The organism is Microlunatus kandeliicorticis (assembly GCF_014137855.1).
Lineage (GTDB): Bacteria > Actinomycetota > Actinomycetes > Propionibacteriales > Propionibacteriaceae > Microlunatus > Microlunatus kandeliicorticis.
Map to the genome: position 1 here is coordinate 57,672 of NZ_JACGWT010000005.1, position 113,994 is coordinate 171,665.

100 protein-coding genes, 2 tRNA genes and 2 pseudogenes (2 of these 104 running past the window's edge) are annotated in these 113,994 nt (G+C 72.9%); 45 read left to right on the forward strand and 59 right to left on the reverse strand.

The features are described from left to right. On the reverse strand, window positions 1-354 hold the 5' end (the start) of the coding sequence (locus FHX74_RS14945; protein ID WP_182561008.1) for a carbohydrate ABC transporter permease. Its footprint begins 606 nt before the window's first position; 354 of the gene's 960 nt are visible here — the first part of the coding sequence; its start codon is at window positions 352-354; its stop codon lies off the left edge, out of view. Continuing rightward, on the reverse strand, window positions 351-1,316 hold the full coding sequence (locus FHX74_RS14950) for a carbohydrate ABC transporter permease (RefSeq protein WP_182561009.1): 966 nt from the start codon (window positions 1,314-1,316) through the stop codon (window positions 351-353). The genes FHX74_RS14945 and FHX74_RS14950 overlap by 4 nt, the downstream gene beginning before the upstream one ends. A gap of 159 nt (window positions 1,317-1,475) precedes the next feature. Between FHX74_RS14950 and FHX74_RS14955 the strand changes: the two genes are divergently transcribed. The 4 genes from FHX74_RS14955 to FHX74_RS14970 all read left to right on the forward strand — a co-directional run bounded on the left by FHX74_RS14955 (window position 1,476) and on the right by FHX74_RS14970 (window position 5,755). After that, window positions 1,476-2,318: an IclR family transcriptional regulator gene (locus FHX74_RS14955; protein ID WP_182561010.1), complete on the forward strand. Its 843-nt coding sequence runs from the start codon at window positions 1,476-1,478 to the stop codon at window positions 2,316-2,318. A gap of 74 nt (window positions 2,319-2,392) precedes the next feature. Beyond that, window positions 2,393-3,529 (forward strand): mandelate racemase/muconate lactonizing enzyme family protein, encoded by a 1,137-nt coding sequence (locus FHX74_RS14960; RefSeq protein ID WP_182561011.1) that lies wholly within the window; start codon window positions 2,393-2,395, stop codon window positions 3,527-3,529. After that, entirely contained in the window at window positions 3,519-4,511 is a 993-nt protein-coding gene (locus tag FHX74_RS14965; RefSeq protein ID WP_182561012.1) for an aldose epimerase family protein, read from the forward strand. The genes FHX74_RS14960 and FHX74_RS14965 overlap by 11 nt, the downstream gene beginning before the upstream one ends. Beyond that, window positions 4,508-5,755, forward strand: coding sequence for a hypothetical protein (locus FHX74_RS14970; protein WP_182561013.1), 1,248 nt, complete (start codon window positions 4,508-4,510; stop codon window positions 5,753-5,755). The genes FHX74_RS14965 and FHX74_RS14970 overlap by 4 nt, the downstream gene beginning before the upstream one ends. Window positions 5,756-5,795: 40 nt before the next feature. Here FHX74_RS14970 and FHX74_RS14975 read toward each other — a convergent pair whose 3' ends face one another. The 4 genes from FHX74_RS14975 to FHX74_RS14990 form a co-directional block, all read right to left on the reverse strand. Further along, on the reverse strand, window positions 5,796-6,950 hold the full coding sequence (locus FHX74_RS14975) for a hypothetical protein (RefSeq protein WP_182561014.1): 1,155 nt from the start codon (window positions 6,948-6,950) through the stop codon (window positions 5,796-5,798). Window positions 6,951-7,122: 172 nt separating this feature from the next. Then, window positions 7,123-8,505, reverse strand: coding sequence for an RNA polymerase sigma factor (locus FHX74_RS14980; protein ID WP_328823847.1), 1,383 nt, complete (start codon window positions 8,503-8,505; stop codon window positions 7,123-7,125). A gap of 247 nt (window positions 8,506-8,752) precedes the next feature. Beyond that, window positions 8,753-9,166, reverse strand: coding sequence for a universal stress protein (locus tag FHX74_RS14985; RefSeq protein WP_328823848.1), 414 nt, complete (start codon window positions 9,164-9,166; stop codon window positions 8,753-8,755). Continuing rightward, window positions 9,163-10,641 (reverse strand): glutamate--cysteine ligase family protein, encoded by a 1,479-nt coding sequence (locus tag FHX74_RS14990; protein WP_182561016.1) that lies wholly within the window; start codon window positions 10,639-10,641, stop codon window positions 9,163-9,165. The genes FHX74_RS14985 and FHX74_RS14990 overlap by 4 nt, the downstream gene beginning before the upstream one ends. A gap of 85 nt (window positions 10,642-10,726) precedes the next feature. Here FHX74_RS14990 and FHX74_RS14995 point away from each other — a divergent pair, with 85 nt between their 5' ends. The 3 genes from FHX74_RS14995 to FHX74_RS15005 all read left to right on the forward strand — a co-directional run bounded on the left by FHX74_RS14995 (window position 10,727) and on the right by FHX74_RS15005 (window position 15,076). Beyond that, on the forward strand, window positions 10,727-11,575 hold the full coding sequence (locus FHX74_RS14995; RefSeq protein ID WP_220484046.1) for a thioesterase family protein: 849 nt from the start codon (window positions 10,727-10,729) through the stop codon (window positions 11,573-11,575). A gap of 24 nt (window positions 11,576-11,599) precedes the next feature. After that, entirely contained in the window at window positions 11,600-13,846 is a 2,247-nt protein-coding gene (locus FHX74_RS15000; protein ID WP_182561018.1) for a S9 family peptidase, read from the forward strand. 270 nt (window positions 13,847-14,116) lie between these two features. After that, entirely contained in the window at window positions 14,117-15,076 is a 960-nt protein-coding gene (locus FHX74_RS15005; protein ID WP_407941488.1) for a sigma-70 family RNA polymerase sigma factor, read from the forward strand. Window positions 15,077-15,261: 185 nt separating this feature from the next. On the opposite strand, the gene FHX74_RS15010 is transcribed toward FHX74_RS15005, so the two are convergent. From FHX74_RS15010 to hrpA, 4 genes are all read right to left on the reverse strand, one after another. Further along, entirely contained in the window at window positions 15,262-16,410 is a 1,149-nt protein-coding gene (locus FHX74_RS15010) for a LacI family DNA-binding transcriptional regulator (protein WP_182561020.1), read from the reverse strand. A 146-nt stretch (window positions 16,411-16,556) separates the two neighbouring features. Continuing rightward, entirely contained in the window at window positions 16,557-17,429 is an 873-nt protein-coding gene (locus FHX74_RS15015) for an acyl-CoA thioesterase (protein WP_182561021.1), read from the reverse strand. 54 nt (window positions 17,430-17,483) lie between these two features. Next, a complete protein-coding gene (locus tag FHX74_RS15020) occupies window positions 17,484-18,401 on the reverse strand; it encodes a proteasome assembly chaperone family protein (protein WP_182561022.1) in 918 nt (305 codons plus the stop codon). A 72-nt stretch (window positions 18,402-18,473) separates the two neighbouring features. Beyond that, a complete protein-coding gene (hrpA, locus tag FHX74_RS15025; RefSeq protein ID WP_407941489.1) occupies window positions 18,474-22,517 on the reverse strand; it encodes an ATP-dependent RNA helicase HrpA in 4,044 nt (1,347 codons plus the stop codon). 64 nt (window positions 22,518-22,581) lie between these two features. Here hrpA and FHX74_RS15030 point away from each other — a divergent pair, with 64 nt between their 5' ends. Next, window positions 22,582-23,394, forward strand: coding sequence for a M14 family metallopeptidase (locus FHX74_RS15030; protein WP_182561024.1), 813 nt, complete (start codon window positions 22,582-22,584; stop codon window positions 23,392-23,394). Between the two features lie 30 nt (window positions 23,395-23,424). Here the strand turns inward: FHX74_RS15030 and FHX74_RS15035 are convergent, their stop codons facing one another. Then, window positions 23,425-24,381 carry a T3SS (YopN, CesT) and YbjN peptide-binding chaperone 1 gene (locus FHX74_RS15035; protein ID WP_182561025.1) on the reverse strand — a complete coding sequence of 319 codons (957 nt, stop codon included), beginning with the start codon at window positions 24,379-24,381 and terminating at the stop codon, window positions 23,425-23,427. Between the two features lie 172 nt (window positions 24,382-24,553). Between FHX74_RS15035 and FHX74_RS15040 the strand changes: the two genes are divergently transcribed. Further along, a complete protein-coding gene (locus tag FHX74_RS15040) occupies window positions 24,554-25,525 on the forward strand; it encodes an alkaline phosphatase family protein (RefSeq protein WP_182561026.1) in 972 nt (323 codons plus the stop codon). Window positions 25,526-25,567: 42 nt separating this feature from the next. Here the strand turns inward: FHX74_RS15040 and FHX74_RS15045 are convergent, their stop codons facing one another. Together FHX74_RS15045 and FHX74_RS15050 are read right to left on the reverse strand one after the other, a co-directional pair. After that, entirely contained in the window at window positions 25,568-26,515 is a 948-nt protein-coding gene (locus tag FHX74_RS15045) for an AEC family transporter (RefSeq protein WP_182561027.1), read from the reverse strand. Window positions 26,516-26,668: 153 nt separating this feature from the next. Beyond that, entirely contained in the window at window positions 26,669-27,556 is an 888-nt protein-coding gene (locus tag FHX74_RS15050) for a ferritin-like domain-containing protein (protein ID WP_235970802.1), read from the reverse strand. Window positions 27,557-27,872: 316 nt separating this feature from the next. Here FHX74_RS15050 and FHX74_RS15055 point away from each other — a divergent pair, with 316 nt between their 5' ends. The 5 genes from FHX74_RS15055 to FHX74_RS15075 all read left to right on the forward strand — a co-directional run bounded on the left by FHX74_RS15055 (window position 27,873) and on the right by FHX74_RS15075 (window position 32,309). Continuing rightward, window positions 27,873-28,853, forward strand: coding sequence for a pirin family protein (locus tag FHX74_RS15055; RefSeq protein WP_328823849.1), 981 nt, complete (start codon window positions 27,873-27,875; stop codon window positions 28,851-28,853). 115 nt (window positions 28,854-28,968) lie between these two features. After that, the gene (locus FHX74_RS15060; protein ID WP_182561029.1) at window positions 28,969-30,096 is read left to right on the forward strand and encodes an LLM class flavin-dependent oxidoreductase; all 1,128 of its coding nucleotides are present in this window, start codon (window positions 28,969-28,971) and stop codon (window positions 30,094-30,096) included. Beyond that, entirely contained in the window at window positions 30,093-30,728 is a 636-nt protein-coding gene (locus FHX74_RS15065) for an FMN reductase (RefSeq protein WP_182561030.1), read from the forward strand. The genes FHX74_RS15060 and FHX74_RS15065 overlap by 4 nt, the downstream gene beginning before the upstream one ends. A gap of 230 nt (window positions 30,729-30,958) precedes the next feature. Further along, entirely contained in the window at window positions 30,959-31,159 is a 201-nt protein-coding gene (locus FHX74_RS15070; RefSeq protein ID WP_182561031.1) for a hypothetical protein, read from the forward strand. Window positions 31,160-31,253: 94 nt separating this feature from the next. Then, a complete protein-coding gene (locus FHX74_RS15075; RefSeq protein ID WP_220484047.1) occupies window positions 31,254-32,309 on the forward strand; it encodes a Gfo/Idh/MocA family protein in 1,056 nt (351 codons plus the stop codon). Between the two features lie 380 nt (window positions 32,310-32,689). Here FHX74_RS15075 and FHX74_RS15080 read toward each other — a convergent pair whose 3' ends face one another. Together FHX74_RS15080 and nrdR are read right to left on the reverse strand one after the other, a co-directional pair. After that, a complete protein-coding gene (locus tag FHX74_RS15080) occupies window positions 32,690-35,518 on the reverse strand; it encodes a vitamin B12-dependent ribonucleotide reductase (RefSeq protein WP_182561033.1) in 2,829 nt (942 codons plus the stop codon). 191 nt (window positions 35,519-35,709) lie between these two features. Beyond that, window positions 35,710-36,312, reverse strand: coding sequence for a transcriptional regulator NrdR (gene nrdR, locus FHX74_RS15085; protein WP_182561034.1), 603 nt, complete (start codon window positions 36,310-36,312; stop codon window positions 35,710-35,712). A 437-nt stretch (window positions 36,313-36,749) separates the two neighbouring features. Here nrdR and FHX74_RS20765 point away from each other — a divergent pair, with 437 nt between their 5' ends. Beyond that, a complete protein-coding gene (locus FHX74_RS20765; protein WP_182561035.1) occupies window positions 36,750-37,751 on the forward strand; it encodes an RDD family protein in 1,002 nt (333 codons plus the stop codon). A 25-nt stretch (window positions 37,752-37,776) separates the two neighbouring features. Here the strand turns inward: FHX74_RS20765 and FHX74_RS15095 are convergent, their stop codons facing one another. Continuing rightward, window positions 37,777-38,220, reverse strand: coding sequence for a hypothetical protein (locus FHX74_RS15095; protein ID WP_182561036.1), 444 nt, complete (start codon window positions 38,218-38,220; stop codon window positions 37,777-37,779). Window positions 38,221-38,491: 271 nt separating this feature from the next. Here FHX74_RS15095 and lexA point away from each other — a divergent pair, with 271 nt between their 5' ends. Further along, entirely contained in the window at window positions 38,492-39,376 is an 885-nt protein-coding gene (gene lexA, locus FHX74_RS15100) for a transcriptional repressor LexA (protein ID WP_182561037.1), read from the forward strand. Between the two features lie 169 nt (window positions 39,377-39,545). Here lexA and FHX74_RS15105 read toward each other — a convergent pair. The 6 genes and pseudogenes from FHX74_RS15105 to miaA form a co-directional block, all read right to left on the reverse strand. Further along, window positions 39,546-41,489, reverse strand: a pseudogene (locus tag FHX74_RS15105) (ATP-dependent DNA helicase); the annotation flags it as partial. A 213-nt stretch (window positions 41,490-41,702) separates the two neighbouring features. Continuing rightward, entirely contained in the window at window positions 41,703-43,199 is a 1,497-nt protein-coding gene (gene hflX / locus FHX74_RS15110; protein ID WP_182561038.1) for a GTPase HflX, read from the reverse strand. Between the two features lie 123 nt (window positions 43,200-43,322). Further along, a complete protein-coding gene (locus tag FHX74_RS15115; RefSeq protein ID WP_235970803.1) occupies window positions 43,323-44,153 on the reverse strand; it encodes an SDR family oxidoreductase in 831 nt (276 codons plus the stop codon). A 35-nt stretch (window positions 44,154-44,188) separates the two neighbouring features. After that, on the reverse strand, window positions 44,189-45,001 hold the full coding sequence (locus tag FHX74_RS15120; RefSeq protein ID WP_182561039.1) for an SCO family protein: 813 nt from the start codon (window positions 44,999-45,001) through the stop codon (window positions 44,189-44,191). An 86-nt stretch (window positions 45,002-45,087) separates the two neighbouring features. Further along, window positions 45,088-45,981 (reverse strand): diaminopimelate epimerase, encoded by an 894-nt coding sequence (gene dapF, locus FHX74_RS15125; RefSeq protein WP_182561040.1) that lies wholly within the window; start codon window positions 45,979-45,981, stop codon window positions 45,088-45,090. Between the two features lie 4 nt (window positions 45,982-45,985). After that, window positions 45,986-46,918, reverse strand: a complete 933-nt coding sequence (gene miaA, locus FHX74_RS15130; protein ID WP_182561331.1) for a tRNA (adenosine(37)-N6)-dimethylallyltransferase MiaA — start codon at window positions 46,916-46,918, stop codon at window positions 45,986-45,988. A 124-nt stretch (window positions 46,919-47,042) separates the two neighbouring features. Between miaA and FHX74_RS20425 the strand changes: the two are divergent. Beyond that, a pseudogene (locus tag FHX74_RS20425) lies at window positions 47,043-47,207 on the forward strand (antitoxin); the annotation flags it as partial. Window positions 47,208-47,329: 122 nt separating this feature from the next. On the opposite strand, the gene FHX74_RS15140 reads toward FHX74_RS20425, so the two are convergent. Both FHX74_RS15140 and miaB read right to left on the reverse strand, forming a co-directional pair. Then, window positions 47,330-47,863, reverse strand: coding sequence for a ferritin (locus tag FHX74_RS15140; protein ID WP_182561042.1), 534 nt, complete (start codon window positions 47,861-47,863; stop codon window positions 47,330-47,332). Between the two features lie 149 nt (window positions 47,864-48,012). Further along, the gene (gene miaB, locus FHX74_RS15145) at window positions 48,013-49,533 is read right to left on the reverse strand and encodes a tRNA (N6-isopentenyl adenosine(37)-C2)-methylthiotransferase MiaB (protein WP_182561043.1); all 1,521 of its coding nucleotides are present in this window, start codon (window positions 49,531-49,533) and stop codon (window positions 48,013-48,015) included. Between the two features lie 68 nt (window positions 49,534-49,601). Between miaB and FHX74_RS15150 the strand changes: the two genes are divergently transcribed. Both FHX74_RS15150 and FHX74_RS15155 read left to right on the forward strand, forming a co-directional pair. Next, window positions 49,602-50,531 (forward strand): aldose 1-epimerase family protein, encoded by a 930-nt coding sequence (locus FHX74_RS15150; protein ID WP_182561044.1) that lies wholly within the window; start codon window positions 49,602-49,604, stop codon window positions 50,529-50,531. Between the two features lie 158 nt (window positions 50,532-50,689). Further along, the gene (locus FHX74_RS15155) at window positions 50,690-51,469 is read left to right on the forward strand and encodes an amino acid ABC transporter ATP-binding protein (protein WP_182561045.1); all 780 of its coding nucleotides are present in this window, start codon (window positions 50,690-50,692) and stop codon (window positions 51,467-51,469) included. Between the two features lie 16 nt (window positions 51,470-51,485). On the opposite strand, the gene rny is transcribed toward FHX74_RS15155, so the two are convergent. The 4 genes from rny to FHX74_RS15175 form a co-directional block, all read right to left on the reverse strand. Then, window positions 51,486-53,402 (reverse strand): ribonuclease Y, encoded by a 1,917-nt coding sequence (gene rny / locus FHX74_RS15160; RefSeq protein WP_182561046.1) that lies wholly within the window; start codon window positions 53,400-53,402, stop codon window positions 51,486-51,488. 642 nt (window positions 53,403-54,044) lie between these two features. Continuing rightward, window positions 54,045-54,503, reverse strand: coding sequence for a regulatory protein RecX (locus tag FHX74_RS15165; RefSeq protein WP_182561047.1), 459 nt, complete (start codon window positions 54,501-54,503; stop codon window positions 54,045-54,047). 524 nt (window positions 54,504-55,027) lie between these two features. Next, window positions 55,028-56,077 (reverse strand): recombinase RecA, encoded by a 1,050-nt coding sequence (gene recA, locus FHX74_RS15170; protein WP_456238310.1) that lies wholly within the window; start codon window positions 56,075-56,077, stop codon window positions 55,028-55,030. 270 nt (window positions 56,078-56,347) lie between these two features. Further along, window positions 56,348-57,676: an MFS transporter gene (locus FHX74_RS15175; protein WP_220484049.1), complete on the reverse strand. Its 1,329-nt coding sequence runs from the start codon at window positions 57,674-57,676 to the stop codon at window positions 56,348-56,350. A 180-nt stretch (window positions 57,677-57,856) separates the two neighbouring features. On the opposite strand from FHX74_RS15175, the gene FHX74_RS15180 reads away from it, so the two are divergent. Next, window positions 57,857-59,326 carry an NAD-dependent succinate-semialdehyde dehydrogenase gene (locus FHX74_RS15180; protein WP_182561049.1) on the forward strand — a complete coding sequence of 490 codons (1,470 nt, stop codon included), beginning with the start codon at window positions 57,857-57,859 and terminating at the stop codon, window positions 59,324-59,326. A 48-nt stretch (window positions 59,327-59,374) separates the two neighbouring features. Here the strand turns inward: FHX74_RS15180 and FHX74_RS15185 are convergent, their stop codons facing one another. Both FHX74_RS15185 and FHX74_RS15190 read right to left on the reverse strand, forming a co-directional pair. Further along, window positions 59,375-60,706, reverse strand: a complete 1,332-nt coding sequence (locus tag FHX74_RS15185; RefSeq protein WP_182561050.1) for an MFS transporter — start codon at window positions 60,704-60,706, stop codon at window positions 59,375-59,377. Between the two features lie 132 nt (window positions 60,707-60,838). Next, the gene (locus FHX74_RS15190; protein ID WP_182561051.1) at window positions 60,839-61,033 is read right to left on the reverse strand and encodes a DUF3046 domain-containing protein; all 195 of its coding nucleotides are present in this window, start codon (window positions 61,031-61,033) and stop codon (window positions 60,839-60,841) included. A 66-nt stretch (window positions 61,034-61,099) separates the two neighbouring features. Between FHX74_RS15190 and FHX74_RS15195 the strand changes: the two genes are divergently transcribed. The 3 genes from FHX74_RS15195 to FHX74_RS15205 all read left to right on the forward strand — a co-directional run bounded on the left by FHX74_RS15195 (window position 61,100) and on the right by FHX74_RS15205 (window position 68,586). Further along, complete coding sequence (locus tag FHX74_RS15195) at window positions 61,100-61,705, forward strand: GNAT family N-acetyltransferase (protein ID WP_182561052.1); 606 nt, start codon at window positions 61,100-61,102, stop codon at window positions 61,703-61,705. 41 nt (window positions 61,706-61,746) lie between these two features. Next, window positions 61,747-66,639 (forward strand): ATP-dependent helicase, encoded by a 4,893-nt coding sequence (locus FHX74_RS15200; protein ID WP_182561053.1) that lies wholly within the window; start codon window positions 61,747-61,749, stop codon window positions 66,637-66,639. A gap of 162 nt (window positions 66,640-66,801) precedes the next feature. Further along, window positions 66,802-68,586 (forward strand): glycoside hydrolase family 3 protein, encoded by a 1,785-nt coding sequence (locus tag FHX74_RS15205; protein WP_182561054.1) that lies wholly within the window; start codon window positions 66,802-66,804, stop codon window positions 68,584-68,586. On the opposite strand, the gene FHX74_RS15210 is transcribed toward FHX74_RS15205, so the two are convergent. Further along, on the reverse strand, window positions 68,565-69,053 hold the full coding sequence (locus FHX74_RS15210; RefSeq protein ID WP_182561055.1) for a MarR family winged helix-turn-helix transcriptional regulator: 489 nt from the start codon (window positions 69,051-69,053) through the stop codon (window positions 68,565-68,567). The two genes, FHX74_RS15205 and FHX74_RS15210, sit on opposite strands and share 22 nt — an antisense overlap. 70 nt (window positions 69,054-69,123) lie before the next feature. Here FHX74_RS15210 and FHX74_RS15215 point away from each other — a divergent pair, with 70 nt between their 5' ends. Continuing rightward, complete coding sequence (locus tag FHX74_RS15215; RefSeq protein WP_182561056.1) at window positions 69,124-70,287, forward strand: phosphotransferase; 1,164 nt, start codon at window positions 69,124-69,126, stop codon at window positions 70,285-70,287. A gap of 18 nt (window positions 70,288-70,305) precedes the next feature. On the opposite strand, the gene FHX74_RS15220 is transcribed toward FHX74_RS15215, so the two are convergent. After that, complete coding sequence (locus FHX74_RS15220; protein ID WP_328823880.1) at window positions 70,306-70,590, reverse strand: helix-turn-helix domain-containing protein; 285 nt, start codon at window positions 70,588-70,590, stop codon at window positions 70,306-70,308. A 49-nt stretch (window positions 70,591-70,639) separates the two neighbouring features. Further along, window positions 70,640-71,797, reverse strand: coding sequence for a Nickel transporter NicT (gene nicT / locus FHX74_RS15225; protein ID WP_328823850.1), 1,158 nt, complete (start codon window positions 71,795-71,797; stop codon window positions 70,640-70,642). Between the two features lie 123 nt (window positions 71,798-71,920). On the opposite strand from nicT, the gene FHX74_RS15230 reads away from it, so the two are divergent. Then, on the forward strand, window positions 71,921-72,361 hold the full coding sequence (locus FHX74_RS15230; RefSeq protein ID WP_182561059.1) for a Fur family transcriptional regulator: 441 nt from the start codon (window positions 71,921-71,923) through the stop codon (window positions 72,359-72,361). Window positions 72,362-72,530: 169 nt separating this feature from the next. Here FHX74_RS15230 and FHX74_RS15235 read toward each other — a convergent pair whose 3' ends face one another. The 5 genes from FHX74_RS15235 to FHX74_RS15255 form a co-directional block, all read right to left on the reverse strand. Then, entirely contained in the window at window positions 72,531-73,028 is a 498-nt protein-coding gene (locus tag FHX74_RS15235) for a CinA family protein (RefSeq protein ID WP_182561060.1), read from the reverse strand. Then, window positions 73,021-73,620 (reverse strand): CDP-diacylglycerol--glycerol-3-phosphate 3-phosphatidyltransferase, encoded by a 600-nt coding sequence (pgsA, locus tag FHX74_RS15240; protein ID WP_182561061.1) that lies wholly within the window; start codon window positions 73,618-73,620, stop codon window positions 73,021-73,023. The genes FHX74_RS15235 and pgsA overlap by 8 nt, the downstream gene beginning before the upstream one ends. Then, window positions 73,617-75,098: a 30S ribosomal protein S12 methylthiotransferase RimO gene (rimO, locus tag FHX74_RS15245; protein WP_182561062.1), complete on the reverse strand. Its 1,482-nt coding sequence runs from the start codon at window positions 75,096-75,098 to the stop codon at window positions 73,617-73,619. The genes pgsA and rimO overlap by 4 nt, the downstream gene beginning before the upstream one ends. 351 nt (window positions 75,099-75,449) lie before the next feature. After that, a complete protein-coding gene (locus tag FHX74_RS15250; protein ID WP_182561063.1) occupies window positions 75,450-78,149 on the reverse strand; it encodes an FtsK/SpoIIIE family DNA translocase in 2,700 nt (899 codons plus the stop codon). Window positions 78,150-78,257: 108 nt separating this feature from the next. Then, window positions 78,258-79,268, reverse strand: a complete 1,011-nt coding sequence (locus tag FHX74_RS15255; RefSeq protein ID WP_182561064.1) for a thiamine-phosphate kinase — start codon at window positions 79,266-79,268, stop codon at window positions 78,258-78,260. Window positions 79,269-79,410: 142 nt separating this feature from the next. On the opposite strand from FHX74_RS15255, the gene FHX74_RS15260 reads away from it, so the two are divergent. Continuing rightward, window positions 79,411-79,647 carry an Lrp/AsnC ligand binding domain-containing protein gene (locus FHX74_RS15260; RefSeq protein WP_182561065.1) on the forward strand — a complete coding sequence of 79 codons (237 nt, stop codon included), beginning with the start codon at window positions 79,411-79,413 and terminating at the stop codon, window positions 79,645-79,647. A gap of 254 nt (window positions 79,648-79,901) precedes the next feature. On the opposite strand, the gene FHX74_RS15265 is transcribed toward FHX74_RS15260, so the two are convergent. After that, complete coding sequence (locus FHX74_RS15265; protein ID WP_182561066.1) at window positions 79,902-80,792, reverse strand: aminoglycoside phosphotransferase family protein; 891 nt, start codon at window positions 80,790-80,792, stop codon at window positions 79,902-79,904. Window positions 80,793-80,808: 16 nt separating this feature from the next. After that, on the reverse strand, window positions 80,809-81,960 hold the full coding sequence (locus FHX74_RS15270; RefSeq protein WP_328823851.1) for a D-alanine--D-alanine ligase family protein: 1,152 nt from the start codon (window positions 81,958-81,960) through the stop codon (window positions 80,809-80,811). A gap of 135 nt (window positions 81,961-82,095) precedes the next feature. Here FHX74_RS15270 and FHX74_RS15275 point away from each other — a divergent pair, with 135 nt between their 5' ends. Beyond that, window positions 82,096-83,250: a trans-sulfuration enzyme family protein gene (locus tag FHX74_RS15275; protein WP_182561067.1), complete on the forward strand. Its 1,155-nt coding sequence runs from the start codon at window positions 82,096-82,098 to the stop codon at window positions 83,248-83,250. 24 nt (window positions 83,251-83,274) lie between these two features. On the opposite strand, the gene FHX74_RS15280 is transcribed toward FHX74_RS15275, so the two are convergent. Together FHX74_RS15280 and FHX74_RS15285 are read right to left on the reverse strand one after the other, a co-directional pair. Continuing rightward, the gene (locus tag FHX74_RS15280; protein WP_182561068.1) at window positions 83,275-84,276 is read right to left on the reverse strand and encodes an NAD(P)H-dependent glycerol-3-phosphate dehydrogenase; all 1,002 of its coding nucleotides are present in this window, start codon (window positions 84,274-84,276) and stop codon (window positions 83,275-83,277) included. Next, window positions 84,273-85,088, reverse strand: a complete 816-nt coding sequence (locus FHX74_RS15285) for a lysophospholipid acyltransferase family protein (protein ID WP_182561069.1) — start codon at window positions 85,086-85,088, stop codon at window positions 84,273-84,275. Before FHX74_RS15285 ends, FHX74_RS15280 begins: the two co-directional genes overlap by 4 nt. A 105-nt stretch (window positions 85,089-85,193) precedes the next feature. Between FHX74_RS15285 and FHX74_RS15290 the strand changes: the two genes are divergently transcribed. After that, window positions 85,194-86,117, forward strand: coding sequence for a hypothetical protein (locus FHX74_RS15290; protein WP_220484051.1), 924 nt, complete (start codon window positions 85,194-85,196; stop codon window positions 86,115-86,117). 92 nt (window positions 86,118-86,209) lie between these two features. On the opposite strand, the gene FHX74_RS15295 is transcribed toward FHX74_RS15290, so the two are convergent. The 3 genes from FHX74_RS15295 to leuC all read right to left on the reverse strand — a co-directional run bounded on the left by FHX74_RS15295 (window position 86,210) and on the right by leuC (window position 89,343). Next, on the reverse strand, window positions 86,210-86,956 hold the full coding sequence (locus FHX74_RS15295; RefSeq protein ID WP_182561070.1) for an HU family DNA-binding protein: 747 nt from the start codon (window positions 86,954-86,956) through the stop codon (window positions 86,210-86,212). A gap of 292 nt (window positions 86,957-87,248) precedes the next feature. Continuing rightward, window positions 87,249-87,857 carry a 3-isopropylmalate dehydratase small subunit gene (gene leuD / locus FHX74_RS15300; protein ID WP_182561071.1) on the reverse strand — a complete coding sequence of 203 codons (609 nt, stop codon included), beginning with the start codon at window positions 87,855-87,857 and terminating at the stop codon, window positions 87,249-87,251. A gap of 52 nt (window positions 87,858-87,909) precedes the next feature. Then, complete coding sequence (gene leuC, locus FHX74_RS15305) at window positions 87,910-89,343, reverse strand: 3-isopropylmalate dehydratase large subunit (protein ID WP_182561072.1); 1,434 nt, start codon at window positions 89,341-89,343, stop codon at window positions 87,910-87,912. A 216-nt stretch (window positions 89,344-89,559) separates the two neighbouring features. Between leuC and FHX74_RS15310 the strand changes: the two genes are divergently transcribed. The 6 genes from FHX74_RS15310 to FHX74_RS15335 all read left to right on the forward strand — a co-directional run bounded on the left by FHX74_RS15310 (window position 89,560) and on the right by FHX74_RS15335 (window position 94,217). Beyond that, the gene (locus tag FHX74_RS15310) at window positions 89,560-90,282 is read left to right on the forward strand and encodes an IclR family transcriptional regulator (RefSeq protein ID WP_182561073.1); all 723 of its coding nucleotides are present in this window, start codon (window positions 89,560-89,562) and stop codon (window positions 90,280-90,282) included. 96 nt (window positions 90,283-90,378) lie between these two features. Then, window positions 90,379-91,104 carry a FadR/GntR family transcriptional regulator gene (locus FHX74_RS15315; protein ID WP_182561074.1) on the forward strand — a complete coding sequence of 242 codons (726 nt, stop codon included), beginning with the start codon at window positions 90,379-90,381 and terminating at the stop codon, window positions 91,102-91,104. Window positions 91,105-91,268: 164 nt separating this feature from the next. Continuing rightward, a complete protein-coding gene (locus tag FHX74_RS15320) occupies window positions 91,269-92,093 on the forward strand; it encodes a fumarylacetoacetate hydrolase family protein (protein WP_182561075.1) in 825 nt (274 codons plus the stop codon). Next, window positions 92,093-92,866, forward strand: coding sequence for an SDR family NAD(P)-dependent oxidoreductase (locus FHX74_RS15325; RefSeq protein ID WP_182561076.1), 774 nt, complete (start codon window positions 92,093-92,095; stop codon window positions 92,864-92,866). Before FHX74_RS15320 ends, FHX74_RS15325 begins: the two co-directional genes overlap by 1 nt. 7 nt (window positions 92,867-92,873) lie before the next feature. Then, window positions 92,874-93,200 (forward strand): L-rhamnose mutarotase, encoded by a 327-nt coding sequence (locus FHX74_RS15330; protein ID WP_182561077.1) that lies wholly within the window; start codon window positions 92,874-92,876, stop codon window positions 93,198-93,200. A gap of 48 nt (window positions 93,201-93,248) precedes the next feature. Beyond that, window positions 93,249-94,217 (forward strand): aldo/keto reductase, encoded by a 969-nt coding sequence (locus tag FHX74_RS15335; protein ID WP_182561078.1) that lies wholly within the window; start codon window positions 93,249-93,251, stop codon window positions 94,215-94,217. Between the two features lie 9 nt (window positions 94,218-94,226). Here FHX74_RS15335 and FHX74_RS15340 read toward each other — a convergent pair whose 3' ends face one another. Continuing rightward, a complete protein-coding gene (locus tag FHX74_RS15340; RefSeq protein ID WP_220484053.1) occupies window positions 94,227-94,616 on the reverse strand; it encodes a PPOX class F420-dependent oxidoreductase in 390 nt (129 codons plus the stop codon). A 105-nt stretch (window positions 94,617-94,721) separates the two neighbouring features. Between FHX74_RS15340 and FHX74_RS15345 the strand changes: the two genes are divergently transcribed. Beyond that, window positions 94,722-94,967 (forward strand): hypothetical protein, encoded by a 246-nt coding sequence (locus FHX74_RS15345; RefSeq protein WP_182561080.1) that lies wholly within the window; start codon window positions 94,722-94,724, stop codon window positions 94,965-94,967. After that, a complete protein-coding gene (locus tag FHX74_RS15350; RefSeq protein WP_182561081.1) occupies window positions 94,964-95,266 on the forward strand; it encodes a type II toxin-antitoxin system PemK/MazF family toxin in 303 nt (100 codons plus the stop codon). Before FHX74_RS15345 ends, FHX74_RS15350 begins: the two co-directional genes overlap by 4 nt. A gap of 60 nt (window positions 95,267-95,326) precedes the next feature. Here the strand turns inward: FHX74_RS15350 and FHX74_RS15355 are convergent. The 4 genes from FHX74_RS15355 to gltX all read right to left on the reverse strand — a co-directional run bounded on the left by FHX74_RS15355 (window position 95,327) and on the right by gltX (window position 98,252). After that, window positions 95,327-95,399, reverse strand: a tRNA-Glu gene (locus FHX74_RS15355). A 98-nt stretch (window positions 95,400-95,497) separates the two neighbouring features. Further along, window positions 95,498-95,569 (reverse strand) — tRNA-Gln (locus FHX74_RS15360). A gap of 42 nt (window positions 95,570-95,611) precedes the next feature. Further along, window positions 95,612-96,694, reverse strand: a complete 1,083-nt coding sequence (locus FHX74_RS15365) for a CPBP family intramembrane glutamic endopeptidase (RefSeq protein WP_182561082.1) — start codon at window positions 96,692-96,694, stop codon at window positions 95,612-95,614. 13 nt (window positions 96,695-96,707) lie between these two features. After that, a complete protein-coding gene (gene gltX / locus FHX74_RS15370) occupies window positions 96,708-98,252 on the reverse strand; it encodes a glutamate--tRNA ligase (RefSeq protein ID WP_456238309.1) in 1,545 nt (514 codons plus the stop codon). A 119-nt stretch (window positions 98,253-98,371) separates the two neighbouring features. Between gltX and FHX74_RS15375 the strand changes: the two genes are divergently transcribed. Further along, window positions 98,372-98,845: a GNAT family N-acetyltransferase gene (locus tag FHX74_RS15375; protein WP_182561083.1), complete on the forward strand. Its 474-nt coding sequence runs from the start codon at window positions 98,372-98,374 to the stop codon at window positions 98,843-98,845. A 7-nt stretch (window positions 98,846-98,852) separates the two neighbouring features. Here FHX74_RS15375 and FHX74_RS15380 read toward each other — a convergent pair whose 3' ends face one another. Then, window positions 98,853-99,653: a fumarylacetoacetate hydrolase family protein gene (locus FHX74_RS15380; RefSeq protein WP_182561084.1), complete on the reverse strand. Its 801-nt coding sequence runs from the start codon at window positions 99,651-99,653 to the stop codon at window positions 98,853-98,855. 40 nt (window positions 99,654-99,693) lie between these two features. Here FHX74_RS15380 and FHX74_RS15385 point away from each other — a divergent pair, with 40 nt between their 5' ends. From FHX74_RS15385 to FHX74_RS15395, 3 genes are all read left to right on the forward strand, one after another. Continuing rightward, a complete protein-coding gene (locus FHX74_RS15385) occupies window positions 99,694-100,989 on the forward strand; it encodes a thymidine phosphorylase (protein ID WP_182561085.1) in 1,296 nt (431 codons plus the stop codon). 52 nt (window positions 100,990-101,041) lie between these two features. Beyond that, a complete protein-coding gene (locus tag FHX74_RS15390; RefSeq protein ID WP_182561086.1) occupies window positions 101,042-101,515 on the forward strand; it encodes an MmcQ/YjbR family DNA-binding protein in 474 nt (157 codons plus the stop codon). Window positions 101,516-101,601: 86 nt separating this feature from the next. Further along, window positions 101,602-102,510 (forward strand): alpha/beta fold hydrolase, encoded by a 909-nt coding sequence (locus FHX74_RS15395; RefSeq protein WP_182561087.1) that lies wholly within the window; start codon window positions 101,602-101,604, stop codon window positions 102,508-102,510. Between the two features lie 71 nt (window positions 102,511-102,581). On the opposite strand, the gene FHX74_RS15400 is transcribed toward FHX74_RS15395, so the two are convergent. Then, on the reverse strand, window positions 102,582-103,289 hold the full coding sequence (locus tag FHX74_RS15400) for a hypothetical protein (protein ID WP_182561088.1): 708 nt from the start codon (window positions 103,287-103,289) through the stop codon (window positions 102,582-102,584). 98 nt (window positions 103,290-103,387) lie between these two features. Here FHX74_RS15400 and FHX74_RS15405 point away from each other — a divergent pair, with 98 nt between their 5' ends. After that, window positions 103,388-104,038 (forward strand): GNAT family N-acetyltransferase, encoded by a 651-nt coding sequence (locus tag FHX74_RS15405; RefSeq protein ID WP_328823852.1) that lies wholly within the window; start codon window positions 103,388-103,390, stop codon window positions 104,036-104,038. Window positions 104,039-104,047: 9 nt separating this feature from the next. Here FHX74_RS15405 and cimA read toward each other — a convergent pair whose 3' ends face one another. Together cimA and FHX74_RS15415 are read right to left on the reverse strand one after the other, a co-directional pair. After that, a complete protein-coding gene (gene cimA, locus FHX74_RS15410; protein ID WP_182561089.1) occupies window positions 104,048-105,667 on the reverse strand; it encodes a citramalate synthase in 1,620 nt (539 codons plus the stop codon). Window positions 105,668-105,871: 204 nt separating this feature from the next. After that, complete coding sequence (locus FHX74_RS15415; protein WP_182561090.1) at window positions 105,872-106,186, reverse strand: hypothetical protein; 315 nt, start codon at window positions 106,184-106,186, stop codon at window positions 105,872-105,874. A 61-nt stretch (window positions 106,187-106,247) separates the two neighbouring features. Between FHX74_RS15415 and FHX74_RS15420 the strand changes: the two genes are divergently transcribed. Continuing rightward, complete coding sequence (locus FHX74_RS15420) at window positions 106,248-106,928, forward strand: TetR family transcriptional regulator (protein ID WP_220484054.1); 681 nt, start codon at window positions 106,248-106,250, stop codon at window positions 106,926-106,928. A gap of 9 nt (window positions 106,929-106,937) precedes the next feature. On the opposite strand, the gene FHX74_RS15425 is transcribed toward FHX74_RS15420, so the two are convergent. Further along, window positions 106,938-108,023, reverse strand: a complete 1,086-nt coding sequence (locus FHX74_RS15425) for a branched-chain amino acid aminotransferase (protein WP_182561092.1) — start codon at window positions 108,021-108,023, stop codon at window positions 106,938-106,940. A gap of 95 nt (window positions 108,024-108,118) precedes the next feature. Here FHX74_RS15425 and FHX74_RS15430 point away from each other — a divergent pair, with 95 nt between their 5' ends. Further along, complete coding sequence (locus FHX74_RS15430; RefSeq protein WP_182561093.1) at window positions 108,119-109,207, forward strand: 3-isopropylmalate dehydrogenase; 1,089 nt, start codon at window positions 108,119-108,121, stop codon at window positions 109,205-109,207. A 69-nt stretch (window positions 109,208-109,276) separates the two neighbouring features. Here FHX74_RS15430 and FHX74_RS15435 read toward each other — a convergent pair whose 3' ends face one another. Continuing rightward, window positions 109,277-109,438 (reverse strand): hypothetical protein, encoded by a 162-nt coding sequence (locus FHX74_RS15435; RefSeq protein WP_182561094.1) that lies wholly within the window; start codon window positions 109,436-109,438, stop codon window positions 109,277-109,279. Window positions 109,439-109,593: 155 nt separating this feature from the next. Here FHX74_RS15435 and FHX74_RS15440 point away from each other — a divergent pair, with 155 nt between their 5' ends. Next, on the forward strand, window positions 109,594-110,157 hold the full coding sequence (locus FHX74_RS15440; RefSeq protein ID WP_182561095.1) for an O-methyltransferase: 564 nt from the start codon (window positions 109,594-109,596) through the stop codon (window positions 110,155-110,157). A gap of 58 nt (window positions 110,158-110,215) precedes the next feature. Continuing rightward, on the forward strand, window positions 110,216-110,761 hold the full coding sequence (locus tag FHX74_RS15445; RefSeq protein ID WP_182561096.1) for a hypothetical protein: 546 nt from the start codon (window positions 110,216-110,218) through the stop codon (window positions 110,759-110,761). A gap of 80 nt (window positions 110,762-110,841) precedes the next feature. Here FHX74_RS15445 and ilvC read toward each other — a convergent pair whose 3' ends face one another. The 3 genes from ilvC to FHX74_RS15460 all read right to left on the reverse strand — a co-directional run. After that, window positions 110,842-111,861, reverse strand: a complete 1,020-nt coding sequence (ilvC, locus tag FHX74_RS15450) for a ketol-acid reductoisomerase (protein ID WP_182561336.1) — start codon at window positions 111,859-111,861, stop codon at window positions 110,842-110,844. Between the two features lie 141 nt (window positions 111,862-112,002). Then, window positions 112,003-112,560, reverse strand: coding sequence for an acetolactate synthase small subunit (gene ilvN, locus FHX74_RS15455; protein WP_328823853.1), 558 nt, complete (start codon window positions 112,558-112,560; stop codon window positions 112,003-112,005). Then, a protein-coding gene (locus tag FHX74_RS15460; protein WP_182561097.1) for an acetolactate synthase large subunit crosses the window boundary here: on the reverse strand, window positions 112,557-113,994 show its 3' portion. The gene runs 377 nt beyond the window's last position; the window shows 1,438 of its 1,815 coding nt (coding positions 378-1,815); its start codon lies off the right edge, out of view — the gene reads right to left on this strand; its stop codon occupies window positions 112,557-112,559. The genes ilvN and FHX74_RS15460 overlap by 4 nt, the downstream gene beginning before the upstream one ends.

Here is a 113,994-nt window from a genome sequence, read left to right on the forward strand (position 1 = left end):
GATGGTGGCGGTGTTGAGGATGTAGCGCTGGAAGGGCACCAGGGTCAGTACGTCGACGTAGTTGTGCCACTGCGGCGTGAAGAACCACACCGGCGGCATCACCAGCACCTGGTCGGCGGTCTTCAGCGAGGTCAGCACCATCCACACCACCGGCATCAGCACGGTGAAGCAGCCCACCGAGAGGATGATCACCCGGACCCAGGCGGCGACCCGGCCGCGCCGGTGGCGTCGGCGGCGCGGACGGTCCTGCGGGCGACCGGCGCGGGCTGCACCGGCGGGCGGTGCCGGAACCGGGCCGACCGTGGGTGAGGAGTCCCCGGTGCGATCGGCCGCGGGGCGTTCGACGGTGCTCATCGCTCCTCGCTCGTCTCGTTGTGCACCCACATCGGGGTGGAGCGGAAGACCAGCAGGGTGAAGACGACGATGATCGCGAAGCTGACCCAGGCGATGGCCGAGGCATAGCCCATCTTCAGGTACTGGAAGGCGTTCTGGTACAGGTAGACCGAGAGCAGCAGGGTCGACTGGTTCGGGCCGCCGTTCGGGGTCAGCACGAACGGCTCGGCGAAGACCTGCAGGCTGTTGATGATCCCCATGATCAGGTTGAACAGCGTGACCGAGCTCAGCATCGGCACCGTGATGTGCAGGTGCTGGCGGAACCGGCTGGCGCCGTCGACCTGCGCCGCCTCGTAGAGCTCCTTGGGCACACCCTGCAACCCGGCGAGATAGATCAGCATGGTGCCGCCGAAACCCCACAGGCTCATGAAGATCAGCGCCCGGAGCGCCCAGTGCTCGTCGGTGAGCCAGGCCGGACCCGGGATGCCGAGCGCGCCGAGCACCGTGTTGATCAGGCCGTACTGGCCGTTGTAGAGCCACTTCCACAACATCGCCACCGCGACACCGCTGATCACGCTGGGCAGGTAGTAGGCCGAGCGGAAGAAGGCCATCGCGGGGATCTTGCCGTTGAGCAGGATCGCGACCAGCAGCCCGATCAGCAAGGTCGCCGGCACGCTGACCACGCCGTAGATCAGCGTGATCGAGAGCGACTTGCGGAACAGCGTGTCCTCGGCGAGCCCGACGTAGTTCTGCAGACCCACCCACTGCGGCGCCGACAGCAGGTCGTAGGAGGTGAAGCTGAGCAGGAAGGAGGCCACCATCGGGCCGAGCGAGAAGAGCAGCAGCCCGAGCAGCGCCGGCGCGATGAACAGGTAGCACCACAGCGCCTGGTTCCGGGTCATCCGGCTGCGCCGCCGCTTCGGCCGCTCCCCGCGGGGGCCGTCGCTCGGTGCGGCGACCGGCTCGGTACGCGTCAGTGTCATACCGTCTCCCTCGTTCCGATAATCGGAACGTTGTGCGCAATAATGGGACAGCAGTATCGTACGGCCACACCCACCGCGGTCAAGCGGTCACTGACTACGGTGTGGTCACGATCAGGTCCGAGGACCGCGCGCCGGTCCGATCCCGCTCCAGGAGGCACCATGGCCGCCCCCGCCAAGGCCGGGCCGTCCGCGACCAGCGGCGACCCGGAGGCCGCCGGGCTGAGCGGATCGGCCCGGGTGCTGGCCATCCTGCGGTTCCTGGCCGAGAGCCCGGACGGCGCCCGGCTGGCCGACGTCGCCACCGCGCTGCAGGCTCCCAAGTCCACCGCCCACCGCGCCCTCGGCGCCCTGGTCCAGAGCGGGTTCGCGCGTCAGGACCACGAGGGGCTCTACCGGCTCGGCTACGACCTGGTGCGGCTGGTCTACAGCTACCAGGAGGCGCAGACCCCCAGCCGGACGGTGGAGCCGCTGCTCCAGCGGCTGGCCGACCACACCGGCGAGACCACCCACTACGGCGTGCTCGACGACGGCCGGATCGTCTACCAGGCCAAGGTCTCGCCGCGCCGGCGCACCCTCCAGATGAGCAGCGTGATCGGCGGCACCAACCCCGCCTACCGGACCGGGATCGGCAAGGCACTGCTGATGCACGCGCTGCCCGACCTGCCCGCTGTCGAGCGCTACGTCGCCGAGCACGGTCCCCTCGTCGCCCGCACCCCGCACACCCTGACCACCGCCCGGGCCCTGCACCAGGCGCTCGAGCGCGGACGCCGGTGCGGCTACAGCCTCGACCTCGAGGAGAACGACCTCGGCATCACCTGCATCGCGCTCCCCCTGTTCCTGGACTCCTCGAGCCGGCCGACCGGTGCGCTGAGCGTCAGCGCGGTGGCCACCCGGACCAGCGCCGGCGAGCTCGAGGCACAGATCGACGACATCCGGCGCCTGGTCGCCGAGGAGCTCGGCGAGCAGGTGCTGCCGCAGCCCACCGGTGCGGGCACCCGCTGAGTCCGGCGTCCCCGCCAGCACGAGCACCACCAGCCGCACCACCAGCCGTCCGCACGATCTCAACGAGGAGACGCATGTCCGTCCGCCCCGCGGTCTCGATCACCGACGTCGAGGCCGTCCACCTCCGGTTGCCCGACGTCGACGCCGCCCGGTGCGACGGCACCCAGGACACCCTGCTGGTCTTCGTGACCGCCAGCGACGGCACGGTCGGGGTCGGTGAGGCCGACTCGTCCCCGCCGGTCGCGCAGGCGGTGGTCGAGGCCGAGCCGTCGCACCTGATCGCCCGCGGGCTGCGGTCGGTGCTGCTCGGCCGGAACCCGCTCGACCTCGAGCTGCTCTGGCACAACATGGTGGCCGGCAGCCGCTACTTCGGTGGCGGGTCGACCATGCACGCCATCAGCGCCGCCGACATCGCCTTGTGGGATCTGGCGGGCAAGCTGCTCGGGCTCCCGGTCGCCCAGCTGCTCGGCGGCCCACGCAGCGACCGGCTCGACGCGTACGCCAGCCTGGTGATGCCCGACACCCCGGACCTGGCCGCGGCGGCCGCGGCCGAGTACGCGAGCCGCGGCTACCGCGCGATCAAGTTCGGCTGGGGACCCCTCGGCGCCGACCTCGCGCTCAACGAGGAGCTGGTGCGCCGGATCCGCGCCGCGGTCGGCGACGAGGTGGCGATCATGATCGACGCCGGCCAGGTCTGGGACGTCAAGACGGCGGTCCGGATGGCCGCGGTCTACGAGGGCTACGGCGTCGGCTGGCTCGAGGAGCCGCTGCCGCCCGACGACGTCGACGGCTACCGGCGGCTGTCCGACCGGACCACCCTGGCCATCGCCGGCGGCGAGCAGGAGAGCGACTACACCGCCTTCGAGGTGCTCGCCACCCGGGCCCGGCTGGACGTCCTGCAGCCCGACCTCGGCCGCTGCGGTGGGCTGACCCAGGGCCGGCGGCTGGCGTGGCTGGCCGCCCGGCACCACCGTCGGCTCGTCCCGCACGCGTTCAAGAGCGGCGTGCTGGTGGCCGCCTCGACCCACCTGGCCGCCTGCGCGCCGACCGGCGGGCTGATCGAGCACACCGTCTCGACCTCGCCCATCGCCCGCGACCTGGTGCGGCAGGAGATCAGCTTCGCCGACGGCCGGGTGCAGCTGCCGCTCGACCGTCCGGGGCTCGGGGTCGAGATCGACCCGACGGTGCTGGAGCGCCTCCGTGTCGGCTGACCGGCCGCGCATCAGCACCGAGTGGGCGCTGGCCGGCCAGCCGGCGGTGGTGCTCGAGAACCGAGCGCTGCGAGCCGTCGTGCTGCCCCGGCTCGGCGGCAAGATCATCAGCCTGGTCGACAAGCACGCCGACCTCGAGCTGCTCTGGCGCAACCCGCGGGTGCCGGTGCGCGAGGTGCCGACCGGCGCCGTCTTCGACGACGCCTTCCTCGGCGGCTGGGACGAGCTGTTCCCCAACGACGAGCCCGAGACGCTCGGCGGCGAGCCGATGCCGGACCACGGCGAGCTCTGGACCCAGCCGTGGTCGGTGACCACCGGGAGCACGGGTCCCGCGGCGGCGCCGACCGAGGTGTGGGTCGAGCTGACGGTGCAGCCTCCGGTCTCGGCCACCCTGGTCACCAAACGGCTGACGCTGGGCGCGGGACCGGACCTGGTCGTCGAGCACCGGCTGGGGAACGCCTCGACCCGACCGCTGCCCTTTCTCTGGAAGAGCCACGTGGCGGTGGCGCTGCGCCCGGAGAGCCGGATCGTGATGGCGGCCGACCGCGTCCGCCTGGACGGGTTCGGACACCCGCGGGGACGCCCGGACGACCCGCTGCTGACCTGGCCGCACCTGGTCGCCGACGGCGTGCAGCACGACTTGCGCCGGCCGCCGGACACCAGCCGCGGTGGGGTGTCGGAGTTCCTGCTGGCCGAGACGATGCACGCCGGCCGCTGCGGCGTCGTCCACCCGGACGAGGGCTCGGGGCTGGGTCTGGAGTGGGACCTGGCCGACCTGCCCTCCTGCTGGTCCTTCGCCTCCTACGGCGGCGGCTGGCGCGGGCTCGACGTGCTGGTGCTCGAGCCCTGCACCGGTTACCCGCTGTCGGTGAGCGAGGGCGTGGCGGCCGGGACCCACCGAGTGCTCGGGCCGCACGAGGTGCGGTCGTGGCAGCTGCGCGCCGTGGTCGGCACGGGCATCGAGCCGGCGACCGAGCCGTGAGCACCGCGGTTCCCCGGTTCCGGCTCGAACCGGCATCCCGGATCAAGGTCGGCTCGTTCGTCGACGCCAACTTGGCCACCGCCTGGGTCGACGACGAGTTCCGGACCTTCCCCGGCAAGTGGGGCGAGGACCCGGTGTGGGGCCCGGCCGACGAGCTGCGGACCGCACGCGGGGCGACGCCGTCGCAGGCCCTCGGCTGTCGGGCCGACGAGCTCGGCCGGGTGTCGTTGCCGCCGAACGACCCGCCCGGCCACCGGCACACCGCGACCTGCCTGCACGGTGCGGTGTGGTTCGAGAGCCTGGTCGCCGACCCCGGGGACCCGTCGGGCCGGACCCTCTACGCCCTGGCCCACAACGAGAACTACCCGGAGACGCTGCCCTGGGACCCGGACACCGGTACCGGCTACCGCGACCACGCCTGGCCGTCCGGGCTGCGCGGTCCGGACTCGGTCCAGGCAGTGCCGAGGATCCTCGTCCTGCGCTCCGACGACGGCGGCACGAGCTGGACCAACCTCGGGGTGGCCCTCGAGGACCACGACGACCGGCTGGTGCGGCTCCCGGTCAACCGCAACCGCACCTTCCCCGGCGGGGTCGGCGACCCCTCGGCGGTGGTCTGCGGCGACTTCCTCTACGTCTTCTACGGCGAGTACGGCTATCCGGGCAGGTGGGACCCGGACTCGGCCTCGGCCGAGGTCGAGCACCGCGGCCAGTGCATCTCGGTGGCCCGGCTCGCGCTCGCGGACCTGCGCGCCGGGAGACCGGCGGCCCGCCGGTGGGACGGCCGGGCGTTCGCCGCGCCCGCGGACGGGGTCGGCGCGCCGGTGCCGTCGCTCCGGCTCGACCCGGCCGACGGCGGCGGGCCGGTCTCCGATGGCCACCGCTCGTTCCTCTGGGGACCGTCGGTCAGCTGGAACGTCGACCTGGGTTGCTGGGTGATGCTCTGCGGGCGCGTCGACGCGCCGGCCTGGGTCGGCGACGCCGTCTACCTCGCCGTCAACCGGCACCCCGACCTGGGTATCGGCGACCACGCCGTGGACTGGAGCCCGCCGCAGCTGCTCGACCGCCGGTCCGGCCGGACGCTCTGGTACCCGTGCCTGCAACCGACCGACGACCCCCGGGACCGGGAGGACCGGCGCACCTCGGCCCGCACCGGTCGACGGTCGCGCTTCTTCGTCAAGGAACTCGGCCCGGAGGGTGACCGCTACGCCTCCGACCACCTGCTCGTGCTCGACGACGACGCCTGAACCCGGGCACGTGCGGAACGACCCGGCGGGACGTCCCCGGTCAGGAGCCGGTGGGCACCGACCCGGCCCAGACCCAACGCCCGGTCACCGGACTGACCGTGCGGGCCTCCGGGTTGGTGAAGGCCACCAGCGTGACGGTCAGGTCGCGGAGCGCGATCCGGGTCAGCACCGCGCGCGTCCCGTCCGGGCAGGTGCCGGGCTGGGCGTCGACGAGCGGCGCGGTCAGGGTCACCATCGTCGAGTCCCGGTCGGGGAACAGCGTGAAGACCTTGCCCGGACCGCCGTTGAACAGCGCCGGCTCCAGCACCCGACTGGCGTAGCGCGGCAGCCGCCGACCCGCTCCGGTCAGGCAGCCGTAGTCGCGGACCACCGTCCCGGAGGCCTTGAGCGCCCCCCGGAGCACGGTCGACCGGTCCCCCGACCGGAACGGCGTGCCCACGAACGTCAGCAGGCCGCAGCCGTTGACCGCCGGGCAGCTCGCCGCCGCCCCCGGCACCGTGGGAGCGGCCAGGGTGAGCAGGTAGCCATCGAGCTCCAGCGGTCCGGCCTCGACCGGCGCGGGAGCCGTGTCGGTGACCCGGCCGTTCCACGACCAGCGGTCGGGCACGGTGCTGGTCCAGGTCGTGCCGCCCTCGCCGATGGTGCTGAGCGCGAGCGAGATGCCGCCGATGCGGGCCGAGACCAGCGTCGCCGTGCTCCCGGCCGCGCAGGTCGGCACCGGCGCCGGGCCGAAGACCGCGAAGACCTGCCCGGTCACGGTGGTCGCCCCGGGCTGCTTGGTGAGCGGGAAGCCGCGGGAGGTGCCCAGTTGCACCTGGTCGGTCCGGGCCACGTCGTCGGCGTAGCGACGGACACCGGCCGCGGTGACGCAGCTGGCGACCCGGGTCAGCGAGGCGGTGCCGAACAGCTGCGCGCTGAGCTCGCCGGCCGGCAGCGCCGACACCCGGTCGTAGACCACGCTCAGCCGGAACGACCCGCAGACCGGGTTGTCGTTGCCGCAGTCGGGCTCGGCCAGCCGGACCGGCGTCTCGAGCGAGCCCTGATAGGACGCCAACCGCGGGGTCTCCACGGCGGCCAGCGCCTTCGGGGTCGCCGTCACTCCGAGGGAGGTCGTCGTCACGACGCCGAGCAGCAGGACGAGCAGCAGACGGGCTGAGGGGCCGGACAGCCGGCGCAGGCCTCGGACAACGGGCACGGGGGCTCCCTGGTCTCGATTCTGAGTCGAAACTTAGGGCTCGCACCGGAGGCTGGCAAGAGGACCCGGATGGCGCTGCCACCGGCAGCCGATTTCCCCCGGAGCCCTGCAGAGACGACGAACGCCGCCCGGGAGAGGACCCGGGCGGCGTTCGTTCGGCGCCGAGCCGAACTCAGTCGAGGTAGTCGCGCAGCACCTGCGAGCGCGACGGGTGGCGCAGCTTGCTCATCGTCTTGGACTCGATCTGGCGGATCCGCTCGCGGGTCACGCCGTAGACCTTGCCGATCTCGTCGAGCGTCTTCGGCTGGCCGTCGGTGAGCCCGAACCGCATCGAGACCACACCGGCCTCGCGCTCGCTCAGGGTGTCCAGGACGTCGTGCAACTGCTCCTGCAGCAAGGTGAAGCTGACCGCGTCGGCCGGGACGACCGCCTCGGAGTCCTCGATCAGGTCGCCGAACTCGCTGTCGCCGTCCTCACCGAGCGGGGTGTGCAGCGAGATCGGCTCGCGGCCGTACTTCTGCACCTCCACGACCTTCTCCGGGGTCATGTCGAGCTCCTTGGCGAGCTCCTCCGGAGTGGGTTCGCGGCCGAGGTCCTGCAGCATTTGCCGCTGCACCCGGGCCAGCTTGTTGATCACCTCGACCATGTGCACCGGGATGCGGATGGTGCGGGCCTGGTCGGCCATCGCGCGGGTGATCGCCTGCCGGATCCACCAGGTGGCGTAGGTGGAGAACTTGTAGCCCTTGGTGTAGTCGAACTTCTCGACCGCCCGGATCAGACCGAGGTTGCCCTCCTGGATCAGGTCCAGGAAGAGCATCCCGCGGCCGGTGTAGCGCTTGGCCAGGCTGACCACCAGCCGCAGGTTGGCCTCGAGCAGGTGGTTCTTGGCCCGGCGGCCGTCCTCGGCGATCCAGTCGAAGTCGTCCTGGTCGGAGCTCTTGATCTTGACGTCGGGGTCGTTGAGCTTCTCGTCGGCGAACAGGCCGGCCTCGATCCGCTTGGCGAGCTCGACCTCCTGCTCGGCGTTCAGCAGCGCGACCTTGCCGATCTGCTTCAGGTAGTCCTTGACCGGGTCGGCGGTGGCGCCGGCCGCCATCACCTGCTGCTCGGGCTCGTCGGCGTCGTCGGCGTCGGAGAGGCTGAAGCCCTGCTCCTCCTCGACGAGCTCCTTCTCGAGGTTCTCCTCCTGCGCCGGCTCGAACGCGTTCTCGTCGACGTCGTCCAGCGAGCGCTTCTTGGTGGGGGCGACCGTGACCACGAGGTCCTCGCCCTCGACGGCCACGGCGACCTCGGCGTTCGGCTTGCCGGCGACGGCCTTGGCGGCCGCCTTCGCCTCGCTGGCGGTGGTCTTGGGGACGGCCTTGGCCGTCTTGGCCGTCTTCGCGGTCCGCGCCGCGGTCTTGGCCGGAGCGGCCTTCTTGGCCGGGGCGTCCGGGACGGCCTGGAGCGGGTTCTTGCGGGCGGCGGTCTTCTTCGCCGGTGCCTTCGCGGCGCCGGCCGTCCCCCTCACCGGAGCGTCGACCTGGCCCGCCTTCCCGGCAGCCGCTGCGGCCACCCTCGGATCGGTGGGGCGGCCATCGGAGGTGGGTGTCACAAACAACCTCTCGCGCAGTGATGTTCAGATTCAGGGCAGGGTGCACCAGGCGGAAGTCAAGTGGTGCTCCGAAAGGTATTCTGACACGGCCGGCCAAGGCAAGGAAAAGGCCTCCCCGAACGACGCGCCGGAGCATTGTGCTCCAAGCGCCGGGTCCGGCGAAAACGGCGGCCGGGCACCGGACCGCCTGACCAGCGCGGGACCGGGCTCAGCGGGCCTTGACCGCGAGCACCGGGCAGCCGGCGTCGAGCAGCACCCGCTGCGCATTGCTGCCGAGCAGGAGCTTGCCGAGCGGCGAACGCTTGCGCAGACCGATGACGATGAATTCGGCGTCGGTCTCCTCCGCCGCGCTGATCAGCTCCTCGGCCGGGTCGAGCGGATCGCTCGGACGGCGCACCTCGGCGGGCACCGGGGAGTCGGCCAGCCGGCTCTGCAGGTCGTCGGGCTCGTCCTCGCCGGCGGTGTTGACCACGATCAGCCGGGCGCCGCGCAGCCGAGCCTCGGCCTCGGCCCGCTCGAGCGCGGCGTGTCCCTCGGGCTTCGGCGTGTACCCCACGATGATCGTCGGCCCGCCGGCGCTCGTCTCGGCGCTCGTCGGTGCGGTGTCGGTCGACTCGCTCACGAGATGGCCTCCCAGGTGTGGACGGGCTCGTTGGTGTGCATCAGCTCCAGGTATCGGGAGAGCATGCCACGCAGCGCCTCACGCCGGCCCGCGCCGGCCCGCTCGCGGCGCTCGACCTCGGCCACCTGCCAGGTGGCCCCGTTGGCCGAGCGCAGGCAGCGCTGCTCGACGATCCCCAGCAGCCGGTCGATCTCGGACTGCTCGACCCCCCACTGGCGGAGCCCCTCGGCCGCTTTCGGCAGCAGCCGCCGGACCACCAACTCGGTGGCCCGCACCTGCCCCACGTCGGGCCAGTAGACCTCGGCGTCGATGCCCGAGCGGACGCCGGCGGCGAAGTTCTCCGCGGCCGCCGAGAACGACATCCGCGACCAGATCGGCCGGTCCTCGGCGGCCAGCGCCCGGACCAGCCCGGCGAAGAAGGCGGCGTTCGCCATGGTGTCCACCACCGTCGGCCCGGCCGGCAGCACCCGGTTCTCGACCCGCAGGTGCGGCGAGGCGTCACTGATGTCGTACACCGGGCGGTTCCAGCGGTAGACGGTGCCGTTGTGCAGCCGGAGCTCGTCGAGCCGCGGCGTGCCGCCGGCCTCGAGCACCGCCTCGGGGTCCTCGTCGGTGCTGATCGGGAGCAGCGCGGGGAAGTAGGTGGAGTTCTCCTCGAACAGGTCGAAGATCGAGGTCACCCACCGCTCGCCGAACCACACCCGGGGCCGGACGCCCTGCGCCTTGAGCTCGTCGCTGCGGGTGTCGGTGGCCTGCTCGAACAACGGGATCCGCGACTCGGCGACCAGGTGGCGGCCGAACAGGAACGGGCTGTTGGCCCCGACCGCCAGCTGCACGCCGGCGATCGCCTGGGCGGCGTTCCAGTAGGGCGCGAAGTCGTCCGGACTGACCTGCAGGTGCACCTGGGTCGAGGTGCACGCGGCCTCCGGCATGATCGTGTCGGAGACCATGTGCAGCCGCTCGTGGCCGTCGATGACGATCTCGAGGTCCTCGCCGCGGGCGGCGAAGATCTGCTGGTCGAGCAACGAGTACCGCGGGTTCTCGCTGACGTTGTCCACCGACACGTGCTCGGGGTGCAGGGTCGGCAGGATGCCGATGGTCACCAGCCGGGCGCCGATCTCCTCGGCCCGCTCGCTGGCCGCGTTCAGCGCGGCCCGCACCGAGGTCTCGAAGGAGGAGAAGCCGGCCTCGGACAGCTGCCGCGGTGCGACGTTGATCTCGATGTTGAACCGGCCGAGCTCGGTCTGGAACTGCGGGTCGGCGATCGCGTCGAGCACCTCGACGTTGCGCATCGCCGGGTTGCCGTCGGTGTCGACCAGGTTGAGCTCGATCTCCAGCCCGGCCATCGGCCGCTCGAAGTCGAACCGCGACTCGGTCAGCATCCGGGCCAGCACGTCGAGCCCGCGCCGCACCTTCTCCCGGTGCAGCTTGCGGTCGGCCCTGGTGAACTGCCGAGCGTCGACCTCTTCACCCATGGCGACATCCTGGCGCACCCGGGACCCGGCTGTCTGCGTGTCCGTCCCGGCGCGGACACGGGCGGGGATGGCTAGGGTCACCGGCGTGCTCGCTGCGTTCGACGGCTACTACCGCTCGCTGACCCCCGGCCCCGCGCCCTCCGACCGTGCGCCCGCCGACCCTGCGACGTTCCGGTTCGAGCCGAGCGGGCACGTCCAGGGCGCCTGGCGCGACGACGAGCAGCACATGGCGCCGGTGTCCGGGCTGCTCGCCCACTGCCTGCTCAGCCACCGGCCCCGGCCCGAGCTGCAGCTGTGCCGGATCTCCTACGACATCCTCGGCGTGATCGGCGCCGCCGAGACCACGGTCAGCGTCCGCACCCTGCGGGCCGGGCGGACCATCGAGCTGGTCGCGGCCGAGCTGGCGGTGGCCGACCGGGTCGCGGTCCGGGCCACCGGCTGGCGGCTGCTCCGCGGCGACACCACCGGCATCGCCACCACGATCGACGACGCCGCGCGGCTGCCCGACCCGGCGGACAGCGAGCCGTGGGACGCCCGCGGCCGCTGGCCGGGCGGCTACATCGACTCGGTCGAGGTCCGCCGGGCCCCCGGCGTCGACGGCCGCGTCCGGGCCTGGATCGGGACCGCGGTGCCGCTGCTGGCCGACGCCGAGGCCGATCCGCTCGCGGGCTACCTCGGGCTGGTCGACACCGCCAACGGGATCAACGCGCGGCTGGACCCGCGGCGGTGGGCGTTCCCCAACACCGACCTGACGGTCCACCTGGTCCGGTCGCCGGGTTTCGCGCCGGACGCCGAGGGCCGGCGCTGGGTGGGACTCGAGACGGACGCGCTGCTCGGGCCGGAAGGCGTCGGGCTGACCTCGAGCACGCTGTACGACCGGGACGGTGCGCTCGGGCGGGCCGAGCAGATCCTCACCCTCCGCCCCCTCGGCTGAGGGGCGCGAAACTAGAGTGGGCCGGTGCCCCAGACCGGACCGGACGACACCCGCCGCAGCCTCACCGAGACCGCGCCCGCGAGCAGCGGCAGCAGCACCGACCCGGCCCGGCCGGCCGGACCCCCGCAGGCCGACGTCCGCCCGACCGAACGGGTGCACCACGGCGACGTCCTCGTCGACGACTTCGAGTGGCTCCGCGACAGCACCGACCCCGACGTCCTGGCCCACCTGAACGCCGAGAACGCCTGGACCGAGGCACAGACCGCCGACCAGGCCGAGCTCCGCGAGGCCATCTTCACCGACATCCGCACCCGCACCCGCGAGACCGACCTGACCGTCCCGCAGTACGGCGAGCACGAGACCCCCGGCCCGGACGGCACCCCCACCCAGCGCGGCTACTGGTACTACACCCGCACCCGCGAGGGCGAGGAGTACCGGCTGTACTGCCGGGCGCCCGCCGAGGACCGCGCCACTCCCCCCGATCTCGAGGCCGGGATCCCCGGTGAGGAGGTGCTGCTGGACGGCAACGCCGAGGACGGCGAGGCGGCCTTCTTCTCCATCGGCACCTTCAGCGTCTCCCCGGACGGCACCCGGCTCGCCTTCGCCGTCGACCGCAGCGGCGACGAGCGGTTCACCCTCCGGGTCCGCGACCTGACCAGCGGGCAGCTGCTGCCCGACGTCGTCCCGGACACCTTCTACGGTGCGGAGTGGGCGGGCAACGAGCACCTCTTCTACACCCGCACCGACAGCGCCTGGCGTCCGTACCAGGTGCTCCGGCACCGGCTGGGCACCGACCCGACCGCCGACCCGCTGGTCTGGAGCGAACCCGACGAGCGCTACTGGCTCGGCGTCGAGAGCAGCCGCGACGACCGCTGGTTGCTGTTCGGCAGCGCCTCCAAGCTGACCAGCGAGTACGCGATCCTCGCCACCGACGACCCGGAGGGCACCCCGCGGGTGATCGCGCCGCGGACCCAGGGCGTCGAGTACAGCGTCGAGGTGGCCGGGGACCGGCTGCTGGTCGTCCACAACGACGGCGCCACCGACTTCATGCTCTCCGAGGCCCCGCTCGAGGCGACCGACCGCAGCCAGTGGCGGACCGTGCTCGAGCACGTCCCCGGCGTGCGGCTGCTCGGTGTCGAGGCCTACGCCCGGCACGTGGTGGTGAGCCTGCGCCGCGACGGGCTGACCGCGCTGCACGTCATCCCGCGCGACGAGCACGGCGACCTCGGCGAGGGCCACGACATCGCCTTCGACGAGCCGGTGCACACGGTCGGCTCCGAGGGCGCCCTCACCTACGACACCCCGGACGTGCGGCTCAGCTACTCCTCGCTGGTGACCCCGCCGACCGTCTACGACTACCGCTTCGCCGACGGCGCGCTGCTGCTCCGCAAGCAGACCCCGGTGCTCGACCACCCCCATCACGGCCCGTACCGCCCGGAGGACTACCGCCAGGAGCGGATCTGGGCCACCGCCCCGGACGGCACCCGGGTGCCGATCTCGGTGGTCGCCCACCGGTCGGTCCCCCGTGACGGCAGCGCGCCCGCGGTGCTCTACGGCTACGGGTCCTACGAGGTGTCGATCGACCCGGAGTTCAGCACCGCGCGGCTGTCGCTGCTCGACCGCGGCTACGTCTACGCGATCGCGCACATCCGCGGCGGCGGCGAGCTCGGGCGGTCCTGGTACGAGCAGGGCCGCACCCTGACCAAGCGGAACACCTTCACCGACTTCATCGCCTGCGCCGAGCAGCTGATCGCCGACGGCTGGACCAGCGCCGACCGGCTGGCCGCCCGCGGCGGCAGCGCCGGCGGGCTGCTGATGGGTGCGGTGGCCAACCTGGCGCCGACCACCTTCCGGGCCATCCACGCCGCCGTCCCGTTCGTCGACAACCTGACCACGATCCTCGACCCGGAGCTGCCGCTCACCGTGATCGAGTGGGAGGAGTGGGGCGACCCGTTGCACGACCCCGAGGTCTACGCCTACATGAAGTCCTACGCGCCCTACGAGAACGTCGCGCCGACGCAGTACCCGGCGATCCTGGCCACCACCAGCCTCAACGACACCCGGGTGCTGTTCTGCGAGCCGGCCAAGTGGGTGGCCGAGCTGCGGCGCACGGCCACCAACGCCGCCGACGACGCGTCGGGCCGGCCGATCCTGCTCAAGACCGAGATGGACGCCGGGCACGGCGGGGTCAGCGGGCGCTACCGCGGCTGGCGCGAGGTGGCCTTCGAGTACGCCTGGCTGATCAGCCAGACCGCACCCTCGGAGCGCTGAGGCACCCCGGCTGAGAGGCCGGGGCGGCCCGCTGCGTCCGCGGGCCGGGTGCGCTCCGAAGAGAGGGTGGGACGGCGACGACCGTCGACGTCCCGGCGACGATCTCGCCCGGCGGACGCACGCCGGGACCCCACCACACCACGTCCGCGCCGGCCGGCGACGGACCCCGGGTGTCAGGGTCCTGGCTCAGGGATTCTTCAGGGGTCCGGCGGAATCCTTCCCGGCGGTCGGGACGTTGCACAAGTCGGAGGCAACGGAAGGGGCCCGACTGTGGTTGCGGTTACGAGAAGTTCGAGCAAGCGTGTGAACGACGGCATCGAGGGCAAGGATGCGGTCGGTCTTTATCTGGACGGCATCGCCAAGACCCCTCTGCTGACCGCGGAGGAAGAGGTCGACCTGGCCAAGGCGATCGAGGTCGGTCTGTACGCGGAGAAGATCCGCTCCGGCGAGGTCACCTCGGCCGAGCGCGGGCGGCGCGCCAAGCGTCCGACCGCCGACGAGCTCGACGAGCTGATCGAGCAGGGCCGGCAGGCCCAGCAGCGGTTCGTCACCGCGAACCTGCGGCTGGTCGTCTCGGTGGCCCGCAAGTACGGGCGGGCGCAGATGCCGCTGCTCGACCTGGTGCAGGAGGGGAACACCGGGCTGATCCGGGCGGTCGAGAAGTTCGACTACACCAAGGGGTTCAAGTTCTCCACCTACGGCACCTGGTGGGTTCGGCAGTCGATCAGCCGCGGGATCGCCCAGCAGGGGCGGATCGTCCGGCTCCCGGTGCACGTCGCCGAGCAGGTCAACCAGGTCGGCGCGGTGCGCCGGACGCTGGAGCGCCGCCTCGGTCGCGACCCGGAGCTCGAGGAGATCGCCGCGGAGATGGGCGTCGACGCCGACCGGGTGCTCGACCTGATGCGTTACGGGCGTGACCACGTCAGCCTGGACGCCCCGGTCGAGGAGGACGGCGACACCGCACTGGGTGACCTGATCGCCCGCGAGCCGGCTCCCGGGCCGGACGAGGTGTTCCTGGACGCCGAGGAGCACGCCCGGCTGGACGCGCTGCTCGACGAGCTCGACGAGCGGTCGGCCGACGTGGTGCGCCGCCGCTACGGGCTGGTCGACGGCCGGCAGGCCAAGCTGGCCGACATCGGCGCCATCTGGGGCATCACCGCCGAGCGGGTGCGCCAGATCGAGCGGCACGCGATCGCCAAGCTCCGCAGCAAGAGCGTGCTGGCGGCCTGAGCCGCACGGGGCACCCTGCCCCGCTGGTCATCGGAGGCCGGCGACCCGGAGGAGACTCCCGGTCGCCGGCCTTCGGCGTTCCCGGGGGCTTCGACAGGCTCAGCCCGCGGATGGCCGCCACGCGCGCTGAGCTGGTCGAAGCGCGCCGGGGGCTTCGACAAGCTCAGCCGACGGGCAGTGCCCGATCAGCTGTGGTCGCGGCCGCGGGCCTGGTCGTCGGCGGCGAGGTCCTCGCGCCAGTCGGGGTGCTCGCGCAGATAGCTGTCGAGCTCGATCTCGGCACCCTCGTTCTCGTCGGGCTGGTCGAGCCCGCGGTCGGCACCGGCCACGGTGCTCCCCCGCACCCGCAGCGTGTGCGGGATCACCACGTCCTGCGGCTCGTAGCCCTCGGTCTCGCCGTCGGACTGCCGCCGGATCGCCGCGACCAGCAGCCGCACCGCCTCGCCGGCCAGCAGGGTCATGTCGAAGTGGATCGAGCTCAGCGATGGGTTGGTGAACTTCGCCATCGCGGTGTCGTCGAAGCCGAGCACGGCGACGTCCTCGGGGACCCGCTTGCCGGCGTCCTGGATGGCCGCCATCGCCCCGACCGCGAGGTCGTCGTTGAAGCAGAAGACCGCGTCGATCTCCGGGTCGTCGGCCAGCAGCTGGGTCATCGCCTGGTAGCCGTGCGGGCGCGAGTAGGTGCCGACCCGGCCGTAGATCCCGCGCAGGCCCTTTGCCGCGAGCGCGGACTCGACGCCGCGGAGCCGGGTGTCGGTGGGGGCGATCGCCGGCTCACGGCGCCCCAGCAGGGCGATCCGGCTGCGGCCGAGCCCGAGCAGGTGCTCGATGCCGTCGGCGCCAGCGCCCTCGGCGTCGATGTGGACGTGGTCGAAGACTCGGTCCTCGTCGTCCCAGCGGATGCCCATCATCACCAGCGGCAGCGGGCCCATCCGCTCGCGGATCGGGCGGTCCTTGAGCGCCATGGTGTTGCCGATCATGCCGTCGACGAAGTGCCGGCGCAGGCTGCCGAGGGTCTCGAGCTCACCGGGGACGGTCCGCCCGGCCTGCTGGATCATCACCGTCAGGTCCTCGGCGCGCGCGGCCCGGATCAGGTGACTGGTCAGCCGGCCGTAGTAGGTGCTGTCGATGTCCGGGATCATCAGCGCGAGCAGGCCGGTGCGACCGCCCGCGAGGCTGCGAGCGGCCATGTTGGGACGATAGCCGAGGTCGGCGAGCGCCCGCTCGACGCGTTCCCGCGTGCTCGGACGGATCGAGGGGAAGCCGTTGACCACGTTGGACACCGTCTTGAGCGAGACGCCGGCGCGGTTGGCGACGTCCTGCATCGTGACCATGGCGGCGAGCCTAGTTCCCGACGGGTCCCGTGGCACGCTCACCGACCAGGGATTCACCGTTTGGTACGTCGACTCTTCGGTGGCCCTCAGTCTGGATGCGGGTGCCGTCCCGATCCGGCGCGATCGGTCCGTCCGCGGGATCCGGCTCAGCCGCGGCCGGACGGCGTCGGCCGGATCAGCCCCTCCTGGGCGACGTCGGCGACCAGGGCGCCGTCCTGGAACAGCCGCGCGGTCGACAGCCCGAGACCGTTCGAGGCCGACGGCGAGACCTGGTCGTAGAGCAGCCAGGCGTCCGCCCGGAACGGCCGGTGGAACCACAGCGCGTGGTCGAGCGAGGCCGCCTGGACCTCGCGGGTGCCGATCAGCACCCCGTGCGGCACCACCGAGGCCGACAGCAGCGTCAGGTCGCTGGCGTAGGCCAGACAGGCCCGCTGGAGCACCGGATCAGGGCCGAGGTCACCGTCCACCCGCAGCCAGAACCGGGCCCGGGCCGGGTGCCGCGGGTCCGCCAGCTCGCCGCCGGGACGCGAGTCGCCCACGAACCGGACGTCGAGCGCGCCCCACTCGTGCTCCCACAGCCCCCGCGAGCGGCCGGACGCGGCGGCGAGCACGTCGGACAGCCGCGGACAGTCCTCGGGGGCCGGCACGCCGTCGGGGACCGGGTCGGCGTGCTCGAAGCCCGGTTCGGAGCGGTGGAACGAGCTCGACAGGTAGAAGATCACCTTGCCGGCCTGCCGGGCGACCACCCGTCGCGAACTGAACGAGCCGCCGTCGCGGACCGTCTCGACGTCGTAGACGATCGGCAGGTCGGTCCGCCCGGGCAGCAGGAAGTAGCCGTGCAGCGAGTGCACCGACCGGTCCGCCGGGGCGGTCCGGGCCGCGGCGACCAGCGCCTGGGCGAGCACCTGGCCACCGAAGGCGCGCTGCAGCTGCGAGTCGGGTTGCCGGGCGCGGAACAGACCGATCTCGATCTCCTCGAGGTCGAGCAGGGCGACCAGTTCGTCCAGCGTCTGCGGCATGCCCCGCAGTCTGCCGGACGCGGGCGCGTCGGTGCCGGGCCGGGAGCCGGGCGGTCAGTCGGTGTCGCGGCCCGGGTCCTCCTTGTCCTGGTCGCGACTGTGCTGGGCGAGGAAGCGCTCAAACTCCGCACCGATCTCGTCGGCGCTGGGGACCTGCCCGGGACCCTCGTTCTGCACCGCGTCGTAGGTCTGCTCGAGTTGGGCGACGAGCTCCTGCACCTCGGTCGACGCCGCGACCTCGCCGGCGATCTCGCGCAGGTTCTCGGCCGAGGCGTGCTCGAGCGGGGCCAGGTCGATCGACAGCCCGGTCACGGTGGCCAAGGCGTTGCCCATGGTCAGGCTGGCCTCCGGGAAGGTGGCCTGGGCCAGGTAGTGCGGCACGTGCGCGGCCAGCCCCATCGCCTTGCGGTCCTGCTGGCCGAGCCGGAACTCGAGCAACGCCTGGAAGCTGCCCGGCACCTCGACCCGGTCGATCCAGCTGCGGTAGTTCGAGACCAGCTCGGGGTCGGTGCCGTGCGCGGTGAAGGTGATCGGGCGGGTGTGCGGGACGGCCATCGGGATGCCGTGCACGGCGAGGGTGAGCCGGACGTCGAACTGCTCGATCAGCCCGATCACCGCGCTGGTCATCCGCTCCCACTGGACGTCGGGCTCGGGCCCGGTGAGCAGCAGGAACACCTCGCCCTGCCGGTCGGTCATCCGGTGCAGCTTCAGCTCGAGGTCGGCGTAGGAGCGCCACTGGTCGGTGTCGAAGGTCATCGCCGGCCGGCGGCTGCGGTAGTCGTGCAGCTGGTCGTGGTCGAAGACGGCGAGCACCTCGTGGTCGAGGTGCTCGAGCAGGTGGGCGCTCAGACCGCGGCCCGCCGCGCCGGCGTCGACGAAACCGTCGAGCTGGTGCAGCAGCACCGGCCGGTGACCGGCCATCCGGGCCGCCACGTCCTCTCGGAGGGTGTAGAGCTGCCGCGGGTCCAACATGCCCGCCAATCTATGCGACCCGCGGTGGAGCCGACGCCCTGTGCGCGCCGGGCGGGACGGTCAGCCCAGCCGTCAGCGCCGGGCCAGCTCGGCGATCGCGGTCCGCACCCGCTTCACCGACACCGGCTGCCGGGTGCGGAGCGACTGGGCGAAGAGGCTGACCCGCAGCTCCTCGATCAGCCAGCCGATCTCCTCCACCGCGGCCGGCAGTGGGCCCGGCGGCTGGGCGGCGCAGAGCTCGGCGTAGGCGTCCTCGCACCCGAGCACCAGCTCGAGCGCCTCGGCGTCCTTGCCGGGCCGGGCCGGCAGCGCCTCCAGCCGCAGCTGGGCGGCGCGGAGATAGCGCGGCAGGTCGGCCAGCCGGTCCGGTCCGGTGACCGAACAGAACCGGTCGAAGACCAGGTTGGCCAGCTGCTCGGTGACGTCGTCGGCGGCGGCCACCGCGGCCGGGTGCCCGGACCGGCGGGCCGCGGGGAGCGCCAGCCGCAGCTGCTGCCAGGCGGCGAGCGTCTCGCCGGCCAGGTCGACGACCTGCTTCATCGCGTCGGCCTGCTCGGCACGGACCCGGTCGACCAGCCGGGCGAACGTCTCGGGGTCGCGGACGCCCGCCGGGCCGTCGGGTCCGGCGTGCCGGTCGACCAGTCCGGCGGTGGCGGCGAACCGGGCGTCGGCCAGCAGCTGCGGGACGCCCGGGTAGGGGCTGGTGCCCAGCGCCAGCTTGGTCTGGTTGCTCATGTGCGAGACCGCCCAGCGGGTCGGGTCGGGCGCGGTCAGGGTGACCAGCCGGACCAGTCCGCGCCGGTGGGCCCGGTCGGCGGCATCCTGCCCGGTGGCCAGCGCCAGCCCGACCGTTCCGCCCTCGTCGACCAGGTGCGGGAAGCCGGGGACGGCGGCCGAGGCGCCGCGGCCGGTCTCCCGGTCGAGCTCGACCCGGCGCGGGACGACCCCGAAGGTCCAGGCGGTCTGGCCCTGCCGCGTCCAGGACGACGCGGCGGCGTTGAGGCTGCGGACCGACCGGGCGAGCAGTCGCTGCTGGAGCGCGGCCAGGTCCTTGCCCTCGCCGACGACGTCGCCGCGTTCGCGGACCACGAAGGTCGGGCGCAGGTGGTCGGGCAGCTCGTCGGGACGCCAGGCGTCCTCGGGCACCGCGACCCCGGTCTCGGCCCGCAGCGCCCGACCGAGCGCAGCCGGGAACGAGCCGGCCCCGGCGGTCCGCCCGAACGGGTCGGGAGCCTCGCTGCGGATCCGGGCCAGCGCCCGGCGGGCGTACTCGGGGGCGGGGACGAACGCGGTCCGGAGCTGCTTGGGGAGACCGCGGATCAGCTCGGTGGCCAGCTCGGACCGGAAGCCCGGGACCTGCCAGCCGAAGACGTCCGGGTCGAGCCGGCCGAGCACCGGGAGCGGGACCTCGAGGCTGACGCCGTCCTCCTCGGTGCCGGGAGCGAACACGTAGCGCACCTCGAGGTCGACGGCCGCCGCACCGGTGCCGACCGTCCAGCGGTCCGGGAAGTCGGCGGCCCGGACCGCGGTGCCGTCGGCGGCGACCAGGTCGTCCTCGGACAGGTCGAGCAGGTCGGGGTGGGTCCGGCGCTCGTCGCGCCACCAGCGGTCGAAGTGGGCGGCCGAGACGATCCCCACCGGCACCCGGGCGTCGTAGAAGTCGTAGATCACCTGGTCGTCGACCAGCACGTCGCGGCGCCGGACCCGCTCCTCGAGCCCCTCGATCTCGGCGCGGAGCGCCTGGTTGCGGGCGAAGAAGTGGTGCCGCGTGCGCCAGTCGCCCTCGACCAGTGCGGAGCGGAGGAAGATCTCGCGCGAGACGACCGGGTCGATGGTGCCGTACCCGACCCGGCGGCCGGCCACGATCGGGATGCCCAGCAGGGTGACCGTCTCGTGGGCCAGCACCGAGCCCGACCGCGAGGACCAGGCCGGCTCGGAGTAGTGCCGTTTGAGCAGGTGCGCGCCGACCTCCTCGATCTGCCCGACGTCGATCCCCGCGACTGTCCGGGCCCACAACCGCGAGGTCTCGACGATCTCGGCGGCCATCACCAGCGGCGGCTGGGTCCGTGCGACGCTCGAGCCGGGGTTGATCGCGAACTTCGTGCCGCGAGCGCCCAGGTACTCCCGGGGCCCCGGCCGGTTGCGGCGCCCCTTCGGCGCCCCCGGGCCGGCGTGGCGACCGCGCTTCTCCTCGCGCAGGTCGGCGAGCCCGACCTGGGACAGCAGACCGGTGAGGATCGCGGTGTGGATCCGGTCGGCGGCCGCCGGGGTGTCGTTGCGGTTGAGGCCGAGGTCCTTGGCGATCTGGCGGAGCTGGCCGTGCAGGTCCTGCCACTCGCGTATCCGCAGGAAGTGCAGGAACTCGTCGCGGCACATCCGCCGGAACGCGTTGCCCGAGAGCTCGCGCTGCCGGCCGCGCAGATAGTCCCAGAGCCGCAGGAGGGCCAGGAAGTCGCTGCCGTCGGACTCGGGCGCGGCGTCGGGGGCACCGTCGCGCTGCCGCCGCTTGGGTTCGTCGGCCCGGCCGGGATCCGATGCCGTGCCCTGCGTGGTCCCCCTCGGCCCGGCTGCCCCGGCCGCCCCGGTCGGATCCGGGGCGTCGGGCGAGGCCAGCGGCGCCCAGAACCGGCGGTGCGCGGCGTCGGCGGCCTGCTGGTGCTCGGCCGGGCGCTCGCGCGGGTCCTGGACGCTGAGCCCGGCGACGATCACCAGCATCTCGGTCAGACACCCCTGGCGCTCGCCGGCCAGCAGCATCCGGCCCATCCGCGGGTCGAGCGGGATGCCGGCCAGCCGGCGGCCGACCGCGGTGAGCCGCGGCCGCTGCTCGCGGGCGTCGCGGACCGCGCCGAGCTCGTCGAGCAGCCGCAGCCCGTCGGCGATCTGCGCCGAGTCGGGCGCCTCGACGAACGGGAACGAGGCGATCTCCCCCAGCCCGGCGGCGGTCATCTGGAGGATCACCGAGGCCAGGTTGGTCCGCAGGATCTCCGGCTCGGTGAACTCGGGGCGTCCGACGAAGTCGTCCTCGGCGTAGAGCCGGATGCAGACGCCCGGCCCGAGCCGGCCGCAGCGGCCCGCGCGCTGGTTGGCCGAGGCCTGGGAGACCGGCTCGATGGGCAGCCGCTGCACCTTGGTGCGGGCCGAGTAGCGCGAGATCCGCGCGGTGCCGGTGTCGACCACCGCGCGGATGCCCGGCACGGTCAGCGAGGTCTCCGCGACGTTGGTGGACAGCACGATCCGCCGTCCGGTGTGGCTGCTGAAGACCCGGTGCTGCTCGGCCGCGGAAAGCCGGGCGTAGAGCGGGAGCACCTCGGTCCTCGGCAGGTTCATCGCCGCGACCGCCTCGGCCGCGTCACGGATCTCCCGTTCGCCGGAGAGGAAGACCAGCACGTCGCCGTCGAGCTCGGTGACCAGCTCCTCGACGGCGGCACAGATCCCGTCGACCTGGTCGGTCTCGGGCTCGGGCGGCCGGTAGCGGATCTCGACCGGATAGCTGCGCCCGGACACCGCGATGATCGGCGCCGGGTTCCCGTCGGCGTCGGCGAAGTGCTCGGCGAACCGGGCGGTGTCGATGGTCGCCGAGGTGATGATCAGCTTGAGGTCGGGCCGGCGCGGCAGCAGCTGCTTGAGGTAGCCGAGCAGGAAGTCGATGTTGAGGCTGCGCTCATGCGCCTCGTCGATGATGATCGTGTCGTAGCGGCGCAGGTCGCGGTCGTGGGAGATCTCGGCCAGCAGCACGCCGTCGGTCATCACCTTGACCCGGGTCCGCGCCGAGGCCTTGCGGGTGAAGCGGACCTGGTAGCCGACCAGGGCGCCCAGCTCGGTACGGGTCTCGGCGGCCAGCCGTTCGGCGACGCTGCGCGCGGCGATCCGGCGCGGCTGGGTGTGCCCGATCCGGCCCCGGCCGAGCCGCAGACAGATCTTGGGCAGCTGGGTGGTCTTGCCCGACCCGGTCTCGCCCGCGACCACCACCACCTGGTGGCCGGCGACGGCCTCGGCGATGTCGTCGGCCCGCCCGCTGATCGGCAGCTCAGGCGGCAGCGAAAGATCCACCCCGACGGCGACGTCCTCGTCCGGGCGCGCCGCCGGAGCCGGCTCGGAGGTCACGGTCGCTGGCACTCGGTCCACTCTATCGAGCCGGTACAGCCCTTTCCGGACGGCGATCGGCGGGTCAGAATGCGCCATGCAGACCGCTGCGCGACCGACCGCCCGGAGCCGGGCGGCCAGGACGCTCGTGCTCGGCGCGCTGCTCGTCGCAACCTACGGGCTCGCGCCGGCGTCTGCTCCGGCGTCCGCTTCGGCGTCCGCCCGGGCCACCGGAGCGGCACCGGCCCGCGCGGCCACCGCGGCGCGGACCTGGTACCACCGCGAGACGATCGGCCGTTCGGCCGGGGGCCGGCCGATCGTCGCCTACCGCGCCGGCCAGCGCGGGCGTCCGGTGGTGGTGGTGCTGTCCGTGCTGCACGGCGACGAGCCGTACGCCCGGCACGTGTCGCTCGGTCTGCTCCGGGGCCGGCGGATCACCGGTGTCGACCTGTGGGTGGTGCCGGTAGCCAACCCCGACGGGTACGCCCACGACCGGCGGTGGCTGTCGGGCGGCGTCGACCCGAACCGCAACTTCCCCGACCGCTGGGTCCGGCAGCCGCACGCCGGGCCGCGGGCGGCGTCGGCGGTCGAGACCCGCGCGCTGATGCGCTTCCTCGACCGGGTCCGCCCCCGCTACGTCGTCTCCTGGCACCAGCCGCTGTTCGGGGTCGATTCCTACCGGGTCAAGGACCGGGCGCTGATGCGGCGGCTGAGCAGCGGGCTGGACCTGCCGGTCCGCCGGTTCGACTGCCGGGGCGGCTGCCACGGGACGCTGACCGACTGGTTCAACGCCACCCACCGCGGGGCGGCCATCACCGTCGAGTACGGCAGCCGGCGACGCTCGGTGGCGAGGATGGAGGGCCGGGACGCGAAAGCGGTGCTGGCCGCGGTCGGCGGGCGGCGCGGCTGAACGGCCGGAGCCGCGGGACCAGGGATCGGCTCAGCCGGCGTCGTCGCCGTTCTCGAAGGTCGTCCGGCCGTTGAGCTTGACCGCGAGCTCGTCGTCGATGCCGTCGGCCACCTCGGACATGATCTGGACGCCCTGCAGCAGGTGGGCCGGGACAAAGGGGTGCGCCGGGATGCTCAGGGTGACGAACACCCGGTCGCGGATGAGCTGGAACTTCACCCAGCGGGCGTCGCAGTTGAGGTCGTTGAGCACCTCGGCCGCGCGCGAGCGTCCGGCGACCTCGTGCACGACGGTGGAGAAGATCACGACCTCGCGAGCGTCGGCGGCGGTGCGGAGGAACAGCATGGTCGACCCGACCCGGATGGCCACGTCGCCCTCACCGTCGCGGATCGGCCGGTGCCCGAACAGCTGGGTGAGCTCGGCGTCGACCAGCTGGTCGAGGTGCGCGCGGCTGCGCGGGACGGTGGCGACCACGTCGTCGGCGTCGAGGGCGGGATCGGCGGCTTCGGCGGACTCGGGCTTGGGGGTGAGCACCTCGGCGAGCTGGTCGGGGGCCAGGAACACCGGGTGCTGGATGCCGTAGACGTCGCGGAGCGCGACCACCGCGAGCTCGGCCAGCGGGTCGCACTCCTCCTGCGCGCGTTCGACCCAGAAGTTCGGCGTCTGCTCGTCGGCCGGGGTCTCGGGCTGGTCGGCGCTGCCCGGGGGGTTCCAGCCGGACGTCTCCATCAGGGCGAGGTCGTCGGTGCTCAGCTGGAACGCCTCGCCGAGGACGGCGTTGCTGGCCGCCTCGAGCCGGACCACGTCGCGGCGCGGTGCGGAGCAGCGGATGAACGGTGCCTGGTCGTCGATCTCCGACTCGACCCCGATCACCAGGTCGGCGGTGTCGTCGATCACCGAGAGCACCTCGCTCAACCGGGTCTGGAACTCCGTCCAGGCCTGGGCGGTGCTCCGATCGATGTCGAAGTCCTCGTAGTCGGTCGCATCCACTCTTTCGCTCCGGGTCGCTGCTGGCCTGGGGCTCGAACCTAGCGCATGGCCCGCGGGCGGCCGGCGAGCGGGAAACGCCGGTCTCCGGTCGGTCTAGAGTCGGCCGTACCGGCCCCGGGACCCGCCACGGCCGGATCCCCCCTCCCCCTCGATCACCCCGGACGAAGGATCGATGACGACCCGACCGCTTCCCCCGCGCAGGCGCCCCCGGCTCGTCGTCGGCGGCGGCGCGCTCGCCCTGACCGCACTGACCGCCCTCGCCACCCTGACCGCCCTGACCGTGGTCCAGTCACCCTCCACCGCCGCCGCCCCTGCCGCCCCGGCTCCCTCGGCTTCCTCGGGCCGGACCGCCGTGACCGCTCGCCCGACCGTCCGCAAGCTGCTGGTGGTCGTGATGGAGAACCACTCGCTGGCCCAGATGCGGGCCCAGATGCCGCGGACCGCCGCGTACGCGGACCGGTACGGCTACGCCACCGACTACCGGGCCACCACGCACCCGTCGCTGCCCAACTACCTGATGATCGCGACGGGCAGCACGCACGGGGTCACCGACGACCGGCCGCCGTCGGCCCACCGGCTGCACGGCAGCACGGTGTTCGGCCAGGCGGTCCGGGCCGGGCGGACCGCCCGGGTCTACGCCGAGGGGATGCCGTCGCCGTGCAGCACCGTCGACGGTGGCCGCCGGTACGCGGTCCGGCACAACCCGTGGGCCTACGCCGTCGACGAGCGGACGCTGTGCCGGCGCGACGACGTCCCGTTCTCCCGGTTCGCCCCCGACGTCGCCGCGGGCCGGCTGCCCACCGTCGGGCTGGTCGTCCCGGACACCTGCCACGACGCCCACGACTGCCCGCTGGCCACCGCCGACATCTGGTTCGCCGGGCTGATGGCCACGGTGACCGCCGGGCCCGACTGGCGGGCCGGCCGGCTCGCGGTGGTGCTGACCGCCGACGAGGACGACCGGCGCGCCGGGAACCGGGTGCTCACGGTGGTCATCCACCCGTCGGTGCACCACCGGGTGGTCACCCGCCGGCTGGGCCACCCCTCGATCACCCGGCTCGGCCAGCGGGTCGCCGGCGTGCCGCTGACCGGTGCGGCGCGGACGGCTCCGTCGCTGGCCACGGCGTTCGGGCTCCGGCTGCCCTGACCACACCCCGGTGTCCGGCCCGGGTGGGCGGACGGGCGTCGGTCAGCCGAGCAGCGCGGCGATGATCACCAGCACCGGCACCGACAGCACGGTGGAGAAGAAGATCGCGTCGCGGGCCAGCAACGTCCCGTGCCGGTAGCGGACCGCGAAGGTGAAGACGTTCTGGGCGGTGGGCAGGGCGGCGACCACGGTGACCGCGAGCAGCGCCGGCCGGGAGAGGTCGAGCAGCAGCGCGCCCACCGCCCAGGCGATCAGCGGCTGCACCACCAGCTTGAGCCCGACGGCCAGCCCGACCTGCACCGGCGGCTCACCGCGACCCGGGCGCGGGCCGAGCCGGAGCGAGACGCCGTAGGCGATCAACATCATCGGCACGGCCATCCCGCCGACCAGGTGCAGCGGGTCGGCGACCAGGCGGGGCAGCCGGAACCCGGTCACCGAGATCACCAGACCGAGCAGCGAGGAGATCATCAGCGGGTTGCGGAACGGCTGGGTGACCAGCCGCAGCACCCGGGCCCGGGCCGACTCGGCGGCCGTGCCGCTGGCCGCGCGCGAGGTCAGGTCGAGCACCGCCAGCCCGGCGGGTTGCAGCACCAGCAGCTGGGTCAGCAACATCGGCGCGATCAGCGAGACGTCGCCGAGGACGTAGGCCGCGATCGGCAGGCCGAGGTTGCCGGCGTTGACGTAGGCGGCGCTGAAGGTGCCGATCACCACCTCGCTCGGGGTGCGCCGGAACACCAGCCGGGCGGCCAGGACGTAGATCACCGACACGGTGACCACGCTGCTGATCGAGGCCACCAGGTTGGCCGAGAACAGCTGGGTGACCGGGGTGCCGCCGAGCACGGTGATCATCAGCGCCGGGTTTGCCACGAAGAAGGCGACCCGGGACAGCAGCACCTGACCCTGCTCGTCGATCAGTCTCAGGTGGGCGATCAGTGCACCGAGCCCGATCACCGACCCGATGGTGACGAAGCCCGCGAGGACTCCCGTCATCGCCCGACTCCCCCGCCCTCGCCCGTCCGATCACCGCTCGGCTGTCGGGTCCATCGTGCCGCAGCGGGGCCGGAACGCCGGACGGCGCCCGGATCGGGAGATCCGGGCGCCGTGCGGGTCGTGCAGGTCCTGCGGGCTCCGCAGGGAAGCGACTCAGGCGCTGGTGTTGACCGCGCCGTTGACGCCGTTCGGGAAGAAGCCGCCCTTCTTCACCGCACCCGGGTTCAGGTAGACGATGTTGAGCACCTGGCCGGGGGTCCGGCTGTAGGCGATGCCGTTGCCGTCGACCGGGGTGACGTTGACCTTGCCCTTCATGGTCGGGCCCTGGTCGAGGTCGCTCTTGCCGTCCAGGCTGTCTCGGGCGTTGGAGATCTTGTCCGCCGCCGCGTCGAGACCGAGGACGTCGATCTGACCACGGACCGCACCGGCGTGGTAGGCCTCGACCGCGAGGATGCCGGCGGCGGCCTCGAGGTAGGTCTTGTTGTTGATCAACGGCGCCGCACCCTTGTAGGCGGTCACCCCGACGTCCTCGAAGATGAAGGCGCCGAGCAGGAAGTTGCGCTCGTTGGCGAACGGGTCGAAGGTCTGGTTCGCCCCGATCAGGCCGGCCGCGCGGGCGGCGGCGGTGAAGCTGCTCTTGAGGTTGATCGCGGGCTGCGCGACCTTGGCCGAGCCGAGGGCCTTGCGGAGGAACTCGACGTGGCGGAGCTCGTCGATCGCGATCTCGCGGGAGAGCTGCATCAGGTACTTGCTCTTGAACGGCACCTTGTGACCGCCGGTGACGCCACCGCGGGTGCCCTTGCCGTCGGTGAGGCTGCTCGGCAGACCGTGCCCGTAGTGGGCCATCTGGTAGAACTGCGCCTCCAGGTACTCCAGGTTGAGCGCGAAGTTCAGCACCGCGGAATCGCTCGGTGCGGCCTCGGCGGTCGGCGCGACGGAGTTGACCAGCGCAGCGGCACCCAGGGTGCCGAGCCCGGCGAGCCCGGCGGCCTTGAGGAAGTTGCGGCGATCGTTGTCGTTCTCGGCGCTGCGGCTGATCATGTCAGCCACGACCTTCTTACCGAACATGTCTCCCCTTGTCGGGACGGGGCGCTCCTGCTCCCGTGGAATGGGGGCTCGAGGTCGCACCGGGACGAGGAGCACGTTCCGGCGGGGCGGGCAACGGATGTCCGCACGACCTCGGGCGAGTGGCGCCGTGTCGGGCGGTTCGGTCTCGACCGCTCCGGCGCGATGTCGCTCTGACGGGACTTCGGAGCGCCACCGGATGCGGATGGTGCGGGATCGGCGAGCACCTGAGAGCCGCGCTCAGCAAGCGCGACGCGGCCGCGGCGACGGGTCCTCCGACTAACCTCGGGCCGTGAGCAACCTCGAGACCCGGCCGGACGAGGTCGCGCTCTGTCCGCCTGCTGCCGAGGACGCCGAGCGCCGGGTGGAGGTGCTGGGCGCGCGCGACGTGCCGCTGGGCGGGCCGCGGGCGATGACCGTCCGACGGACGCTCCCGCAGCGGGGCCGCTCGCTGATCGGCGCCTGGTGCTTCGCCGACCACTACGGACCCGACGACGTGGCCGCCACCGGCGGGATGGACGTCGCCCCGCATCCGCACACCGGGCTGCAGACCGCCAGCTGGCTCTTCGAGGGTGAGATCGAGCACCGGGACAGCAACGGGGTGGTCGGCCCGGTCCGGCCGGGCGAGCTCAACCTGATGACCGGAGGACACGGGATCTGCCACTCCGAGGTGTCCACGCCGGAGACCGCCACCCTGCACGGCGTCCAGCTGTGGATCGCGCTGCCGGACGCGGCTCGCGACACGGCGCGCGACTTCGCGCACTACGTCCCGCCGGCCACGCCGGTGCCCGGGGGCAGCGTCCGCACCTTCCTCGGGACGCTGGCCGGAGCGACCTCGCCGGTGCCGACCCACTCGCCGCTGGTCGGTGCCGAGGTGCTGGTCGAGCCCGCGGCGCGAGTTCGGCTCGACCTGCGTCCCGACTTCGAGCACGGGGTGCTGGTCGACGCCGGTCCGGTCGGCGTCCGGCCCGAGGGTGGGTCGGCGGGGACGGTCGAGCGGGCGGCGCTCGGCTACCTGGCGGTGGGGACGTCCGCGGTCGAGCTGGCCGCCCCGACCGACGCTCCGGCCCGGGTGCTGGTCCTCGGCGGCACCCCGTTCGGCGAGGAGATCGTGATGTGGTGGAACTTCGTGGCCCGCAGCCACGAGGAGATCGTCGCGTTCCGAGCCGACTGGGAGGCCGGCACCGACCGGTTCGGCGCCGTGACCGGCTACCCCGGCGACCGGCTGCCCGCCCCGGCGCTGCCGCACGCGCGAATCCGTCCCCGGCGCTGAACCACCCGGTGGCGTGGCGGGGTCTCCCATGCCGGGCGGCCGACCCGGCGCGGCGGGAATACCCGGACCGCCCCCGGTCTTATATAGTTGAATTCTCAACCACCAGGAGGTCGACATGCAGTTCGGGATCTTCACCGTCGGCGACGTGACCACCGACCCGACGACCGGGCGCACCCCGAGCGAGCACGAGCGGATCGTCGACACGATCGCCATCGCCAAGCACGCCGAGGAGGTGGGTCTCGACGTCTTCGCCACCGGGCAGCACCACAACCCCCCGTTTGTCCCGAGCGCGCCGACCACCACGCTGGCCTTCATCGCCGCGCAGACCCGCCGGCTGATCCTGTCCACCTCGACGACCCTGGTCACCACCACCGACCCGGTGCGGATCGCCGAGGACTACGCGACGCTGCAGCACCTGTCCGAGGGCCGGATGGACCTGATGATGGGCCGCGGCAACACCGGCCCGGTCTACCCGTGGTTCGGCAAGGACATTCGCCAGGGTATCGAGCTGGCCATCGAGAACTACGCGCTGCTGCACCGGCTGTGGCGCGAGGAGAACGTCGACTGGGAGGGGCACTTCCGGACCCCGCTGCAGGGCTTCACCTCCACCCCGCGGCCGCTCGACGACCTGCCGCCGTTCGTCTGGCACGGGTCGATCCGCAGCCCCGAGATCGCCGAGCAGGCCGCCTACTACGGCGACGGCTTCTTCGCGAACCACATCTTCTGGCCCGCCTCGCACACCGCGCGGATGGTCCGCTTCTACCGGCAGCGCTTCGAGCACTACGGTCACGGCCGCGCCGACCAGGCGATCGTGGGGCTCGGCGGGCAGGTCTACCTGGCCCGCAACAGCCAGGACGCGGTCCGCGAGTTCCGGCCGTACTTCGACAACGCCCCGGTCTACGGCCACGGACCGAGCCTGGAGGAGTTCACCGCCCAGACCCCGCTGACCGTCGGGTCGCCGCAGCAGGTGATCGAGCGGACGCTCGGCTTCCGCGAGTACGCCGGCGACTACCAGCGTCAGCTGTTCCTGCTCGACCACGCGGGGCTCCCGACCGCGACGGTGCTTAAGCAGCTGGACCTGCTCGGTGAGGTGGTCCGCGAGCTGCGGCCCGCCTTCGAGGCGGTCCGGCCCGCGCACGTCCCGTCCGACCCGCCGACCCACGTCTCGCGGCTGGCCGAGCGCGCAGCCGGCGAGGGCGACGAGGCCGCGTCGAGCGACGACGTCGAGCTGGTGTCGGCGTGACCCGCCAGATCGCGGTGATCACCGCCGGGCTCTCCGAGCCGAGCTCGACCCGGCTGCTGGCCGACCGGCTGGCCGACGCGACCCGGACGGCGCTGGCCGTCCGCGGTGAGCAGGTGGAGGTCGACGTGGTCGAGCTCCGCCCGCTCGCCCACGCCGCGGTCGACGCCACCCTGACCGGGTTCACCTCGGGTCCGCTGACCGAGGCGCTCGACACGGTGGCCCGGGCGGACGGGGTGATCGCGGTGACGCCGACCTTCCAGGCGTCGTACTCGGGGCTGTTCAAGTCGTTCCTCGACGTGTTCACCATCGATCACGCCGACGCGCTGCGGGGCACCCCGGTGCTGCTCGGCGCGACCGCCGGGACGGCCCGGCACAGCCTGGTGCTGGAGTCGGCGATGCGGCCGCTGTTCAGCTACCTCGGGGCGCTCACCGTGCCGACCGCGGTGTTCGCCGCCTCCGAGGACTGGGGCGCGGCCGGCCAGGCCGATCGCACCGCCGGTGAGCTGGCCAGCCGGATCGACCGGGCCGCGGGCGAGCTCGCCGGACTGGTGACCGGTCGCCCGGTCCGGGCCACGACGGAGGACGACGGGTTCGGCGAGGTGGTCGACTTCGCCACCCTGCTGTCCCGCTGACAGGAGCCTGCTCGACCACCCGGGTGGACCCGAGCACCCGGGCCGGGAACGACCGACGCCCGCGCCGACCCGGCGCGGGCGTCGTCGCGTCTGCGCGGCGGCATCGTGAACGGCGGGCGTTCGGGGCGTGACGAACCGGTCGTCACCGACGTCCTAGTCTTGACGGCACTCGCTGAGCAGTCCTGCGGGTGCACCGCCGACGCATCCCGCGTCCTCCGAAAGGGCTTCTCATGTGGGCTTTCCTCAGCGCACGGCTCCGCACCTGGGTGATCTTCGCCATCGCCGTCCCGCTCCTCACCGGAGTGATCAGCCTGATCCGTCGCCGGCTCGAGCAGAAGAACGGGCAGACGCCGGCCGTCAAGGTGCTGACCAAGCTCGAGAACTTCGGCCGGCGCAAGCAGCGGCAGGCACAGCAGCAGCCGCGCCGCTGAGCAGGCTCGCCCGCTGACGCCACTCACCCGGTTGGCCCTGCCGACCGGGGGCCCACGGCACAGTGGTGCGGCGCCCGGGCCTAGCGTGGCGGCGGTGACGACGTTCCTGCTGGTCGGTGCGGGCTACCGGACCCGATTGCTGCTCGAGGTCGCCGAGCGGCTGCCCGGTCTGCGCTGCGGTGGAGTGCTGGCCCGGACGCCACGTCCTCATCGCCACCCGGTGCACACCGACCTCGACGAGGCCGTGCGGACGGTCCGGCCCGACTTCGCCCTGGTCTCCGTCGCCGCGGCGGCGAACCCCGGACTGGTGCTGGCGCTGGTCGAACGCGGGGTGCCGGTACTGGCCGAGACGCCACCCGCTCCCGACCTCGACGGGTTGCGGTCGCTCTGGGCGGAGCTGGAGCGGACCGGCTCGGCGGACTCGGTGCAGGTGGCCGAGCAGTACCTGCGGATGCCGATGCACGCGGCCCGGCGCGCCCTGGTGCGCTCCGGGGCGCTCGGGACACCGACGCAGGTGCAGGTCTCCTCGACCCAGACCTACCACGCGGTCTCGATCATCCGCGGACTGCTCGAGGTCGGTCGCGGCCCGGCGACGGTGACCGCGAGCCGGGTGACCGCGCCGCTGGTCCAGCCGCTCGACCGGGGCGGCTGGACCGACGACGACACCGCGCACCCGGCGACCACGACGATCGCCACCCTCGACTTCGGCGACGGCCGCTCCGGGCTCTACGACTTCACCGACCAACAGACCCGCAATCTGCTCCGGCACCGCCGACTGGTGGTCCGCGGCTCGCGCGGCGAGCTCGACGGCGACCGGGTGGTCCGGCTGGGCGGGGCCCGGACCCTGCTCTCCGGACGGCTCGAACGCCGGCAGGTCGGCTACGACGTCGACCTCAACGGCTACGACACCGAGCTGATCAGCTATGAGGGCGAGGTGCTCTGGCGCAACGCCTATCTCGGGCAGCGGTTCATGGACGAGGAGCTCGCCGTCGCCTCGATGCTCGAGGCGATGATCACCTCGCTCCGGGGCGACGGACCGCCGCCCTATGCCCTCGCCGAAGCCTGCGCCGACCAGGCCCTCGGCCTGGCCGTCGAACGCTCTGCGGCCGAGCGGACCATGATCACCACCGCCGTCGAACCGTGGAGCTGACCCCCGGAACCTGCGCTTCGACAGTGCCCTGAGCCTGTCGAAGGGCGAAGCGCCCCGAGCCTGTCGAAGGGTGAAGCGCCCTGAGCCTGTCGAAGGGCTAGCGACTCGACCACCGCCGCGCTTCGACAAGCTCAGCGCGCGAACTCCCCACCTACGTGCCTGAGCCGACCTCACCACGGTGCCCTGAGCCTGTCGAAGGGCGATCACCCGGACCCGCGCTGCGACAACTCAGCGCTCGTGCCCTGACCACCGCGCGCGCTTCGACAGGCTCAGCGTGCGTACCCCACCACGGTGCCCTGAGCCTGTCGAAGGGCCGGCGCCCAGGAACCACGACGGCCCCGGACCCGGCGTGAAGCCGGGTCCGGGGCCGAGTGGGCCGATCAGCTGCAGCCGCTGGTCGAGCCGCAGCCCTCGCAGACGTAGCAGCTGCCGCTGGGGCGCATCTTCGTCCCGCAGGTGAGGCAGAGCGGCGCGTCGACGCTGGTCCCGGTGACCTGCTCGAGCAGCTCGGCGGTGGTGTGCGCACCGACCGGAGCCGGCTTCACCGCGGCCGTCGGGACGTCCTCGACCTTGGCGGTCTCGGACTTCAGGCTCTCGGCCTCGCTGTGCTCCTCCGCCTCCTCGACGGGCAGGTACGAGCCGGTCTCGACCTGCCGGGCGCGCTCGGTCGCGGTGTAGATGCCGAGCTCGGCCCGCTCGTCGAAGGTCAGGTAGTCCAGCGCCAGCCGGCGGAAGATGTAGTCCATGATCGACTGCGCCATCCGGACGTCCGGGTCGTCGGTCAGACCGGCCGGCTCGAACTTCAGGTTGGTGAACTTCTGCACGAAGGTCTCCAGCGGGACCCCGTACTGCAGGCCGATCGAGACCGCGATCGAGAAGGCGTCCATCACGCCGGCCAGGGTCGAGCCCTGCTTGCCGAGCTTGAGGAAGACCTCACCCAGACCGTCGTCCGGGTAGGATCCCGAGGTCATGTAGCCCTCGGCGCCACCCACCGAGAACGAGGTGGTCCGGCTCGGGCGGCTCTTGGGCAGACGCTTGCGGACCGGGCGGAACTCGACCTTGGCCGGCTCCTCCTTCTTCTCCTCGGCCTTCTTGGCCTTGCCGTCGCTCAGCGGCTGGCCGACCTTGCAGTTGTCGCGGTAGACGGCGAGCGCCTTGAGCCCGAGCTTCCAGCCCTGCAGGTAGACCTCGGCGATCTCCTGCACGGTGGCGGTCTCGGGCAGGTTGACCGTCTTGGAGATCGCGCCGGACAGGAACGGCTGGCAGGCCGCCATCATCCGCACGTGGCCCATCGGCTTGATCGCCCGCTGGCCCATCGCGGTGTCGAAGACCTCGTAGTGCTCGGTCTTGAGCCCGGGCGCGTCGACCACGTGGCCGTTCTCGGCGATGTACTCGACGATCGCCTCGGCCACCTCGTCGGCGTACCCGAGCAGCTTGAGCGCCCGCGGGATCGTCTGGTTGACGATCTGCATCGAGCCGCCGCCGACCAGCTTCTTGAACTTGACCAGCGAGAAGTCCGGCTCGATGCCGGTGGTGTCGCAGTCCATCATGAAGCCGATGGTGCCGGTCGGCGCGAGCACCGAGGCCTGCGCGTTGCGGTAGCCGTTGGTCTCGCCGAGCTTGATCACGCCCTCCCACGCCCGGGTGGCCCGGGCGTGCACGTCGCCGTCCCAGCTGGAGACGGTGCGCAGCGAGTCGTTGGCGGCCTGGTGCTTGCGCATCACCCGCTTGTGCGCCTCGGCGTTGCGGGCGTAGCCGGCGTAGGGGCCGACGATGGCGGCGAGCTCGGCCGAACGCCGGTAGCTGGTACCGGTCATCAGCGAGGTGATCGCCGCGGCGAAGGCGCGGCCGCCCTCGGAGTCGTACCCGTGACCGGTGGCCATCAGCAGCGCGCCGAGGTTGGCGTAGCCGATCCCCAGCTGGCGGTAGTTGCGGGTGGTCTCGCCGATCGGTTCGGTCGGGAAGTCGGCGAAGCAGATCGAGATGTCCATCGCGGTGATGATCAGCTCGACGGCCTTCTCAAAGAGCTCGGCGTCGAAGCTGTCGTCCGCACGGAGGAACTTGAGCAGGTTGAGGCTGGCCAGGTTGCACGAGCTGTTGTCGAGGCTCATGTACTCCGAGCACGGGTTGGACGCGGTGATCCGCCCCGACTCCGGGTTGGTGTGCCAGTCGTTGATCGTGTCGTCGTACTGGATGCCCGGGTCGGCGCACTCCCAGGCCGCCTTGGCGATCTTGTCGAACAGCGCGCGGGCGTCGACGGTCTCGATCACCGAGCCGTCGGTGCGGGCGCGCAGCCCGAACTCGCGACCCTCCTCGACGGCCCGCATGAACTCGTCGGTCACCCGGACCGAGTTGTTGGCGTTCTGGTACTGCACCGAGGTGATGTCGGCCCCGCCGAGGTCCATGTCGAAGCCGGCGTCGCGCAGCGCGCGGATCTTGTCCTCCTCGCGCGCCTTGGTCTCGACGAACTCCTCGATGTCGGGGTGGTCGACGTCGAGGACGACCATCTTGGCCGCCCGGCGGGTGGCCCCGCCGGACTTGATGGTGCCCGCGCTGGCGTCGGCACCGCGCATGAAGGAGACCGGACCGGAGGCGGTGCCGCCCGAGCTCAGCAGCTCCTTGCTCGAGCGGATCCGGGACAGGTTCAGCCCGGCGCCCGACCCGCCCTTGAAGATGAACCCCTCCTCCCGGTACCAGTTGAGGATCGAGTCCATCGAGTCGTCGACGCTGAGGATGAAGCAGGCGCTGACCTGCTGGGGGCTCTTGGTGCCCACGTTGAACCAGACCGGCGAGTTGAAGCTGAAGTACTGGTGCAGCAGCATCCAGGTGATCTCGTGCTCGAAGACCTCGGCGTCGGCCTCGGTGGCGAAGTAGCCGTTCTCCTCGCCGGCGCGCCGGTAGGTGGTGACGACCCGGTCGATCAGCTGCTTGAGGCTCTGCTCGCGCGCCGGGGTGCCGAGCGCGCCGCGGAAGTACTTGGTGGTGACGATCGTCGAGGCGTTGACGCTCCACCCGGTGGGGTACTCGACGCCCTTCTGCTCGAAGACGGTGGCGCCGGTCTTCCAGTTCGTCTGGACGACGTCACGCCGCTCCCAGGTGACCTCGTCGTAGGGGTGCACGCCCGGGGTGGTGAACACCCGGTCGATCCGCAGCCCACCGGTCGGTTGCTTCTTGGAGCGGCCGTTGGTCGCGCGCGTGGTCTCGGTCATCTGTCGGGTTGCCTCTCTCGCTGCTGCTGATCTCTGGGGGTTCGGCTGATCCGGGGGATCGGTGCTGCTGGGTGCTGGGTTCTCGGATGCTGGGTCGTCGGGTGCCGGGCTCGTTGCCCCGCTGGTGGGCCGGGATGTGGCCGGGACGAACCCGAACAGCCTTCCCCTGCTGTCCGGGCCCGTCCCGGGGTTCAGGGGCCGCCGGCCGTCCCGCGACCGGGCGCGCGCCCGGTCGGTCGGTCGGCGGCGCGGTCCGCGGGCCGGCGGGCCCGCCGGCCGGTGGCGCGCCCGCGCCGGGTGGACGGCGTGCCGGCGAGCTCGGGGATCAACGGCTCGAGACCCAGCGGCTCGGACTCGATCCGGAGCAGGGCGATCTCGTTCTCGAAGTCGTCGACCGAGTCGTACTGGCGGTAGACGCTGGCGAAGCGCAGGTAGGCCACCTGGTCGAGCTCGCGCAACGGACCCAAGATCGCCACCCCCACCTCGTCGGCCGGCACCTCCGGCTGACCCGACGCCCGGAGCGTGTCCTCCACCTGCTGGCCGAGCTTGGCCAGCTGGTCCTCGTTGACCGGGCGTCCCTTGCAAGCCTTGCGGACACCACTGACAACTTTGTCCCGGAGGAACGGTTCGACGGCACCGGACCGCTTGACCACCACCAGCTGCATCTGCTCGACGGTGGTGAACCGCCGCTCGCAGACCGGGCACTGCCGACGCCGCCGGATGCTGGCGCCGTCCTCGGCGACCCGCGAGTCGAGCACCTTCGAGTCGTTATGACGGCAGTAAGGGCAGTGCACCGCGACTCCTCTCGGCTCGGGCGGGGGTCTGACACCCCTCCGTTGTGGACGGATCTGGGGACGAGGCTGTGGGGAGGATGTGGACCGGCGGGCTGACCTGTGGAGAACCGACCACAACTTGTGGATGAATCACAGTGGTGTAAGCACTAGATGTAGAGAGACTACGTCCGCCGGGCCCCCACGGCAAGAGGGGACGGCGCGTCGCGGCCGCGACGCGCCGGGCTCGGACGACCGAGCCCCCGACGCCGCCCGTCCGGCCGGTGCCACGGGGCTGCGCCGTGGCTCGAGGGCCACGGATCCGCGCCCGGTCCGGTGCCCCGTCCGCGCCGTAGACTCCGCGGACGCGCCGCCCGGCCGCGCGGTGCGGGCGAACGGTTCCGCCCGGGTCACGGGCCGGTGACCGGCGCAAGCAGCCGGACGAGGAACGGAGGACGTCGGTGGACGCAGGACGCGAACCCGAGCACGAGGGCTGGGCCGCACCGCACCGGCCTCCGGAGGACGCGAACCCGGCAGGCCCGGCGAACCCGCAGTCGCATCTGCACCGCCCTCGCACCGATCCCTTCGACGCGCCCGCCGCGGGATCGCACCCGGACCAGGACGGGCTCCCGGTCGACGGCCCCACGTCGGGGCAGACCTGGCAGCCGTGGGAACAGCACCAGACCGAGGGGCACCAGACCAACTGGCACCAGACCGATCCGCACCAGACCGATCCGCACCGGAGCGAGCGGAACCAGAGCAGACAGCACCAACCGTGGCCGGTGCACCCGTCCGCGCAGACCGGAGCGTCCCCCGGCCCGTCCTGGTCACCGGAACAGCCGTGGCCGCAGGACCGGGCCTGGCCGGCCCCGGCACAGGGCTACGGGGGACCGGTGCAGCCCTACCCCGGTGTCCCGGCCGGACCCGGGGTCGTCCCCGCGCCGCTCCGCTCGGACTACGCACACTGGGGCCGCCGCGTCGCCGCGTCGTTGATCGACGGCATCCCGGGGATCGTCTTCGCGGTGGTGCTCATGATCGGCTACATCCGTTTCCTCGTGGCGGTGTTCGAGGACTCGGTCCAGGGCGCCGCACCGGCGTTGCCGGCTGGCTTCGGTCCGTGGATGGTCGCGCTGGTCGTGCTCTACGTGATCATGCTCGGCTGGTCGGTCTACGACCGCTGGCTGCTCCAGGGCCGCACCGGCCAGACGCTCGGCAAGCGGGTGCTCAAGATCAGGTTGATCAACGAGGCGAACGGCGCCCCGATCGGCGCCGGGATGGCCTTCGCCCGCGACCTGGTGCACTACCTCGACGGCGTCGCCTACGTCGGCTATCTGTGGCCGCTCTGGGACGAAAAGCGCCAGACCTTCGCCGACAAGCTGCTCAAGACCGTGGTCGTCGACGTGCCCGAGAACACCCCGATCACCCTGGCGAAGGACCGGACGCCTCCCGAGCCCTTCCGCTGAAGGGCTGGCCGCCGCTTGCGAGGGCTCAGCGGTTCGAGGACAGGCTGACCGCGCCCGACGGGTAGCCGTCGGAGGTCACCCGGGCCGCGGTGGCCCCGACCACGGTCAGGGCGGCGACCGCGATCATCACGCCGGTCACCAGGACGACGGCGATCCCCCGCTCGGTGAGCCGGACCGCCGAACGGACCGGCGCGACGGCGACCGGACGTGCGGGGCGGCGGCGCTCGGTCTGCGGGCGGACGGTCTGCGGGCGTGCGGCCTGCGGGCGGACGGGGACGTCGCAGCCGCGCGGCCCCACCGGGGCGACTCGTCGGAGCTCAGGGGCCGGGACGCTGCGGCCCGGGCGGAGCGTCGGGGCGGCGGTCCGGCCACTTCCCTGACCCGGACGCCGCTCGCGAACCGGCCGTCGGGTCGGCGTCCCGCCGGTGGTCCGCTCGGCCACCCCGGCGTCGATCGTCATGGTGCTCATCTGCGCTCCTCGGCTCGTCGTGTCCGCGCTCCCGGCCCGGCCGGCACTAGAACACGTGTTTGATTTGTACCGCAGGATCGAGGCGTCGGCAAGAGCATTCGCACAATCGTTCGACAGGTGTCGTGTCCCGCGCAGGCCGTCCGTGGTCATGTCCTGACCACACCAGAGGGGTCTGACACTTTTCCAAACTCGCGATCCCGGCGCACGACACGCGGCGACACGCATCGAACAGATGTTTGATTGGTCCCCGACGTTTCTCTACCGTGAGCACATGGCCACCTCGAAGAAGACCGGCGCACCGCGCGGGACCGGCACGCAGCGCGAGACCGACTCCAGGACCCGGGCCGGCGCCCAGCCGGAGGAGCCGCGCCCCAAGCGCGGACGCCCGAGCAACGTCGAGGTCGAGGCCCAGCTCGCCGCCGCCCGCCAGCGGCAGCGCCACCTGGCCCCGGTGCTCACCATGCCCGACGGCCCGCCGGACGCGACCGGGCTGACCGCCCGTCAGCGCCGGATCCTCGAGGTGATCAAGGAGACCGTCGAGTTCCGGGGCTACCCGCCGAGCATCCGCGAGATCGGCGACGAGGTCGGGCTGGCCAGCTCCTCGAGCGTCGCGCACCAGCTCAAGGTGCTGCAGGGCAAGGGCTTCCTCCGCCGCGACCCCAACCGGCCGAGGGCACTCGAGGTGCTGCTTCCCGAGGACTTGGCCGCGGACGAGACGGGTCCGGTGGCCGGGCCGGCCGACGAGCGCGCGGAGGAGGAGTTCGCCGGCGACGCGCGACCCGCGCCGGTGCACGTGCCGGTGCTCGGGCGGATCGCCGCCGGCGGTCCGATCCTGGCCGAGGAGCGGGTCGAGGACGTCTTCGCGCTGCCGCGGCAGATCGTCGGCGAGGGCACCCTGTTCCTGCTCGAGGTGCGCGGGGACTCGATGATCGACGCGGCGATCTGCGACGGGGACTGGGTGGTCGTCCGTCAGCAGCCGACCGCCGACAACGGGGACATCGTGGCCGCGCTGCTCGACAACGAGGCGACGGTCAAGACGTTCAAGCGGACCACCAACCAGGTCTGGCTTATGCCGCACAACCCGGCCTACGAGCCGATCGACGGCAACCACGCCAGCATCCTCGGCAAGGTCGTCGCGGTGCTCCGGAAGGTCTGAGCCCGGCGCGACGCCGGATTTGCGGGCGGGCGGATCCCCACCGGGGTTCGCCCGTCGTCGCGTCCGGACCCCGGACGCGTGACGGTCATCCCGCTCAGGCGGCGGTGCTGGTCCCCTCGCCCGCCGCGGTCTCCGCTTCGGCCGCTGCGGTCGCCTCGCTGTCGGCCGCCGCGGCGAGCCGGCGGAGCGCCTGGATCACCTGCTCGCGGTCGGTGGTCGGCCACATGTCCGGCATCGAGGCGGTCAGGAACGACCCGTAGCGCGCGGTCACCAACCGCGAGTCGAGCACCGCCACCACCCCGCGATCGCTCTGCCGGCGGATCAGTCGGCCCGCACCCTGGGCCAGCAGCAGGGCCGCGTGGGTCGCCGCCACCGCCATGAATCCGTTCCCACCGGCCTCGGCCACCGCCCGTTGCCGGGCCAGCGCCAGCGGTTCGTCCGGACGCGGGAACGGGATCCGGTCGATGATCACCAGCTGGCACGTGCGGCCGGGCACGTCGATCCCCTGCCACAGCGACAGGGTGCCGAACAGGCTGGTCTGTTCCTCGGCGACGAACCGCCGGGTCAGCTCGGGCAGCTGGGCGTCGCCCTGGCACAGCACGGTGAACGACGGCAGCTCGGCCCGCACGTGCCGGGCCGCCGCCTCGGCCGCCCGGCGCGACGAGAACAGCCCGAGGGTGCGTCCCCCCGACGCCCAGATCAGCTCGGCGATCTCGGCCAGCGCCTCGGCGCTCAGTCCGTCGCGGCCCGGTCTGTCGAGCGAGCGGGCCACATAGCGGATGCCCTGGCGGCGGTAGTCGAAGGGCGAGCCGACGTCGAGCCCGCGCCACCGGATGGCCTCACCGACCGGCTCGGAGGTCTCGGCGTCGTCGCGCTCCTGCGCCTTGAGCCCGACCGAGGCGGCCGCCGCGGAGAAGTCGTCGCCGAGCTTGAGGGTGGCCGAGGTCATCACCACCGTGCGGTCGCCGAACACCCGGTCGCGCATCAGCCCGGCCACGGTCAGCGGCGCGACCCGGACGTCGCGCCCGAACCGCTCGCTCTCGGCCACCCAGACCACGTCGTAGGGGTCGAGCTTGGCCATCCGCTCCGCGACGTCGAACACCTCCTGGACGGCGGCGGCCGCCTGCTTGCGCTCGGTGTCCTCCTTCTGGGCGCCGGTCAGCTGCGAGACGACCTTGCGGGCGCTGTCGCGGACGAGGGCGAGCGCGGCCACCAGCCCGGCGGCCGGGTCCTCGACCCGCTCGACCGGGCTGTCGTCGAGCGCGGTCCGCAGGCCGTCGGCGGCGTCGAAGAAGTCGAGCGCGACGTCATCGTCGAGGAAGGTCACCGCACGCTTGGCCACCCGGTCGATCGCCGTCGGCGCGAGCTCGGCCGACGCGGCCCCGGTCACCCGGGCCACCACCTCGTGGGCCTCGTCGATCACCACCAGCTCGTGCTCGGGCAGCGCGGTCCGGCCGTGCATGGCGTCGATGGCCAGCAGCGCGTGGTTGGTGACCACCAGGTCGGCGGCGCGCGCCTGCTCGCGCGACCGCTCGACGAAGCAGGTGTCACCGAACGGACAGCGCTGGACGCCGAGGCACTCGCGGACCGGCACCGACACCTGCTGCCAGGCCCGGTCGCTGTGCGACGGGGCGTCGTCGCGGTCGGCGAGCCCGGAGCGCTCGTGCTCGGTCTGGGCCCACTCGCGCAGCGCGACCACCTCGGCACCGAGCACCGACGTGGCCTGCGGCGAGAGCTGGTCGCCGTCGGCGGCCTGCGCGGCGCGGGCGGTGGCGACCAGCTCGTCCGGCGCGATCAGACTCTGCTGGGCGCGGTCGCCGTCGCCCTCGACCCGGAGCCGGCAGGCGTAGTTGCTGCGTCCCTTGAGCACCGCGGTGCTCGGACGGCGGCCGGTGACCTGCTCGACCGCGTCGAGCGCCGCCGGGATGTCGTGGTCGTGCAGCTGGCGCTGGAGGGCCAAGGTGGCCGTGGCGACCACCGCGCGCTCCCGGCGCCGGCTGGCCAGCTCGGCGAGCAAGGGGGCCAGATAGCCCAGCGACTTCCCGGTGCCGGTGCCGGCCTGGACCAGTAGGTGCCGGCCGCTCGCGGCCGCGTCCGCGACCGCCGCGGCCATGGCCTGCTGGCCGGGACGCGCCTGGCCGCCGATCTCCCCGACGGCCGCGTCGAGCACGGCCTGCCAGCCGCGCTCGGAGGTGGGATCGGAGGTCACCGCAGCACGGTAGTCGCTGGGTCCGACATCTGGCCGGCGACCGACCGGGACGGGTGCGATCCGCTCCGACGACCGGTCACCGCGTTCGGCGCCGTCCCTCCGGCCGAACCGCCGCGGTCAGGAGAGCTGGTCGGCGGGGCGGAAGGCGGCCAGCTCGGCGGCCAGCCCGGGGTGCAGCCGGGCGCGCAGCAGCGTCCCGTCGGCGGTGTGCTCGAGCTGGTCGATCTCGCCCTCGTGGTGCACCCGGTCGATCAGGTCGCCGCGGGCGTAGGGCACCAGCGCGACCACCCCCACCGACGGGCTCGGCAGCCCCTCCTCGACGGCCCGGCGGAGCTCGTCCAGCCCGGTGCCGGTGCGGGCCGAGACGATCACCGCACCGCGGTACTGGCCGCGGAGCACGGTGAGGGTGTCCGGGTCGGCGGCGTCGGCCTTGTTGATCACGATCAGCTCGGGCACCTTCTGCGCACCGATCTGGGCCAGCACCTCGCGGACCGCGGCGATCTGACCCTGCGGATCGGGGTCCGAGCCGTCGACGACGTGCACCAGCAGGTCGGCCGAGGCGGACTCCTCCAGCGTCGAGGCGAAGGCCTCGACGAGGTCGTGCGGCAGGTGCCGGACGAACCCGACGGTGTCGGTCAGGGTGAAGTCGCGGCCGTCGCTGGTCTGGCTGCGCCGGGTGGTCGGGTCGAGGGTGGCGAACAGCGCGTCCTCGACCAGCACGCCGGCGCCGGTCAGCCGGTTGAGCAGCGAGGACTTGCCCGCGTTGGTGTAGCCGACGATGGCCACCGACGGGATCTGGTGGCGGCGTCGCCCGGCGCGCTTGACCTCGCGGGTGCTGTCCATCTCGCGCAGCTCGGCGCGCAGCTTGGCGATCCGGCTGTTGATCCGGCGGCGGTCGGTCTCGAGCTTGGTCTCACCGGGGCCGCGTCCGCCGATGCCGGCGCCGCCGCTGGCCCGGCCGCCGGCCTGGCGCGACAGGTTGCCGCCCCAGCCGCGCAGCCGCTGCTTGAGGTACTGCAGCTGGGCCAGCTCGACCTGCGCCTTGCCCTCGGCGCTCTTGGCGTGCTGGGCGAAGATGTCGAGGATCAGCGCGGTCCGGTCGATCACCTTGACCTTGACCTTGTCCTCGAGCGTCCGCAGCTGGGCCGGGGCGAGCTCGCCGTCGCAGATCACGGTGTCGGCACCGGTGGCCTGGACGACCTCGCGGAGCTCCTCGACCTTGCCACGGCCGATGTAGGTGGACGGGTCGACCAGCTTGCGACGCTGGATGAGTCCCTCGAGGACTTCCGAGCCGGCGGTCTCGGCCAGCTGCTTGAGCTCGGCGAGCGCGTTCTCCGCGTCGGCCTCGGTGCCCGAGGTCCAGACGCTGATCAGGACGACCCGCTCCAGCCGGAGCCGGCGGTACTCGACCTCGGTGACGTCGGTGAGCTCGGTCGACATCCCGGCCACCCGGCGCAGCGACTGGCGGTCGGCCAGGTCGAACTGCTCGCCGTCGTAGCCGGCGGCCGGGGCGACCGGGTCGTCCCGGTCCCGGCGCTCGTCCACCCGGCGCTCGTCGCGCGGGGCGTCGGCCTCCGGGGCCTCGATCGGGTGCTGCGGTGAAGGAAGTGTCATGTTCGATCCAGAATCTCACGCCCGGGCAAGCACGTCGCCCTGATTTCGCCTCCGGATCCGCCGGACGAGGTCCGCGACGTCGACGGGCCGCGGCGTTCGGCCGCCGACCGGCCGTCGACCGGCTCAGACGGTCGTGTAGCCGCCGTCCATCACCAGCACCGAGCCGGTCATGAACGACGAAGCGTCCGAGGCCAGGAACACCACCGCCGGACCGAGCTCGGCAGGCAGCGCGAACCGCTGCATCGGGACGTCGTCGATCCAGCGCTGCCGGAACTGCGGGTCGTCGACCGGGGCCATCTCGGTCTTGACGTAGCCGGGGGCGAGCGCGTTGACCCGGACGCCGTGCTCGGCCCACTCGGCGGCCAACGACTTGGTCAGCTGGTGCGCCGCGGCCTTGGAGGCGTTGTAGGCGGGCTGCCACTGCGGCCGGTTGACGATCACCGCCGAGATCGAGCCGATGTTGACGATGGCGCCGCGGCCGGCCTCGACCATCACCCGGCCGAAGGCCTGCGCGCAGTTCCAGACGCCGTCGACGTTGACGTCCATCACCTGCCGCCACTCGGCTGCGGTGACCTCGAGCGCCGGCCGGTGGATGCAGGCGCCGGCGTTGTTGACCAGCACGTCGATCCGTCCGAACGCCTCGCCGATCGTGTCGACTGCGCGCGCCACCGAGGCGGCGTCGGTGACGTCCCCGGCCACCGCCAGCGTGCGGACCCCGAGCGCGCGGCACTCGGCTTCGACCTCGGCACAGCTCGCCGGGTCGCGGACCAGCAGGGCGAGGTCGCTGCCCGCCTCGGCCAGCGCGACCGCCAGGGCCCGCCCGATCCCCCGGTTCGCCCCGGTGACCACCGTCGTCCGACCGCCCAGCCCGAAGCTGTCCAGCACCGCCATGGTGTCCTCCTCCTGTGCCGACCCCGCACGCTGCGCCGACCCGGCCGGCGTGGTGGGGCTCATCGTCACAGGCGCGGCACGGGCGGCACCACCGAGGGTCAGGCCAACCGGCGCTGGGTCAGCCAGCTGAGGGTGGCGAGGGCCTGCGGCACCGTCCACGACGTGCTCGGTGGCCGTTGCAGGTAGCCGCGCCCGGTGCTGCTCAGGTAGGCCCGCAGTCGGGCCGGGACCCGGCTCGGGTCGGGGACGTCGGGCACTCCCTCGAGCACGAACCGCTCCTGCCCGGCGGCGCAGAAGAACACCTCGTCGGAGTGTTCGACGTCATAGGTCAGCTTCGCCCCGGTCCGCCAGTTGGTGGCCCCGGGGTCTGGCTTGGTCCGCTGCCGGTAGACCCCGAAGAACGACCACAGCCGGGCGACGTCGTCCGGGCTGCCGGTCAGCACCTGCCAGTTCGACGGCGCGCCCGCGTAGAGCTTCCGGTAGCCGGCGATCTGCGCCGGCGTGTCGCGCTGCGGGTCGACGGTGATGCTGAGGAACTCGACCCGGCCGGCGGCCCCGTCGGCGGCCACCCGGGCGGCGGTCTGGACGACCGCGGCGGTGTCGATCGGGCAGGTCTCCTGGCACAGCGTCATCGTGTCGGAGACGACCAGCGTCTTCCCCGCGAACTCGGACAGCCGGACGGTGCGGCCGGCTCCGTCGCGCAGCGGCAGCGCGGTCAGCCAGCCGGGCAGCGCCGCGTCGACCTGCGTCCCGACGTCCATCCCGGGGGCGGGGATCGCCGGCCGGGCGGCTGCCGCGGTGGAGGGTCCGCACCCGGTCAGGCCGGCGAGCAGGGCGGCCAGCAGCGGCAGCAGGGCGACGAGGCCGGTCAGCCGGGCCCGGGAGCCGGGCCGGGAGGGTCGGTGCTGCACGGGAGCGACGCTAGCCCGCGACCAGCGCTCCCGGACGGTGCGGAACGGTCCGCGGCGGCCGGGCACAGCCCCGGCTCAGAGCCGGCTCAGACGGTCCCGTCCGGGAGGACGAACTCGCCGTGAGCGACCAGCACCGCCGGCCCGGTGAGCGCCGTGCGGTCGCCGTCGAGCTCGACCTCGACCGACCCGCCGGGGACGTCGACGACGAAGGTGACCGGCCCGTCCGCCCCGCCGTGCGCGAGGTTCCGGGCGGCGGCGGTGGCCGCGGCGGCCGCGCAGGTGCCGGTACCGCAGGAGCGGGTCTCGCCGGAGCCGCGCTCGAAGACCCGCATGGCGATCTGCCGGTCGCCGGTGACCCGGACGAACTCGAGGTTCACCCCGGCCGGGAAGGCGTCGGCGGGGCGCCACAGCGGCGCGCGGCCCAGGTCGAGCTGGTCGAGCCGGTCGGCCTCGGAGGCGGCGAGCAGGCTCACCGCGTGCGGGTTGCCGACGTCGACCCGCCACCCCGTCCACACCATCGGTGGGTGGTCGTGCAGCTCGGCCTGCACCTCGACGTCGCGGCCGAGCACCCGCGAGGGCCCCATCTGGACCCGGATCCGGCCGTCCGGCAGCACGGTCGTGGGCTTCAACCCGTCCCGGGTGCCGACCGGCACCTCGGGGCCGGTGGCCAGGCCGCGTTCGAGCAGGTAGCGGACGAAGACCCGGACGCCGTTGCCGCACATCTCGGAGACCGACCCGTCGGCGTTGCGGTAGTCCATGAACCAGAGGTCGGGATCGCCCTGCCAGCGTTCGGCCCACGCGGGCACCTGGCGGCCGCGGACGACCCGGAGCACCCCGTCGGCGCCGATCCCGGCCCGACGGTCGCAGATCGCCGCCACCTGGGCCGGGCTGAGGTCGTAGCGGCCGTCGGGGTCCTCGATCACCACGAAGTCGTTCTCGGTGCCGTGGCCCTTGGTGAAGGGGACGGAGAGACCGGGCACCCCGTCAGTCTGCCAGCGCCGGGCCCGGGGCGGCGAGGACGTCCGCCGCGCGGTCGAGCAGCGTGTCGGGGTCGTCGCCGGGTCCGCCGAGCCAGCTGATCCGCGGGTCGCGCCGGAACCACGAGCCCTGCCGGCGGGCGAACTTCCGGGTGCCGGTGACCGTCAGCTCGCGCGCCTCCGCCTCGCTCGTCCGGCCGTCGAGGTGGTCGAGGACCTGGGCGTAGCCGAGTGCCCGACTGGCCGTCCGGCCCTCGCGCAGACCGCGGTCGAGCAACCCGCGGACCTCCTCGACCAGGCCGTCGGCCCACATCCGGTCGACCCGGTCGGCGATCCGGCTGTCGAGGGTGGTCCGGTCGGTGTCGAGGCCGAGCTGGCGGACGTCGGGCAGTGCGTAGCGGTGTGCGGGCAGCGAGGCGGTGAACGGCTCCCCGGTCAGCTCGATGACCTCGAGCGCGCGGACGATCCGCCGGCCGTTGCCGGGCAGGATGGCCGCCGCGGCACCCGGGTCGACGGCGGCCAGCCGCTCGTGCAGCGCGGCCGGGCCCCGCTCGGCGAGCTCGGCGTCGAGCCGGGCCCGGACGTCGGGGTCGGTCCCGGGGAAGCGGAACTCGTCGACCACGGCGCGGACGTAGAGCGCCGAGCCGCCGACCACCACCGGCACCACGCCGCGGGTCAGGCAGTCCTCGATCGCGGCCCGCGCCAGGGTCTGGAACTCCGCGACCGTCGAGGTCTCGGTGACGTCGAGGACGTCGACCAGGTGGTGCCGGACCCGGGCGCGCTCGGCCGGCGTCGGCTTGGCGGTCCCGATGTCCATCCCGCGGTAGAGCAGCATCGAGTCGGCGTTGACGATCTCGGCGGGTCGGCCGCCGGCGCCGAGGTGCTCGGCCAGCGCGATCGCCAGCCCGGACTTGCCGACCGCCGTCGGGCCGACCAGCACCACGATCACCGGCGCATCACGGCACCATCATCGCGCCCGCGGGTCGGACGCGGCAGGATGGGAGCCGGGCCCCGCACCGCGGACCCGACCTGCAGCAGCGCAGCACCAGCCGAGACGAGGCGAGATGGGACTGTTCGACAAGGCCAAGGACCTGGCCGCCCAGCACAGCGACAAGATCAGCCAGGGCATCGAGAAGGCGGGTGACCTGATCGACCAGAAGACCGGCGGGAAGTACGCCGACCAGGTCGACCGCGCCCAGGACTTCGCCCGCGACCGGGTCGACGACCTCGGAGGCCGCGACGGGGCCGACCCGGCGGGCACCCACCCGACCGAGCCGCACCCGCCGGCGGCGCCGGACGGTCCGCCGCCCACCAGCTGACCCGCGGCCCGGGTCGGCCGGCGAGCCGGGCCTCACGCCGGGACGGAGCCGTCCTCACCGGGACGGTGCTGCGGGTGCTCGCGCGGTGTCTGCTCGCGCCAGATGTAGGCCTCGATCGCCTCGGGGTCGTTCGTCGACCGCCGGGCCACGGTCTGCAGGTCGGACATGGTGATCACCGCGTCCACCTGCTGCTTGGTGAACCACTGGACGAAGGCCTCGGCCGCGAAGTCGCCCTCCTCGCGGGCGATCCGGGTCAGCAGGTTGATCTGGTCGGTGACCCGGCGCTCCTGCTCGAGGACCAGCTCGATCGGGCCGACCACCGAGTCGAAATCGGTGGTGGGGGCCTCGACCCCGGGCACCACCACCGCGGCGTCCTGGTCGGCCAGGAACTTGATCATCATCATCGCGTGCCCGCGCTGGACCGTGGCCTGGTGGTAGAAGAAGCCGGCCAGCTGCGGCATCGTCAGCCGGTCGAAGTAGACGGCGGCGGCCAGGTACTGCTGGTGCGCGGCGAACTCGTTCGCGATCTGGTCGTTGAGCTGGGCGACGAAGCGCTCGGCGGGCATCGGGCTCCTTTGCGACGGGCTCGTCTCGCTCCGCGGGCGGGGGTGGCCGCGGGGCTGTCATCCTCCCATCGGCGCCGGACGCCGCGCCAGTACGACGGCCCTTCCGGCACCCGCGAGTTCCAGCGCTGAACAGGGCTGGACGGCGCTCCTCAGACGCAGCCGCGGGCCGGTGGCAGTGGGGCCGGAACACCGACGGACGGCATCCCCAGACCGACGGCCGCCGACGGCGCGACCTCGCCGCGCTCGCGGGCCTCCCAGGCGTCGCCGCCGCGGGTCCGGCGGAGCGTCAGCAGCCCGTCGTCGGCGTTGAGATGGTGCGGTGCGGCGTGGGTGACCACGACCTCGGCGACGTCGCCGGGACGCGGCCGCGCCGTCGGGTCGTCGGGGACCCGGACGTGCACCAGCCGGTTGTCGCGGGCCCGGCCCGACATCCGCCGGGTCGCCCCGTCCTTGCGTCCCTCGCCGTCGGCGAACATCACCTCGACCCGCCGGCCGACCTGGGTGCGGTTCTCCGCCCAGGCGATCTCCTCGACCAGCGCGACCAATCGCTCGTAGCGCTCCTGGACGACCGCCTTGGGGATCTGGTCGGGCATGGTGGCCGCCGGCGTGCCCGGGCGGATCGAGTACTGGAAGGTGAACGCCGCGCTGAACCGGGCCTCGCGGACGACGTCCAGGGTGGCCCGGAAGTCCTCCTCGGTCTCCCCCGGGAACCCGACGATGATGTCGGTGGTGATCGCGGCGTCCGGCAGCGCGTCGCGGACGTCGGCGATGATCCGGAGGTAGCGCTCCTGCCGGTAGGAGCGGCGCATCGCCCGGAGCACCGCGTCCGAACCGGACTGCAGCGGCATGTGCAGCTGCGGCATCACGTTCGGGGTCTCGGCCATCGCGGCGATCACGTCGGCGGTGAAGTCCTTGGGGTGCGGCGAGGTGAACCGGACCCGCTCCAACCCCTCGATGCCGCCGCAGGCGCGGAGCAGCTTGGCGAAGGCGCCGCGGTCGCCGAAGTCGACCCCGTAGGCGTTGACGTTCTGGCCGAGCAGGGTGATCTCCTGGACACCCTCGGCGACCAGCATCTCGATCTCGGCGAGGACGTCACCGGGCCGGCGGTCGTTCTCCTTGCCGCGCAGCGCCGGGACGATGCAGAAGGTGCAGGTGTTGTTGCAGCCGACGCTGATCGAGACCCAGGCCGAGTAGGGCGAGTCGCGCCGGGTCGGCAGCGTCGAGGGGAACCGCTCGAGCGACTCGGCGATCTCGACCTGCGCCTCCTGTTGGATCCGGGCCCGTTCGAGCAGGGTGGGCAGCGCACCGAGGTTGTGGGTCCCGAAGACGACGTCCACCCAGGGCGCCCGGCGGGTGATCTCGCCGCGGTCCTTCTGGGCCAGGCAGCCGCCGACGGCGATCTGCATGTCCGGTCGGGCCAGCTTGGTCTGCCGCAGGTGGCCGAGGTTGCCGTACAGCTTGTTGTCGGCGTTCTCCCGGACCGCGCAGGTGTTGAACACCACGACGTCGGCGTCCTCGCCCTCGGCGCGGGCGTAACCGGCCTGCTCGAGCAGCCCGGCGAGCCGTTCGGAGTCGTGGACGTTCATCTGGCAGCCGTGGGTGCGGATCGCGTAGGTGCGCGCGCCGGCCACCGACTGCTCGTGCGCGGTGTCGAGGGTGGTGCTGGACATGATGGGTCAGCCTAGACCGGCGCGACGTGCGCGCCGGGGTCCGCGACCGGCGTCGATACGCTGCCGACGTGTCCGAGACCAGCAGCCCGTCCGACCGTCCGGTGTTCCCGACCGGCGTGCAGTACGAGATCTCCGGCGGCGGCTACCGGGCGGTGGTCACCGAGCTCGGGGCGACGCTCCGGTTGCTCCAGTACGAGGGCCGCGACCTGATCCACGGGTTCGGGCCGGACGAGACGATCGGGGGCGGGCGGGGCCAGCAGCTGATCCCCTGGCCGAACCGGATCCGCGACGGCCGCTACACCTTCGACGGCACCACCCAGCAGCTGCCGCTGGCCGAGCCGGACCGGCAGAACGCGATGCACGGGCTGGTGCGCTGGACCGGCTGGCGCCTGGTGAGCCACGAGCCGAGCTCGGTGACCCTGCAGGTGACGGTGTTCCCGCAGAAGGGGTGGCCGACCGTGCTCGACTGCACCCTCAGCTACCGGCTGTCGGCCGGCGGGCTCGAGGTCGACGTCGAGGCGCGGAACGTCGGCGCCCACCGCGCCCCGTTCGGGTACGGCGCGCACCCGTACCTGACCGCGGGCGAGGCCGACGTCTCCGAGCTCGAGCTCGTCGTCCCCGCTGCCCGCCGGCTGAGGGTGGACGACCGGATGCTCCCGGTCGAACTGGTCGAGGTCGACGACGCGGACGGTTTCCGCACCCCGCGCCGGGTCGGTGACACCGACCTCGACACCGCCTTCACCGGCCTGGACCGCGGGCCCGACGGCCGCTGGCGGGTCAGCATCACCGGCGGCGACCGCCGCACCACGCTCTGGGCGGACGAGAACCACCGCTGGACCCAGGTCTTCACCGGCAACGCCGACCGCACCGGCGGTCTGGCGGTGGAGCCGATGACCTGCGGCCCGGACGCCTTCAACGACGGTCCGACCAGCGACGGCCTGGTGGTGCTGGAGCCCGGCGCCGCCTGTCGCGGCCGCTGGGGCATCTACGCCGGCTGAGCGCCCTGGGTCCCACCCACGCGTCCGAGCCTTCGCCCACCCCGTGCCCTGAGCCCCCACCCGTCCCGAGCCCTGAGCCTGTCGAAGGGCACAGAGCGGTCCGCACGGCACAGCCGCCGGGTCCGGTGCCGAGACGGCCGGTCGGATAGCCTCCGGTCATGACCGAGAGCACCGGCGAGTCCGGCGGCGCACCGGGCGGCCGCGAGCCGCTGGTCGTGCTCACCGACGTCGAGAAGTACTTCGGCGACCTGCACGTGCTGCAGAAGATCAACCTGTCGATCGGCCGCGGCGAGGTCGTCGTGGTCATCGGGCCGTCCGGCTCGGGCAAGTCGACGCTGTGCCGGGCGATCAACCGGCTGGAGACCATCGAGTCCGGGACGATCACCATCGACGGGGTGCCGCTGCCCGAGGAGGGCAAGGGGCTGGCCCGGCTGCGGGCCGACGTCGGCATGGTCTTCCAGCAGTTCAACCTGTTCGCCCACAAGACGATCCTCGAGAACGTCACCCTCGGCCCGACCAAGGTCCGGAAGGTGCCGGCCGCCGAGGCCCGGCAGCGCGGGATGGAGCTGCTCAAGCGGGTCGGCGTCGACTCACAGGCCGAGAAGTTCCCGGCGCAGCTCTCGGGCGGTCAGCAGCAGCGGGTGGCGATCGCCCGGGCGCTGGCCATGAACCCCAAGGTGATCCTGTTCGACGAGCCGACCTCGGCGCTCGACCCCGAGATGGTCAACGAGGTGCTCGACGTGATGGTCGACCTGGCCCGCCAGGGCATGACCATGGTGGTGGTCACCCACGAGATGGGCTTCGCCCGCAAGGCCGCCAACCGCGTGGTGTTCATGTCCGACGGCCAGATCGTCGAGGAGTCCGACCCGGACACCTTCTTCACCAACCCGACCTCGGACCGGGCGCGCGACTTCCTCTCGAAGATCCTCACCCACTGAGCCGGGCCGGCGCGCCTCAGCGGGCCGTCTCGACCGCCCGCGACTCGCGGACCACGGTGACCCGGATCTGCCCGGGATAGGTGAGTTCCTCCTCGACCTGCTTGACGATGTCGCGGGCCAGCACCTGGGCGGCGATGTCGTCGACCACGTCGGGGGTGACCATCACCCGGACCTCGCGGCCGGCCTGCATGGCGAAGACCTTCTCGACGCCCTCGTGGGCCAGCGCGATCTCCTCGAGCCGCTCGAGCCGTTGGACGTAGGCCTCGAGGCTCTCGCGGCGAGCGCCCGGCCGGCTCCCGCTGATCGCGTCCGCGGCCTGGGTGAGCACCGCCTCGACGGTGTGCGGCTCGACCTCGTTGTGGTGAGCCTCGATGGCGTGGACGACGTCGGGGTGCTCGCCGTACTTGCGGGCCAGGTCGGCGCCGATCAGCGCGTGCGACCCCTCGACCTCGTGGGTCAGCGCCTTGCCGATGTCGTGCAGGAAGGCTGACCGCTTGCACAGCGCGACGTCGAGCCCGAGCTCGGCGGCCATCATCCCGGCCAGGTGCGCGCACTCGACCGAGTGCCGCAGCACGTTCTGCCCGTAGGAGGTGCGGTAGCGCAGGGTGCCGAGCACGGTGACCAGCTCGGGGTGGAGGTCGGTGATCCCGACCTCGGCCAGCGCGTCCTCGGCGGCGCGGAGACAGCGCTCGGCGATCTTGGCCTTGCTCCGCTCGTGCACCTCCTCGATCCGCACCGGGTGGATCCGGCCGTCCTCGATCAGCTCGGTCAGGGTGATCCGGGCCGCCTCGCGGCGGACCGGGTCGAAGCAGGACAGCAGCACGCTCTCCGGGGTGTCGTCGATCAGCACGTTGACCCCGGTCACCTGCTCGAACGAGCGGATGTTGCGGCCCTCGCGGCCGATGATCCGGCCCTTCATCTCGTCGCTGGGCAGGTGGATCGCCGCCACCACCGACTCGGAGGTCTGCTCGGAGGCCAGCCGCTGGATCGCGCCGACCAGGATCGACCGGGCACGCTGCTCGGCCTCGCGCTGGGCGGTGCTCTCGATGTCGCGGGCCAGGATCACCGCGTGTCGCTTGGCCTCCTGCTCGACCGCGGTCACCAGCTCGGCCCGGGCCTGGTCGGCGGTCAGGCCGGCCACCCGTTCGAGCTCGTGGATCCGGGCGGCCTCGGCCTGGGCGGCCGCCTCCGCCTGCTCGGCGAGCTCGGTGCGGCTCTCGTCGAGTTCTTGGAGCTTCTGGTGGACGAGGTGGGTCTCGGCGTCGAGCCGGTGCTCGCGGTCGGCGACCCGCTGCTCACGCCGCTCGAGGTCGAGCCGGGTCTGCCGCGCCTCGGCCTGCTGCCGGGTGAGCTCCTGCTCGGTCTGGTCGCGGTGCTCCTGGGCCTCCTTGAGCGCGGCCTCGGCTCGGGCGCGGAGTCGCTTGCGGTACTTGTCGGCCTCGGCGCGGATCTCCTCGGCCCGCTGCTCGGCGTCGGCCACCAGCTCGGAGGAGCCGTCCGACGACAAATTGGCCATGGAGCGCCCCGGGGCGGGATCGGTCACGGGTCGCGCGGTCCCGGCCGCGGACGACGCCACACCCAGGACCGCGGTCGCCCCCTGGGTGGTGGCAGCCGAACCGGGGGCGGCCGGATCAGGATCGACGGGATCGGCGTCGGCGGCGCGACTGGCCGATCCGGGCCGCGACTGGCTCGCCGACGAGACGGCGGACGGGCCGAGTGGGGCCGACGGGCGCGTCGAGCCCGCGGCGGACGTACGGCTCCCGGCGTCGCCGTCACGACCCGTCGACGCACTCGTCGCCGACGGACGGGGCTCAGCGACGGGGGCGCTGCGGCGGCGGAGCCGCAGCAGGACGGCGGCAGCGATCACCACCAGGACGACGAGCAGGACGGCGACGACGATCAGCAGCACCGCGACGGCAGCGGGGTCCAACATGCGCGCTCTCCTCTCCGGCCCGGCCGGGCCTCCGAGAGGGTCCACCACGACCGCCGGCCCGCGTCCCGGCGGGTGGCGACGTCCGACGACGTGTCCGTGCAGGCGGGTGTGCCTACGACTTCAGCGCGTGCTCCTCGTGCTCCGGACGGCGGACGACGAGCGTCCGGCCGACGGGTCGACCGGCCACGCCCGTGTCGCGTCGTCGGTTCTTCGGTGTCTCGATCCGATCCCGGGACGGGGATTCGGTGCCCTCGCCCCACCGGGATCGTGGTTCGTTCTGGCTGGTGCTGCGTCGTGCGTATGCGGTGGTGGTCCGGGCCGGGGCCCGGCTGTGTGTCATATCGGTGAACGGCCTGTGGCCGTGGTGTAACCCTCATGGGCAGAGTAGGTGCGCCTCTCAGGGTGGTCAAGGAACCCCCGCCCGTCCGGCAGGCGCGGCACACCCGTGACGCGCGTCCGTCCGGACGTAAGCAGCCGGTCGCAGGCTTCGACAGGCTCAGCCAGCGTCACGCGCGGGCTTCGACAGGCTCAGCCAGCGTCGCGCGCCGGCTTCGACAGGCTCAACCGCCGTCGCGCGCAGGCATCGACAGCCTCAACCGCCGCCACACACGGGCTTCGACGGGCTCCGCCGACGGACGGCCGTCAGGGAGTGTCGAGGCTGTCGTCGGCATTGGGGTCGAGCGCCTCGGCGAGGGCACGGCGGGTGACGTCGGACCCGAAGCCGCGGCGGGCGAGCGCGCCGGCCACCCGGCGGCGTCGGACCACCGGGTCGAGCCCGGCCGTGGTGCGCGCCTTCTTGCGGGCCAGCGCAAGCGCGGCGTCGTACTCGTCCTCCGGCTCGACCTGTTCGAGCGCGCCGTCGATCTGCTCGCGGTCGACGCCCTTGCGGACCAGCTCCTGCCGGAGCGCCGTCTTCGAGAGGTGGCGGCGCGACTGGCGACTGGTCACCCACGACTCGGCGAACGCCGCGTCGTCGACCAGACCGACTTCGGTCATCCGGTCGAGCACCCGGTCCCCCACCTCGTCGGGGACGTTGCGCTTGCGGAGGGCCTCGGCGAGCTCGTGGCGGCTGCGGGCCTGCGCGGTCAGCTTGGTCAGCACGATGGTCCGAGCCAGCGACTCCGGATCCGCCTCGGGCCCGAGGTCCCGGTCTCCGGTCGGCTCGCGGTCCCGGCCGTCGCGTCGCTCCCGCCGGCGGGAGCCGTGCGAACCGGAGCGACTCCCCCGGTCGTTACGACCTCCTCGACCGCGCTCACCGGTCCGGTTCCCCCGATCTCCGAACCCGTCGCGACCGTCGGCCTGCTCGCGTCGGGTCTCGGCGCGGTCACCCTCCGGCGCGCCTCCGCCCCGGCGGGCCCGGATGCTCTGGAGGCTGCCCCGGCGCGAGCCAGCGGTCGGGTCGAGCCCACCGCCGTCGGAATCACCGCGGGCGATCCGCTCCATCCGTTCGGCGAGCGCCTCGACCTCGGCCCGGCTGGGCTGCGGGCGCCGGCGTGGCGGTGCGTTCGTGCCTCGGTCGGCTGTGCCCCGGTCGGTGGTGCCTCGGTCGGCGGGCGGAGCCGGAGCCGGCCCGGGCTCGCCGGAGCGAGCACGGGCCGGGACGCCGTCGGTCGACCGGAAGAGGGTCAGAACTCGACCTCGCCGGTCACCGGGTCGACGCCGGCGGGCACGTCGACCTGGGGACCGATGCCGAGCTTCTCCTTGATCCTCTTCTCCAGCTCGTTGGCCAGGTCGGGGTTGTTGCGCAGGTAGGCCCGCGCGTTCTCCTTGCCCTGCCCCAGCTGGTCGGCCTCGTAGGTGAACCAGGCACCCGCCTTGCGGACCAGCCCGGCGTCGACGCCCATGTCCAGCAGGCTGCCCTCGCGGCTGATCCCCTGGCCGTACAGGATGTCGAACTCGGCCTGCTTGAAGGGCGGGGCCACCTTGTTCTTGACCACCTTGACCCGGGTGCGGTTGCCGACCATGTCGGTGCCGTCCTTGAGGGTCTCGATCCGCCGCACGTCGAGGCGGACCGACGCGTAGAACTTGAGCGCCTTGCCACCGGTCGTGGTCTCCGGCGAGCCGAACATCACGCCGATCTTCTCGCGGAGCTGGTTGATGAAGATCGCGGTGGTGCCGGCCCCGCTCAGCGCACCGGTCATCTTCCGCAGCGCCTGGCTCATCAGTCGCGCCTGCAGGCCGACGTGGCTGTCACCCATCTCGCCCTCGATCTCAGCCCGCGGCGTCAGCGCGGCGACCGAGTCGATGACCACCAGGTCGAGCGCCCCGGACCGGACCAGCATGTCGGCGATCTCGAGCGCCTGCTCGCCGTTGTCCGGCTGGCTGACCAGCAGGGCGTCGGTGTCGACCCCGAGCTTCTCGGCGTAGGACGGGTCGAGCGCGTGCTCGGCGTCGATGAAGGCGCAGATGCCGCCGGCCGCCTGGGCGTTGGCGATCGCGTGCAGGGCCACGGTGGTCTTGCCGCTCGACTCCGGGCCGTAGATCTCGACCACCCGGCCGCGCGGCAGCCCGCCGATGCCCAGCGCCACGTCGAGGGCGATCGACCCGGTAGGGATCACCTCGATGGGCGCGCGGGCTCCGTCGCCGAGTCGCATGACCGAGCCCTTGCCGTAGCTCTTCTCGATCTGACCGAGCGCCGACTCCAGCGCCTTCTCACGGTCCGCAACGGGCATGATTCGTCCTCTCCTCAGGCCCCTGGCGGACCTGTCTTCTCGCTTGCTCGGATGTTGTCGTCGACGTCTGCTCGTACGTTAGGTGTCGGCTCCGACATCGAGCCGGTGCAGCGCGAACCCTGTGGACAGTGCTCCGGAGGCCGTCGCTGCAGTGGACAACTTACCGAACAGACGTTCGAAGCGGACCCGACACGCCGAGCGACCGGCGATCCGGCCGGAGCCGGACCGGGACCGGGCGCGCGAGGGAATCCGGACGAGGTCCGGGCAGCCCGTTCAGGCGGTGCGCGGCTCGCGGAGCAGCCGGATCGGGATCAGCGCCAGCAGGCAGATCGCGGCGATCACCAGGTAGTGGACGACGAACCCGGCGTGCTGTACCAGCACCCCGGCCACCGGGGCCGCGACCAGGCCGGAGAGCCCCAGCCCGATCCCGATCATGATGCCCAGGCCGGAGGAGGCGCCCTCGGGGACGGTGTCGATGATCGCCGCGTACATCACCGGAAACGGCGAGTTCCGCACCAGGCCCCAGGCGATCAGGATGACCCAGGCCGACACCGGACCGTGGATCAGCACCATGGCCGCGACCGCCACCGCCCAGCCGACCGCGAGGATGCCCAGGCTGAACTTGCGGCCGCGGTGGTCGGAGACGGTGCCCCAGACGATCTGGCCGATCCAGCCGGTGATCCCCGAGGCCCCGGAGACGGTGACCGCGGTGGCCAGGTCCATCCCCGCCTCGCGGGTGAGTTGGACGGTGAGGAAGGCGGTGACCCCGGACTCGGCCCAGAGGAAGAGGAAGTTGGCGAGCACCATCAGCCGGACGTTCCGCTCGGCCAGCGCGGTGCGGACCGCCGCCGCGGCGCTGCGCAGCGGGTGCCGCTCGCGGTCGCCGGCGACCTCGTTCTCCTCGAGCGACGGCGTCAGGTCGTGCTCGCGCATCCAGGTGTTCGCCGCCCGGAGGTTGCGCCGCCGGGCCAGCACGATCTGGACGACGACGATCGGCACCGCGATCAGCGGGATGAACAGGAACGCCCCGCGCCAGCCGGAGACGGCCACGGTGGCGCCGATCAGCAGCAGCCCGACGAACTGGCCGATCGGGAAACCGGTGTGGTGGGTGCCCACGGCGAAGCCGCGGTTCTCCTTCTGCCACCACTCCCCGACCATCGTCACGTTGACCGGTTCCATGCCGCCGGTGCCGATGCCCATCACCACCCGGAGCACGTGCAGCTGACCGAGCGTCCGCGAGAAGGCGGTGAGCACCGAGGACACCACCACGATGGCCACCGCGACCGCCCAGGCCCAGGCCCGGCGCACGCCGCGTCCCAGCGAGTCGCCGAAGACGCCGATCAACAGCCCGCCGATGGCGGTGCCGGCGAAGCTCAGCCCGACCAGGAAGCCGCCCGCAGCGTCGTCGAGCCGGAACTCCTGCTGGATCCCCGGCAGCACCGCCGGCAGGATCGCCCGGTCGATCGACGTGATCAGCACCGCTCCGGTGGTCACGGCGAGCATCACCCAGGAGATCGGGTGCGCGCGCGGGATGAACCGGAGCAGTCCCGGCCGGCCCGAGTCGGCAGGGGAACGCGGTGCGGCCGTGGGGTCGCTGGTCATGTGATCGGCCTCTCGTCGTCGAGAACGCGTGCAGGCCGACGCTAGCCACCCGCTCTCCGCGCCCGGCGGCGGGTCGGGGGGACGCCGGGGCACGGCGGCAGGAGCGGGCAGGGCTAGCGTGGCCGGCGACCCGACGGCGGACCGCCGCGGTGCTCGTCAGGACCGGGAGGACGTGGAGCGATGGGTGTGACGCAGACCGACGAGAACCGGGTGGTCGGGGCGGTGGGCAAGCAGCTCCACATCGGAGGGCGCTGGTCCGACGCCGCGAACGGGGCGACCTTCGAGGTGCTCGACCCGGCGACCGGACAGCCGCTCTGCTCGGTGGCCGACGCCGGTCCCGACGACGGACGGCGCGCACTCGAGGCCGCCGTCGCCGCCCAACCCGTGATGGCCGCGATGAGCCCGCAAGAGCGCTCCGACGCGCTGATGGGCGCCTACGACCTGATGCAGCAGCGCAGCGACGACCTGGCCCTGCTGATGACGCTCGAGATGGGCAAGCCGCTGGCCGAGTCGAAGGGCGAGATCGCCTACGCCTCGTCGTTCTTCCGGCACTTCGCCGGCGAGGCGACCCGGATCCGCGGCGGGTACCAGACCGCGCCGCAGGGCGGCGCCCGGTTCCTGATCACCCAGCAGCCGGTCGGGGTGTGCCTGTTGATCACCCCCTGGAACTTCCCGGCCGCGATGGGGACCCGCAAGCTGGCCCCGGCGATCGCCGCCGGGTGCGCCAGCGTGATCAAGCCGGCCGCGCAGACTCCGCTGTCGATGCTGGCGCTGGCTGCGATCCTGGCCGAGGTGGGGCTGCCCGACGGCGCGGTCAACGTGATCACCTGCACCGACGCCAACGCGGTGATGGAGCCGCTGATCCGGTCCGGGCTGGCCCGCAAGCTGTCGTTCACCGGGTCGACCCGGATCGGCAAGGTCCTGCTCGAACAGAGCGCCGAACAGGTGCTCCGCACGTCGATGGAGCTGGGCGGCAACGCGCCGCTGATCGTCTTCGAGGACGCCGACCTGGACGAGGCGGTGGCCGGGACGACGGCGGCCAAGATGCGCAACACCGGGGAGGCCTGCACGGCCGCGAACCGGATCTTCGTGCAGAACTCGATCATGGACGCCTTCGCCGCCCGGCTCACCGCGGCGATGGCCGAGCTGCCGGTCGGGCGCGGCACCGACCCCGCGGTCAAGGTCGGCCCGCTGATCGACCCGGCCCAGCTCGACAAGGTCAGCACGCTGGTGCACGACGCGATCAGCAAGGGCGCCACCGCGACGACCGGCGGCCGGGCCGTCGACGGGCCCGGCTTCTTCTTCCCGCCGACCGTGCTGACCGGGATCAGCGCGGACGCCGACCTGCGCCGCGAGGAGATCTTCGGGCCGGTGGCGCCGTTGATCGGGTTCGACACCGAGGACGAGGTGGTCGCGGCGGCCAACGACACCGAGTACGGCCTGATCGGCTATCTCTTCACCAACGACCTCAGGCGCGCGCTGCGGGTCAGCGAAGCACTCGAGTACGGGATGGTCGGACTCAACCAGGGTGTGGTCAGCAACGCTGCCGCACCGTTCGGCGGGGTCAAGCAGTCCGGGCTCGGCCGCGAGGGCGGCGCGGTCGGGATCGACGAGTATCTCGAGACGAAGTACATCGGGCTGGCGCTCTGAGCCGGGACGGCTCGCTGCCGGGCAGGAGTTGGCGCGTCGGTCCGCCGGTCACACCTTCGCGGTGCCCCGCTCGCGCTCGATCTGCTCGAGGGACTTGCCCACCGTGTCGGGCATCCCGAAGAAGCCGACCACACCGCTGATGGCCAGGAAGATCGCCAGCAGCGCCGCCACCGGCTTGATCCCGCTCTCGGCCAGGGTCGGCACGAAGAAGCTCCAGATGCCCAGGCAGAGCCGCGAGACGCCGAAGGTCAGCCCCTGCGCGGTGCCGCGCAGCATCGTCGGGAACAGCTCCTGGCTGAAGGTCTTGTAGACCGCCTCGCCCGCCAGCGCACCACCCACGCCGAACAGCACGATGTTGGCGATGATCACCGGGATCGCGAACGGGAAGATCAGATAGGCCATGAAGGCGGCGATCTGCATCAGGGCACCGATGCCCCACATCGTCCGCCGGGTGACGTAGCCGCGGTCGGCCAGCGGCATGAAGATGAACAGCCCGGCGAGGATGCCGATCACGAAGCCGGCGCAGGACAGGCCGACGCTGGCGGCCTGGCTGCCCGCCTTGAGCGAGGTGATGATGTACGGCGTGAAGATCCCGTTGGTGCCGGCGGCGAGGTTCCAGAAAAGGTAGATCACCAACGTCCACAGCAACGCCTTGATCATCGGGCCGCTGAGCAGACCCCGCAGGTTGCTGATCGTCACCTTCGGGATCGGCGCGTTCTCGAGAGCCTGACCGGGTTCGACGCCGGCCTGCCGGGCGGCACCCGAGGCCGCCGTCCAGCGTTGCGACTCCACCATCCCCCGCCGCAGCAGATAGGTCACCAACGCGACCACGAGCAGGATCACGAAGAGGATCCGGCCGCCCAGCAGACCGAGGTTGCTCATCGCCAGCGCGGCCAGCAGCACGATCACCGGGCCGGCGTTCCAGGCGATCTGGGAGAAGCCGAGCAGCTTGCCGCGGGCGCCGTCGGGCGCGAACTCACCGACCAGAGCCAGCGAGGTCGGGACGTCGGCGCCGACCGCGATGCCGACGATCACCGTGCCGATCAGCAGCATCGGCGTGTTCACCGAGACCGCGATCAGCAGCACCCCGACCGCGTAGACGATCAGGTCCCACTGGTAGATCCGCTTGCGACCGAGCAGGTCGCCGAGCCGACCGCCGATCACCGCGCCGATCGCGCAACCGATCGCGTTCGGGCCGATGGCGGTCAGCAGCCCGACCAGGTTGTTGCTGAGGCCGAGGTACTGCTTCCAGAACTCGAGGCTCGCCCCCAGCGCGACGATCGATCCGGCGTCCAGGAAGGAGGCCATCCCGGCCAGCACCGACCACCGCCACTGCTGCCCCGTCACCTGGCGCTGGTCCGTCTGCGCGGCGGTCGTCATCGCTGCCCCCTTTGGCTCGACGTGCGGCTCGGCGCGTTTGAATCCTTTCAACGCGCGCCCGTCCGATCGTGGCCAGAACCGGTCACCTTGTCAACCGTCACGGGAGCGGGTCGGCGCGTCGCCGACTCCGGATCAGCGCTCGCGGTCGGGGAGCTCCAGCGCGGCCCAGACCGCCCGCCAGATCGTCTTCGGCGGGACCCCGTCGGCCAGGGCCTGGTCGACGGTGCGGTTGCCCAGCGCGGACAGGTTGTGCTGACCGGCCCAGACCGAGGCGTACGCCGCCCCGAGATGCTGCTGCATCCGTTCCCAGAACTCGGTCTCGCGCACGATCGGTCAGCCTAGCGAGGCTCTCGCACCCTCCGGGTCGCGCGCGGGCCGTGGCAGGGTGCTCGGGTGCACGGCAACGTCCCGCCCTGGCCCGAGCAGCCACCCGCTGCCGGGTCGGTGCGGCTGCGGGCCTTCCGCGCGGCCGACGTGGCGATGGTCCGGGCCCTGGCGACCGATCCGTACGTCCCGCTGGTGATGACGGTGCCGGCCGGCGCCGACGAGGAGGAGGCGCTGGCCTGGATCGCCCGGCAGCACCGGCGTCCGGCCGAGGGTCGCGGCTGGAGCTTCTGCGTGGCCGACCGCGACACCGACGAGGCCCTCGGGCAGGTCGGTCTGTGGACGCCGTCGGGACCGTTGGAGGCCGTCCGGACCGGACGCGCCCACCTCGGCTACGCGATCTCCCCGACGGCCCGGGGGCGGCGCGCGGCCACCGACGCGGTCCGCGCGGTCACCGGGTTCGGCTGGAGCCTGCCGTGGCTGTTCCGGGTCGAGGCCTACGTCGAGCCCGACAACACGGCGTCGCGGCGCACGGTGGAGGCGGCCGGGTTCGCGGCCGAGGGCCTGCTGCGGTCGCACCAGCCGATCGGCGGGACCCGCCGGGACATGCTGCTCTACGCGCTGCTGCGTCCGGCCGAGCCCTCCGGACCCCCGGAGCCGCCCGGCGGGCGGTGACCGCGGCAGAACTGTCGGTGGGGCGAGGCAAGATGGCGGACATGACCTCGACCGCCTCGCTCGCCGCGCCCCGGGCGTCGGCGGACGCGGCGGACGATCCGCTCGCCGCCTTCGCCCCGGCCACCCGCTCCTGGTTCACCGAGGTGTTCGCCGCCCCCACCGCGGCCCAGGCCGGCGCCTGGCGGAGCATCTCGCGCGGGGACAACGCCCTGGTCATCGCGCCGACCGGCTCGGGCAAGACGCTGGCCGCGTTCCTCTGGGCCCTCGACCAGCTGACCCGCCGGCCCCCGCCGCCGCCCAAGCAGCGCTGCCGGGTGCTCTACGTCTCGCCGCTCAAGGCGCTGGCCGTCGACGTCGAGCGCAACCTGCGGGCCCCGCTCGCCGGGATCCGGCAGACCGCCGGCCGGCTGGGGCTGCCGGCCCCCGAGGTGTCGGTCGGCGTGCGCTCGGGCGACACCCAGGCGGCCGACCGGCGCCGGCTGGTCAGCCGCCCGCCGGACATCCTGATCACCACGCCGGAGTCGCTGTTCCTGATGCTGACCTCGCAGGCCCGAGACGTGCTGCGCTGGGTCGACACGGTGATCGTCGACGAGGTGCACGCGCTGGCCGGCAGCAAGCGCGGCGCCCACCTGGCGCTGTCGCTCGAGCGGCTCGACCGGCTCCGCGCGCAGACCGCCGCCGCCGACGGCGAGCCCGAGCCGGGGCCGGCCCAGCGGATCGGGCTGTCGGCCACCGTCCGCCCCGCCGAGCGGGTGGCCGGCTTCCTCGGTGGGCGGCTGCCGGTCGAGATCGTCGCCCCACCGGCGGAGAAGGTCTGGGACCTCGAGGTGGTGGTCCCGGTCGAGGACATGTCCGCGCTCGGCGCGGCCGGCATCCCCGACGCCGGTCCGGCCACTGGCAGCAGGTCGAGCGGTGACGGGTTCGACGACCCGCTCGCGCCGCCGACCCAGCGGCCGTCGATCTGGCCGCACGTCGAGAGCCAGATCCTCGACCTGATCAGCGCGCACCGCTCGAGCATCGTGTTCGCCAACTCGCGGCGGCTGGCCGAACGGCTGACCGCACACCTCAACGAGCTGCACGCCGAACGGATCGGCGCCGACCGCGACGCCAGCGAGGCACCGGACCACCAGCGAGACGGGCAGGACGACGAGCCGGACGAGCACGACGGGCTGGACGGAGCGCTGCGGGTCCCCGGGCCGCCGGCCCAGATCATGGCGCAGTCCGGAGCCTCGGCGGGGCACGACGGCTCCGGACGGCACGGCACCGCCGCGGAGGTGATCGCCCGGGCCCACCACGGCTCGGTCAGCAAGGAGCAGCGCGCCCAGATCGAGGACGACCTCAAGTCGGGCCGGCTGCCGTGCGTGGTGGCGACCTCCTCGCTCGAGCTCGGCATCGACATGGGCGCGGTGGACATCGTCATCCAGGTCGAGTCGCCGCCGTCGGTGGCCAGCGGGCTGCAGCGGGTCGGACGCGCCGGGCACCAGGTCGGCGCGGTCTCGCGCGGCGTCTTCTTCCCCAACCACCGCGGCGACCTCGTCGAGTCGGCGGTGGTGGTCGAGCGGATGCGGGCGGGGGCGATCGAGGAGGTCGCCGAGCTCCGCAACCCGCTCGACGTGCTGGCCCAGCAGATCGTGGCGATCGTCTCCGAGGCCACCGAGCCGCGGGCGGGCACCGCGGCCGACGAACAGGCCGAGATCTCGGCCGACGAGGTCTACGCGCTGGTCCGGCGGGCGTCCAACTTCGCCACCCTGCCGCGGAGCGCCTACGACGCGGTGCTCGACATGCTCAGCGGCCGGTATCCCTCCGAGGACTTCGCCGAGCTGCGGCCGCGGCTGGTCTGGCACCGCGAGACCGGGACGCTCACCGGGCGCCGCGGCGCGCAGCGGCTGGCGGTCACCTCGGGCGGCACGATTCCCGACCGCGGGCTGTTCGGGGTGTTCCTGGTCGACGGTCTCGGCGACACCCCCGGCGGTCGGTCCGGCGGCGGACGTCGGGTCGGCGAGCTCGACGAGGAGATGGTCTACGAGTCGCGGGTCGGCGACGTCTTCACCCTCGGCACCACCAGCTGGCGGATCGAGCAGATCACCCACGACCAGGTGCGGGTCTCCCCCGCCCCCGGCGTGCCCGGCCGGTTGCCGTTCTGGAAGGGCGACGCCCCGCCGCGCCCCGCCGAGCTGGGCCTGGCCTTCGGCGGTTTCGTCCGCGAGCTCGCCGCGCTGCCCGAGCCGCAGGCACGCGAACGGCTGGCCGCGAGCGGGCTCGACGACTGGGCGCAGGGCAACCTGATCGGCTACCTGTCCGAGCAGCAGCAGGCGACCCGGATGCTCCCCACCGACCAGGTGGTGGTGTTCGAGCGGTTCCGCGACGAGCTCGGCGACTGGAGGGTCTGCGTCCACTCCCCGCTCGGCCAGGGCGTGCTGGCGCCGTGGGCCCTGGTGATCGAGCACGCGGCCCGCGAGCGGTACGGCACCGAGGTGCAGGCCACCGCGACCAACGACGGGATCGTGCTGCGGATCCCCGACACCGAGTCCGAGCCGCCCGGCGCCGACCTGATCACCGGCGACGTCGAGCAGCTCGAGCAGATCGTCACCGACGAGGTGGGCGGGTCGGCGTTGTTCGCCTCACGGTTCCGCGAGTGCGCGGCCCGGGCGTTGCTGCTCCCCCGGCGTGACCCGCGATCGCGCTCGCCACTGTGGCAGCAGCGGATGCGGTCGGCCCAGCTGCTCAGCGCGGCCGCCCGGTTCCCCGAGTTCCCGATCGTGCTCGAGACCATGCGCGAGTGCCTGACCGACGTCTTCGACCTGCAGGCACTCATCGGTCTGCAGCAGGCGATCGCGGCCAAGACCGTGCGGGTGGTGGAGGTCGAGACCAGCGAGCCGTCACCGTTCGCGAAGTCGCTGCTGTTCGGCTACGTCGGCGCCTTCGTCTACGAGGGCGACGTCCCGCTGGCCGAGAAGAAGGCGGCGGCGCTGTCGCTCGACGCCGGGCTGCTGGCCGAGCTGCTCGGCAAGGACGGGCTCAAGCAGCTGCTCGACCCCGAGGTCATCGCGTCCACCAAGGCCGACCTGCAGGGGCTGAGCGCCGAACGACAGGCCGGCACGGTCGAGCAGCTGTTCGACCTGATCCGCACCACCGGCCCGTTCGACGCGGCCGAGATCTCCGCCCGCTGCGCCCCGGACCTGGACGCCGGCCGGGCGCTCCGCGAGCTGGTCGACGCCCGCCGGGTGGTCCCGGTCCGGATCGCCGGGGACGACCGGTTCGCGGTGATCGAGGACGTGCCGAAACTGCGCGACGGGCTGGGCATCCCGGTCCCGCCGGGGGTCGCGGCCGCCTTCACCGAGACGGCCGAGCACCCGATCGCCGACCTGGTGCTCCGCTGGGCGCGGACGCACGGACCGTTCGAGCTGCGGACGGTCGCCCGCCGCTACGGCCTCGGCCAGGCGGTGGTCGACGACGCGCTCGAGCTGCTGGTCCGCCAGGGTGCGGTGGTCACCGGGTCCTTCACCGACGACCTGTCCGGGGAGGGCGACCGCACCCGGACCGACGGCGAGCTGCGGCAGTACTGCCACCAGAAGGTGCTCGCGCTGATCAAGCGCCGGACGCTGGCCCGGCTGCGCAAGAGCGTCGAGCCGGTCGAGCAGACCGCCTTCGCGCGGTTCCTGCCGGAGTGGCAGGGCGTCGGCTCGAACGCCCGCGGCACCGACGCCGTGCTCGGCGCGCTCGAGCTGCTCGCGGGTTACCCGCTGCCGGCCAGCGCCGTCGAGTCGGTGGTGCTGCCGGCCCGGGTGTCCAACTACCAGCCGGCGATGCTCGACGAGCTGACCACCTCGGGTGAGGTGACCTGGGTCGGCGACGGGCCGATCGGGGAGAACGACGGCTGGGTCCGCTTCTACCTGACCGGCATGGACCTGCCGCCGCCCCCGGTCGACCCGACCGGCGCGCTGGCGTCGGAGCTGCTCGGGTCGTTCGAGCCGGGCGGCGGGTTCTTCTTCGAGACACTGGTCCCCGCCGGGGTCGGGCTGAGCCGCCGCGAGGACTACGTGGCGGCACTGTGGGACCTGGTCTGGTCCGGGCACCTCACCGGTGACACCTTCGGTCCGGTCCGGGCGCGCACCGCCTCGGGAACGATCCGACGCCCCCGGCAGAACGCCGCCCGGGCCCGTGGCGGGGCCGGGGCCGGACTGCGCCGGGCTCACCTGCAACGGCCGGGAGCAGGGCGCCGCCCGGGTGGCTTGCGGATGAGCTCGCCCGAGACGGCCGGCCGCTGGTCGCGGGTGATCACCGGCGAGCGCGGCGAGGCGGCGGACAAGGAGCGGTTCGCGGGCGAGCTCTTCGGCCAGCTCGACCGGTACGGCGTCCTGACCCGCGGCAGCGTCCTGGCCGAGCGCGGCGAAGGCGGCTTCGGTGCGGCCTACCGGGCCCTGAGCACGCTCGAGGAGTCCGGCCAGTGCCGGCGCGGCTACTTCGTCGAGGGATTGGGGGCGGCCCAGTTCGCGGTCACCGGGGCGATCGACCGGCTTCGCGAGCACAGCCGCGACCGCGAACCCGACCAGCGGTCCGCTCAGCTGCTGGCGGCCTGCGACCCGGCCAACGCCTACGGTGCTGCGCTCCCCTGGCCGGAGCGGGAGGGTCACCGCCCCGGTCGCAAGGCCGGTGCGGTGGTGGTGCTCGTCGACGGCGAGCTGGTGCTCTACGTCGAGCGCGGCGGCAAGACGCTGCTCTGCTTCCGCGGCGACTCCCCGGAGGACCGCGAGGTCGTCGGGCTGGCCACCCGGACGCTGGCCGAGGCGGTGAGCGCCGGACGGCTGGGGCGGATCACCGTCGAGAAGGCCGACGGCGACCACGTCTTCCACTCCGGCGTGCTCAAGGACGCCCTGCTCGAGGCCGGCTTCACCATGACCCCGCAGGGACTCCGGCTCCGTCCCGCCCGCTGACCGCCGGACGACCCCCGGACGACCCCCGGACGCCCGCCGGACGCCCGCCGGACGCCCGCCGGGCGACGGTCGGGCGCCCGCCGCCCGGGCGCCCGCAGCCACCCAGCCGGACGTGGCAGCATGACCGCCGGTGAAGGATCCTCGACGAAGGAGTTGGCGATCATGAGCGAGACCGACGAGGTCGACCGGCGTTACCTCGACCCTGCGCTGTCGGTGGACGACCGGGTGGACGTCCTGCTGCCCCAGCTGACCGCGGCCGACAAGGCCGGGCTGATGTTCCACACGATAATGCTGCCGAACAGCGACCTCGATCAGGCTGCTCCCGCCTTCGGGCTGCCGTCGCCGCGCGAGTACGTCCTCGACCGCCGGATGAACCACTTCAACCTGCTGGGTCCGATCGCCGACCCCGCCGCGACCGCCCGCTGGCACAACGCCGTCCAGCAGCTGGCCGCCTCGACCCGGTTGCAGATCCCGGTCACCTTCAGCACCGACCCGCGGCACGCCTTCGTCGAGAACCCGGGCACCAGCTTCGGGGCGTCGGCGTTCTCGCAGTGGCCCGAGGCCATCGGGCTGGCCGCCATCGGCGACGAGGTGCTGGTCGAGCGGTTCGGCGACATCGCCCGCCAGGAGTACCTCTGCGTCGGGATCCGGGTCGCGCTGCACCCCCAGATCGACCTGGCCACCGAGCCGCGCTGGGCGCGGCAGTCGGCCACCTTCGGCGAGGACGCCGAGCTGACCAGCCGGCTGGTGGTCGGCTACGTCCGCGGGTTCCAGACCGACCAGCTCGGCCCGGACTCGGTGGCCACCATGACCAAGCACTTCCCCGGTGGCGGCCCGCAGCTGGACGGCGAGGACCCGCACTTCCCCTACGGCCGCGAACAGGTCTACCCCGGCGGCCAGCAGGAACTGCACCTGCGCCCGTTCCGGGCCGCGCTCGAAGCCGGGACCAGCCAGATCATGCCGTACTACGGGATGCCGGTCGGGACGGACTGGGAGGAGGTCGGCTTCGGTTTCAACCGCGACGTGATCACCGGTCTGCTCCGCGACCAGCTCGGCTTCGACGGCATCGTCTGCACCGACTGGGGCCTGATCAACGACGCGGTGATCATGGGCGACGAGCACGTGGCCCGGGCCTGGGGCGTTGAGTCGCTGTCGCCGCGGGAACGGATGATCAAGGCGCTCGAGGCGGGCGTCGACCAGTTCGGCGGCGAGGCCGACACCGCGCTGCTGACCTCGATCATCGAGGCCGGCGAGGTGGGCGCCGAACGGATCGACGTCTCGGTGCGTCGGCTGCTCCGGGAGAAGTTCGTGCTCGGGCTGTTCGACCGGCGCGAGGTGGACCCGGACGCCGCCACCGCCACCGCCGGCCGGGCCGACTTCGTGGCCGCCGGGCTCGAGGCCCAGCGCGCCTCGGTGACCGTGCTGGCCAACCGGACCGACGACGCGCACACCCCGGTGCTGCCCATCGACCCCGGGGCGCGGATCTACCTCGAGGGCATCGATCCTCGCGCCGCGACCGACTACGGCACGGTCGTCGACGACCCGGCCCACGCCGACGTCGCCCTGGTCTCGCTGCCCGCGCCGTTCGAGCCGCGGACCGCGACCGCCTTCGAGGGGTTCTTCCACGCCGGGTCGCTGGACTTCCCGAAGCAGACGGTGGACCACCTCGCCGACCTGGCCGCCAAGACCACGCTGGTCGTGGCGGTGGGTCTCGACCGGCCGGCGATCCTCACCGAGATCGACGGCTTCGCCCGCGGCCTGGTCGCCACCTTCGGAGTGTCACCACAAGCCCTGCTCGACGTGCTCTTCGGCCGGGCCGTGCCGCGCGGGCGGCTGCCGTTCGACCTGCCGCGGAGCATGGCGGCGGTCGAGGAGAGCCGACCCGACGTGCCGTTCGACACCGCCGACCCGCTCTACCGGCACGGTCACGGGCTGACGCTGGGCTGACCCGGTCCCGGGTCCGCCCCGTCGGGCACGGTCCGCCCCAGCTCCCCGAGTACGCGGCGGAAGGTGGCGTAGCGCCGCTCGCCGACCGCTTGCGCCCAGCTCGCCTCGAGCGCGGCGAACCGGTCGCTCAACCGCCCGACCAGGGCGTCGCCCTCCGCGGTGCGACGGACCCAGCGCACCCGCCGGTCCCCGGCCCTGGGCTGCACCGCGAGCAGCCCGAGGTCGACCAACGCGTCGACGAACTGCCCCGCCGCCTGTTTGGTCATCCGCACCCGGTCGGCCAGCTCGGTGACGCTGAGACCGTCCTCGGGCACCGAGGACAGCACGCGCAGCTGGGAGAGCCGCAGACCCGACCACTCCGCCGGCGGCAACGCTTCCCGGATCCGCTCGAACGCGGCCCCGAGCAGCTCGGCCACCCACGCGTCCGGGACCGACGCCCGGTCGGGCGTCTTGCGACTCTTGACCACGATGGTCAAGCTACCTTACCGTCGTTGATCAGTCAGCTTGACCATCCGAAGATCGAAAGGTCGTGGAGTGATGGACCCCGCCCTGGCGCATCTCGGCGTCCGTGACGACGACCACCTCCGGACGTTGATCGCGAGAACGCTCGAGGCCGACGGCGTCCACGCTGCGATCACGTCCTGGACCCTCCGCGTCAGCCCGGTCGCCTACGACCTCGAGGCGCTCACCACCCTGAGCCGACAGCGGGTGCACGGCCACGTCGAGACGGCCGCCGGCTCCCGGCCGTTCTCGGTCTTCGTCAAGGTGCTGCGCTCGTGGCGGTGGCGACCGGAGTTCGCCTTCGTCCCCCCGCCGCTCCGTGCGGACGCCGAGCGGTTGCTGCCCTGGGAGGTCGAACCCGCGGTCTACCGGACCGCCCTCGCCGCCGCCCTGCCGACGGGCCTCTCGATGCCGTCGACCGTGGCGGTGATCGAGCTCGGTGGCGACGCGGCCGCCGTCTGGATGACCGACGTCGCCACCGATCCGTCGCCGTGGTCGCCGGCCCGCTTCGAGCAGGCGGCCCGACTGCTCGGACGGCTCGCGGTCTCCCCCGACGTCGTCGCTGCCCTGCGTCCGATCGAGCCGCTGGTGCGACGCCGGACGGTCCGGAGCTATCTCGACGGGCGCGTCCGTCACCAGGTGCTCCCGGCGCTGCGCGACGAGGGTCTGTGGCAGCACCCGTCGGTCGGTGAGCACTTCGGCCCGCTCCGCTCCGAGCTCGTCCGTCTCGCCGACCGGCTGCCGTCGCTGGTCGACGAGCTCGACCGGTACAGGTCGGGCGTCGCCCACGGGGACGCCTGCACCCGCAACCTGCTGGTGACTCGGGACGGTGGCCTCTGCCTGATCGACTTCGGCTTCGTCGCCCTCGCGCCGGTCGGTTTCGACCTGTCCCAGCTCACCGTCGGTGAGCACCAGCTCGGTGAGCGCGACCCGGCGGACCTGCCGGAGATCTCCGACCGCGTCCTCGACGGCTACGCCGCCGGCTTGGCTGCCGAGGGCGTCCAGACCCCGGACCGCCACCAGCTGCGTCGGGTCCGGGCGGTGGTGCTCGCGCTGTTCAGCGGGATCAGTGCCGTGCCGTTCGAGCGGCTCGGGGACGGGGACGGCGAGGAGGTCGACCGGATTGTGGCGGGGCGGGCCGTGGTCTGCCGGTGGATCCTCGACGAGGTGGCCGCCACCGAGGGCCGAGCGGTGCGTTGACCGGCTCGACCGGGTGGATCAGGCGGCGGCCTGAGCCAGCGGCCGGAGCGGGATGACCATCGCCTCGTGCTCGGCCAGTCGCTCGCTGACCACGTTGAGGACGGTCGACAGCGGCAGGTCGAGGGCCCCGGAGATCGCGGCGAGCAGCTCGCTCGACGCCTCCTTCTGACCGCGTTCGACCTCGGAGAGGTAGCCCAGGCTGACCCGGGCCAGGCCGGAGAGCTGGCGGAGCGTCTTGCCCTGCCGGATCCGCTCCTCGCGCAGCGCCTCGCCGATGAGCTCACGCACCAGCACCGGCTTCACCTCGACCATGCCGACACTCTACCCACGGGGGTGTAGCGCCGCCGGGAGGTCAACCACGATCCGGGTCGCCCGCCACCGCGGTGCCGAATCGCCGCGACCAGCGCTCCTCGACCCGTCCCCAGCGCCACACCGCGAGCGCGACCAGCCACACCACGACGAACAGCCCGACGACCACGAACCCGACGTTGTTGAGGTCGAGCCCAGCGACGGCGGCCAGTGGACCGGTGCGGATCCCGGCCCGGTCGACCAGGATCGAGACCAGCTCGATCCCGCCGATCAGCAGCGCCACCGCCACCGACAGCGTGGTCACGGTCAGGTTGTAGAAGATCTTGCGCACCGGTCGGGAGAAGGCCCAGCCGTAGGCGAAGTTCATGAAGCACCCGTCGATGCTGTCGAGCAGGCTCATTCCGGCCGCGAACAGCACCGGCAGCGTCAGGATCGCCCACCACGGCAGGCTGAACGCCGCGGCGCCGCCGGCCAGCACCAGCAGCCCGACCTCGGTCGCGGTGTCGAAGCCGAGGCCGAACAGCAGCCCGACCGGGTACATCTGCCAGGGCCGGCTGACGGCGCGGGTGACCCCGGCGAGCAGCCGGCTGAGGAACCCGCGGCGGCCGAGCTGGCGATCGAGCTCGGCGGTCAGCGCCGCCTCGTCGACCTCGCCGCGCCGCATCCGGGCGAACACCCGGACGATCCCGACCAGCACCACCAGGTTGACCAGCCCGATCAGGAACAGGAAGGTGCCCGAGACCGCGGTCCCCACGACACCGGTGATCCGCTGCAGCAGCGACGAGTCGTCCTCGAGCTGACCGGCCAGCGCCCGGACGCCGAGCGCGAGCAGCAGCACCAGGACGAAGACGATCGTCGAGTGGCCGAGCGAGAACCAGAACCCGACCGACACCGGCCGTCGGCCCTGCGCCATCAGCTTGCGGGTGGTGTTGTCGATCGCGGCGATGTGGTCCGCGTCGAACGCGTGCCGCATACCGAGGGTGTAGGCGGTCAACCCGAGCCCGACGCCGAAGAAGGCGTTCGCGCCGACCTGGTAGTGCGCGGGCACCACCAGCCCGAGCAGGACGCCCCAGCCGAGGACGTGCAGCAGCACGACGAACGCCGCCATCCCGATCACCGAGCGCCACTCGGTCGGCCGCAGCCGCCCGCCGTGGCCGGCACCGGAGACCGTGAGCCCGCTGCTGGACTGGGTCCCGCTCACCGTCATCTGGCTCCGCCCGCTCGCCCGTCCCCGGCGATCCCGCCGTGTCCGGCGTGATCGAGATGCGACGCTATCGCACCTGGAACGAGGCTCCCTCCGGGGTCGCGGTGGCAGACTGCCGCCGTGGCGGACGACGGCGAGCAAGCGGCGAGCGCCGGCCGGCTGCGCGCGGCCGGGCTGCGGTCGACGCCGGCCCGGCGGGCGGTGCTCGAGGTGCTGGCCGGGACCGGGGACCACCTCGACGCCGACGCCGTGCTGGCCCGGGTGGCCGAGCGCGCGCCCGAGACGCACCGGGCGACCGTCTACCGCGCGCTGCACACCCTCGCCGAGCACCACCTGGTCAGCCACACGCACCTGCCGGGCGACGCCACCGTCTACCACCTCGGTGACGCCGCGGGGGCCGACGGCCACGCGCACCTGCAGTGCCACCGGTGCGGACGGGTGATCGACGTCCCCGGCGACCTGCTCGACCCGCTGGCCGCCACCCTCGGGCAGCGTTTCGGCTTCCGGCTCGACCCGACCCACGGCGCCCTGCTCGGCCGGTGCGCCGACTGCGTCGACTGAGGCGCACGGGTACGCCCTTCGACAGGCTCAGGGCACCGTGGCTGGGCCGCTCAGGGCGGGCTGTGGCGCCCTTCGACAGGCTCAGGGCACCCTGCGCGGAGCACCTTCGAAGGGTTCTGGGCGCCGCGCCGACCCGATCAGGTGCCCTGAGCCTGTCGAAGGGCGGGGCTCAGCGCGCCTCGGCGAGCACCGCGGCGAAGCGCTCGAGCAGGCGCTGCACGCTCGCCCGCCGGATCTCGTCCCGGCTGCCGGACAGCGCCAGCCGGTCGACCACGGGCTCGGCGCCGGCGCCGACCACCGCGACGAAGACGGTGCCCGGCGGGTGGCCCTCCTGCGGGTCCGGACCGGCCACCCCGGTGGTGGCCAGACCCCAGTCGGCGCCGCAGCGCTCGGCGGTGCCGCGGGCCATCGCGGCGGCGGTGTCGGCGGCCACTGCGCCCTGGGCTTCCAGCAGGTCCTGCGGCACCCCGGCCAGCGTGTGCTTGAGGTCGGTCGCGTAGCTCACCAGCCCGCCGCGGTAGGCGGCCGAGGAACCGGCCACCGCCGTCATTGCGGCCCCGACGAGCCCGCCGGTGAGCGACTCGCAGGTGGCGACCGTCTCACCGCGCTGCACCAGTGCGGTGATCACCGCGACCGCCGCCGGGTACGCGGGGTCCGGATCAGCCACGCGCCCGCAGCGCCGCGCGGCGCATCCGCGCCGCCTGCACCAGGTAGTCGATGCCGCTCACCACGGTGACCACGAACGCGGCGGCCATGATCACCCGGGCCGGCCACAGCAGCCAGCCGAGGGCCGGGACGAGCTGCAGCGGCAGCAGATAGAGCACCAGCGCCACCGCCTGCAGGGCGGTCTTGATCTTGCCGCCCCGGTTCGCGGCCATCACCCCGTAGCGGATGATCACGAACCGGAGCAGGGTGATGCCCCACTCGCGGACCAGGATCACGATGGTCACCCACCACCACAGCTCGCCGATCACGCTCAGCCCGATGAAGGCCATCCCGGTCAGCGCCTTGTCGGCGATCGGGTCGGCCAGCTTGCCGAAGCTGGTGACGATGTCGTACTTGCGGGCCAGATAGCCGTCGACGAAGTCGGTGGCGATGGCCAGCGCGAAGATCACCGTCGCGGCCACCCGCCAGCCGATATCGTGCGGGTGCCCGAGCAGGACCACCGCGAACACCGGCACCAGCACGATCCGGAACGCGGTCAGCGCGTTCGGGACGTTCCACGGCGTGGTCTCGCGCCGGGTCTCCGCGGCGGTCACCGGTCCCCGGCTCCTGCGACGGCGAGCGGCTCGGTCACCAGGTCGACGCCGTCGCTGGCCACCACCCGGGCGGTGACGATCCGTCCCACCGGGGCGGGTCCGTCCCGGTCGGGGACGACCACGGTGGTGCCGTCGACCTCGGGGGCCTGGTGCTCGGCCCGGCCCTCCCAGACCCGGGGGCCTTCGGAGCCGTCGGTCTCGCCGAGCACCAGCACCGAGACGGTCTCGCCGATCCGCTCCTCGGCCCGCTGCGCGACCAGCTCGTCGGCGAGGTCGGCGACCGCCGAGCGCCGGGCCTCGATCTCGCCCTCGTCGAGGTGACCGTCGAGCCGGACCGCCTCGGTGCCGTCCTCGTCGGAGTAGCCGAAGACCCCGATGGCGTCGAGCCGGGCGGCGGACAGGAAATCGGTGAGCACGGCCAGATCGGCCTCCGTCTCCCCCGGGAACCCGCAGATCACGTTGCTGCGGACCCCCGCCCGCGGGCTGAGGGTCCGGATCCGGTCGAGCAGGCCGAGGAAGCTGTCCGGGTCACCGAACCGGCGCATCCGGCGCAGCACGCCCGGCGCGGCGTGCTGGAACGACAGGTCGAAGTAGGGCAGCACCCTGGGCGTCGACGTCATCACCTCGACCAGACCGGGCCGCAGCTCGGCGGGTTGGAGGTAGGAGACCCGGATCCAGTCGAGCCCGTCGACCCCCGAGAGCTCGACCAGCAGCTTCTCGAGCAGCCGGAGGTCGGCCAGGTCCTTGCCGTAGGCGGAGGTGTTCTCGCTGACCAGGAACACCTCACGGACGCCCTGCTCGACCAGCCACTGCGCCTCGGCGACGATCTCGGCCGGCGGTCTGGACAGGTAGGCACCGCGGAAGGTGGGGATCGCGCAGAAGCTGCACCGGCGGTCGCACCCGGAGGCGATCTTCAGCGGGCCGCTCGGGCCGCCGTCGAGCCGGCGGCGGACCGGTCGCGGACCGGCGGCCGGGGCCAGTCCGGCGGGCAGGTCGGGGGTGGCGTGACCGGGGACGGCCAACCCGGCGGCGGGCCGGTCGACCGGGCTGATCGGGAGCAGGGTGCGGCGGTCGCGCGGCACGTGGGCGGCCGGACGCTCGCCCGCGAGGATCGCCTGGAGGCGCTCGGCGATGGTGCCGTAGGCGTCGAACCCGAGCACGGCGTCCGCCTCGGGCAGCGACTCGGCGAGCTCGTGGCCGTACCGCTCGGCCAGGCACCCGACCGCGACCACGGCCTGGGCGCGTCCGCCCTGACCGGCGCTCTGTTTGAGGTCGGCGGCGGCGAGCAGCTCGTCGACGGAGTCCTTCTTGGCCGACTCGACGAACCCGCAGGTGTTGACGAGGACGGCGTCGGCGGCCTCGGGATCGTCGACCAGCCGGAAGCCGCCGTCGGCCAGCCGGCCGGCGAGCTCCTCGGAGTCGACCTCGTTCCGGGCGCAGCCGAGGGTGACCAGGTGAACCGCGGTGAGCGACGTCATAACCTCGCCAGTCTCCCCCACCGGCCCAGCGGTTGTCAGATCGGCGTCCGCGACCGGACCGGTCCGACCCGACGCCCGCCCCGGACGAACGAACACCCCGTCCGCGGTCGTGATGGGCACTCGGGGGATTGCCGACAACGACCGGGGTCCGGGGCGTTCGTCCGGGGGTTCTTCGGGGGGTGACTGCATCCGGGGTTCGCACCCGCCGGAGGACCCGGATGGGTGCCCGCGACGATTCTCAGAGTTTTTTCAGACCGGAGAGAAATCCGGTCGGTTGGTCGCCGCCACACCGGAACGACCCGCCCCCGGACGGCGCCGGGGACGGGTCGGACGGATCAGGATCGACCGGCATCAGCCGGCGCGCAGGTTGTCCATCACCACGTCGAGCTCGTCGGGCTTGACCAGCACGTCGCGCGGCTTCGAGCCCTCCGAGGGCCCGACCACGCCGCGGGTCTCGAGGATGTCCATCAGCCGGCCGGCCTTGGCGAAGCCGACGCGGAGCTTGCGCTGCAGCATCGAGGTCGACCCGAGCTGGAGGGTGACCACCAGCTCGACCGCCTGCAGCACCAGGTCGAGGTCGTCGCCGATGTCCTCGGCCACCTTGGTGCTCGTCTCGGCCGAAGCCGTGACGTCCTCGCGGTAGTTCGGCTTGAGCTGCTCCGAGACGTGCTTGACCACCGCCCGGATCTCGTTCTCGGTGACCCAGGCACCCTGGATCCGGGTCGGCTTGCCCGCCCCCATCGGCAGGAACAGACCGTCGCCCTGACCGACCAGCTTCTCCGCGCCGGGCTGGTCGAGGATGACCCGCGAGTCGGTCATCGAGCTGGTGGCCAGGGCCAGCCGGCTCGGGACGTTGGCCTTGATCAACCCGGTGACCACGTCGGTGCTCGGCCGCTGGGTGGCCAGCACCAGGTGGATGCCGGCCGCCCGGGCCAGCTGGGTGATCCGGACCACCGAGTCCTCGACGTCGCGCGGGGCGACCATCATCAGGTCGGCGAGCTCGTCGACGATCACCAGCAGGTACGGGTAAGGCGCGAGCACCCGCTCCGAGCCCTCGGGCACCTTGACGCTGCCCGCCCGGACCGCCTTGTTGAAGTCGTCGACGTGCCGGAAGCCGAACGCGGCCAGGTCGTCGTAGCGCATGTCCATCTCGCGGACGACCCACTGCAGCGCCTCGGCCGCCTTCTTCGGCGCCGTGATGATCGGGGTGACCAGGTGCGGGACACCCTCGTAGGCGGTCAGCTCGACCCGCTTGGGGTCGACCAGCAGCAGCCGGACCTCGTCCGGGGTGGCCCGCATCAGGATCGAGGTGATCATGGTGTTGATCACCACCGACTTGCCCGAGCCGGTGGCGCCGGCCACCAGCAGGTGCGGCATCTTGGCCAGGTTGGCCACCACGAACCCGCCCTCGACGTCCTTGCCGAGCCCGACGGTCATCGGGTGGTGGTCGTTGCGCGCCTTGGTGCTGCGGAGCACGTCGCCGAGGCTGACGACCTCCTTGTCGGTGTTCGGGATCTCGATGCCGATCGCCGACTTGCCGGGGATCGGCGAGAGGATCCGCACCTCGTTGCTGGCCACCGCGTAGGAGATGTTCTTGCTCAGCGCGGTGACCTTCTCGACCTTGACCGCGGGGCCGAGCTCGACCTCGTAGCGGGTCACCGTCGGGCCGCGGGTGTAGCCGGTGACCTGGGCGTCGATGTCGAACTGCTCGAGCACCCCGGTCAGTCGGCCGACCACCGAGTCCGAGGCCTCGGTCCGCGGTCGGTGGGCGGTGCCCTGCTTGAGCTGCTCGCTGTCGGGCAGCACGTACTGGACGTCGCCGGACAGCTGGAGCTGCTCGACGCGCTGCGGGACCGGGGTGTGCGGCGGCGGCTCCAGCACGGCGGACCCGGCCTCGTCACCGTCGCTCTCGCCGTGAACGACGAAGCTCGGGGCGCGTCCCGCGGTGGTGCGGGCCTTGCCGTCGGTCCCGGCGGGGGTCTTGGGGAGCCCGGCGGTGATCGTGCGCCGCCCCGGGCTCTCGGTCTCGGTGATCTCCTCGAGCTCGGCGTCGACGACGTCCGCGTCGGACGCCTCGGTCTCCGGCTCCTCGGTGCGCCGGCGGCGGCGCGACCGCCGGCCCTCGGACCCGTCGGTGATCATCGGGGTGTCGTAGGCGCGGTCGGCGTCGTAGCTGATCTCGCCGACGACCTCACCGTCGACAACCCGGCCCTGCGGCGTGAAGCGTTCGCGGAGCGCCTGCAGCCGCCCGGGGATCTCGTGCAGCGGGATGCCGAGCACCACCAGCACGCCGAAGACCAACAGCAGTGCCAGCAGCGGCGCGGCGACCCAGTTGGTCTTGAGCAGGTCGTGCAGCAGCGAGGAGGAGATGAAACCCAGGACGCCGCCGGCCTGGCGCATCTGCTCCGGATGGTCCGGGCGGGGCAGGCCGTGGGCGAGGTTGATCAGGCCGAGCAGCCCGAGCAGGACGGCGGTCCAGCCGACCGCCTGCCGGCCGCCGGGGCCGTTGCGCTCGGGGTTCCGCAGGGTGCGCCAGGCCATCCCCGCCAGCAGGATGGGCGCGGCGTAGGCGAGCGTCCCGATGACGCTGGTCAGCCCGGTGTGGATCCAGGGGCCCACAGGAGCGGGCAGGCCCCACCAGAACTCGGCGGCGACGACAATCGCGCACCCGACCAGGAACAGCCCGACGCCGTCACGCCGGAGAGCGGGGTCGAGGCCCTCGCGCTGGTCGCGGCCCGAGCCGACCATCCGGGCGCCGTGACCGACTGCGTGCGCCACCCCCAGCCAGGCGCCGCGCAGACCGCGCCCGAGCTGATTGCCGACCGAGGGACGTGAGCCGGCACGACCGGCCGGGCGGCGGTTGCCGCTCGGTTGGTTCTGCCGGGGCCGGGGCGCCGGGCGCGACCCGCCCGACGAGCCGTTCCGCGACCGGGAGCCGGACGTGGAGGCACGCTGGGTGGGTTTCTTGCTTCCGGACGACCGCGGAGCCGAACCGCCACCACGGGTGGCGGAGCTACGGGACCGCGGTGGGGAAGACGCGCGGGTCGCCATGATCGCGAGGTTACGCGATGCCGCGCTCCCCCGGACCGCCACACGCCGGTCCCGCGCCGCCCGGGGCTCGCGGACCCTCGAGCGCCCTCCGAGGCCTCGCGGGCCCGCTCAGCGGCGGAAGTGGTCCCAGCCGCGCGCACCTTCCCACTCTCGACCGTCGACCGTCACCCGGCCCTCGGCGGCGTCCGGGCGCAGCACCCGACCGACCACCGTCCAACCCTCGGGGACGTCCTCGGCGGAGAAGGCGGCGGCCAGCGCGTGGTCCTCGCCCCCGGTGAGGATCAGCGTGAGCGGGTCCGAGCCGGTGGCCGCGGCGACCGCCCGCAGCGGATCCGGCACCGCGAACGCCGCGGGGTCGAGATCGATGATCACCTTGGAGGCACGGGCGACGTGGCCGAGGTCGGCGAGCAGACCGTCGGAGATGTCGATCATGGCGTGGGCCCCGGCGGCGGCGGCCGCCCGACCCTGTCCGTAGGGCACCGCCGGCACGCGTTGGGCCTCGACGACCGCGCGTGGTGACCGGAAACCGCGACCCAGCACGGCCAGCCCGGCGGCCGCCCAGCCGAGCCTCCCGCAGACCGCGACCACGTCGCCCGGCCGGGCGTTGTCCCGGGTGATCGCCTCGCCGGGCAGGGTACCGAGCGCGGTCACCGCGATCATGATCACCGGCCCGCGGGTGGTGTCGCCGCCGAGCAGCGCCGCGCCCGCGGTCCGGCACTCCTGCCGGACCCCGGCGGCGAAGTCCAGCGCCCAGCGGGTGGGCAGCTCGGCCGGCGCGGTGAACCCGACCAGCACCCCGACCGGGGCCGCCCCCATCGCCTCGAGGTCGGCCAGGTTGACCGCCACCGCCTTGCGGCCGACGTCGAGCGCCTCGGACCAGTCGGTGCGGAAGTGCACGCCCTCCACCAGGCAGTCGATCGAGCTGACCACCGGACCGTCGGCCAGCAGCACCGCACCGTCGTCGCCGGGACCGAGCAGTACGCGGCCACCGACCGCCGCGGCCAGCTCGGGCTCGAGGTCGGCGGTGATCGCCGAGATCAGCGCGAACTCACCGGTCGTCCCGAGGGTCTCGGCGGCCGGGTCGTCGGAGCCGCGCGGTGGTCGGCGCTCGGTCTGCACGCGACGATTGTTGCCGAACGCCGGTCGTCCGGCCGATCCGGACCGGGTACGGTTCTCTCGGCCTCACGGAGGCCGCTGCGGTCCGCGCCGAGCGCGGCGCCGGAGTCGACGGGAGCAGTGTCCACGAGAGGGGGCGTAGTCGATGGTCGTGCAGGCCTACATCCTGGTGCAGACCGGTGTCGGAAAGGCCGCGGAGGTCGCGGGCGAGATCCGCGCCATCAAGGGCGTCACCCTGGCCGAGGACGTCACCGGCCCCTACGACGTGATCGTCCGCGCCGAGGCGGCGAACGTCGACGAGCTCGGCCAGCTGGTGGTCGCCAAGGTGCAGAACGTCGCGGGCATCACCCGCACCGTCACCTGCCCCGTGGTCCACATCTGAAGATCTGAGCTCGTTCGCGCACGCCGCGCTGAACTGCTCGTCTTCCTCCTGCTCGCGCGGCCCGGGCACGCGCCCGTGCAGACGTTTCGTCGGCTGCACCTGTCTGTCCGGCCGCGCTCGTGCGGCGTGCAGACGAGCAGGCGCGGCTCAGAGGACGCTCACGAGCGGACTGGCGTGCGGACGCGCGCTGAGCCTGTCGAAGCGCCAGCACGCGCGCTGAGCCTGTCGAAGCGCCAACACGCACGCCGGCACGCTCAGGCGGCGAGGGCGCGGGCGAGGGCGGCCAGGTCGGGCCAGTCGGGGCTGTCCTGTATGCAGCGGGCGAAGAGCCAGTGGCGCACCCGGGTGGGGTCCAGGTCGGCCTCGTCGCAGACCCGGGCGATCAGCCCGAGAGGGTCGGCGAGCAGGCTGTCGAAGCAGTTGAGCAGGTGCTGGAGCACGTCGTAGTGCGGGTCGCCGACGTACGGCTTCGGGTCGATCAGCAGCCAGGGCAGCCGGGTGCCGGAGAGCACGTTGCCGCCGTGCAGGTCGGTGCACAGCAGCACCGCGGTGTCCGCGTCGCGCGGCAGTGCCCGGAACAGCGCCAGGCCCTCGCGGACCAGCCCCGGATCGACGCCGGGCGGACGCTCGGCGTGCGCGGTCTCCGCCTCGTCGGCCCACAGGTCGCAGAGCTCGGTCAGCGGCCGGAACGGGTGATCGGCCGGCACCGGCACAGCCCGGATCCGGCGCAGCAGCGCGCCGATCACCCGGTGCTGCTCGCCCTCGGGCCGGGTCCGCAGCTCCTCCCCCGGTCGGCAGCGTTCGAGCAGCGCGGCCGTGGTGGGTCCGTGGTTCTCGTACCGGAAGACCTGCACGGCACCCTCGCCGCCGAGGACGGCCAGCCCCTCGGCCTCGTCGCGCGCCTCGGTGTGGGTCCAGCCCACCTTGAGCACCAGGTCGGCACCGCCGGCGTCGGTCGCCGGGGCTACCCACGACCCCGAGCCGCCCGGTTCGAACGGCGCCCCGAGCTCCAGCTCCCAACGCTGGGCCAGGTCCGCGATCCGGTCCGGCAGCCCGGCGTACCAGGCGCGCATCCCGGCCGACCGGGTCCGCTCGGCCGAGGCGCGGAGGTTGGCCGGCATCGGCACCGCGGCGGCCCCGGTCACAACCGATCCCGGGCGCTCAGCGCAACCCGGTGGGCCGCTGCAGCGCGAGCTGGAGCAGCCGGTCGACCAGGCTCGGGTAGTCCAGGCCGCTGGCCGCCCACACCCGCGGGAACATCGAGTGCTCGGTGAAGCCGGGCATGGTGTTGATCTCGTTGACCACCAGCCGGCGGTCTTCGGTGAGGAAGAAGTCGACCCGCGCGAGCCCCTCGCAGCCGATCGCCTCGAACGTCCGCGCCGCCAGCTGCTGCATCTCGGCGGCGACCGCCGGGTCGAGCTCGGCGGGGACGTCGAGGTCGACCTGCTCCTCGGGCAGGTACTTGGCCTCGAAGTCGTAGAACCCGGAGGCGGTGTGCATCCTGATCTCGGCGACCGCGCTCACCTCGGGACTGCCGTCGTCGAGTGACTGCAGCACCCCGCACTCGAGCTCGCGGGCGTTGACGAAGCCCTGTTCGACCACCACCTTCGGGTCGTAGCCGCGGGCGAACTCGACCGCCGCCTCGAGGTCGGCGGGGTCGTCGACCCGCCGGATGCCGAGGCTCGACCCACCGCGGGCCGGCTTGACGAAGAGCGGATAGGTCAGTGTCGCCACCGACTCGAGCGCGGCGCCGCGGTCGTGCTCCCACTGCCGCGGCGTGATCACCGCGTACGGCCCGATCGGCAGTCCGGAGGCAGCCAGCACCAGCTTCATGGCGTGCTTGTCCATGCCGACCGCGCTGGCCAGCACGCCGGCGCCGACGTAGCGGACGCCCATCAGCTCGAACATCCCCTGGATCGTGCCGTCCTCGCCGAACGGCCCGTGGAGCAGCGAGAACGCGACGTCGATCCGGCCGAGCGCGGCCAGCGAGCCCTGCTCGCGCCGGGCCAGCTCGCTGCCGGTCTCCCCGCGCACCAGCACCGCCTCGGCCGCGTCCTCGGTCAGTTCGGGAAGCCGCCCGTCGGTGACGTGCAGCCGTTCGAGCACCTCCGGGCCGGCGACCACCAGTCGCCCGGACCGGGTGATCCCGATGCCGGTGACCTCGTAGCGCTCGGGATCCAGCGCGGCCAGCACGCCGCCCGCGGTCAGGCAGCTGACGCTGTGTTCGGAGCTCTGTCCGCCGAACACGACGGCGACGCGGACGCGGGCCGGGGGCTGCGGCGCGGTCGACGGGGCCTCGGGGATGGACGGCACCCGCAGAGGCTATCCATCCGATCAGGGGACGACCGGCAGGCGCGCAGACCGGCACCGCCGAGCGGCCACGGCCGGTGTGCGGACCACGGTCGACCACCGCGGCAGGAGCGGCCACCGGGCCGGGACAATGTCCGGGTGAGTGATCCGCACCCGTCCGACGACGACCAGACCGCCACCCGCTGGCGGCCCGAGACGCTGGCGGTGGCCGCCGGACGCCCGGAGCGAACGATCGACGCGCCGCTCAACGAGCCGATCACCCCGGCCTCCACCTACGTCGCGGCGGCCGACCCGACCGGCACGGTGGGCTACGGCCGCTACGGCAACCCGGGCTGGACCGCGCTCGAGGCGGCGGTCGGCGCGCTCGAGGGCGGGCCCGCGCTGGCCTTCGCCTCGGGCATGGCGGCGGCGCACGCGCTGCTCGAGCTGGTGCCCGACGGCGGCGTGCTCGTGCTCCAGCAGCAGTGCTATCTCGGCGTCGGTTCGCTGGCCGCCGAGTACGCGCAGCGACAGCGGTTCACGCTGCGGCTGGTCGACGGGGCCGACACCGAGGCCGTGCTCGCCGCCGCCGAGGGGGCCGACCTGGTCTGGCTCGAGACCCCGGCCAACCCGACGATGGAGGTGGCCGACGTCCGGGCCGTGGCCGCCGGACGTCCGGAGGGTGCCCTGCTGGTGGTCGACAACACCTTCGCCACCCCGGTCCAGCAGCGACCGCTCACCCTCGGTGCCGACCTGGCGCTGCACTCGGCGACCAAGTTCCTCTCCGGTCACTCCGACGCCCTCTGCGGGATGGTGGTCGCGGCCCCGGGTCGGCAGGACCTGCTGGACCGCCTCGGCGCCGTCCGCCGGCTCCACGGAGCCACCCCCGGGGTGCTCGAGACCTTCCTGGTGCTCCGGGGACTGCGGACGCTGCCGTTGCGGGTCCGGCAGGCCACGGCCAGCGCGGGCGAGCTGGCCCGGCGGCTGGCCGGGCACCCGGCGATCTTGCGGGTCCGCTACCCCGGGCTGACCGACGACCGGTTCCACGCCCTCGCCGCGACGCAGATGGACGGCTTCGGCTCGCTGGTCTCGATCGAGCTGGCCGGAGCGGCCGCCGCCGAGACGCTGATCGAGCGGCTGCGGCTGTGGGTGCACGCGACCAGCCTCGGTGGGGTGGAGTCCACCCTCGAACGCCGTCGCCGCTGGCCGGCCGAGCTGCCCGCCGTCCCCGAGGGGCTGGTGCGGATGTCCGTCGGGCTCGAGCACGTCGAGGACCTGTGGGACGACCTCGACCAGGCGCTCCGCGGGCTCTGAGAGCCGGGGCTCAGGTCTCGTCGCTCAGGTCTCGTCGCGCTCGGGGCGCGCGGCGCGGGCCAGCAGGTGGGCGACCATCTCGCCCGGAGGCTCGCCGTTCTCGATCACCCGCACCACGGCCTCGACGATCGGCAGCTCGACGCCGTGGGCGCTGCCCAGGGCGCGGATCGCCGTGCAGGACTTGACCCCTTCGGCCACCTGCCGGGTCGACCCGGCGATCTCGGCCACCGACCGACCGCGGCCGAGCTCCTCGCCGAACGACCGGTTGCGCGACAGCGGCGAGCTGCAGGTCGCCACCAGGTCGCCCATGCCGGCCAGGCCGGAGAACGTGTGCGGATCAGCCCCCAGCGCGCGTCCCAGCCGGCTGATCTCAGCCAGCCCGCGGGTGATCACCGACGCGGTGGCGTTGTCGCCGAAGCCGAGCCCGACCGCCATCCCGACCGCCAGCGCGATGACGTTCTTGGTGGCGCCGCCGAGCTCGCACCCGATCACGTCGGTGTTGGTGTAGGGCCGGAACGTCGGCGAGTGGCAGATCTTCTGCACCAGGGCCGCGGTCTCGTGCGCCGTCGAGGCGATCACCGACGCGGCCGGTTGCCGCTCGGCGATCTCGTGCGACAGGTTCGGGCCGGTGAGCACGGCGATCCGCTCGTCGGGCAGCCCGGTGACCTCGGCGACCACCTCGCTCATCCGGCGTCCGGTGCCGAGCTCGATCCCCTTGGCCAGGCTCAGCACCACCGCGGTCTCGGGCAGCCGCCAGCCGGTCAGGTTCTGCCTCAGCGTCTGCGACGGCACGGCCAGCACGACCAGGTCGGCCTCGGCCATCGCCCGTTGCGGGTCGTCGGTCGCGGTCAGCGTCGGGGGCAGCTCGAGGTCGGGGAAGTAGTCGGGGTTGCGGTGCTCGGTGTTCACCGCCCGGCACACCTCGATCCGCCGGGCCCACAGCCGGACGTCGTTGCCGGCGTCGCAGAGGGTCAGCGCGAACGCCGTGCCCCACGACCCCGAACCCATCACCGCGACCCCGCTCACCGGTTCTCCCCCGGCCCGTCCTGGTGACCATGATCACCGGAATCCGTTGTGGGACGGGGATCCGGGACGGTCGCGCCGGCACGCTGGTAGGGCTGGGCGGGTGGGGTGGCTCCGCGCAGCTCGGCCACCAACGCGGTGATCGCGGCGGTGATCCGGTCGGTCGCCTCCCGGGTGACATCATGGGTCAGCGGCCGACCGCGGAGGTCGTCGAGATCGACCGGCGGGCCGGCCGCGACCCGGAGGGTCGGTCGCGGGAGCAGCCGCGGCAGCGTCGGGCGCACCCCGGGCATCACCTGCTGAGCGCCCCACTGCCCCACCGGGACCACGGGAGCACCGGTCTCCAGGGCGATCCGGGCCGCACCGGTCTTGCCGGCCATCGGCCAGAGCTCCGGGTCCCGGGTGATGGTGCCCTCGGGATAGACCACCACGCACTTCCCGGCGCGCACGGCCGCCGCTGCCTGGGTCAGCCCGCGCGCGGAGTCGCGGCTGTTCCGCTCGACCGGGATCTGACCGCACCGGGTGACCACGGTGCGCACCAGCGGCACCTTCCACAGCGACGCCTTGGCCAGGAACCGCGGCCAGCGACCCGACCAGATCAGGAAGTGCGCGAGGGCGAGCGGGTCGAAGTTCGAGAGGTGGTTGGCCACGAGCACCAGACCGCCCGTCGAGGGAACGTTCTGCTGCCCGCGCCAGTCCTGGCGGGTGGTCCGCCTGAGCAGCTGCCCGAGCACCCAGACGATCCGGTAGAGGAACGGCTCGGCCGGTTCGCTGATCACCGACCGGAGCGGCCGGCGGGCCGGGCTGCTGGACATCGGTTCCTCGACTTCTGCTCGGACGGCGCACCACCTGGGTCGTCCCAGGTTAGCGGCGCGGCGGTCGGCGGGCCCCCAGCCGCGGTGCTCTGAGAGGATCGGCGGGTGGCGAGCCCGGGGCATGATCAGCGTCCGGTCGGCCGGCCGCAGGTCGGATCCGTCCTGGCGCTCAAGCCGCTGACCGAGGCCAAGAGCCGGCTCGACCTGCCGGCACCGTTGCGCCGCCGGCTCGCGCTGGCGATGTTCGTCGACACCCTGGCCGCGCACGCCGCGGTGGCCGACCTCACCGTGGTGGTCAGCGACCAACCGGCGCTCCGGACGCTGCTGCGCAGGGCCGGGATCCCCGACACGGTGGCGATCCGGCCCGAGACCGACAACGGGCTCAACCCTGCCTTCGCCCAGGGTGACCACTGGCTCCGCGAGCAGGGCTGCGACGTGGTGGTGGCCGGTGTCGGCGACCTGCCGACGTTGCGACCCGACGACCTCACGGCGGCGATCACCGCGGCCCTCGGGTCAGCGGAGGCGGCGTCGAGCGACAGCGACGCCCTCGGGACCGGGCGCGGGTTCGTCGCGGACGCCTCGGGCGTCGGCACCTCGCTGCTGGTCGCCGTCGCGATCCCCCTGGACCCACGCTTCCAGGGACGCTCGGCCGAAGCGCACGCGGCCAGCGGCGCACGAGCCCTGGTGCCGGTGCTGGACCGGCCGCGGCCGACGCTGCGCCGCGACGTCGACACCGCGACCGACCTGCGCGAGGCGGCCGCCCTCGGTCTCGGCCCGGCGACCCGCGCACTGGTCGACCCCGACAGCGGGGACCTCGGCCGCTGGGAACCGGTGACCGTCGCCGAACCCCGCGCGCACGACGACCGACCCTGGACCGCCGACGACCCGGGGCTGGCGGTGATCACTGCCGGTGGTCACCGGCTCCCGCTGCCGGCGACCGCGCACCCGGACGGCAGCCGGGTGCTGCGTCCGGGACAGCGGCTCGACGCGGTGATCAGCGGCGACCGGGTGCTGGCCACCTGGTGGTGACCCGACCCGAACCCGCGTTCCTTCCAGGACGCGAACCCGGCCCGGACGCGACTCAGCCCGGGCCGAACGGCCCGGGCTGAGCGAGAAGCAGGTCAGCTCTTGCGCGCGGTGCGCTTCGCGGTGGTCTTGGCCGGCGTGGCCTTGGTCGCGGTCTTCTTGGCCGGGCTGGCCTTGGTGGCGGTCGTCTTCTTCGCCGCGGTGGTCTGCGCCGGGCTGGTCTTGGTGGCCGTCTTGCGCGCCGGGGCCTTGGCGGTGCTCTTGGCCGCCGTGGTCTTGGCCGGGGTCGCCTTGGTCGCGGTCTTGCGCGCCGGCGCCTTGGTCGCGGTGGTCTTGGCCGCGCTGGTCTTGGCCGGGGTCGCCTTGGTCGCGGTCTTCTTCGCCGCCGTGGTCTTCGCGGGGGTCGCCTTGGCCGCGGTCCGGGTGGCGGTGGTCTTGGCCGGGGTCGCCTTGGTGGCCGTGGTCTTGGCCGGCGTCGCGGTCTTGGTCGCCGCACTCTTGGTGGCGGTGGTCTTGGCGGCGGTCGTCGGGGCAGGCGCCTTCTTGGTGGCCCGCGGCACCTTCTTCTCGCCGGAGACGAAGGCCTTGAGGTCGGTGCCCGCGCGGAACCGCGGCACCGAGGTCGCCTTGGCCCGCTTGCGTTCCCCGGTCCGGGGGTTGCGCACCATCCGGGCCGAGCGGTGGACCTTCTCGAACACCCCGAAGCCGGTGATCGAGACCTTCTCGCCCCGGGCGGTCTGGTGGGTGATCGTCTCGGTGACGGCGTTGAGGGCCTTGGCCGCCTGGGCTTTGCTGCCGTCGTAGTAACCCGACAGCGCCTCGATCAACTCAGCCTTGTTCACTGCTCCCCTTCTCACGAACGCAATCTCAGCAAGCCTGTCAGGCATCGCGGCAGCCGCAACCTGCGACCACGCGCCCAACGCTAGGCAAACAAGGGCGTCCGAACAATCACCGCAAGCGCGCCACGCCGACGAAATCAACCGATTTCGGCGAATTCGGGACGAGATCGGCCGCAGACGTGGGATTCCGAACTCCTGGGTCCCGCGCTGCGGTCTGCTGCACCGTCCGGGCGTCGTCCCCTTCCGCGGTCAGCCGCTCGCTCGCACGGTCGGGGACGACGGATCCCGGCCGGGATCAGGAGGCGGTGTGCGCCGGCAGCGTCCGGGGCTTGAAGGCCGGGCGTCCAGCCTCGTAGGCGTCGATGTCCTCGGCCCGCCGCAGGGTCAGGCCGATGTCGTCGAGGCCCTCGAGCAGCCGCCACCGGGTGTAGTCGTCGATGTCGAAGATCACGTCGATCTCCCCGCCGGCGAGGATCCGGCGCTCGGCCAGGTCGACGGTGATCTCGGTGGCCGGGTTGGTCTCGATCAGCTTCCAGAGCTGCTCGACCACGTCCTGGGTGACCACCGCGATCAGCAGCCCGGCCTTGCCCGAGTTGCCGCGGAAGATGTCGCCGAACCGCGAGCCGATGACCACCTTGAAGCCGTAGTTCTGCAGCGCCCAGACGGCGTGCTCGCGGGAGGAGCCGGTGCCGAAGTCCGGGCCGGGGACCAAGATCGTCGCCTGCCGGAACTCCGGCTGGTTGAGCACGAAGTCCGGGTCGTTGCGCCAGGCGGCGAACAGCCCGTCCTCGAAACCGCTCTTGGTCACCCGCTTGAGGTAGACGGCCGGGATGATCTGGTCGGTGTCGACGTTGCTGCGCCGCAGCGGCAGCCCGGTCCCGGTGTGGGTGGTGAACTTGTCCATGATCAGCTCCTGATCAGTTCCTGCTGGGTGTGGGAACGCTGGGATCGGGCGGTCAGAGGTCGGCGGGCGCGGCCAGCGTGCCCTTCACCGCGGTGGCCGCGGCGACCAGCGGCGAGACCAGGTGGGTCCGGCCGCCCTTGCCCTGTCGTCCCTCGAAGTTGCGGTTGGAGGTCGAGGCGCTGCGCTCGCCGGGAGCGAGCTGGTCGGGGTTCATGCCCAGACACATCGAGCACCCCGCGGCCCGCCACTCGGCACCGGCCTCCTTGAAGACGATGTCGAGCCCCTCGGCCTCGGCCTGGAGCCGCACCCGCGCCGACCCTGGCACCACGAGCATCCGGACGCTGTCGGCCACCTGGTGGCCCTTGATCACGTCGGCCGCGGCCCGCAGGTCCTCGATCCGGCCGTTGGTGCAGGAGCCCAGGAACACCGTGTCCACGGCGATCCGGCGCATCGGCGTGCCGGCCTCGAGCCCCATGTAGCGCAGGGCGTTGGTCGCGGCGACCCGGTCGGACTCGTCGATGAAGCTGTCCGGGTTGGGCACCGAGGACCCGAGCGGGACGCCCTGGCCGGGATTCGTCCCCCAGGTGACGAAGGGCGTCAGGGTCGAGGCGTCGAGCTCGACCTCGCGGTCGAAGACGGCGTCGTCGTCGGTGCGCAGGGTGCGCCAGTAGTCGACGGCCGCGTCCCAGTCGGCACCCTGAGGCGCGTGCGGACGTCCTTCGAGGTAGGCGAAGGTGGTCTCGTCCGGCGCGATCAGCCCGGCCTTCGCCCCCCACTCGATGCTCATGTTGCAGATGGTCATCCGGCCCTCCATCGAGAGCGCCTCGATGGCCGGCCCGCGGTACTCGACGATGTGGCCCTGGCCGCCGCCGGTGCCGACCTGCGCGATCAGCGCGAGCACGATGTCCTTGGCGGTGACGCCGGCCGGCAGCTCACCGGTGACGTTGACCGCCATGGTCTTCGGCCGGGCCTGCGGCAGCGTCTGGGTGGCGAGCACGTGCTCGACTTCGGAGGTGCCGATCCCGAAGGCGATCGCCCCGAACGCCCCGTGGGTCGAGGTGTGCGAGTCGCCGCAGACCACGGTCAGTCCCGGCTGGGTCAGCCCCAGCTGCGGGCCGATGATGTGGACGATCCCCTGGTCGAGGTCACCGAGGCTGTGGATGCGGATGCCGAACTCCTCGGCGTTGCGACGCAGGGTCTCCACCTGGGTCCGCGACACCGGGTCGGCGATCGGCTTGTCGATGTCGACGGTCGGGGTGTTGTGGTCCTCGGTGGCCAGCGTCAGGTCGGGCCGGCGCACCGGCCGACCGGCCTGCCGGAGGCCGTCGAACGCCTGCGGGCTGGTGACCTCGTGCACCAGGTGCAGGTCGATGTAGAGCAGGTCGGGCGCACCGTGCCCCGCACCCTCGGCGCCACCCTCGGCGCCGGGCACGACGTGCGCGTCCCAGATCTTCTCGCTCAGCGTGCGGCCAGCGGTGCTCGCCATCGTCCCTCGAACCTCTTCCCTCGGTGATCTGTTGTCCTGCCGTGGTCCCGGCCGGTCGCGCGTCCCGGAGCACGGCTCGCGGTGACGCGGACGGCGGGGAGTCGGCCTGCCCCGTGGACTGGAGGGCTGCGCCGTCTCGACCGACGGCCCGGAACTCTGCTCGCCACGGCTGCCGCGGATTTGCCATATCAGCATCCGAGACGGCAATATCAAGGCATGGACAACTCTAGCGGTGTGGGCGTCCTCGACAAAGCCGCCCTCGTGCTCGGTGCGCTCGAGACCGGACCGACGACTCTGGCCGGTCTGGTGTCGGCCACCGGGCTCGCCCGACCGACCGCGCACCGGCTCGCGGTTGCCCTCGAGCACCACCGGCTGGTCAGCCGCGACCTGCAGGGACGGTTCATCCTCGGGCCCCGGCTCGGCGAGCTGGCCTCGGCCGCCGGTGAGGACCGGCTGCTGGCCACAGCCGGCCCGGTGCTGGCACGGCTCCGCGACATCACCGGGGAGTCGGCACAGATGTTCCGCCGGCAGGGCGACTACCGGATCTGCGTGGCCACCGCCGAACGCACCTCGGGGCTGCGCGACTCGGTCCCGGTCGGCACCCAGCTGACCATGACCGCCGGCTCGGCCGCCCAGGTGCTGCTCGCCTGGGAGGAGCCCGACCGGATGCAGCGCGGGCTGCGCGGTTCGCGGTTCTCCGCGGTCGCCCTGGCCGCGGTCCGGCGCCGCGGCTGGGCCCACTCGGTCGGCGAGCGCGAGCCGGGCGTCGCGTCGGTGTCGGCGCCGGTCCGCTCCCCCTCGGGCAAGGTGATCGCCGCGGTCAGCGTCTCCGGACCGATCGAGCGGCTGTCCCGCCAGCCCGGCCGGCTGCACGCTCCGGCCGTGATCGCCGCCGCCGAGAGGCTCACCGAGGTGCTGCGCCGCACCGGCGGCGAGTGACCCTGCGGCCGGTCCGGTCACCCACCGCGGTCCGGCCGGATTGCCGGCGCCGGTAAACCGTCGGCCGGCACCGGCGTTCGGTCCTATCCTCTCAGCGTGTCCCTCACCGACGTCGCCATCGACAAGATCAAACAGATGATCATCGACGGGCGGCTGCAGCCGGGATCGCGGCTGCCCAAGGAGAGTGAGCTCGCCGACGAGCTGGGGATCTCGCGCAGCTCGCTCCGCGAGGCCGTCCGGGCGCTGTCGCTGGTGCGGATCCTCGACGTCCGGCAGGGAGACGGCACCTACGTGACCAGCCTGCGGCCGGAGATCCTGATGGAGGTCATGGGCTTCGTCCTCGACCTGCACGTCGACGCCAGCGTCCTGCACCTGTTCGAGGTCCGCCGGGCTCTCGAACCGATCGCCGCCGAGAAGGCGGCGGTGCAGATGCACCCCGACGAGGCCCGCGGCCTGCTCCGGCTGCTCGACGACGTGGACCCGTCCGCCGACCACCCGGCGGCCGACCCCGCCGCTCCGGCGCCGGACGTCGACGCGCTGGTGGCCAACGACATCGAGTTCCACCGCCGGATCGCCGAGGCGACCGGCAACCCCGTGCTGTGCTCGCTGCTCGAGGGGCTCTCCAGCCGGACCCAGCGGGCGCGGATCTGGCGGGGCCTGACCGACACCGACGCCACCCGGCGGACCCTGCAGGAGCACCGGGCGATCGCCCAGGCGATCATCGACCGGCGTCCGGACGTCGCGCGGTCCTGGTCGACCGTCCACGTCGCCGGGGTGGAGGACTGGATCCGGCGCTCGCTGCCCGCCGACGACGAGGACTGAGCGCCGCCGGAACCCGAGACATCCGACCTCTGTCCCCTCGTGGATCGACCCTTGCGTGCCTCGACCGCTCACGACCCCGGCCGACCGGTCGGCAAACATCCGAGCTTGATAGGGTCATGGCCGCACAGCGGCCCCACCGGGCGGTCGCGGACGAGGAGGGATCGATGAGGATCGCACGGGTCGGACCAGCCGGGCAGGAGCAGGTGGTCGCCGCCGGCTCCGACGGCATCTGGCACCTGATCGAGGGCGACGACGCGGACCTCGCGTTGCGCACCGCGCTCGACCGTCCCGCACTCGACGACCTGCCGGTGATCGAGCAGGTCGACCGGTTCGGCCCGCCGCTCGGACGGATCGGCAAGATCGTCTGCATCGGGCTCAACTACCGCGACCACGCCGCCGAGACCAAGGCGGAGATCCCGGGCGAGCCGATCGTCTTCCTCAAGACCCCGGACACCGTGGTCGGTCCCGACGACGAGGTGCTGATCCCGCGGAAGTCGACCAAGACCGACTGGGAGGTCGAGCTGGCCGTGGTGATCGGGCGCGAGGCGCGCTATCTCGACTCCCCCGAGCAGGCCCTCGACCACGTGCTCGGCTACGCGGTGAGCAACGACGTCTCCGAGCGCGAGTTCCAGATCGAGCGCGGCGGCCAGTGGGACAAGGGCAAGAACTGCGAGACCTTCAACCCGTTCGGGCCGTGGCTGCTGACCGCCGACGAGGTCGCGGACCCGCAGCAGCTCGGGCTCCGGCTCTGGGTCAACGGCAAGCAGTGGCAGAACGGCACCACCGCCGACATGATCTTCGGGGTCGCGCACCTGGTCTGGTACCTCAGCCAGTTCATGGTGCTGCGACCCGGCGACGTGATCAACACCGGCACCCCGGCCGGGGTCGCGCTCGGCCAGCCGGACAAGCCCTACCTGCGGGCGGGCGACGTGGTGGAGCTCGAGATCGACGGTCTCGGCAAGCAGCGACAGACGTTCGGAGCGGCGTGATGAGTCAAGCAACACAGGGAAATCGGCCGCTGGACGGGCTCCGGGCCCTGGTCACCGGCGGCGCGTCGGGCATCGGGCTGGCCACCGCCCGCGAGCTGCTCTGGCAGGGCGCGAGCGTGGCGGTGATCGATGCGGCGCCGAGCGCGCCCGAGGGCGTCGAGCTGGCCGGCTTCGCCTCCGCCGACATCACCGACGACGCGGCCGTGCGGGCCGGCGTCGAGCAGGCGGTCGGTGCGCTCGGCGGGCTGGACATCCTGGTCAACAACGCCGGCATCGGCGCCCAGGGTGGGGTCGAGGACAACGACGACGACGAGTGGCGCCGGGTGCTCGACGTCAACGTGATCGGCATGGTGCGGGTGACCCGCGCCGCGCTGCCCGCGCTCCGCCGGTCCGACCACGGCGCGATCGTCAACACCTGCTCGATCGCCGCCACCGCCGGGCTCCCGCAGCGGGTGCTCTACTCGGCCAGCAAGGGTGCCGTGCTCTCGCTGAGCCAGGCGATGGCCGCCGACCTCGTCGCCGACGGCATCCGGGTCAACACGGTGAACCCGGGCACCGCCGACACCCCGTGGATCGGCCGGCTGCTCGACCGGGCCGACGACCCGGCCGCCGAGCGGACCGCGCTCGAGGCCCGTCAGCCGCACGGCCGGCTGGTCTCGGCCGAGGAGGTCGCCGCGGCGATCGTCTTCCTGGCCTCGCCGGCGTCCGGCTCCACCACCGGCACCTCGCTCGCCGTCGACGGCGGCATGCAGGGCCTCCGGCTGAGGAAGTGAGGGCGTCGTGACCCAGCGGATCGCCACCGTCATCAGACTGCGTCCCGAGAAGGAGGCCGAGTACCGCGAGCTGCACGCCGCGGTCTGGCCCGAGGTGCTGGCCACCCTCAAGCGCGCCAAGATGAGCAACTACTCGATCTTCCTGCGCGACGGTCTGTTGTTCTCCTACCTCGAGTACGACGGTGACGACTACGCGGCCGACTCCGCGCTGATCGCCGCGGACCCCGACACCCAGCGGTGGTGGAAGCTCACCGACCCGTGCCAGCAGCCGGTGGAGAGCGCGGCCGACGGCGAGTGGTGGGCACCGACCGAGGAGGTCTTCCACCTTGACTGAGGTCCGCGCCGCGTGGGCGGCCGGCTGCGGTCGGTCCGGACGGCTCCGGTGAGACGACACCGGCTGGGCCGGACCGCTGTCGAGGTCACCGAGCTCGGCTTCGGGGCCGCCCCGATCGCCAACCTCTACTCCGCGGTCGATCCCGAGACTGCCGAGCGTGCGGTGCGCGCGGCCGCCGAGGCCGGGATCGGCTACTTCGACACCGCCCCGCACTACGGTCTGGGACTGTCCGAACGGCGGCTCGGGGCGGTGTTGTCGACGCTGCCCCGGGACTCGTTCGTGATCTCGACCAAGGTCGGGCGCCTGCTGGTCCCGAACCCGGAGCGGACCGGGTCGGACCTGGAGAGCGGTGGCTTCGACCTGCCCGACGACCTCACCCGGGTGCGCGACTACAGCCGCGACGGGGTCCGTCGCAGCCTCGAGGCGAGCCTGGAGCGGCTCGGACTCGACCGGGTCGACATCGTCTACGTCCACGACCCCGAGGACTCCATGGACCAGGCGGTCGGCGAGGCCGTGCCCGCGCTGGCCGAGCTCCGCGACCAGGGCGTCATCGGGGCGATCGGCGCCGGCATGAACTACGTCGAGCCGCTGACCCGGATCGTGGCCGAGACCGACGTCGACGTGATCATGGTCGCCGGCCGGTGGACGCTGCTCGACCGGAGCGCGGAGTCGCTGGTCGACCGGTGCGCCGAGCGCGGGGTGAGCGTGGTGTCGGCCGCGCCGTTCAACTCGGGCATGCTCGCGCGGACCGAGGTGGCCGACGACGCCACCTTCGACTACAGCCGGGCCGCCCCCGAGCTGATCGGCCGGGCCCGCCGGCTGGCCGCGCTGTGCCGCGAGCACGGCGCAGAGCTGCCGCAGGCGGCGCTCCAGGCCCCGCTGCGGCACCCGGCGGTGGCGGCGGTGGTCGCCGGACTCGGCAACGCCGACGAGGTGGCCGCGGCCGTCGAGCGGATCGAGCGTCCGGTCCCGGACGCGCTGTGGCCGCTGCTCGACCAGGTGGTCGCCCCGGCCTGACCGGGAGGCTCAGAAGCCGACGCCGGAGACCTTGTCGACGGCGATGACCAGCAGCACCCGCTGCTGGTCGCGCCCCCCGTACCAGGCGTACGGGGCGCCGGTGTACTTCTGCGCCAGCGCCTCGATGTGCTCGGCCGCGCCGTCGGTGCGGGTCTCGACCACCCGGCCGCGGACCTGCAGGTAGCGGACCGGATGCTCGGGGTCGGCGACGGCCACCGCGACCCGCGGGTCGCGCTCGACGTTGCGGAGTTTCTGGAACCCGGCGACGGTGTTGATCAGCACGTGCTCGCCGTCGGTGTCGGCCCAGGTCTCGGTGAGCTGGGGCGACCCGTCGGGCATGGTCGTCGCGATGAAGCAGAGCGCGCGGCCGCGGAGCAGCGCATGGAGGTCGTCGGTCACCACCCCAGTCTGCCCAGCCAGGTCGGGTGGAGCGTCAGGGGCCTCTCCCGGGGTCGAGCACCCGACACCCGCGAGGATGCATCACACCGGTGATACGGTTGAGCGATGGCCGTCACGACCGCGAGGACCCAGCAGATCAGCATCCGCCTCCCGCACGAGGCGATCGCCTACCTCGACACTCACGGCAACCGCTCGGCCTTCATCGCGAAACTCATCCGCCGAGCGCAACGCGCCGAGCAGGCCCGCCAAGAGGCGGACGAGATGCTGGCCGCCGGCGACGACGGTGACATCGGCATCGATCCCGATTGGCTGGCTCGGAACGCCGCCCGGACGCTGCAGGGCTTGGATTGAGGCCCATCTGGCTGGTCCAGCTCGACGAGGTCCGGCCCGCACTCCTGCTGACGCGCCAGGAGGCTCTGCGCTATCTCGCGTCGGTCACCGTCGCCCCGATCACCTCGACGGTCCGGAACAAGCGCTTCGAGGTGCCGGTCGGCCCGGGCAACGGGCTCGACCACGACTCGGTGATCAACCTCGACACGGTCACGAGCGTGCCAGTCGGCGCGCTGATCCGGGAGATCGGCGTGATCTCCGAGGACCAGGAGGACGAACTGGTTGAGGCGTTGGCGTTCTGCTGGGGACTCGCCGTCTGAGCCACTGCCCCCGGACGCACGAAACCCCTGGTCGGAGATCCGACCAGAGGTTTCACTCGGTAGCCCCGACGGGATTCGAACCCGCGCTACTGCCTTGAGAGGGCAGCGTGCTAGGCCGCTACACAACGGGGCCCTAGCGTCGTCCGGTCACCCGGACGGACTGCGGAAGCCTAACAACTGCATCCGGGAGGCACGAAATCGTGCTCAGCCAGCGCGGAGGAGCTTCCGTCGCTGGGGTACTAGGACTCGAACCTAGACTAACTGAACCAGAATCAGTCGGGCTGCCAATTACCCCATACCCCATCGCCACCGGCGCGCGAACGCCGTGGGCAACGACGCTGAACATTACCGGACGAGACCGCCCGTCCCCAAACCGGCGCCGACACGGGTCTGCAGCCCCATCCGCCGGCCGACCAGCCAGGCCAGCGCCGCGAACAGCGCGAAGCTGCCCACGTCGGCGGCCGCGTTGAGCCAGCTGATCGTGGAGATGGCGTGCACGGCCGCGATGCTGCCGGTCAGCCCGGCCAGCGTGAAGGCCAGCACGTTGTTCACCACGTGCGCCGCGATACCGGCCTCCAGCCCCCCGGTGAGCCGCACCAGCAGCGCCGCCAGCAGGCCGAAGCCGAGCCGATCGACGAACAGGGCCGGGCTCTGGATGCCGTGGAAGATCGCGAACACCACCGACGAGGCGACGATCGCGAACCACGGGTTGGCGACCAGGCTGCCGAAGACCTGGAGCAGGTAGCCGCGGAAGAAGTACTCCTCGGCCAGCGCCTGGACCGGCGAGGTCAGCAGGATGACCACCAGGAAGCCGGCGAAGCCCGGCTGCGGCCGGAACACGGTCGGGCCGGAGGCGAACAGGGTGAGCGCGGTCACCCCCCCGATGGCCAGCAGGGCCACCAGCAGGCACGGCGCCAGGTAGCCCCAGCGGAGCCGGGGCCGGACCGATGACAGCCAACGCGGCCGGACCCGATGGACGAACCCCACCAGGAACATCGAGATCGGGATCAGCGTGGCGATGGCCAGGTTCTGGGCGAGCATCCCGCTGGGCCGCTCGAAGGCGATCGCCTGCGCGAAGAAGGTCCGGTAGGCCGGCGGCTCGGCGACCAGGTCGACGACACCGAAGCTGACCAGCACGACCAGCTGGATGATCACCGCGGGCAGGATGGCGTAGAAGGCCAGGGCCAGGGCCAGGCCCCCGATGGACCGCCGCCAGTCCCGCCCCGAGGTCCGCAGCACCTGCGGGTAGAGCGCGCCCTCGGGCGGCTGCTGCTCGCTGCCGAGCAGCTCCTCACCCGGGATCGCCGCACCGGCCGTCCGTGCGGGCGACGGCGTCCGGGCGGCCTGACTCCCCCCACGGCTGGTCGGACGCGGCGGCGCAGCCGGGTTGCCCGACCGGCGCGAGCCCGGACGTCGCTTCTTGCTCATCGCACCTCTCGGCTCAGCCGATCGCGGCGCGGGCCGCGCGGATCCGGGTCAGCGCCGACTCCCGGCCGAGCAGCTCGATCGACTCGAACAGCGGCGGCGAGATCCGCCGCCCGCTGACCGCCGCCCGGACGGGGCCGAACGCGTTCCGCGGCTTGAGCCCGAGCCCGTCGACGAGGGCCGCCCGCAGCGCCGCCTCGATCGCGGCGTGGTCGAACGGCTCCACCGTGGCCACCGCCTGCTCGGCCGCGGCGAGCACCGGCTCGGCGTCGGGCTTGAGCCCCGCGTCCGCGGAGATCACCAGGGCGTCGTCGTCGACGAAGAGGAAGGCCAGCAGGTCGACCGCGTCGCCCAGGGTGTTGATCCGCTCCTGGACCAGCGGCGTCGCGGCGGCCAGCAGCTCGGTCTGGGCCGGGGTCGGCGGGTCGGCCACCACCCCGGCGTCCACCAGGTAGGGCATCAGCCGGGTGGTCAGCTCGGGCGTCGGGAGCAGCCGGATGTGCGCGGCGTTGATCGCCTCGCACTTCTTCGGGTCGAACCGCGCCGGGTTCGGGTTGACCCGGCGGATGTCGAAGGCGGCGGCCAGCTCGTCGGGGCTGAACACGTCGCGGTCCTCGGCGATCGACCAGCCCAGCAGCGCCAGGTAGTTGAGCAGCCCCTCGGGCAGGTAGCCCTGCTGGCGGTACTCGAGCAGCCCGGAGCCCTTGTCCCGCTTGGACAGCCGCCGGTTGCCCTCCCCCATGACCAGCGGCAGGTGACCGAACACCGGCACCCGTCCGCTCCCGATCCCGAGCCGGGCCAGCGCCTCGTACATGACGATCTGCCGCGGGGTCGAGGGCAGCAGGTCCTCGCCGCGGAGCACGTGGGTGATCCGCATCAACGCGTCGTCGACCGGGTTGACCAGGGTGTAGAGCGGCTCGCCGTTGGTGCGGACGATGACGTAGTCCGGGACGTGGGTGCCCTCGAAGACCACCTCGCCGCGGACCAGGTCGGTGAAGGCGATCGAGTCGTCGCGGACCCGCATCCGGATCACCGCGGGGATGTGCGCCCGCAGCTTGGTCTCGACCTCGTCGGCGGGCAGGTGCCGGCAGTGCCCGTCGTAGCCCGACGGCGCGCCCTGCGGCCGGGCCGTCTCCCGCTCCTCGATCTCCTCGCGGGTGCAGAAGCAGCGATAGGCGAGGTCGGCGGCCAGCAGCCGCTCGACCACGTCGGTGTGGATCGCCGTGCGCTCCGACTGGATGTACGGGCCGTAGTCGCCGCCCTGCACCGGGCCCTCGTCGGGGTCGAGCCCGAGCCAGGAGAGCGAGTCGAGCAGGTTCTGCAGCCCGTCCTCGGTGTTCCGGGCCTTGTCGGTGTCCTCGACGCGGAGCACCATCGTGCCGCCGAAGTGCCGCGCGAACGCCCAGTTGAACAGCGCGCTGCGGACGTTGCCGACGTGCAGGTTCCCGGTGGGCGACGGGGGGAACCGGACCCGGACGTCGGCAGGGGCCACGCCGCCGAGCACCGCGTCGAGATCGGTGGGGGCGGCGCTGGCGTCGATGGTCGGGGCAGGCTCGGTCACGACGGACCACTGTAGTAGCCGAGGCTCGGCCGGGCCGACTCGCTTTCAGCGCCCCCTCGGACCGTCCCGGGCCGAGAAACCGGTGGCCCGGACCGGCGTCCGCGGGGCAGGCTGGCCGGGTGACCGAGGTGCCGCTGCCGCTGACCGTCCGTGACCTCACCGCCGACGACCTGCCGGTCTGCGGCTGGGCCGGCTCCGGCGTCCCCCGGGGCCTCGACCGGGCCGCCCGCGGTGAGGCGGACTACCTCGTGGTCTGCGGACCGTCCGGTCTCCCGCTGGCCACCGGCGGGGTCGACTGGACCAAGCACCCCGACGCCGGCGAGCTCTACCAGCTGCACGTGCACGAGCTGGTCCGCTCGGCCGGTGTCGGCACCGTGCTGATCGCCGCCCTCGAGCAGCGGATCCGGGACCGCGGCCGCGACCGGGCCGAGCTGGGGGTCGACGTCCAGGAACCGCGGCCGCAGCGGCTCTACGAGCGGCTCGGCTACACCGCCTACGGCAGCGAGCAGGTGGGCTGGGACCAGCTGCAGCCCGACGGCAGCCACCGGCCGTACACCACGACCGCGACGCTGCTGCGCAAGCCGCTGCGCTGAACGCGGATCACTCCGCGGCGATCACCGGGTTGCTGAGCTCGCCGACGCCGTCGATCTCGATGCTGACCTCGTCCCCGGGCTTCAGCGGCCCCACCCCGGACGGCGTCCCGGTGAGGATGAGGTCACCGGGGAGCAGCGTGGTGTAGCTGCTGACGAAGGCGATCAGCTCGGGGATCTTGATCAGCATGTCGGCGGTGGTGCCGTCCTGCTTGAGCTCGCCGTTGACCCGCGTGGTGATCGAGAGGTCGGCCACCTCCTCGAGGGTCAGGTGGGTGACCATCCAGGGGCCCAGCGGGCAGAAGGTGTCGCTGCCCTTGGCCCGGCTCCACTGGCCGTCCGACTTCTGCCAGTCGCGCGCGGTGACGTCGTTGGCCACCGTGTAGCCGAAGATCACGTCCTGGGCCCGCTCGACCGGGACCTCCTTGGCGATCCGGCCGATCACCACCGCGAGCTCGCCCTCGAAGCTCACCTGGTCGGTGCCGTCCGGGTGCACGATGGCCTCCCCCGGGCCGATCACCGAGGTGTTCGGCTTGAAGAAGGTGAGCGGGGTCTCGGGCACCGCGTTGCCGAGCTCGGCGGCGTGGGCGGCGTAGTTCCGGCCGATCCCGATCACCTTGCTCCGCGGGATCACCGGGGCCAGCAGCCGGACGTCGGCCAGCGGGTGACGCTGACCGGTGAACTGCACCGGGGTGGCCAGCGGGTCACCGGTCACCACCGAGACGGTGTCCGGGTGGTCTCCCTGGTCGACGGCGAGCTCGACGATGCCGTACTGGGGGTCCGATCCGGTCGAGAAACGGGCGATGCGCATGCCGCGAGGTTAGCGGGCCCGACCGGGCATACTCACGGCCATGGTGGCCGAGCCCTACGACGCGCCCAGCCTGATCCGCACCAAGCGCGACGGCGGGACCCTGGACGCCGACCGGATCGGCTGGCTGATCGAGGCCGGCACCCGCGGGGCGGTGACCGACGAGCAGCTGGCCGCGCTGCTGATGGCCGTGTGGTTCCGCGGGCTCGACGCCGACGAGCTGTCGCACTGGACCACGGCGATGATCGACAGTGGTGAACGGCTCGACTTCACCGGGCTGTCGCGGCCGAGTGTCGACAAGCACTCGACCGGCGGGGTCGGGGACAAGATCACCCTCCCGCTGGCCCCGCTGGTGGCCGCCTGCGGGGTCGCGGTGCCGCAGCTCTCCGGACGCGGTCTCGGGCACACCGGCGGCACGCTCGACAAGCTCGAGGCGATCCCGGGCTGGCGCGCTGAGCTCGGCCTCGACGAGATCCGGCGGCAGCTCGAGGAGGTCGGGGCGGTGGTCTGTGCCGCGGGCCCGGGGCTGGCCCCCGCCGACGCCAAGCTCTACGCACTGCGCGACGTCACCTCGACCGTCGACTCGATCCCGCTGATCGCCAGCTCGATCATGAGCAAGAAGATCGCCGAGGGCGCCGGGGCGCTGGTGCTCGACGTCAAGACCGGCTCCGGGGCGTTCATGACCGACCCGGCGCAGGCCCGCGAGCTCGCGGCGACCATGGTCGGTCTCGGGGCGAACGCCGGGCTGCCCACCACCGCGTTGATCACCGACATGTCCACCCCGCTGGGGAGAACGGCGGGTAACGCGCTCGAGGTGGCCGAGGCGGTCGAGGTGCTGCAGGGCTGCGGACCGGCCGACGTCGTCGAGCTGACCCTGGCCCTGGCTCGCGAGATGATCACCGCGGCCGGGGTCGACGAGCACGACCCGGCCGAGCGGTTGGCCTCCGGCGCGGCGTACCGGGTCTGGCGCTCCATGATCAGCGCGCAGGGCGGCGACCCGGACGCCCCGCTCCCCCGCGCACGCGAGACCGAGACCCTGACCGCCGACCGCGACGGTTGGCTCGGCCGGCTCGACGCCTACCCGGTGGGCATCGCGGCCTGGCGGCTCGGCGCCGGGCGGGCCCGTCGCGGTGACCCGGTGCAGGCGGCGGCGGGCGTCGTGCTGCACGCCAAGCCGGGCGACCCGGTCCGGGCCGGGCAACCGCTGCTCACCCTGCACACCGACGACGCCGCGCTGGTGCCGCGCGCGGTCGAGGCGCTCGCCGGCGCCTGGACGGTCACCGACGAGCCTCCGGCGGCGCGCCCGCTGGTGCTCGACCGGGTCAGCGCCGAGCACTGACCGGCGTCGCGCCGGTCTTCCGCGGACGGCCGGCGCTGGCCAGACTGGGCCGATGGCGCACCCGAAGATGTTCGACGACGACGACCCGCGGCTCGCCCGGGTCCGCGCGATCGCGCTGGACCTCCCGGACGCGGCGGAGAAGATCACCCACGGACACCCGGCCTTCTCCACGACCAAGGTGTTCGCCTACTACGGCGGCTCGCTCCGGGTCGACGGCGCCTGGGAGTCCCGGCCGCACAGCCTGCTGGTGATGGTGGCCGGTGACGAACGCCGGGCCCTGCTGGAGGACGCGCGCTGCTACGTCCCCGCCTACCTCGGGCCGGCCGGGTGGATCGGGTTCGCCCTGCCGGCACCGAGGGCGTCGCGTCGCGCCTGGGACGAGGTGGCCGAGCTGGTCGAGGACTCCTACCGGCTCACCGCGGGCGTCCGGCGGGTGGCCCGGCTCGACGCCTGGGCGGCGTCGGCCGGGGTCGGCGGCCGAGGTCGGCGGCCGATGACGCCGGGGCCGATGAAGCAGGGCCGATGAAGCAGGGCCGATGAGTTCGGGAGCCGATGAGATCGGGGGTCGGGGGCGGTCTGACCCGGTGAGCGCACGACCCGAGAGGTGATCCGATGACCGAGACCGCACCCGCCCCCACGACGCACACGCTCCGGACGTCCGAGGCCGAGCTCGTCTACGACGTCCGCGGCGACCTGGGCACGGCGACCGCCGACCGCCCGGCGCTGCTCGCGGTCGGGACGCCGATGGACGCCCGCGGCTTCGCCACCCTGGCCGGCCACTTCGCCGACCGGCCGGTGATCACCTACGACCCCCGGAACGTCGGCCGCAGCCGGCGCCAGGACCCGGACCGGACGCCGGCGCCGGAGGACCACGCCGCCGATCTGCACGCGCTGATCACCGAGCTCGGCGTCGGCCCGGTCGACGTCTTCGGCAGCTCGGGCGGCGCCGTCAACGCGCTGGCGCTCGCCGCCGCGCACCCGGAGGACCTGCGCACGGTGGTCGCGCACGAGCCGCCCGCCGGTGGCGCGCTGCCCGACGCCGACGCGGTCCGGGCGGCCTGCCGGGCCGTCCACGCGCGCTACCAGCGGGCCGGCTCCGGGGTGGGGATGGCCAGCTTCATCCTGCTCGTGTCCCACCAGGGACCGTTCCCCACGGACTGGGCGGACGGTCCGGATCCCGACCCGGCGATGTTCGGGATGCCCGCCGGGGACGACGGCCGCCGCGACGACCCGCTGATGGCGAACATGCTCACCATCCCGGTGTGGGCACCCGACGTCGACCGGTTGCGGACCGCCGGGTGCCGGGTGGTGCTCGGCGTGGGCGCCGAGTCCGGTGAGACGCTGGCGGCGCGGGCGCCCCGGGCGATCGCCGAGCAGACCGGCCGCGACCTGGTGGTCTTCCCGGGCGACCACACCGGCTTCGCCGGCGGCGAGTTCGGTCAGGTCGGCGAGCCGGACGCCTTCGCCGCCCGGCTGCACGAGGTCCTCGACCGCTGGGCCCACCCGCGCTCGGTCCGCTGAGCCGGTCAGGGACCACCACCGAGGCGTTCCGACAGCCGCAGCGCACGGACGCGCGCAGCACGGCGACAGGCTCAGCTCGCGCGGACCAGGGCGATCGACGACCAGACGAGCAGCGCCAGCCCGACCACGATGATCACCACCGCGAGCGGGCGGCGCAGGTCGCGGCGGCTGAGCGCCGCCGTGGCCGCCGCCACCCGGCGGGCGAACGGCGGGATGCGGGTCAGAGCCACCGCCAGCACCGTGTACGGCAGCGCCAGCCCGATCAGGAAGATCACGTACTCGGGCAACCAGAGCACCGGCCGGGTGGTGCCGATGGTCCGCACCACCAGGTACATGGTGGCCGGGCTGGTGGTGCTGAGCAGGCTGTTGGCCAGCACCACGCCGAAGAGCACCCGCGGACGCTCGAGCCGTCCGGGCGGTCGGGGCCGCCTCGGCCGCCGCGCCCGTCGCCACTGGATCGACCCGACCATGATCAGCAGCAGCCCCACGGCCGCGTCGAACCACCGCTGGGTGAGGATCGTCCGCACCCGGCCGGTCCACAGCGCGTGCAGGGTGTTGGGACTGACCAGCACGAAGAGCACCGCCAGCAGCGTGGCGGCGAGCGCCACCGCCGCGGCGATGACGATCACGCGGGTGCGGGTGCGCCGGCCGTCCTCGACCGCCCCGATCTCGATCCCGAACGTGGTGGGGCTGAAGGCCAGCGCCATCCCCAGCACCAGCAGCCCGCCGACCGCGCGGGCCAGGTGGCCCGCGTCGCCGAGCAGACCGAGGAGCTCCATCCGCCGAGGGTAGGGCGGTCACTCCGCCAGGACCAGCCGACGCCCGCGCGGCGGAAAAGCGGGTGACGGCCGACTCCGCCTGGCCGAGACTGGCGCCCGTGATCACCGTCGAGCAGGTCTGGCCGCCCTACCCGCTGCAGATCACCTGCGGTGACCTGTCGCTGCGGGTCGTGCGCGACGAAGACCTTCCCGAGCTGATCGAGCTCGCGCTGGCCGGCGTGCACGCCCCGGACCGGATGCCGTTCTCGGTGCCGTGGACCCGACAGGACCCGGCCGACCTGCCCCGCGAGTACGTCCGCTTCCACTGGGGCTCCCGGGCCGCGTTCTCCCGCGAGCGGTTCTCGCTCGAGTTCGCCGTCCGGGTCGGCGGCACGCTGGTCGGCAGCCAGGGTCTGAGTGCGAGCGACTTCGCGGTCACCCGGTCGGCAGGGACCGGGTCCTGGCTCGGGCTGGCCCACCAGGGCCGCGGGATCGGCACCCGGATGCGGCAGGCGGTCTGCGTGTTCGGGTTCGACACCCTGGGCGCCACCGAGCTGCGGAGCAGCGCGTTCGTGGACAACCCGGCGTCGCTGGGGGTCAGCCGCAAGGTCGGCTACCGGCCGGACGGGACCTTCGTCACCGCTCGCGACGGCCGGGCCGCCGACGAGCAACGGCTGCTGCTCCGCCCGGGCTGGCTCCACCGGCCCGCCGAGCCGGTGGTGGTCACCGGGGCCGAACCGCTGCTCGACTACCTCGGGCTGCGCCGCTGAGCCGTCGGGTCAGACGCCGACCGGCTCCGGCGACACCCCGGCGTGGATCAGCCCGTAGACGTAGGCCTCGGTGAGCGCCTCCCAGGAGGCCTCGATGATGTTCTCGCCGACCCCGACGGTGGTCCAGGCGCGCAGTCCGTCGGTGGTCTCGATCAGCACCCGGACGGTGGCGTCGGTGCCGTGGCCCTGGTCGAGGATCCGGACCCGGTAGTCGATCAGCTCGAACTTCTCCACCACCGCGTAGGTCTCGTGCAGCGCCCGGCGGAGCGCCATGTCCAGCGCGTTGACCGGGCCGTTGCCCTCGCCGACCACCCGGGTCGACTCGCCGCGCGCGGTCAGCCGGACGGTGGCTTCGGTGTCCATCTCGCCGTCCGCGGCCTGCTGGGTCAGCACCCGCCACGACTCGGCGGTGAAGTAGCTCGGCAGCTGGTCGAGCTCGCGACGCAGCAGCAGCTCGAAGCTGGCGTCGGCGGACTCGTAGGTGTAGCCGGCCGCCTCGGCCGCCTTGACCTGGTCGGTGATCCGGGCCGCCAGGTCGCGGTCGGAGAGGTCGAAGCCGAGCTCCTCGCCCTTGAGCTGGATGTTGGCCCGGCCGGCCATGTCCGAGACCAGCATCCGCATGTCGTTGCCCACCAGGTGCGGATCGATGTGCTGGTAGAGGTTCGGGTCCACCTTGATCGCGCTGGCGTGCAGCCCGGCCTTGTGCGCGAACGACGACAGCCCGACGTACGGCGCCCGCCCGCTGGCCGGCATGTTGGTCACCTCGGCGATCGCGTGGGCCACCCGGGTCGCCTCGCGCAGCGCCCCGGTGGGCAGCAGGTGCCAGCCGTACTTGAGCTCGAGGTTGGCCACCACCGAGATCAGGTCGGCGTTCCCGGTCCGCTCGCCGTAGCCGTTGACGGTGCCCTGGACGTGGATCGCCCCGGCGTCGACCGCGGCCACCGTGTTCGCCACCGCGCAGCCGGTGTCGTTGTGGCAGTGGATCCCCAGCGGCGCCCCGAGGGTCGCCGCCTCCGCGACGATCTCGCCGATCCACGGCGGCAGCATCCCGCCGTTGGTGTCGCAGAGCACCACCGCCTCCGCGCCGGCCTCCGCAGCGGTCCGCACCACCTCGAGGGCGTAGTCGCGGTTGGCCCGGAAGCCGTCGAAGAAGTGCTCGCAGTCGACGAAGACGCGCTGACCCTCGGCGCGCAGGTGGGTCACCGTGTCGGTGATCATGGCCAGGTTCTCGGCCAGGGTGGTGCGCAGCGCCCGCTCGACGTGCTGGTCGTGGCTCTTGGCCACCAGACAGACGACCGGCGCGTGGGATTCCCGCAACGCCGCCGTGAGCGGATCATCCGCCGCCCTGAGCCCGACACGGCGGGTCGCGCCGAACGCGGTCAGGGTGGCGTGCTTGAAGGTCGCCGCGCCGTCGGCCAGCGCGGCGAAGAAGGCGGTGTCGTTGGGGTTCGCCCCGGGCCACCCGCCCTCGATGTAGTCGACCCCCAGCTCGTCGAGCAGGGTGGCGATCTGGAGCTTGTCGGAGACCGAGAGCCGGAGCCCCTCCTGCTGCGCGCCGTCCCGCAGCGTCGTGTCGTACACGTGGAAGACCGGCGGCTGTGCCGGGATCCTCGGGGCGGTGACGGACATCGGACCTCGATCTCGTGGAGGTGAGCGGACATGAAAAAACCTCCCGTACGAGCACAGGAGGTCGGCGCGCTGACGAACGGGTCAGCGCGCTAGCTAATGATCACCAGGTGATGCACACCGGCCAGTGTGGCCCGGCCGGTCCGGTGGCGTCACGCCGGCGTCTCGCCATCCGGACCGGCCGTCTCGGCGCACGGCGGCCGCCGGTCACCCGCGGACGCTCGTCCCGTCGGCGAACCGCACCTCGACCACGTCGACCGGGTGCCGCGGCGGCTCCCCGTCGACCTGCACGCGGCGCGTCTCGAGCACCCGGTGCACCGCGGGGTGCACGACGGTGGCGAAGGCCGCGTCGTGCTGCTCGCGGTCCTCCCAGACGTCGAGATAGCGCATCCGCCCGCTCTCGGTCCGGATCGCCACGTGCACGACGAGTCCCGGCATCGGTGTGGTGCCGATCCGTCCGGTGATGTCGTCGTAGGCGTCGGCATCGATCGGCAGGTCCTGGGTCCACGCGTAGAAGGCCATCGCCCTCCCCCTCCCATTTCATCCGAGCCCATCTCGGATGAATGTGTCTAAGCTAGGACCCGTGTCACCGACCGTCAAGACCTCCGAACCGAGCGGGAGCGGACGGCGCCGCTACGACACGAGCAACCGGCGGGCGGCGGCCGAGCAGACCCGCGAGCGCGTGCTGGCTGCGGCGCACGAGCGGTTCCTCGCCGACGGCTACGCGGCGACCACGGTGGCCGCGGTCGCCCGCGCGGCCGGTGTCGCCGCGGACACCGTCTACGCCTCGGTCGGGCGGAAACCGGCACTCTTCCGCGAGCTGGTCGAACGCGCGCTGTCGGGCACCGCACGGGCGGTGCCGGGGCGGGAACGGGACTACGCGGTCGCGCTGCGGGCAGCCCCCGACGCCCGGGCCAAGCTCGCCGTCTACGCGGGGGCGGTGGCCGCGCTCCAGGGGCGGTTGGCCCCACTGTTCCTGGTGCTGCGCGAGGCGGCCGCCGCCGAGCCCGAGCTGGCGGCGCTGTGGTCCGGCATCGCCGAGCGCCGGGCCCGGAACATGCGCGAGCTCGCCGACGACCTGCTGGTCACCGGCGAGCTGCGCTCCGACCTCAGCCGCGACGAGATCGCCGACGTGATCTGGACGATGAACAGCGCCGAGTACTACGCGCAGCTGGTCGTCGAGCGCGGGTGGAGCCCGGAGCGGTTCGCCGACTGGCTGCTCGACGCCTGGTCCCGACTGCTGCTGGCCCGACCGCCCCGCTGAGCCGCGCGGTCAGCAGACCTTGCTCATCCAGCCGTGGACGTCCTCGGCCCGGCCGTACTGGACGTCGAGCAGCCGCGCGCGGATCGCGGTGGTGGTCTCCCCCGCCTCGCCGGAGCCGACCGGGTGCTGGCCCTCGGCGGTCTTGAGAGAGCCGATCGGCGTGATCACCGCGGCGGTGCCGCAGGCGAAGACCTCGCTGACCGAGCCCGAGGCGATGCCCTCGAGCAGCTCGGCGATCTCGATCCGGCGCTCGACCGGGGTCAGGCCGAACTCCGCGGCCAGGGTGAGGATCGCGTCCCGGGTGACGCCCTCGAGGATCGAGCCGTTGAGCTCGGGGGTGATCAGCTCGCCGTCGGTGGTGATCAGGTAGACGTTCATCCCGCCGAGCTCCTCGAGCCACTTGTGCTCGACCGCGTCGGCGAACAGCACCTGCTCGCAGCCGTGCTCGGCGGCCTCGGCCTGCGCGATCAGGCTGGCCGCGTAGTTGCCACCGCACTTCGCCGCCCCGGTGCCGCCGGGCGCGGCCCGGACGTAGGTGGTGGACAGCCAGATGTTCACCGGCTTCACCCCCGAGGAGAAGTACGGTCCGGCCGGGCTGGCGATCACGCAGTAGGTGGCCCGCCGCGACGGGCGGACCCCGAGGAACGCCTCCGAGGCGAACATGAACGGCCGCAGGTAGAGGCTGTCCTCGCCGCCCTTGGCCACCCACTTCTGGTCGGTGGTGACCAGCGCCTCGAGGCTGCCGACGAAGTCCTCGGCCGGCAGCTCCGGGAGGGCCAGCCGGTGCGCCGAGGCGGCGAACCGGGCGGCGTTGCGGTCGGGCCGGAACAGCCAGATCGAGTCGTTGGCGTGCCGGTAGGCCTTGAGCCCCTCGAAGATCTCCTGGGCGTAGTGCAGCACCGCGGTGGCCGGGTCCATCGCCAGCGGGCCGTAGGGCACGATCGCCGAGTCCTGCCAGCCGTCCGAGGCGGTCCAGGTGGCGGTGGCCATGTGGTCGGTGAAGTGGTCCCCGAACCCCGGCCGGGCCAGGATCGCCTCCCGCTCCGCGTCGCTGCGCGGGTGCGGGTTGGGGTGGACGTCGAACAGCATGGTCATGATCGGGAACCTAACACTCGGGACGCCCCGCGACCGGGGCCGGAACTGGTGAGACGAGGCCCGTCGGGGACGGGCGTGCTGGCTACGATCGGCCGATGACCGAGCAGCAGAACGGAAGCGGCGCCGGCGCCGACCGACGCCGCACGCTGGCGGTGATCGGCGGGGACGGGATCGGCCCCGAGGTGGTCGCCGAGGGCCTCAAGGTGCTCGAGGCGGTGACCTCCCCCGACGCCTTCGAGCTGGTGCACTACGACCTCGGCGCGACCCGCTGGCAGCGGACCGGCGAGGTGCTGCCCGACTCGGTGCTGGACGAGCTGACCCGGGTCGACGGGATCCTGCTCGGCGCCGTCGGCGCGGCCCCCGGGGCCAAGGACGTGCCGAGCGGTCTGCTCGAGCGCGGCCTGCTGCTCCGGCTGCGGTTCGCCTTCGACCACTACGTCAACCTGCGGCCGAGCCGGCTCTATCCCGGCGTCCCCACCCCGCTGGCCGACGAGGTCGTCGCCGGCAAGGAGGTCGACTTCGTCGTCGTCCGCGAGGGCACCGAGGGGCTCTACTGCGGCAACGGCGGGGTGGTCCGCGCCGGCACCCCGAACGAGATCGCCACCGAGGTCAGCGTCAACACCGCGCTCGGGGTCGAGCGGGTGGTCCGGGACGCGTTCGCCCGCGCCGCCCGGCGTCGGAACAAGATCACCCTGGTCCACAAGCACAACGTGCTGGTCAACGCGGGCGGGTTGTGGCGCCGGGTCTTCGAGCAGGTGGCCGCCGAGTTCCCCGACGTGGCCACCGACTACCTGCACGTCGACGCGGCGACGATCTTCCTGGCCACCGACCCGGCCCGGTTCGACGTGATCGTCACCGACAACCTGTTCGGCGACATCCTGACCGACCTGGCCGCGGCGGTGACCGGCGGCATCGGGCTCGCGGCGAGCGGCAACATCAACCCGTCGGGCGCGTACCCGTCGATGTTCGAACCGGTGCACGGTTCAGCTCCTGACATCGCTGGGAAGGGAGTGGCCGACCCGACGGCGACGATCCTGTCGGTCGGCCTGCTGCTGGACCACCTCGGCCTGGGTGAGGAGGCGGCTCGCGTCGAGAAGGCGGTGCTGGCCGACATCGCCGCCCGGCAGGGCGGGGAGCGGCGGAGCACCAGTGCGGTCGGGGACGCGATCGCGTCGACCGTCTGACGTCACCGTGATCCGGCCCGCCGTCGGGGCGGGCCGGCACGGCCGGGGCACTGAGGAGCGCGGCGAGGGTTACTTGCCGGCGCTGCGGAGCTGCTCGAGGGCGACGATGATCTGCGGATCTACTCGGTGGGTCCGGCGCGCACGGCGGCGCGGCCGCTCGGTCGTCCTGGTCCGCTCGTCGTGCTCGGCGGTCCACCGGTCCGGGTACATCTCGTACATCGTCAGCGTCACATTCTCGTGGTGGGGACCCGCCGGATGGGCAGGTCCGCGACTGGCTCCTGATCGAGATACTAGGACACCCGAGTATTTCCTGGTCAGGATGCGGACGATTCGTCTCGGATGACGGGACAGCGTCCCGGCGGCCCGACCACTGCGAGACTGGCCCGGTGAGTGCTCCGCCCGAACTCCCCGAACTGGTCGTGCGGGCGCTGCGGCTCTCGCTGCAGCGCGGCTACATGCAGACCTCGCGCACCGAGACCGGCCGGCTGCTCGCCGCCCTGGCCGCCACCCGGACCGGGACGATCGCCGAGTGCGGCACCGGGTGCGGCGTCGGCGCCGCCTGGTTGCGCAGCGGTGCCCCGAAGGACACCCGGGTGATCACCGCCGAGCTCGACCCGGACCTCGCGCACGGGGTGATGGACATGTTCGCCGACGACGACATCGACGTGATGCACGCCGACTGGACGAGCCTGGCCGCGCACGCGCCGTTCTCGCTGGTCTTCCTCGACGCCGGCAGCGCCCGGGCCGCGGCCCGCGAGCAGATCGTCGAGCTGGTCGAGCCCGGCGGGATGGTGGTGCTCGACGACTTCGTGCCCTGCCCCGGCTGGCCCCCGCTCGAGCACGGGCGGGTCGACCAGCTGCGCCAGGCCTGGCTCTCGGACGAGCGGTTCACCAGCGTCGACGTGATGGTCGCCGAGGACACCAGCGTCATCGTGGCCGTCCGCAGCTGACCGGACGCCGCCCGCGCAGCACCCGGGTCCGGCCGGTCGGGTGTGGCATCCTGTCCGCGTGGCGTTGACGCGGAGGCCGGGCAAACCGCTCCGGGTCCTCGGCGGCATGTTCCTGATGGTCGGCTCGGTCGCCGTGCTGCTCGCGGTGCTGACCCGCTTCGCCGGCGCCTGGGGCGTCCCCTACTTCAGCTTCACCAGCGACCGCGGCAGCGGCTGCGTGAACACCTGGACCGGGTTCAGCTGCGACCGGCTCAGCCTGGCCGAGGTCGAGTGGCGCGCCGACGTCGACCTGCCGGCGAGCACCCAGGTGCTGTCCGGGCGCTACGTCTCCACCCACGACTACACGATCGACGCCATCCTGCGGACGCCGAAGGCCGACGCCGCGGCGGCGCTCGAGGCGCTGCAGGGCTCGTTCGGGAAGTGTCTCGACGACCGCCCGGCGCCGACCGGGGCCGGCGGCTTGAAGAGCCTGTGTGTGCTCGCCGACGACCTCTCCGACGCCGACAGCGACGACCCGGGCAAGTCGAGCCGGCTCTACACCGTCGGCACCGGGCTGGACCGCAACGGCGACCGGGTCACCGTGCTCTCGGTCCGCTCGCGCTGAGCCCCGCGCTCGCCGCATCCGCGCCCGGAAGGACGAACCGGCCGGCCCCGTGCGGGGACCGGCCGGTGCGAGGACGCGGCTCAGCGGGCCGCGGTGCCCTCGACGTAGTCGTCGTCGTGGCTCTTCACCCAGGCCATCAGGTCGCGCAGCTGGTGGCCGACCTTCTCGATCGGGTGCTGCTCGCCCTCGGCCCGGAAGCGCTTGAACTCGGGCGCCCCGGCGTCCTGGTCCTCGATGAACCGGCGGGCGAAGGTGCCGTCCTGGATGTCGGAGAGCACGCCCTTCATGTTCTCCTTGACGTGCGCGTCGATGACCCGCGGGCCGGACACGTAGTCGCCGTACTCGGCGGTGTCGGAGACGCTCCAGCGCTGCTTGGCGATGCCGCCCTCGTACATCAGGTCGACGATCAGCTTGAGCTCGTGCAGGCACTCGAAGTAGGCGACCTCCGGCTGGTAGCCGGCCTCGGTCAGGGTCTCGAACCCGGCCTGGACCAGCGCCGAGGCGCCGCCGCAGAGCACCGCCTGCTCGCCGAAGAGGTCGGTCTCGGTCTCCTCGGTGAAGGTGGTCTTGATGCCGCCGGCGCGCAGACCGCCGATCCCCTTGGCGTAGGAGAGCGCGAGGTCCCAGGCCTTGCCGGTGCCGTCCTGCTCGACCGCGACCAGCACCGGGACCCCCCGGCCCTCGGCGTACTCGCGGCGGACCAGGTGGCCCGGGCCCTTGGGCGCGACCAGGGCGACGTCGACGCCCTCCGGCGGGACGATGTAGTCGTAGCGGATGTTGAACCCGTGGGCGAAGAACAGCGCGTCGCCGGGGACCAGGTTCGGCTGGATCGCCTCGGCGTAGAGCTTGCGCTGCGAGGGGTCGGGGGTGAGGACCATGATCAGGTCCGCCTCCTCGCACGCCTCGTAGGGGGTGACGACCCGCAGCCCCTGCGCCTCGGCCTTGGCGCGGCTCCGGCTGCCCTCGGGCAGCCCGACCCGGACGTCGACGCCGGAGTCGCGCAGCGAGAGCGCGTGCGCGTGCCCCTGGCTGCCGAACCCCAGGATGGCGACGTTGCGCCCCTGGATGATCGACAGGTCGGCGTCGTTGTCGTAGAACATTTCTGCGGGCACTGCGTCTCCTTGATCGACTTCTGCTGCGTGCGTGCGGGTGAAGGGCGGCGGCGGGCCGGTCACGGCCGGCGGGCCCGCGCGCTCCGCCGCACGATGCTAGGGCGTGCGGCGGCGCGGGCGCGCGCGGTCTCAGACCAGTCGCATCGCCTTCGGGCGCTCGGAGCGCGGGGACCGGTCGGTGATCGAGCGGCTCCCCCGCCCGATGGCCACCAGACCGGACTGGACCAGCTCCTTGACCCCGTAGGGCTCGAGCAGCCGGAGCAGGGCCTCGAGCTTGTCGGGGCTGCCCACGGCCTCGATGGTGATCGTGTCGTGGGTGATGTCGACGGCCTTGCCGCCGAAGATCTGGATGATCTCCAGCACCTGGCCGCGGTCGGCGGCGGTGGTGCGGACCTTGACCAGGATCAGCTCGCGGCGGGCCGCACCCGGCTCGAGCTCGACGATCTTGATCACCTCGATCAGCTTGTTGAGCTGCTTGGTGAGCTGCTCCAGGGTCTCGTCGACGACGTTCGCGGACAGGGTGATCCGCGAGACGTCGGGGTGCTCGGTGGGCCCGACCGCGAGGCTGTCGATGTTGAACCCGCGGCGGGAGAACAGCCCGGCCACCCGGGCCAGGACACCCGGCTTGTTCTCGACCAGCACGCTCAACGTGTGGCTGCGGGTGATCCCCGTCGTCGGGCCGGTCACAGCGTCTCCCCGTCCCAGTCCGGAGCCATGTCGCGGGCCACCTGGATCTCGTCGTTGCTGGTGCCGGCGGCCACCATCGGCCAGACCATCGCGTCCTTGTGCACCACGAACTCGACCACGACCGGGCGGTCGTTGATCGACAGCGCCTTCTCGATCACCGGGTCGACCTCGTCGGGGTGCTCGGCGCGCAACCCGATGCAGCCCATCGCCTCGGCCAGCTTCTGGAAGTCAGGGACGCGGTTGGTCTTGAGATCGGTGTTGGAGTAGCGGCTGTTATAGAACAGGGTCTGCCACTGCCGGACCATGCCCAGGCTCTGATTGTTGATCACCGCGATCTTCACCGGGATGCCCTCGAGCGCGCAGGTGACCAGCTCCTGGTTGGTCATCTGGAAGCAGCCGTCGCCGTCGACGCACCACACCAGCTGGTCGGGTGCGCCGACCTTGGCGCCCATCGCCGCCGGGACGCCGTAGCCCATCGTCCCGAGCCCGCCGGAGTTGAGCCAGTGGCCCGGCTTCTCGAAGGGCAGGAAGTGCGCCGACCACATCTGGTGCTGGCCGACCCCCGCCACGTAGTAGGCCTCGGGTCCGCTGAGCTCGCCGATCCGCTTGATCACGGCTTGCGGCGACAGCATCCCGTCGCTCGGCTCCTCGAACCCGGTCGGGTAGCGCCGCTGGACGTCCTGCAGCTGCTCCACCCAGGCCGCGGTGTCGGGCAGCTCGTCGCGGTGCTCGGCGAGCAGCTCCAGCAGCTGGGTCAGCACCTCGCTGACGTCACCGACGATCGGCACGTCGGCGGCGCGGTTCTTGCTGATCTCGGCCGGGTCGATGTCGGCGTGGATCACCTTGGCCTCGGGCGCGAAGCTCGACAGCTTCCCGGTCACCCGGTCGTCGAAGCGGGCTCCGAGGGTGATCAGCAGGTCGCTGCGCTGGAGCGCCCCGACCGCGGCCACGGTGCCGTGCATGCCGGGCATCCCCATGTTGAGCGGGTGGCTGTCCGGCAGCGCGCCGAGCGCGGTCAGCGTGGTCACCGCGGGGATGTTCCCGAGCTCGGCGAGCCGGCGGACCAGTGCCGAGGCCCCGGACTTGATCACGCCGCCACCGATGTAGAGCACCGGGCGCTCGGCGGCGAGGATCAGCTTGGCCGCCTCCTTGACCTGCTTGTGGTGCGGGCGGGTCACCGGCCGGTAGCCCGGCAGGTCCACCTCGTCGGGCATCGCGAACGGCGCGGTGGCCTGGAGCGCGTCCTTGGTGATGTCGACCAGCACCGGCCCGGGTCGTCCGGTGGCGGCGATGTGGAAGGCCGCCTTGATCGCCCCCGGGATGTCCTCGGGGCGCCGGACCAGGAAGTTGTGCTTGGTGATCGGCATGGTGATGCCGGTGATGTCGGCTTCCTGGAAGGCATCGGTGCCGATCGAGGCCGACCCGACCTGGCCG

Excerpts from the sequence above, each read along its gene's own strand:
- FHX74_RS15010 (WP_182561020.1), bottom strand. The coding sequence starts at position 16,410 with ATGGTCACGATGCAGGACGTCGCCAACCGCGCCGGCGTCTCGCTCAAG.
- FHX74_RS15215 (WP_182561056.1), top strand. The coding sequence starts at position 69,124 with ATGGACCCCGCCCTGGCGCATCTCGGCGTCCGTGACGACGACCACCTC.
- FHX74_RS15030 (WP_182561024.1), top strand. The coding sequence starts at position 22,582 with ATGCAGACCGCTGCGCGACCGACCGCCCGGAGCCGGGCGGCCAGGACG.
- FHX74_RS15390 (WP_182561086.1), top strand. The coding sequence starts at position 101,042 with ATGGCGCACCCGAAGATGTTCGACGACGACGACCCGCGGCTCGCCCGG.
- FHX74_RS15200 (WP_182561053.1), top strand. The coding sequence starts at position 61,747 with ATGACCTCGACCGCCTCGCTCGCCGCGCCCCGGGCGTCGGCGGACGCG.
- hflX (WP_182561038.1), bottom strand. The coding sequence starts at position 43,199 with ATGACACTTCCTTCACCGCAGCACCCGATCGAGGCCCCGGAGGCCGAC.
- FHX74_RS15050 (WP_235970802.1), bottom strand. The coding sequence starts at position 27,556 with ATGATCAGCCGCAGCGCCGAGAACGACAACGATCGCCGCAACTTCCTC.
- FHX74_RS15415 (WP_182561090.1), bottom strand. The coding sequence starts at position 106,186 with ATGGCCTTCTACGCGTGGACCCAGGACCTGCCGATCGATGCCGACGCC.
- FHX74_RS14990 (WP_182561016.1), bottom strand. The coding sequence starts at position 10,641 with ATGGGTGAAGAGGTCGACGCTCGGCAGTTCACCAGGGCCGACCGCAAG.
- FHX74_RS14950 (WP_182561009.1), bottom strand. The coding sequence starts at position 1,316 with ATGACACTGACGCGTACCGAGCCGGTCGCCGCACCGAGCGACGGCCCC.
- FHX74_RS15060 (WP_182561029.1), top strand. The coding sequence starts at position 28,969 with ATGCAGTTCGGGATCTTCACCGTCGGCGACGTGACCACCGACCCGACG.
- FHX74_RS15115 (WP_235970803.1), bottom strand. The coding sequence starts at position 44,153 with ATGAGCCCCACCACGCCGGCCGGGTCGGCGCAGCGTGCGGGGTCGGCA.
- FHX74_RS15250 (WP_182561063.1), bottom strand. The coding sequence starts at position 78,149 with ATGGCGACCCGCGCGTCTTCCCCACCGCGGTCCCGTAGCTCCGCCACC.
- FHX74_RS15140 (WP_182561042.1), bottom strand. The coding sequence starts at position 47,863 with ATGCCCGCCGAGCGCTTCGTCGCCCAGCTCAACGACCAGATCGCGAAC.
- leuC (WP_182561072.1), bottom strand. The coding sequence starts at position 89,343 with ATGGCGAGCACCGCTGGCCGCACGCTGAGCGAGAAGATCTGGGACGCG.
- FHX74_RS15365 (WP_182561082.1), bottom strand. The coding sequence starts at position 96,694 with ATGAGCAAGAAGCGACGTCCGGGCTCGCGCCGGTCGGGCAACCCGGCT.
- FHX74_RS15325 (WP_182561076.1), top strand. The coding sequence starts at position 92,093 with ATGAGTCAAGCAACACAGGGAAATCGGCCGCTGGACGGGCTCCGGGCC.
- FHX74_RS15345 (WP_182561080.1), top strand. The coding sequence starts at position 94,722 with ATGGCCGTCACGACCGCGAGGACCCAGCAGATCAGCATCCGCCTCCCG.
- FHX74_RS15395 (WP_182561087.1), top strand. The coding sequence starts at position 101,602 with ATGACCGAGACCGCACCCGCCCCCACGACGCACACGCTCCGGACGTCC.
- FHX74_RS15425 (WP_182561092.1), bottom strand. The coding sequence starts at position 108,023 with ATGACCATGCTGTTCGACGTCCACCCCAACCCGCACCCGCGCAGCGAC.
- FHX74_RS15400 (WP_182561088.1), bottom strand. The coding sequence starts at position 103,289 with ATGGAGCTCCTCGGTCTGCTCGGCGACGCGGGCCACCTGGCCCGCGCG.
- FHX74_RS15430 (WP_182561093.1), top strand. The coding sequence starts at position 108,119 with ATGACCGAGCAGCAGAACGGAAGCGGCGCCGGCGCCGACCGACGCCGC.
- FHX74_RS14955 (WP_182561010.1), top strand. The coding sequence starts at position 1,476 with ATGGCCGCCCCCGCCAAGGCCGGGCCGTCCGCGACCAGCGGCGACCCG.
- FHX74_RS15080 (WP_182561033.1), bottom strand. The coding sequence starts at position 35,518 with ATGACCGAGACCACGCGCGCGACCAACGGCCGCTCCAAGAAGCAACCG.
- FHX74_RS15155 (WP_182561045.1), top strand. The coding sequence starts at position 50,690 with ATGACCGAGAGCACCGGCGAGTCCGGCGGCGCACCGGGCGGCCGCGAG.
- FHX74_RS15180 (WP_182561049.1), top strand. The coding sequence starts at position 57,857 with ATGGGTGTGACGCAGACCGACGAGAACCGGGTGGTCGGGGCGGTGGGC.
- FHX74_RS15320 (WP_182561075.1), top strand. The coding sequence starts at position 91,269 with ATGAGGATCGCACGGGTCGGACCAGCCGGGCAGGAGCAGGTGGTCGCC.
- ilvC (WP_182561336.1), bottom strand. The coding sequence starts at position 111,861 with ATGTTCTACGACAACGACGCCGACCTGTCGATCATCCAGGGGCGCAAC.
- FHX74_RS15385 (WP_182561085.1), top strand. The coding sequence starts at position 99,694 with ATGGTGGCCGAGCCCTACGACGCGCCCAGCCTGATCCGCACCAAGCGC.
- miaB (WP_182561043.1), bottom strand. The coding sequence starts at position 49,533 with ATGTCCAGCACCACCCTCGACACCGCGCACGAGCAGTCGGTGGCCGGC.
- FHX74_RS15205 (WP_182561054.1), top strand. The coding sequence starts at position 66,802 with ATGAGCGAGACCGACGAGGTCGACCGGCGTTACCTCGACCCTGCGCTG.
- FHX74_RS15175 (WP_220484049.1), bottom strand. The coding sequence starts at position 57,676 with ATGACCAGCGACCCCACGGCCGCACCGCGTTCCCCTGCCGACTCGGGC.
- rimO (WP_182561062.1), bottom strand. The coding sequence starts at position 75,098 with ATGACGTCGCTCACCGCGGTTCACCTGGTCACCCTCGGCTGCGCCCGG.
- FHX74_RS15045 (WP_182561027.1), bottom strand. The coding sequence starts at position 26,515 with ATGACGGGAGTCCTCGCGGGCTTCGTCACCATCGGGTCGGTGATCGGG.
- FHX74_RS15015 (WP_182561021.1), bottom strand. The coding sequence starts at position 17,429 with ATGCCGCAGACGCTGGACGAACTGGTCGCCCTGCTCGACCTCGAGGAG.
- rny (WP_182561046.1), bottom strand. The coding sequence starts at position 53,402 with ATGTTGGACCCCGCTGCCGTCGCGGTGCTGCTGATCGTCGTCGCCGTC.
- FHX74_RS15070 (WP_182561031.1), top strand. The coding sequence starts at position 30,959 with ATGTGGGCTTTCCTCAGCGCACGGCTCCGCACCTGGGTGATCTTCGCC.
- leuD (WP_182561071.1), bottom strand. The coding sequence starts at position 87,857 with ATGGACAAGTTCACCACCCACACCGGGACCGGGCTGCCGCTGCGGCGC.
- FHX74_RS15260 (WP_182561065.1), top strand. The coding sequence starts at position 79,411 with ATGGTCGTGCAGGCCTACATCCTGGTGCAGACCGGTGTCGGAAAGGCC.
- lexA (WP_182561037.1), top strand. The coding sequence starts at position 38,492 with ATGGCCACCTCGAAGAAGACCGGCGCACCGCGCGGGACCGGCACGCAG.
- FHX74_RS15310 (WP_182561073.1), top strand. The coding sequence starts at position 89,560 with ATGGACAACTCTAGCGGTGTGGGCGTCCTCGACAAAGCCGCCCTCGTG.
- FHX74_RS15380 (WP_182561084.1), bottom strand. The coding sequence starts at position 99,653 with ATGCGCATCGCCCGTTTCTCGACCGGATCGGACCCCCAGTACGGCATC.
- FHX74_RS15185 (WP_182561050.1), bottom strand. The coding sequence starts at position 60,706 with ATGACGACCGCCGCGCAGACGGACCAGCGCCAGGTGACGGGGCAGCAG.
- FHX74_RS15040 (WP_182561026.1), top strand. The coding sequence starts at position 24,554 with ATGACGACCCGACCGCTTCCCCCGCGCAGGCGCCCCCGGCTCGTCGTC.
- FHX74_RS14960 (WP_182561011.1), top strand. The coding sequence starts at position 2,393 with ATGTCCGTCCGCCCCGCGGTCTCGATCACCGACGTCGAGGCCGTCCAC.
- cimA (WP_182561089.1), bottom strand. The coding sequence starts at position 105,667 with ATGTCCGTCACCGCCCCGAGGATCCCGGCACAGCCGCCGGTCTTCCAC.
- FHX74_RS15020 (WP_182561022.1), bottom strand. The coding sequence starts at position 18,401 with ATGTTGGACCCGCGGCAGCTCTACACCCTCCGAGAGGACGTGGCGGCC.
- FHX74_RS15095 (WP_182561036.1), bottom strand. The coding sequence starts at position 38,220 with ATGAGCACCATGACGATCGACGCCGGGGTGGCCGAGCGGACCACCGGC.
- FHX74_RS15285 (WP_182561069.1), bottom strand. The coding sequence starts at position 85,088 with ATGTCCAGCAGCCCGGCCCGCCGGCCGCTCCGGTCGGTGATCAGCGAA.